General features: G+C 47.4%; 90 protein-coding genes and 4 tRNA genes (1 of these 94 running past the window's edge). 45 read left to right on the top strand and 49 right to left on the bottom strand.

The genetic code is table 11. The annotated features are described in order from the left end of the window. Positions 1-1,100, top strand: partial view of a DUF3360 family protein gene (locus EIZ48_RS11490; RefSeq protein WP_075763438.1) — the 3' portion only. The gene continues 355 nt to the left of window position 1, outside the view; 1,100 of the gene's 1,455 nt are visible here — the last part of the coding sequence; the start codon falls outside the window, past its left edge; it ends in the stop codon at positions 1,098-1,100. Between the two features lie 153 nt (positions 1,101-1,253). Further along, positions 1,254-1,571, top strand: a complete 318-nt coding sequence (locus tag EIZ48_RS11485) for a hypothetical protein (RefSeq protein ID WP_160651226.1) — start codon at positions 1,254-1,256, stop codon at positions 1,569-1,571. Here EIZ48_RS11485 and btuD read toward each other — a convergent pair. The 6 genes from btuD to pheS all read right to left on the bottom strand — a co-directional run bounded on the left by btuD (position 1,568) and on the right by pheS (position 8,965). Further along, a complete protein-coding gene (gene btuD / locus EIZ48_RS11480; RefSeq protein WP_160651223.1) occupies positions 1,568-2,329 on the bottom strand; it encodes a vitamin B12 ABC transporter ATP-binding protein BtuD in 762 nt (253 codons plus the stop codon). The genes EIZ48_RS11485 and btuD overlap by 4 nt on opposite strands. A gap of 87 nt (positions 2,330-2,416) precedes the next feature. Next, on the bottom strand, positions 2,417-3,409 hold the full coding sequence (btuC, locus tag EIZ48_RS11475) for a vitamin B12 ABC transporter permease BtuC (protein ID WP_160651220.1): 993 nt from the start codon (positions 3,407-3,409) through the stop codon (positions 2,417-2,419). 115 nt (positions 3,410-3,524) lie between these two features. Then, positions 3,525-4,568, bottom strand: coding sequence for a succinylglutamate desuccinylase (locus tag EIZ48_RS11470; RefSeq protein ID WP_160651218.1), 1,044 nt, complete (start codon positions 4,566-4,568; stop codon positions 3,525-3,527). Positions 4,569-4,807: 239 nt separating this feature from the next. After that, positions 4,808-5,104: an integration host factor subunit alpha gene (gene ihfA, locus EIZ48_RS11465; protein ID WP_075763434.1), complete on the bottom strand. Its 297-nt coding sequence runs from the start codon at positions 5,102-5,104 to the stop codon at positions 4,808-4,810. 471 nt (positions 5,105-5,575) lie between these two features. Beyond that, on the bottom strand, positions 5,576-7,963 hold the full coding sequence (gene pheT / locus EIZ48_RS11460; protein ID WP_160651215.1) for a phenylalanine--tRNA ligase subunit beta: 2,388 nt from the start codon (positions 7,961-7,963) through the stop codon (positions 5,576-5,578). An 18-nt stretch (positions 7,964-7,981) separates the two neighbouring features. Beyond that, the gene (gene pheS, locus EIZ48_RS11455; RefSeq protein ID WP_160651212.1) at positions 7,982-8,965 is read right to left on the bottom strand and encodes a phenylalanine--tRNA ligase subunit alpha; all 984 of its coding nucleotides are present in this window, start codon (positions 8,963-8,965) and stop codon (positions 7,982-7,984) included. 298 nt (positions 8,966-9,263) lie between these two features. Here pheS and EIZ48_RS11450 point away from each other — a divergent pair, with 298 nt between their 5' ends. Next, the gene (locus EIZ48_RS11450) at positions 9,264-10,772 is read left to right on the top strand and encodes an acyltransferase family protein (protein ID WP_160651209.1); all 1,509 of its coding nucleotides are present in this window, start codon (positions 9,264-9,266) and stop codon (positions 10,770-10,772) included. A 96-nt stretch (positions 10,773-10,868) separates the two neighbouring features. Here the strand turns inward: EIZ48_RS11450 and EIZ48_RS11445 are convergent, their stop codons facing one another. From EIZ48_RS11445 to thrS, 5 genes are all read right to left on the bottom strand, one after another. Continuing rightward, positions 10,869-12,152: a trypsin-like serine protease gene (locus EIZ48_RS11445; protein ID WP_160651381.1), complete on the bottom strand. Its 1,284-nt coding sequence runs from the start codon at positions 12,150-12,152 to the stop codon at positions 10,869-10,871. A gap of 346 nt (positions 12,153-12,498) precedes the next feature. Next, entirely contained in the window at positions 12,499-12,852 is a 354-nt protein-coding gene (gene rplT, locus EIZ48_RS11440) for a 50S ribosomal protein L20 (protein ID WP_007469869.1), read from the bottom strand. 41 nt (positions 12,853-12,893) lie between these two features. After that, a complete protein-coding gene (gene rpmI / locus EIZ48_RS11435; protein WP_007469870.1) occupies positions 12,894-13,088 on the bottom strand; it encodes a 50S ribosomal protein L35 in 195 nt (64 codons plus the stop codon). 97 nt (positions 13,089-13,185) lie between these two features. Then, a complete protein-coding gene (infC, locus tag EIZ48_RS11430) occupies positions 13,186-13,737 on the bottom strand; it encodes a translation initiation factor IF-3 (RefSeq protein WP_075763429.1) in 552 nt (183 codons plus the stop codon). Positions 13,738-13,740: 3 nt separating this feature from the next. After that, positions 13,741-15,672: a threonine--tRNA ligase gene (gene thrS, locus EIZ48_RS11425; protein WP_160651206.1), complete on the bottom strand. Its 1,932-nt coding sequence runs from the start codon at positions 15,670-15,672 to the stop codon at positions 13,741-13,743. Positions 15,673-16,037: 365 nt separating this feature from the next. On the opposite strand from thrS, the gene ompV reads away from it, so the two are divergent. The 9 genes from ompV (at position 16,038) to EIZ48_RS11380 (ending at position 25,967) form a co-directional block, all read left to right on the top strand. Next, positions 16,038-16,811: an outer membrane protein OmpV gene (ompV, locus tag EIZ48_RS11420; RefSeq protein ID WP_160651204.1), complete on the top strand. Its 774-nt coding sequence runs from the start codon at positions 16,038-16,040 to the stop codon at positions 16,809-16,811. A 186-nt stretch (positions 16,812-16,997) separates the two neighbouring features. Beyond that, positions 16,998-17,702, top strand: a complete 705-nt coding sequence (gene hutC / locus EIZ48_RS11415; protein ID WP_160651201.1) for a histidine utilization transcriptional repressor HutC — start codon at positions 16,998-17,000, stop codon at positions 17,700-17,702. Between the two features lie 305 nt (positions 17,703-18,007). Then, positions 18,008-19,240 (top strand): imidazolonepropionase, encoded by a 1,233-nt coding sequence (gene hutI, locus EIZ48_RS11410; RefSeq protein WP_160651182.1) that lies wholly within the window; start codon positions 18,008-18,010, stop codon positions 19,238-19,240. Continuing rightward, positions 19,230-20,258: a formimidoylglutamase gene (hutG, locus tag EIZ48_RS11405; RefSeq protein WP_160651179.1), complete on the top strand. Its 1,029-nt coding sequence runs from the start codon at positions 19,230-19,232 to the stop codon at positions 20,256-20,258. Before hutI ends, hutG begins: the two co-directional genes overlap by 11 nt. 27 nt (positions 20,259-20,285) lie before the next feature. Continuing rightward, a complete protein-coding gene (gene hutU, locus EIZ48_RS11400) occupies positions 20,286-21,998 on the top strand; it encodes a urocanate hydratase (RefSeq protein WP_160651176.1) in 1,713 nt (570 codons plus the stop codon). Positions 21,999-22,023: 25 nt separating this feature from the next. Then, the gene (gene hutH, locus EIZ48_RS11395) at positions 22,024-23,556 is read left to right on the top strand and encodes a histidine ammonia-lyase (protein ID WP_160651174.1); all 1,533 of its coding nucleotides are present in this window, start codon (positions 22,024-22,026) and stop codon (positions 23,554-23,556) included. A 229-nt stretch (positions 23,557-23,785) separates the two neighbouring features. Continuing rightward, positions 23,786-24,652 (top strand): fructosamine kinase family protein, encoded by an 867-nt coding sequence (locus EIZ48_RS11390; RefSeq protein ID WP_160651171.1) that lies wholly within the window; start codon positions 23,786-23,788, stop codon positions 24,650-24,652. A gap of 133 nt (positions 24,653-24,785) precedes the next feature. Beyond that, complete coding sequence (gene hxpB, locus EIZ48_RS11385; RefSeq protein ID WP_160651168.1) at positions 24,786-25,439, top strand: hexitol phosphatase HxpB; 654 nt, start codon at positions 24,786-24,788, stop codon at positions 25,437-25,439. Positions 25,440-25,763: 324 nt separating this feature from the next. Continuing rightward, the gene (locus tag EIZ48_RS11380; RefSeq protein WP_075763419.1) at positions 25,764-25,967 is read left to right on the top strand and encodes a CPXCG motif-containing cysteine-rich protein; all 204 of its coding nucleotides are present in this window, start codon (positions 25,764-25,766) and stop codon (positions 25,965-25,967) included. An 83-nt stretch (positions 25,968-26,050) separates the two neighbouring features. Here EIZ48_RS11380 and EIZ48_RS11375 read toward each other — a convergent pair whose 3' ends face one another. Next, complete coding sequence (locus EIZ48_RS11375; RefSeq protein WP_160651165.1) at positions 26,051-26,665, bottom strand: riboflavin synthase subunit alpha; 615 nt, start codon at positions 26,663-26,665, stop codon at positions 26,051-26,053. Positions 26,666-26,864: 199 nt separating this feature from the next. Between EIZ48_RS11375 and EIZ48_RS11370 the strand changes: the two genes are divergently transcribed. The 11 genes from EIZ48_RS11370 to EIZ48_RS11320 all read left to right on the top strand — a co-directional run bounded on the left by EIZ48_RS11370 (position 26,865) and on the right by EIZ48_RS11320 (position 38,204). Next, a complete protein-coding gene (locus tag EIZ48_RS11370) occupies positions 26,865-28,745 on the top strand; it encodes a diguanylate cyclase (RefSeq protein ID WP_160651162.1) in 1,881 nt (626 codons plus the stop codon). An 87-nt stretch (positions 28,746-28,832) separates the two neighbouring features. Then, positions 28,833-30,203: an MATE family efflux transporter gene (locus tag EIZ48_RS11365; protein ID WP_160651159.1), complete on the top strand. Its 1,371-nt coding sequence runs from the start codon at positions 28,833-28,835 to the stop codon at positions 30,201-30,203. Positions 30,204-30,297: 94 nt separating this feature from the next. Next, positions 30,298-31,347 carry a DUF3080 domain-containing protein gene (locus tag EIZ48_RS11360; RefSeq protein WP_160651156.1) on the top strand — a complete coding sequence of 350 codons (1,050 nt, stop codon included), beginning with the start codon at positions 30,298-30,300 and terminating at the stop codon, positions 31,345-31,347. Between the two features lie 133 nt (positions 31,348-31,480). Continuing rightward, entirely contained in the window at positions 31,481-31,741 is a 261-nt protein-coding gene (locus EIZ48_RS11355) for a DUF5062 family protein (protein WP_075763414.1), read from the top strand. A 65-nt stretch (positions 31,742-31,806) separates the two neighbouring features. After that, positions 31,807-32,604: a ParA family protein gene (locus EIZ48_RS11350; protein WP_160651153.1), complete on the top strand. Its 798-nt coding sequence runs from the start codon at positions 31,807-31,809 to the stop codon at positions 32,602-32,604. Between the two features lie 185 nt (positions 32,605-32,789). Beyond that, a tRNA-Val gene (locus tag EIZ48_RS11345) sits at positions 32,790-32,866 on the top strand. Between the two features lie 23 nt (positions 32,867-32,889). Beyond that, positions 32,890-32,966 (top strand) — tRNA-Val (locus EIZ48_RS11340). A gap of 52 nt (positions 32,967-33,018) precedes the next feature. Further along, positions 33,019-33,095: transfer RNA gene (locus tag EIZ48_RS11335), tRNA-Val, on the top strand. A gap of 23 nt (positions 33,096-33,118) precedes the next feature. After that, a tRNA-Val gene (locus EIZ48_RS11330) sits at positions 33,119-33,195 on the top strand. Positions 33,196-33,912: 717 nt separating this feature from the next. Further along, positions 33,913-35,010 carry an efflux RND transporter periplasmic adaptor subunit gene (locus EIZ48_RS11325; protein ID WP_160651378.1) on the top strand — a complete coding sequence of 366 codons (1,098 nt, stop codon included), beginning with the start codon at positions 33,913-33,915 and terminating at the stop codon, positions 35,008-35,010. Beyond that, the gene (locus tag EIZ48_RS11320; protein WP_160651151.1) at positions 35,010-38,204 is read left to right on the top strand and encodes an efflux RND transporter permease subunit; all 3,195 of its coding nucleotides are present in this window, start codon (positions 35,010-35,012) and stop codon (positions 38,202-38,204) included. The genes EIZ48_RS11325 and EIZ48_RS11320 overlap by 1 nt, the downstream gene beginning before the upstream one ends. 104 nt (positions 38,205-38,308) lie before the next feature. On the opposite strand, the gene EIZ48_RS11315 is transcribed toward EIZ48_RS11320, so the two are convergent. Genes EIZ48_RS11315 through EIZ48_RS11305 form a run of 3 tightly spaced genes read right to left on the bottom strand, consistent with a single transcriptional unit; the run spans position 38,309 to position 40,799 of the window. Then, positions 38,309-38,422 carry a DUF2474 family protein gene (locus EIZ48_RS11315; RefSeq protein WP_192928549.1) on the bottom strand — a complete coding sequence of 38 codons (114 nt, stop codon included), beginning with the start codon at positions 38,420-38,422 and terminating at the stop codon, positions 38,309-38,311. After that, on the bottom strand, positions 38,422-39,420 hold the full coding sequence (cydB, locus tag EIZ48_RS11310) for a cytochrome d ubiquinol oxidase subunit II (protein ID WP_160651149.1): 999 nt from the start codon (positions 39,418-39,420) through the stop codon (positions 38,422-38,424). Before cydB ends, EIZ48_RS11315 begins: the two co-directional genes overlap by 1 nt. Positions 39,421-39,428: 8 nt before the next feature. Further along, the gene (locus tag EIZ48_RS11305) at positions 39,429-40,799 is read right to left on the bottom strand and encodes a cytochrome ubiquinol oxidase subunit I (protein WP_160651147.1); all 1,371 of its coding nucleotides are present in this window, start codon (positions 40,797-40,799) and stop codon (positions 39,429-39,431) included. 559 nt (positions 40,800-41,358) lie between these two features. On the opposite strand from EIZ48_RS11305, the gene EIZ48_RS11300 reads away from it, so the two are divergent. Beyond that, the gene (locus tag EIZ48_RS11300; protein WP_160651145.1) at positions 41,359-42,606 is read left to right on the top strand and encodes an NADH:ubiquinone reductase (Na(+)-transporting) subunit B; all 1,248 of its coding nucleotides are present in this window, start codon (positions 41,359-41,361) and stop codon (positions 42,604-42,606) included. Between the two features lie 127 nt (positions 42,607-42,733). On the opposite strand, the gene EIZ48_RS11295 is transcribed toward EIZ48_RS11300, so the two are convergent. Continuing rightward, complete coding sequence (locus EIZ48_RS11295) at positions 42,734-43,591, bottom strand: GNAT family N-acetyltransferase (protein ID WP_160651143.1); 858 nt, start codon at positions 43,589-43,591, stop codon at positions 42,734-42,736. A gap of 494 nt (positions 43,592-44,085) precedes the next feature. On the opposite strand from EIZ48_RS11295, the gene EIZ48_RS11290 reads away from it, so the two are divergent. Then, positions 44,086-44,574 (top strand): L,D-transpeptidase family protein, encoded by a 489-nt coding sequence (locus tag EIZ48_RS11290; protein WP_160651141.1) that lies wholly within the window; start codon positions 44,086-44,088, stop codon positions 44,572-44,574. A gap of 92 nt (positions 44,575-44,666) precedes the next feature. Here EIZ48_RS11290 and EIZ48_RS11285 read toward each other — a convergent pair whose 3' ends face one another. The 3 genes from EIZ48_RS11285 to EIZ48_RS11275 form a co-directional block, all read right to left on the bottom strand. Continuing rightward, positions 44,667-47,360, bottom strand: a complete 2,694-nt coding sequence (locus tag EIZ48_RS11285) for an EAL domain-containing protein (RefSeq protein ID WP_160651139.1) — start codon at positions 47,358-47,360, stop codon at positions 44,667-44,669. Between the two features lie 198 nt (positions 47,361-47,558). Next, positions 47,559-49,529: a tetratricopeptide repeat-containing diguanylate cyclase gene (locus EIZ48_RS11280; RefSeq protein WP_160651137.1), complete on the bottom strand. Its 1,971-nt coding sequence runs from the start codon at positions 49,527-49,529 to the stop codon at positions 47,559-47,561. A 265-nt stretch (positions 49,530-49,794) separates the two neighbouring features. Next, complete coding sequence (locus tag EIZ48_RS11275; protein WP_160651134.1) at positions 49,795-51,249, bottom strand: HD domain-containing phosphohydrolase; 1,455 nt, start codon at positions 51,247-51,249, stop codon at positions 49,795-49,797. A gap of 388 nt (positions 51,250-51,637) precedes the next feature. On the opposite strand from EIZ48_RS11275, the gene EIZ48_RS11270 reads away from it, so the two are divergent. The 3 genes from EIZ48_RS11270 (at position 51,638) to EIZ48_RS11260 (ending at position 54,891) form a co-directional block, all read left to right on the top strand. After that, complete coding sequence (locus tag EIZ48_RS11270; protein WP_160651131.1) at positions 51,638-52,006, top strand: VOC family protein; 369 nt, start codon at positions 51,638-51,640, stop codon at positions 52,004-52,006. A 44-nt stretch (positions 52,007-52,050) separates the two neighbouring features. Beyond that, complete coding sequence (locus EIZ48_RS11265; protein ID WP_160651128.1) at positions 52,051-52,689, top strand: glutathione S-transferase N-terminal domain-containing protein; 639 nt, start codon at positions 52,051-52,053, stop codon at positions 52,687-52,689. 585 nt (positions 52,690-53,274) lie between these two features. Further along, a complete protein-coding gene (locus EIZ48_RS11260; protein WP_160651125.1) occupies positions 53,275-54,891 on the top strand; it encodes a BCCT family transporter in 1,617 nt (538 codons plus the stop codon). A gap of 50 nt (positions 54,892-54,941) precedes the next feature. Here the strand turns inward: EIZ48_RS11260 and EIZ48_RS11255 are convergent, their stop codons facing one another. Continuing rightward, positions 54,942-56,408, bottom strand: coding sequence for a glycoside hydrolase family 19 protein (locus EIZ48_RS11255; RefSeq protein ID WP_160651122.1), 1,467 nt, complete (start codon positions 56,406-56,408; stop codon positions 54,942-54,944). Positions 56,409-56,606: 198 nt separating this feature from the next. After that, the gene (locus tag EIZ48_RS11250) at positions 56,607-58,934 is read right to left on the bottom strand and encodes an ATP-dependent helicase (protein WP_160651119.1); all 2,328 of its coding nucleotides are present in this window, start codon (positions 58,932-58,934) and stop codon (positions 56,607-56,609) included. Between the two features lie 272 nt (positions 58,935-59,206). On the opposite strand from EIZ48_RS11250, the gene EIZ48_RS11245 reads away from it, so the two are divergent. Together EIZ48_RS11245 and EIZ48_RS11240 are read left to right on the top strand one after the other, a co-directional pair. Continuing rightward, positions 59,207-60,310, top strand: coding sequence for a phosphoribosylaminoimidazolesuccinocarboxamide synthase (locus EIZ48_RS11245; RefSeq protein ID WP_160651116.1), 1,104 nt, complete (start codon positions 59,207-59,209; stop codon positions 60,308-60,310). A 283-nt stretch (positions 60,311-60,593) separates the two neighbouring features. Further along, positions 60,594-62,462, top strand: coding sequence for a methyl-accepting chemotaxis protein (locus EIZ48_RS11240; RefSeq protein ID WP_160651113.1), 1,869 nt, complete (start codon positions 60,594-60,596; stop codon positions 62,460-62,462). Between the two features lie 94 nt (positions 62,463-62,556). Here the strand turns inward: EIZ48_RS11240 and EIZ48_RS11235 are convergent, their stop codons facing one another. The 10 genes from EIZ48_RS11235 to EIZ48_RS11190 all read right to left on the bottom strand — a co-directional run bounded on the left by EIZ48_RS11235 (position 62,557) and on the right by EIZ48_RS11190 (position 78,911). After that, positions 62,557-64,527, bottom strand: coding sequence for a methyl-accepting chemotaxis protein (locus tag EIZ48_RS11235; RefSeq protein ID WP_160651110.1), 1,971 nt, complete (start codon positions 64,525-64,527; stop codon positions 62,557-62,559). 465 nt (positions 64,528-64,992) lie between these two features. Beyond that, positions 64,993-66,903, bottom strand: coding sequence for a methyl-accepting chemotaxis protein (locus EIZ48_RS11230; RefSeq protein WP_160651107.1), 1,911 nt, complete (start codon positions 66,901-66,903; stop codon positions 64,993-64,995). A 432-nt stretch (positions 66,904-67,335) separates the two neighbouring features. Then, positions 67,336-68,883 carry an alanine/glycine:cation symporter family protein gene (locus EIZ48_RS11225; RefSeq protein WP_160651104.1) on the bottom strand — a complete coding sequence of 516 codons (1,548 nt, stop codon included), beginning with the start codon at positions 68,881-68,883 and terminating at the stop codon, positions 67,336-67,338. Between the two features lie 585 nt (positions 68,884-69,468). Further along, complete coding sequence (gnd, locus tag EIZ48_RS11220; RefSeq protein ID WP_160651101.1) at positions 69,469-70,917, bottom strand: decarboxylating NADP(+)-dependent phosphogluconate dehydrogenase; 1,449 nt, start codon at positions 70,915-70,917, stop codon at positions 69,469-69,471. Between the two features lie 10 nt (positions 70,918-70,927). After that, positions 70,928-71,644, bottom strand: coding sequence for a 6-phosphogluconolactonase (pgl, locus tag EIZ48_RS11215; protein WP_160651098.1), 717 nt, complete (start codon positions 71,642-71,644; stop codon positions 70,928-70,930). 2 nt (positions 71,645-71,646) lie between these two features. After that, positions 71,647-73,146, bottom strand: coding sequence for a glucose-6-phosphate dehydrogenase (gene zwf / locus EIZ48_RS11210; RefSeq protein WP_160651095.1), 1,500 nt, complete (start codon positions 73,144-73,146; stop codon positions 71,647-71,649). A 175-nt stretch (positions 73,147-73,321) separates the two neighbouring features. Next, the gene (locus EIZ48_RS11205) at positions 73,322-74,914 is read right to left on the bottom strand and encodes an ABC transporter ATP-binding protein (RefSeq protein ID WP_160651092.1); all 1,593 of its coding nucleotides are present in this window, start codon (positions 74,912-74,914) and stop codon (positions 73,322-73,324) included. 3 nt (positions 74,915-74,917) lie between these two features. Then, complete coding sequence (locus EIZ48_RS11200) at positions 74,918-75,934, bottom strand: ABC transporter permease (protein WP_160651090.1); 1,017 nt, start codon at positions 75,932-75,934, stop codon at positions 74,918-74,920. 5 nt (positions 75,935-75,939) lie between these two features. Then, positions 75,940-77,025 carry a microcin C ABC transporter permease YejB gene (locus EIZ48_RS11195; RefSeq protein WP_160651087.1) on the bottom strand — a complete coding sequence of 362 codons (1,086 nt, stop codon included), beginning with the start codon at positions 77,023-77,025 and terminating at the stop codon, positions 75,940-75,942. 86 nt (positions 77,026-77,111) lie between these two features. Next, positions 77,112-78,911, bottom strand: a complete 1,800-nt coding sequence (locus EIZ48_RS11190) for an extracellular solute-binding protein (protein ID WP_240152946.1) — start codon at positions 78,909-78,911, stop codon at positions 77,112-77,114. 292 nt (positions 78,912-79,203) lie between these two features. On the opposite strand from EIZ48_RS11190, the gene EIZ48_RS11185 reads away from it, so the two are divergent. Then, entirely contained in the window at positions 79,204-79,536 is a 333-nt protein-coding gene (locus tag EIZ48_RS11185; protein ID WP_160651081.1) for a PBPRA1643 family SWIM/SEC-C metal-binding motif protein, read from the top strand. A 152-nt stretch (positions 79,537-79,688) separates the two neighbouring features. Continuing rightward, the gene (locus tag EIZ48_RS11180; protein ID WP_160651078.1) at positions 79,689-80,147 is read left to right on the top strand and encodes an RNA methyltransferase; all 459 of its coding nucleotides are present in this window, start codon (positions 79,689-79,691) and stop codon (positions 80,145-80,147) included. Positions 80,148-80,226: 79 nt separating this feature from the next. Here the strand turns inward: EIZ48_RS11180 and EIZ48_RS11175 are convergent, their stop codons facing one another. Then, positions 80,227-80,934 (bottom strand): DUF4336 domain-containing protein, encoded by a 708-nt coding sequence (locus tag EIZ48_RS11175; protein WP_205298586.1) that lies wholly within the window; start codon positions 80,932-80,934, stop codon positions 80,227-80,229. A gap of 480 nt (positions 80,935-81,414) precedes the next feature. Between EIZ48_RS11175 and fusA the strand changes: the two genes are divergently transcribed. Further along, complete coding sequence (fusA, locus tag EIZ48_RS11170) at positions 81,415-83,502, top strand: elongation factor G (protein ID WP_160651075.1); 2,088 nt, start codon at positions 81,415-81,417, stop codon at positions 83,500-83,502. A gap of 110 nt (positions 83,503-83,612) precedes the next feature. On the opposite strand, the gene EIZ48_RS11165 is transcribed toward fusA, so the two are convergent. The 4 genes from EIZ48_RS11165 to EIZ48_RS11150 all read right to left on the bottom strand — a co-directional run bounded on the left by EIZ48_RS11165 (position 83,613) and on the right by EIZ48_RS11150 (position 87,320). Beyond that, a complete protein-coding gene (locus EIZ48_RS11165) occupies positions 83,613-84,410 on the bottom strand; it encodes a DUF4922 domain-containing protein (protein ID WP_160651072.1) in 798 nt (265 codons plus the stop codon). 386 nt (positions 84,411-84,796) lie between these two features. Next, positions 84,797-85,963, bottom strand: coding sequence for an aromatic amino acid transport family protein (locus tag EIZ48_RS11160; RefSeq protein WP_160651070.1), 1,167 nt, complete (start codon positions 85,961-85,963; stop codon positions 84,797-84,799). A gap of 607 nt (positions 85,964-86,570) precedes the next feature. Next, a complete protein-coding gene (locus tag EIZ48_RS11155) occupies positions 86,571-86,822 on the bottom strand; it encodes a hypothetical protein (protein WP_160651067.1) in 252 nt (83 codons plus the stop codon). A gap of 108 nt (positions 86,823-86,930) precedes the next feature. Next, positions 86,931-87,320: a hypothetical protein gene (locus tag EIZ48_RS11150; protein ID WP_160651064.1), complete on the bottom strand. Its 390-nt coding sequence runs from the start codon at positions 87,318-87,320 to the stop codon at positions 86,931-86,933. 343 nt (positions 87,321-87,663) lie between these two features. Here EIZ48_RS11150 and nirB point away from each other — a divergent pair, with 343 nt between their 5' ends. The 4 genes from nirB (at position 87,664) to cobA (ending at position 92,453) form a co-directional block, all read left to right on the top strand. Next, positions 87,664-90,222: a nitrite reductase large subunit NirB gene (gene nirB, locus EIZ48_RS11145; RefSeq protein WP_160651061.1), complete on the top strand. Its 2,559-nt coding sequence runs from the start codon at positions 87,664-87,666 to the stop codon at positions 90,220-90,222. A 2-nt stretch (positions 90,223-90,224) separates the two neighbouring features. Then, positions 90,225-90,548, top strand: coding sequence for a nitrite reductase small subunit NirD (nirD, locus tag EIZ48_RS11140; RefSeq protein ID WP_160651058.1), 324 nt, complete (start codon positions 90,225-90,227; stop codon positions 90,546-90,548). A 141-nt stretch (positions 90,549-90,689) separates the two neighbouring features. Further along, on the top strand, positions 90,690-91,544 hold the full coding sequence (locus EIZ48_RS11135) for a formate/nitrite transporter family protein (RefSeq protein ID WP_160651055.1): 855 nt from the start codon (positions 90,690-90,692) through the stop codon (positions 91,542-91,544). 150 nt (positions 91,545-91,694) lie between these two features. After that, positions 91,695-92,453 carry a uroporphyrinogen-III C-methyltransferase gene (gene cobA, locus EIZ48_RS11130; protein ID WP_160651052.1) on the top strand — a complete coding sequence of 253 codons (759 nt, stop codon included), beginning with the start codon at positions 91,695-91,697 and terminating at the stop codon, positions 92,451-92,453. Between the two features lie 75 nt (positions 92,454-92,528). Here the strand turns inward: cobA and EIZ48_RS11125 are convergent, their stop codons facing one another. Both EIZ48_RS11125 and EIZ48_RS11120 read right to left on the bottom strand, forming a co-directional pair. Continuing rightward, positions 92,529-93,011: a YeeE/YedE family protein gene (locus tag EIZ48_RS11125; RefSeq protein WP_160651049.1), complete on the bottom strand. Its 483-nt coding sequence runs from the start codon at positions 93,009-93,011 to the stop codon at positions 92,529-92,531. A gap of 23 nt (positions 93,012-93,034) precedes the next feature. Then, a complete protein-coding gene (locus EIZ48_RS11120; protein WP_160651046.1) occupies positions 93,035-93,454 on the bottom strand; it encodes a YeeE/YedE family protein in 420 nt (139 codons plus the stop codon). A 202-nt stretch (positions 93,455-93,656) separates the two neighbouring features. On the opposite strand from EIZ48_RS11120, the gene EIZ48_RS11115 reads away from it, so the two are divergent. Continuing rightward, a complete protein-coding gene (locus EIZ48_RS11115; protein ID WP_160651043.1) occupies positions 93,657-95,360 on the top strand; it encodes an FAD-dependent oxidoreductase in 1,704 nt (567 codons plus the stop codon). 71 nt (positions 95,361-95,431) lie between these two features. Here EIZ48_RS11115 and EIZ48_RS11110 read toward each other — a convergent pair whose 3' ends face one another. Next, a complete protein-coding gene (locus EIZ48_RS11110; protein ID WP_160651040.1) occupies positions 95,432-95,776 on the bottom strand; it encodes a hypothetical protein in 345 nt (114 codons plus the stop codon). Positions 95,777-95,918: 142 nt separating this feature from the next. After that, on the bottom strand, positions 95,919-96,932 hold the full coding sequence (locus tag EIZ48_RS11105) for a hypothetical protein (protein ID WP_160651037.1): 1,014 nt from the start codon (positions 96,930-96,932) through the stop codon (positions 95,919-95,921). Between the two features lie 678 nt (positions 96,933-97,610). Between EIZ48_RS11105 and EIZ48_RS11100 the strand changes: the two genes are divergently transcribed. Then, entirely contained in the window at positions 97,611-99,218 is a 1,608-nt protein-coding gene (locus EIZ48_RS11100) for a MutS-related protein (protein WP_160651034.1), read from the top strand. A gap of 20 nt (positions 99,219-99,238) precedes the next feature. On the opposite strand, the gene EIZ48_RS11095 is transcribed toward EIZ48_RS11100, so the two are convergent. Beyond that, positions 99,239-99,634, bottom strand: a complete 396-nt coding sequence (locus EIZ48_RS11095; protein WP_160651031.1) for a DUF805 domain-containing protein — start codon at positions 99,632-99,634, stop codon at positions 99,239-99,241. Positions 99,635-99,763: 129 nt separating this feature from the next. Between EIZ48_RS11095 and EIZ48_RS11090 the strand changes: the two genes are divergently transcribed. Then, positions 99,764-100,120, top strand: a complete 357-nt coding sequence (locus EIZ48_RS11090) for a YcgJ family protein (RefSeq protein ID WP_240152942.1) — start codon at positions 99,764-99,766, stop codon at positions 100,118-100,120. Between the two features lie 10 nt (positions 100,121-100,130). On the opposite strand, the gene EIZ48_RS11085 is transcribed toward EIZ48_RS11090, so the two are convergent. Continuing rightward, positions 100,131-101,033: a LysR family transcriptional regulator gene (locus tag EIZ48_RS11085; RefSeq protein ID WP_160651368.1), complete on the bottom strand. Its 903-nt coding sequence runs from the start codon at positions 101,031-101,033 to the stop codon at positions 100,131-100,133. 156 nt (positions 101,034-101,189) lie between these two features. On the opposite strand from EIZ48_RS11085, the gene EIZ48_RS11080 reads away from it, so the two are divergent. The 4 genes from EIZ48_RS11080 to EIZ48_RS11065 all read left to right on the top strand — a co-directional run bounded on the left by EIZ48_RS11080 (position 101,190) and on the right by EIZ48_RS11065 (position 105,865). Then, positions 101,190-102,881: an L-lactate permease gene (locus EIZ48_RS11080; protein ID WP_160651028.1), complete on the top strand. Its 1,692-nt coding sequence runs from the start codon at positions 101,190-101,192 to the stop codon at positions 102,879-102,881. Positions 102,882-103,024: 143 nt separating this feature from the next. Beyond that, a complete protein-coding gene (locus EIZ48_RS11075) occupies positions 103,025-103,777 on the top strand; it encodes a (Fe-S)-binding protein (protein WP_160651025.1) in 753 nt (250 codons plus the stop codon). A 2-nt stretch (positions 103,778-103,779) separates the two neighbouring features. Next, on the top strand, positions 103,780-105,207 hold the full coding sequence (locus EIZ48_RS11070; RefSeq protein ID WP_160651022.1) for a LutB/LldF family L-lactate oxidation iron-sulfur protein: 1,428 nt from the start codon (positions 103,780-103,782) through the stop codon (positions 105,205-105,207). 10 nt (positions 105,208-105,217) lie between these two features. Continuing rightward, entirely contained in the window at positions 105,218-105,865 is a 648-nt protein-coding gene (locus EIZ48_RS11065; protein WP_160651020.1) for a LutC/YkgG family protein, read from the top strand. A gap of 116 nt (positions 105,866-105,981) precedes the next feature. Here the strand turns inward: EIZ48_RS11065 and EIZ48_RS11060 are convergent, their stop codons facing one another. From EIZ48_RS11060 to EIZ48_RS11040, 5 genes are all read right to left on the bottom strand, one after another. Beyond that, a complete protein-coding gene (locus tag EIZ48_RS11060; protein ID WP_160651017.1) occupies positions 105,982-107,361 on the bottom strand; it encodes a TRAP transporter large permease in 1,380 nt (459 codons plus the stop codon). Continuing rightward, entirely contained in the window at positions 107,358-107,924 is a 567-nt protein-coding gene (locus EIZ48_RS11055; RefSeq protein WP_160651014.1) for a TRAP transporter small permease subunit, read from the bottom strand. The genes EIZ48_RS11060 and EIZ48_RS11055 overlap by 4 nt, the downstream gene beginning before the upstream one ends. 132 nt (positions 107,925-108,056) lie before the next feature. Beyond that, complete coding sequence (locus EIZ48_RS11050; RefSeq protein WP_160651366.1) at positions 108,057-109,142, bottom strand: TRAP transporter substrate-binding protein DctP; 1,086 nt, start codon at positions 109,140-109,142, stop codon at positions 108,057-108,059. Positions 109,143-109,699: 557 nt separating this feature from the next. Next, complete coding sequence (locus tag EIZ48_RS11045; RefSeq protein ID WP_160651012.1) at positions 109,700-109,975, bottom strand: hypothetical protein; 276 nt, start codon at positions 109,973-109,975, stop codon at positions 109,700-109,702. Positions 109,976-110,307: 332 nt separating this feature from the next. Further along, a complete protein-coding gene (locus EIZ48_RS11040) occupies positions 110,308-111,525 on the bottom strand; it encodes a NupC/NupG family nucleoside CNT transporter (protein ID WP_160651009.1) in 1,218 nt (405 codons plus the stop codon). 338 nt (positions 111,526-111,863) lie between these two features. On the opposite strand from EIZ48_RS11040, the gene EIZ48_RS11035 reads away from it, so the two are divergent. Further along, positions 111,864-112,304 carry a c-type cytochrome gene (locus tag EIZ48_RS11035; RefSeq protein WP_160651006.1) on the top strand — a complete coding sequence of 147 codons (441 nt, stop codon included), beginning with the start codon at positions 111,864-111,866 and terminating at the stop codon, positions 112,302-112,304. Between the two features lie 4 nt (positions 112,305-112,308). Here EIZ48_RS11035 and EIZ48_RS11030 read toward each other — a convergent pair whose 3' ends face one another. Continuing rightward, the gene (locus EIZ48_RS11030) at positions 112,309-113,229 is read right to left on the bottom strand and encodes a LysR family transcriptional regulator (RefSeq protein ID WP_160651003.1); all 921 of its coding nucleotides are present in this window, start codon (positions 113,227-113,229) and stop codon (positions 112,309-112,311) included. A gap of 129 nt (positions 113,230-113,358) precedes the next feature. Beyond that, positions 113,359-114,987 (bottom strand): methyl-accepting chemotaxis protein, encoded by a 1,629-nt coding sequence (locus EIZ48_RS11025; protein WP_160651000.1) that lies wholly within the window; start codon positions 114,985-114,987, stop codon positions 113,359-113,361. Positions 114,988-115,343: the final 356 nt, after the last annotated feature.

Here is a 115,343-nt window from a genome sequence, read left to right as displayed (position 1 = left end):
GGCCAATGATCCCACTGATTCCATTAATTGCAGCCGCTGGAGGACACCCTCTCGCATTAGGAATTATGGTTGGTGTATTTGGTTTAATATTAAGTGCAACCAAAGGTGGATCAAGGTTAGTTAATTTAACCGGCGAAGGTGTTCGTGGTGGACTATTAATATACCTTGGTGCCGTTGGACTTATTGGACAATTAAATAAGTTCGAGTCATGGTCAGTCAGTTCTGGCCTGGATGCCGTTTCATTTATTGTTATTCTTACGACAATTGTTATTTATGCCTACCTTGCAAAAGTAGAAAAACGTTGGCTCGCTATTCCACTTTGTTCATTAATTGCAGGTGTAGTTGCATATATAATGGGTGTACCTTTTGAGTTTGTCACTGAGCCTGGCTTACCAAATATGAGCCCATTCTTCTGGTGGGGAGAAAATACTGGTTGGCAGCTTGGCTGGCCTCAACTAGAGCATTATATTGCAGTTATTCCTTTTGCCATTCTAGCCGTTGCTATGTGGTCACCAGATTTTCTTGGCCACCGTGTTTTCCAGGAATTAAACTACCCGAAAAGTGCCAAAGGCGCTCTGATGAACGTCGACGATACAATGGCAGTATGTTCTATTCGTCAGATGATCGGTGCGGGTCTGGGTGGTGGTAACCTGGCATCGTCTTGGGGTACTTACATGATCCCGGCAGCCATTGCTAAACGTCCGATCCCAGGTGGAGCACTGCTAACCGGTCTACTGTGTGTCTTGGCGGCTGTATTAGGCTTCCCGATGGATCTGGCTATGTGGGAACCTGTTCTGCGCGTTGCCCTGCTTGTCGGTGTATTCCTGCCGCTACTGGAAGCCGGTATGCAAATGGTGAAGTGTTCACGCAATTCACAAAGCGCTGGTATCTGTATGTTTGCCTGTGCACTGGTTAACCCTGTCTTTGGCTGGGCACTTACCATGCTGCTGGACAACCTGGGACTTATCGGCAACAAAGAACGTGCTGATTCTCTGTCCCGCACTGATAAGCTGATTATCCCGGCAACAGCAGTGATTGTTTGTGTCGGTGCATTGGCCCTTGTCGGTCAGTTGCCAGGTATCCCTGCACTGCTAGGCTAACGAGTCCTGCAAAAGCATTGGGCCGGACATTCTGGCCTAATGCGCACAATCAACAGGAAGCAAGGTGAAGCTTAATTTCACCCAACAAGCAATACCGAGCTTCCTGTTTACCACCCCAGTGAAATAATAATTCTAATTATCTTGGTTAAGAATATGCGATTGACAGACATGGCTCCAAACCATGCCCTGAGAATGCTGAAACATGGATTGTATTCTCTACTTATTAATCTGAAGTCTTTTTTCTTTCTTGCCTATCCAATGCTGCAGCTACTTTGTGGAGTGGGAATTGGCATCGGCATCCTACTCGGCTTTGCATCATCAAATGTCGAAGAAAGCAGCCATTTAATTACTCTGATATTTGCTAGCCTGAGCCTGTATTTATTCTTGCAGAAGAAATACTACCACCAGCTCTTGGCATGGTCCGATCCCCGTACTGGCAACGTTGTGAATATCAATTCCCATTCAGCTTAATCGGTAAACAGCAGGCAAGACTTTCCATCATGCTCGATACGTTGTACCTGCGTTACAAATATTGCTTCGAGCTGTTCAACCGTCATAACATCTTTCGGCCTGCCTTTGGCAACGCATGAGCCATTACTCAACAACAACACCTTGTCAGCCTCACGCAAGGTACGATTTAAGTCATGGTTTGCCATCACAACCGCAATACCTTGCTCTGCCATCATACGTATCAGTTTATACATGGCAGCTTCCTGGCCGATGTCCAGCGCAGCTGCTGGTTCATCAAGCAACAGCAATCTGGCCTCGGGGTTCAACGTAGGCCACACCTGAAGGCATGCAGCCGCAAGACGAACACGCTGCCATTCCCCGCCAGACAACTGCTGAATATTTCGGGTTAGCTTATCGGCTATGTTCAGGGCGCTACATACCTCATCTAATGCCGACTGAACACAATCAGCATCTAGCTCGCCAAGCGCCGACAGCGCCAAGGAAAGGTAATGGTAGACACCAACAGAAAAAGCAGGGCGATCCTGCTGGGCCAGATAGCAGCGCAGCCTTGCCAATGATTGCAAATCATACTCTTGCAATGATTTACCGAGCAGCTGTACTTCACCTTCCCCCTGAAACAGCCCGGATAACATCGAAATGGCAGTACTTTTACCACTGCCATTAGGACCAATTAGGTGAACGATCTCACCGGCCTCTATGGAAAATGAAACAGGCAACAGCCTAGGTGGCATCGCCAGATTCTTAGCATCTACAATCATCGCACTCTCATCTTCTGAACAACTCTTTGTTGCCTTATTTTAATTACACAGCCAGTAGTTATGGCATTGCTCATCAGTTTATCGCTATCAGTCAAGCTGTGAGCGCAGCAGCATCCAGATAAATATCGGCGCGCCAATGCTGGTTATAACGACACCGACTGGCAGTTCGGCCGATGGTAGGATAACTCTGGATAGCGTATCGGCAATAGCGAGCAGCAAAGCACCACACATTGCAGCGAGCGGCAGCAAGAAGCGGTTCTCGGTGCCTAGAGCCAAGCGAAGCAAATGCGGCACAACCAGACCGATAAATCCGATAACGCCTCCCAGGGCAACAGATGCACCCACCAGGAGTGAGACAATCAGGATCAACCGCCAGCGAAAGGCTGCTACGTCTAACCCCAGCTGTTTGGCCTGCCCTTCACCTAACATCAGCAAATCGAGCTTCTTGCCTTGCGAGCATAACCACGCCAAGACAGGCAGCACTAACACCAGCAGAGAAAGCTGTGACCAGTTCACGCCTCCGACACTGCCCATCAGCCAGTACATCAGCTGTCTGAGGTTCAGGTCGTCACTGAAATAAAACGCCCACGTCACGACGGCCCCGGAGAGGATCCCCAGCGCAACACCGATCAGCAGCAGCCTGGCCGTTGACACTTTACGCCGGCGGGACAGACCGACCAAGATCAACGTAAAGCACAATGCCCCAAGCATTGCGGCTAACATGGTTATCATTGGGTTTGGGACAAACGGCAAGGCAAATAACAGAACAACCAAAGCAAGGCTGGCGCCACCAGAAATACCAAGTACACCGGGTTCGGCCAAAGGGTTGCCTAGCAATACCTGTAATACGGCTCCAGAGGCCGCCAGAGAGGCCCCTATTGCCAGCGCAGCTAGTAACCGAGGCATCCGTAGCTGAAGCAGTAACTGTTGCTCCAGTCCGCCATCAGGCGACCATGGCCAGATAAAAATTTCGCCCACAGCGAGAGAGAAAAAACAGGCAACAAGCAATACCAAGGAAATCAGACCAACGCTGAATTTCCACCTGGCCTGCTGACGTAAAATGAGATCATGTAATTGCATGGGACGAACACGGTAAAAAAGAAGCGTTAACCATACCTTTTCACCGTGGGAATGAAAAGAAGGCCATTTAAGAATACTCTGTAAATCACCTTCATTTTCAGTAGATAAGCGAGTATTACTTTACAGATACCTGTTCACCGAAATGCACATCAGTTTTCTTGACCAACAAGCACGCACGCTGTCCAAGCGCAACATTCGGATTGGGGAATACCACGGACTCCCCGCCTTCCAGGGAGAAGTACTCGACACCCTCGTCGCCTCCCAGCAGTTTGCCCTGCTCAAAATAGGTAAAGTTGGCCTGGTTTGCCGGAAAGGTAAAATAAAAAGTATCCGTTTGTTTCATCAGGGTACGGGTCACCTTGTAGACACTGAGCTTATCGCCTTCCCACAACATAGGCAATTCGGGTTCGATCACCAAGGCGAGCATGGCAGCGTTGAAAGCCGCGAGACGTTCGAGGTCATTTTCCCCAAACTGCGCAACTTTGCCCAGCTCCATCGTCAATGCCTGCGCACCGAAATACTCGGCACTGTGCCAGCTGAACGTCGGTGATGGCGAGTTAGACAGTAATGCCGCTTCTATTTCGGCATGCTGCAAAAAAGCAAACAGCCGGTTACTCCGTGTCGGCTTATCACTGTATGGGCTAACGGCAAACGTATAGTGCTCAGAATCCCGAATGGCACAATGAAGATCCAGATGCCAGCGATCTGTGGTGTTTGCTGTTGAGCCTGCATAAAAAAGGCTTACAGCCTGTTGCAGCTGGTTGGCTGTGATACTGTCGATATTACGTTCTTCGTTGTAGCCTTTGAACAAGCGATTCATATTTTCATCGATGAAACGAGTGTGTGCATTAATCGCTTCTGGATGAGCAATGATCAGTAGCAGACGGTGAGCCGGAATAATATCTCCTTTCAACACTCCTTCTGCCAATTGCTGAACAAGTTCTATCGGGCTGGTCTCATCCCCATGAACCCCTGACGACAGGACGATATCTTTCTCGTTACCGTTTAAGTCAGCCGGCGTCACCTGAAGTACACCACGCATCAGCAACTGGCAATGGGCTCCTGATGATACTGTCCATTCACCACTTTCAAACGCTAACGACAAATCAAGGGTAGCCTGAAGAAACTTCCCATCTTTGACCTGCTGCAGAAATGCCATTTACAACCTCCATGTCTATACGGTTAACTGGTGAGTTCACTTGTCATTTGCGGCTATTTGTTACCAGCCGCAGAGAAACCCACCACAAACCAATATACAAGCTGATTACATCTTTGTAACCAGCTTGTTTCAGCAGAAGATCGCAAAAAAGAGAATAAAGTTATATATACCCAAAAAAAAGAAAACCCAAGTGAGTCTACACATCTCACTTGGGTTCTTTGTTACCTTGCTTAAAGCTACTATTTTTCGATTTCGATACTTTCTACGCGAGCTTTAAGTTTTTGACCTGGGCGGAAAGTAACAACACGGCGGGCTGAAATAGGAATATCTTCACCCGTTTTAGGATTTCTTCCTGGTCGCTCATTCTTGTCGCGAAGGTCGAAATTACCAAAACCTGATAGTTTCACCTGCTCGCCACTTTCAAGAGCTTTTCTGATTTCTTCAAAGAAGACTTCCACCGTATCCTTGGCGTCCCGTTTGCTTAATCCAACATTCTCAAACAGGTTCTCAGCCAAATCGGCTTTTGTGAGCGCCATAGATCATTCCCTCAAGACTATGTTGAATGGAGTACAGATATACCCCGTATATCTGCTGCGAATTAGTTTCGTGAGAACTGAGCAATTTATCAACGAATCACTATGCACCATATGTCGCATAATAACTGCTCACCCTCAACTAGAGACAAGTTTAAGCCAACTTGCTGATTTCCGCCAACTTTTTTAATTAAAGTTATCATCAAATAATTGATTTTTAATAGCAAGAAAAGGCTAATTCCATGCACCCGGTTGTGCTTAGAGATCACATAACCCCAAAATTAGTCCTGTTAAATCAGGGGCATACCGAATAACTCTCTAAAATAAGACCCAGAATCAGTAAATAGCGCTATCTATCAGAATGTTAGATATTTTTGAATACAGATCAAAAAAAAGCAGCCTTTTACGGCTGCTTTCATAAAACAATGACTTAAATAACAAAAAATTGCCGATCTAAGACAGATTGTTAATCAGTTAGTCACGCAGGCTTGCACCAAAGCGCTCCCCTAGTACTGCAACGATACCTTCTACGGCACCGGCAATATCAGCTTCTTCCAGCGTACGCTCAACCGACTGCAGTGAAAGCGCAATAGCAAGGCTCTTCTTGCCTTCCTCTACGCCTTTACCTACATAAACGTCGAACAGTTTCGCGTCAGTCAGGAACTCGCCACCGGCTTCCAGACAAGCGTTAACGATGTCGCCTGAAGCAACTGCTTCATCAACAACAACCGCGATGTCACGACGGTTTGACGGGAACTTAGATAGTGCAACCGCTTCAGGGATCACTTTAGTGTCAATCGCAGACCACTCGATTTCGAATACGATAGTGCGGCCGTTCAAACCAAACTTACGCTCAAGCTCTGGGTGAACCGTACCAATCACACCCACTTCTTTGCCGTCTACAACGATTGCTGCCGACTGGCCAGGATGAAGTGCCGGATGCTTAGCCGCTGTAAAGCTGTAAGCCTTCTCGTTTGCAGATAGCTCAAGAACAGCTTCCAGATCGCCTTTCAGGTCAAAGAAATCAACAGTGTTAGTTTCGATGTCCCAGTGCTCTTCGCTACGCGTACCGGCGATAACACCCGCCAGCATAGGCTCTTGACGCATACCATTTTCAGCAGATTCACACGGGATGAAACGCAGGCCGTATTCGAACAGGCGAACACGTGGTTGCTGGCGCTTCTGGTTATGGACAACAGTGTTAAGCAGGCCTTGGATTAAACCAAGACGCATTGCAGACATGTCCGCAGAAATCGGGAAAGGCAGGACTAGCGGCTCAACACCAGGAACGATCAGCTTCTGCTGCTCTGGCTCAACAAAGCTATAAGTGATCGCTTCTTGGTAACCACGATCCACAAGCAGGTTACGAACACGCTTAAGAGGAAGCTTGGCTTCAACGTGGTCGTTCATCTTAAGTGCTGCAGCAGGGTTCTGGTTTGGAATGTTGTCGTAACCGTAGATACGGCCAACTTCTTCGATCAGGTCCTGCTCAATAGCAATATCGAAACGCCATGTCGGTGCAATTGCAGTCCAGCCAGCGTCAGTCGCTTCAACCGTCAGGCCAAGACGCTCAAGGATCTCAACCACATCAGCATCAGCAATGTGGTGGCCTAGCAGGTTGTCCAGCTTAGTACGACGTAGTGATACTGTGTTTGGCTTAGGAAGATCGGCCTCAGACTCAACAGCCACAACCGGTGCAACTTCGCCGCCGCAAATTTCAACGATCAGCTGAGTAGCACGCTCCATTGCGCTGTACTGCAGTGCGTAATCCACACCACGCTCAAAACGCATAGAAGAATCAGTGTGCAGACCATAGCTACGTGCACGGCCGCGGATATGGTCAGGTGCGAAGAAAGCACACTCCAGCATAATATCTGTTGTTCCAGACATCACACCAGACAGTTCGCCACCGAAGATACCGGCGATAGCCAGTGCCTTGTCATGATCGGCAACAACCAGCGTATCGGCATTTAGCTCCGTTTCTGAGCCGTCAAGCAACGTCAGCTTCTCACCTTGCTCTGCCATACGAACCACAATGCCACCATTGATCTTAGCAAGATCAAAAGCGTGCATTGGCTGGCCCTGCTCAAGCAGAACATAGTTTGTAATATCGACAACCGGGTCAATTGAGCGGATACCACAACGGCGCAGTTTTTCCTGCATCCAAAGTGGTGTTTCAGCTTTTACATTGACGTTGCGAACAACTCGACCAAGGTAACGTGGACACGCTGCGCCCTCTTTAACTTCAATAGAGACCGTGTCATCGATAGACGGAGCGACGGCGTCAAACTGAGGCTCAGCCACGTCAGCGCGGTTAAGTACACCAACTTCACGCGCAAGACCACGGATGCTGAAACAGTCAGCGCGGTTTGCTGTCAGATCAACGTCAACGGTAACATCGTTAAGGCCCAGGAATTCACGGAAGTCAGTACCGATAACAGCATCTTCCGCAAGCTCCATGATACCGTCTGATTCTACGTCAATACCCAGTTCGGTGAATGAACAAAGCATACCGTGAGACGGCTGGCCACGCAGTTTTGCTTTCTTGATTTTGAAATCACCCGGCAACACAGCGCCCACAGTTGCAACTGCAACCTTCAGGCCCTGACGACAGTTCGGCGCACCACAAACGATGTCCAGAAGCTCTTCTGCACCAACATCGACTTTGGTTACACGTAGTTTGTCGGCATCCGGGTGCTGACCACACTCGACAACCTGACCCACTTTAACGCCGGTAAATGAGCCAGCAACAGGTAGTACATCGTCTACCTCCAGGCCAGCCATAGTAATTTGGTGAGTAAGCTCGTCAGTAGTAACCGCAGGGTTTACCCACTCACGAAGCCATGATTCGCTGAATTTCATAGTGTTTGAACCTCTGGATTACTTGAATTGTTTTAGGAAACGCAGGTCGTTCTCGAAGAACGCACGCAGATCGTTTACGCCATAACGAAGCATGGTCAGGCGCTCTACACCCATACCAAATGCGAAACCAGAGTATTTCTCAGGGTCAATGCCTACGCTGCGCAGTACGTTCGGGTGAACCATACCGCAGCCCAGAACCTCAAGCCATTTACCGTTCTTGCCTTTAACGTCTACTTCTGCAGAAGGCTCAGTGAACGGGAAATATGACGGACGGAAACGTACTTCCACTTCTTCTTCGAAGAAGTTACACAGGAAGTCATGCAGAATGCCTTTCAGCTGAGCGAAGTTTACGTTCTCGTCAACCAGCATACCTTCCACCTGGTGGAACATTGGGGTATGAGTCTGATCATAGTCGTTACGGTAAACACGGCCAGGTGCGATAAAACGGAATGGCGGTTTACCGTTTTCCATTGTACGGATCTGAACACCCGATGTATGGGTACGCAACATAAGATCAGGGTTAAAGAAGAAAGTATCATGATCCGTACGCGCTGGGTGATCTTCTGCGATATTCAGAGCATCAAAGTTATGGAATGCATCTTCAATCTCAGGGCCTGCCTCAACGTTGAAGCCAAGTTCACCAAAGAACTGCTCAATACGTTCAACAGTACGAGTAACAGGGTGCAGGCCACCATTCTCAATACGGCGACCAGGCAGAGTCACATCGATAGTTTCTGCAGCCAGTTTTGCTTCCAGCTCAGCACGCTGTAGTGCTTCTTTACGAGCAGAAATCGCCTGCTGAACAGCCTGCTTAGCTTTGTTGATGTTCTGACCAGCTTCGCGGCGTTCTTCCGGTGGAAGTTTACCCAAGCTCTGTAGTTGAAGGGTTAGTTCGCCCTTCTTGCCCAGATACTGGACACGGACTTCGTCCAGAGCGACTAGTGATTCAGCCTGCTCAATAGCTGCCGTTGCGTTGGCAATAATCTCGTCTAGATGTTGCATCGTTTCCTCATCCACCCACAGGTGGCGTCCTTAAGGGAGATATAAATTCGCGTAACGATACATACTAAAGAAACATGCGTCTAAATCCAAATTGAATCGCAATAAAAAGAGGGAATTGAACAAAATTAATGCCGCTTTGGTTCTTAGTGGTATAACACTTTCATAAATAAGTAATCAATCGCGTGGTGCCATGAAAAAAGGTGTAACTCTACGATAGTACTTGAATATAGTTATCAATATACGAATGATGCCCCAGTATGAACATGTTTGCTTATTCAGTTGTAGAGTGAAAGCTTAAATGAAAAGAGTGCACGCATTTGATAGCCTGAAATTACTGGCTATGTTGGCAATATTCGTTATTCATTACCCAATATTTTATTCTTATGGCGGCGAAGAAGAAAATGCCATTCACATCAGCCTTAATATCATTGCCCGTTTCGCCGTACCGTTTTTCTTTGCCGTCGCAGGTTACCTGTATTATTTCCAAAGCATGGCTGATACCAACCGCTACACATGGCGGTATCTGGCAAAACTTATCAGAATGTATATTAGCTGGACCCTGATTTATGTCCTTATTACCGGTATAATCTACAGGTTCTGGCACCCGGCCGAGTTTACCCAGGCATTGTTCTTTGAGGCGTTCTACCACGGCACTTTAGGCTCGCAAATTATGTGGTTCATGCCGGCTTTGACGATTGCGGTATTCATTCAGTTCATTGCCAACAAATGCAAAGCCGACTCCATACTGTTTGCAGTTGCCTCTGCCCTCCACCTTGTTGGGCTCAGCGGGCAGTCCTACCAACCTCTATTGCCATTTGAGCTCTTCAACCCGGATACAAATACCTTCTTTGTGAACTCTCGAGATCCCCTCTTCTTCGGCCTGTTCTATGTCACCTTTGGCTATCAGCTGGCCAAAGTAAATGCCGTTAGTCTCTTTAAAAAAATGCCATGGCCGGTGTACCTGGTTGGCGTTATGATTTTTTCCGGACTATCAGTCGTAGAAGGCTTGTGGTTGGTTAAGGGCCATGGCGGTATCCTTGCCGACTATTATTTAATGACAATACCTGTGACGTTATCATTTGTTGCCCTGGCACTGACGCTGCCAAGAACAGACAAACCTTCGCTATTTGCAAAGGGCGGTGAACATAGTGGTGAGATTTACTTAAATCACGGCGTACTCAACATCACGGTAATGTCATTGTTTTTCCACATGGGGGCTTATTCTAATCCTGAGATTAACGCCGCACTGAGTAATAACCTGGCACTGCAAGTACTGCTTGTTCCTGCCGCTTTTACCATCAATCTGATATTATACTTTTCAATCCGGAAGCTATTCCAACGCTGTTTTGGCAAGCAGGTACTCGGGGCTTACCGCGAGTCAGCAATGGTACTCAGCGCTTTCTGGCTCTTATTCTTCTATGCGCAAGACGGGCAGAACGGCAGTTTATTTGACATCAGTAACCCAATGACGATCGCCAAAGCTATAATTGTCTGCTGCATCAGCTATTATGCTTTTCTTCGCTGGCTTACCCCAGGGAGTAAACGAATGGCAGTGCCTGCCTACAAACATATTGGCGTAGCCATCGTTGTTTCCGGCTACTGGTTAGTACTTTCTATGACTGGGTTGCTAAACATGCTGCTGGGGGTTTATCAAATGAATATAAACCCATATCTTGCTGTACTCTCTAGTCCGTTAGTTACCTTTAGTATTCTGATTATTCTTTCTGTAGGAGTCACCCTCGCGATTCAGAGGTTAGCTTATTCACCTCGTATTGAAGCACAGAGAGAAATTAGCGAAAGCTACTAACAAACTGGCCTATATTGCCGAGCACTGACTCTTCATTAAACCAGTACTCGGCTTGAAGTTTACTCTTCGAGAATAAAGAGCAATTTCGCTTAAGTCTTATTTAGCACCACAGTTTGACAGCCCAACTTCCTGCCAGACACCCCAAGGTCCCGAATCAGACGGGTTATCGCCCTGAGTCCACCACTGCGCTTGCCACACTTTACCGGCCCATTTTACCTTGTCCCCCGTGTTGTAAACCTTTACTGGGTCCCAGCCACCATCGCATGTACCAGGGTTCCCACTATCAGTGGCAACCGCACTAATGTTAGCGGTATAAGCTGTCGCTGCCTTATCTGTTGAGAAATTCAGGGCAACCGTCGCCGTTCCTGCCGCAGAGGCGCCGAACTCAACCGCAACCGAGCAAGCCTGACTAGCACTTAGGGTTTTGGCAGAACACGTATCGCGACTGATCACAGGGCGCTGGGCAGTTCCCCCGTACCCAAGTTCAACTTTGGTGACTGTAAAGCCTGTTGTACCGGTATTGGCCACCTCAAATGTATGAGCTTTAATTTCTCCAACCTTAAATCCGGCTAACGTCTGCTGCTTGGTATACCCGACAGAAATGTTACCTGACGGACTGGCAATGACGCCATCTACCCAGTTTCGCAAAGCCGCAATATCACTATAAACACCATATTTGCCCGGCCTTGCACACCCGATCCCCCAACTGACCACACCTAACTGGGTAATGGTTCCAGAGCGATTAACAACAATAGGGCCACCACTGTCACCCTGACAGGAATCCTTGCCCCCCTGAGGCAACCCGGCACAGAATGAAACTGCACCAACATTGGTATAGCTGCCTCCGGCAGTACGACATGTCGCATCCGACACCAAAGGCACATCAACCTCCATCAGCACGGATGGCGAACTCCCGCCTTCCTGAGTGCGACCAAGCCCGGCAACTGTTAACCAGTCCCCCACACCTGCGTACTGAGTCAGTGAACCCTGTGCAATCTCAACCTTCTGTGCACCAACGAGTATACGGTCGAGTTTCAATACCGCTATATCATTGTCCAGATTGCGTGAGTTGAAGTTAGGATGGATATAAATATTAGATACATTGGCTCTTTGGCCATCAGTTCCATTATATTTCATCCCTCCAACCTTGACGGCTATCTGATTCGGAGCATCACCATCCACACAGTGGGCCGCCGTAAGAACATAGCCACCTCCCAGGTAACTCGCTCCACAGTAGGAACGGTTACTATATCTACTCACAATTTGCGTATAGAACCCCCACTCTGCCGCATTGGCAGGCTTGCCACCCACAATACGAGGTTCATTCTTTGGAGAAATAGTATTCCCGTTATCAGCCACCGCCGGGATAGAAAACAACATCGCAGCAGCTAACGATACATGCCCTATTGATTTCAATTTATCGTCCTCTTGATTAATGATTAATTAGTAAACAATTCAGATATTTACATCACATATAAAACCAAGCAGATATTTATAAAATTCCAAATATAGGGAGTGCAAACTATAAAAATTCTCGAGAGAAATCCCAGTTATTCAATCAGAAATACATTCATTGCCCTATCAGAGTGAGAGGCATCAATACGAGAGTAGAGAGTAGAGAGTAGAGCTTAAAGGCAGCACGAAGAAGAGAGGTGAAACAATAGGAAAGCCACAAAAGAAAAAAGGAGAGCCGAAGCTCTCCTTTTCACATCAAACTGGACTGAAATTACAGTGCAGCTTTTGCTTTTTCAACTAGTACTGTGAAAGTAGCTTTGTCGAATACAGCGATGTCAGCAAGGATCTTACGATCGATCTCGATAGATGCTTTCTTAAGACCGTTGATGAAGCGGCTGTAAGACATACCGTTTTGACGAGCAGCAGCGTTGATACGTGCAATCCATAGTTGACGGAAAGTACGTTTCTTGTTGCGACGGTCACGGTAAGCGTACTGACCAGCTTTAGTTACCGCTTGGAAAGCTACGCGGTAAACACGTGAACGTGCACCGTAGTAACCTTTAGCTTGTTTAAGAACTTTCTTGTGACGTGCACGTGCTTGTACACCACGTTTTACGCGAGGCATAGGAGACTCCTAACTAAATTAAAATATAAAACTAAAAACTATTAAGCGAACGGAAGCATACGTGCAACTGCTGCAACTTCACATGCTGGAAGAATCGCATTTGGACGAAGCTGACGCTTGTTCTTAGTAGTACGTTTAGTAAGGATGTGACGCTTAGTCGCGTGCTTAAACTTAAAGCCACCAGCAGTTTTCTTGAAACGCTTAGCAGCACCTTTGTTGGATTTCATCTTAGGCATGATGAGACTCCGCATTGTTGATAGTTAATAACATAGTAATCAGGCGAACAAAAAGCGCTGCTGTTAAGCAGCGCTTTGTGCTACTTGAATGCCGTAATTACTTCTTCTTTGGGGCAAGCATCATCGTCATTTGACGACCTTCAACTCGATTAGGGAAGCTCTCTACAACCGCTAGGTCAGCTAGCTCTTCCTTAATACGATTTAGAAGGTCAATACCCAGACTCTGGTGGGCCATTTCACGACCGCGGAAACGCAGTGTGACCTTACCCTTGTTGCCCTCTTCTAAAAAGCGAGTCAGGTTGCGCAGTTTTACCTGATAATCGCCTTCGTCTGTACCAGGACGGAATTTAACTTCCTTAACCTGGATTTGTTTCTGCTTTTTCTTTTGCTCTTTAGCAGCCTTGCTCTTTTCGAACAGGTACTTGCCATAGTCCATCACACGACAGACTGGTGGCTCGGCATTAGGGCTGATTTCAACTAGATCTACTCCAGCTTCATGAGCAATATTCATTGCTTCTTCAATAGAAACAACACCGACTGACTCGCCGTCAAGACCAGTTAAACGTACTTCACGTACGCCGCGAATTTCACCATTCAAACGATGTGCGTTTTGCTTAACTGGTGCTTGTGTTCTTCTTCCGCCTTTAATACCTTATTCCTCCAAAACATTGAGCTTGCGACTGCTAATATCTTGCTGCAAGAATGCAACAAGATCGTCAATCTTAAATTTACCCAAATCTTTACCCTTGCGAGTACGAACTGCAATCTCGCCTGCTTCGACTTCTTTGTCGCCGCAAACAAGCATGTAAGGCACTCGCTTCAAAGTATGTTCGCGAATTTTAAAGCCAATCTTCTCATTTCTCAAGTCCGCATTGACTCTAATTCCACTTTTTTGCAGTTTTTCTACTACTTCTTGTACATATTCTGACTGACTGTCAGTAATATTCATCACTACAGCTTGTTGAGGCGCCAACCAAGTTGGGAAGAAGCCTGCGTATTCTTCAATCAGAATACCAATGAAACGCTCTAGTGAACCAAGAATAGCACGGTGAATCATAACCGGAGTGTGACGTTCGTTGTCTTCACCCACGTATGTTGCACCAAGACGCTCAGGCAGAGCAAAGTCTAGCTGAACGGTACCACACTGCCAAGCACGATCTAGGCAGTCATGCAGGGTAAACTCGATCTTAGGACCGTAGAATGCACCTTCGCCTTCTTGAATTTCAAAAGGAATTTCCATTGATTCAAGAGCAAGCGTCAGGTCAGACTCTGCTTTATCCCACATTTCATCAGAACCTACGCGCTTTTCAGGGCGTGTAGATAGCTTAACAACAATGTTGTCAAAACCAAATGTCTGATAAGTATCATAAACCATTTTAATACAAGATGTAACTTCTTCTTGTACCTGAGCTTCTGTACAGAAGATGTGTGCATCATCCTGAGTAAAGCCACGCACACGCATAATGCCGTGCAGCGCACCAGAAGGCTCGTTACGGTGACATGAACCGAACTCGGCCATACGCAATGGCAGATCACGGTAAGACTTCAGGCCTTGGTTGAAGATCTGAACATGACCTGGGCAGTTCATCGGCTTGATAGCGTACTCACGGTTCTCTGAAGAGGTTGTGAACATTGCTTCTGCATACTTGTCCCAGTGGCCAGAACGTTCCCAAAGCACGCGGTCCATCATCAGAGGACCCTTAACTTCCTGGTAACCGTACTCAGTCAGCTTCTCGCGAATGAATACTTCCAGATCACGGAAGATTGACCAACCATTGTGGTGCCAGAACACCATACCCGGCGCTTCTTGCTGCATGTGGAAAAGATCAAGCTGTTTACCGATTTTACGGTGGTCACGCTTTGCGGCTTCTTCCAGGCGAGTCAGGTGCGCCTTCAGTGCTTTCTTATCATGGAAAGCAGTACCGTAGATACGCTGAAGCATCTTGTTGTCGCTGTCACCACGCCAGTATGCACCAGCAACGTTCAGCAGGGTAAAGTGCTGACAGAAGCCCATGTGCGGTACGTGTGGGCCACGACACATATCGATGTATTCTTCGTGGTGATACAGGCCAGGACGATCATCACGAGAAACGTTCTCGTCAAGGATTTCCACTTTGTACGGTTCTTCACGTGATTCAAACGTATCACGTGCTTCCTGCCAGCTTACCTTTTTCTTGATAACTTGGTATTTGGTCTTCGCCAGTTCTTTCATACGCTTTTCAATCTTTTCAAGATCTTCTTGCGTAAGTGACTCGTCAAGGTCAATGTCGTAGTAGAAGCCGTTGTCGATGGTTGGACCAATCGCCATTTTCGCTTGTGGGTAAAGCTGCTTCAGTGCGTGGCCAAGAAGGTGAGCACAAGAGTGGCGAACGATCTCCAGACCGTCGACTTCGTCTTTAGCCGTGATAATTTCAAGGCTGGCATCTTCTTCGATAAGGTCACACGCATCGACGCGGTTACCATTAACGCGACCGGCAATGGTCGCCTTCGCAAGACCTGGACCGATCGATTGCGCGACTTCAAAAGTAGAAACTGGGTTGTCAAATTGACGCTGACTGCCGTCAGGAAGAGTAATTACAGGCATGAATATGTCCTTTCACAGTGGTGCCACACACCAAGTAGCACATGTTGAATATATATAAGCTTTGGAAAGCTTAGATGAATGAGTAAAAGCTTCTGAACCAGTCCCGCAATACTGAGCAGTACAGAGAACAGAAACGAAGGTGGAACTATATCAAACGGTTGTGACTGATTGCAAAGGCCCTGACAAATTTAATTGTTTTATACCCATGCTGCCTCTCACACGACATTAAAAGCAGTTTTGTACTCGATTGTAATAAGTCGTGACATTTCCGGACAATCCTTGGATAGCCGATACCAAACCCATTTTGTACAGTGTTCACATCTTGATTAATGACAACAATTCAAACTCATAGACGGAATTCAACCATGAAAAAGCTAACACTGTTCATCGCCGCGTCACTTCTATCCTCCCAGGCATTTGCAGGAGACACCTATATCCGCAATGGTAATATTTACACCAACGAGGGAGCAGGCTTTGTAGAAGCAGGCGTTGTTACCGGCAGCGAACTATACAAAGGCCAGGATAAAACAACGGCCGTGGTGCTTAACGGTGGCTATCACGGCGAAGACTTCAACATTGACTTGAGCGGTATTAACTATCGCTTTATCGGTACTGACAACGATCTAGTCAACATGAGTGCTTATTTTACAGCAGGCGGTACCGGATATGATGCTGGTGATGCTGACGGGCTGAAAGGAATGAAGGATCGCAAGATGAGCGGTGATCTGGGCCTTAACGCTGACTTCCATCTTGGCCTGGGAACTGTCTCCACATTCTTGCAACACGATGTTACCGGGGCCTATAAAGGATTCATTGGCGGTGCCAAGTACTTCCACGTAATGAACCTCGGTGTTGCCGACTTCGTACCGTTTGCAGGTGTGAGCTACCTGAGCAAAGACTTTGTCGACTATTACTATGGCGTTAAAGCCTCAGAGGCGACTTCGTCACGCAAAGCGTACAAAGGTGATAACGACTTTGCCTTCAATGTCGGATATAAGCTTGTGGTCCCTGTAACAGACAGTATCGACATTACGCAAAGTACAGCCTATACCCGACTGGGCTCTAAGATCTCAGACTCACCGATTGTCGACAGCGCGAACCAATGGGTAGTCGGTGCAACCGTCGCCTACCACTTCTAACTATTGCCTATATAGGGAGTTGCACCCTACCCTTGGGCGCAGCTCCCCTATTAACTTACCTTTACTGTCACAACTGCAAGCTCCTCCCCCACTTCTAGTAGATTATTTCTGCTCCTGATCAGAACAAACTTGAAATACAGCGGAAAAATTGCTTTCATTTGTATAGGCAATTATGGAATGACAGCAATGGCTCAGTCACCGCGATACCTTCAAATAAAAAAATACCTCAACGACAAGATTCAATCACGCAGTTGGCCACCTGGTTACAAGATCCCAACAGAAATTGAGCTCTCGGAGCAGTTCTCCGTCAGCCGTATGACCGCAAACAAAGCGATTCGCGACTTGGTCAAAGACGGTTTTCTGGAGCGAACCCCTCGGCTCGGCACGTTTGTCTGCCAGAAAAAAGCCCAATCACCACTGATGGAAATTCGCAATATAGCTGCAGAGGTCAAGAATCGTGGCCACGATTATGCCAACAAAGTGATTAACCAAACGACAGTAGAAGCCAATGATGACATTGCTCTGTGGCTCGGTGTTCGCCACGGAACCAGTGTCTACTTCACTCAGATAGTCCACTATGAGAATGACACCCCTATACAACTGGAAGAGCGCTGGGTAAACCCCGACTTTGCCCCCGATTACATAGAGCAAGATTTTACGCAGCAGACCCCAAACGAATACCTGGTGCAAACCTGTCCGCTGAGCGACATTGAACATACTGTCGAAGCCATTTTGCCGGCCAAGCGCGTATCGGATCTGTTGATGATGGCTTCGGGTTCACCGTGCCTGCTGCTAAACCGCCGAACCTGGAGTGATAAAAACCTGATCAGCACCGCGCTTCTTTATCATCCGGGAGATAAGTATAAACTCAGCTCAAGAAGCCAAGTTTAACATTGACAGCCTAGTCCAATATCAGATAGGTACTTAATACTTTATTATCAAGTACCTAGATAATTTCCTACGCCAGCAAGACAACGAAAACAAAGAACTCTCAGCTTACTCCTCCTCTTCATCACTGCTATACAATACCTCGTCAAAGATGAAGTACGTCTTTCCCGATCAATCACCAGTTTTTTACTCACTGTCAGCCAATAATTACAATTCCGATCACATTTTCTTTACATACCATCTTGAGTTTATCTCGATAATTGTCTATTTATTTGTATATACATAATCAACCTTGAAGATAAACGTCCATGGATCGAGTACTGACGAATCTAAAAATGGTCACTATGCAGCCAGAAGCTGGTTACCAAATCATAGAGAACGGCATGATTGGCATCCGAGATGGCAAAATCATGTTTGCCGGTCATGCTGATCATCAAGATCTGCATGGTCACCCTGATGTTATCGACTGTCATGGCGCACTCGTCACTCCGGGATTGATCGATTGTCATACTCACCTGATTTTCGCTGGCAACCGCGCCAACGAATTCGAACAGCGTCTTAACGGCGTTCCTTACGAAGAAATAGCCAAAGCCGGCGGTGGTATTCTGTCAACAGTAAGAGCAACCCGCGACGCATCGGAAGACGAACTGTATGACCTAGCAGTCCAGCGTCTCAATGGCCTGAAGCAAGACGGTGTTACCACCGTCGAAATCAAATCCGGATACGGCCTGACATTAGACGACGAACTGAAAATGTTGCGTGTTGCGCGCCGTATCGGCGAAATGACGGATATCAAAATCACCACGACGCTTCTTGCAGCCCATGCCCAGCCACCGGAATACAACGGCAGAAGTGACGATTACATCGACTTTGTCTGTCAGGAAATCATCCCGGCAGCAGCCAGGGAAAAACTCGCTGATGCCGTCGATGTCTTCTGTGAAGGAATCGGCTTTAGCACCGAACAAAGCCAGCGTGTGTTCACCGCGGCTAAAGCACACGGCCTGAGCATAAAAGGACATACCGAGCAGCTTTCCAACCTGGGTGGCAGTGCGCTGGCAGCAAGCATGGGAGCCACCTCCGTTGACCATATTGAATACCTCGACGAAGACGGTGTGACAGCACTAGCAGCCAACAGTACGGTCGCGACCCTGTTGCCCGGCGCCTTTTACTTCTTGCGCGAGACGCAATATCCACCTATCGAACGATTACGCCAGCAAAAAGTACCTATGGCTATTGCCACAGACTTTAACCCGGGCACTTCACCGATTGCCTCGCTGCGCACAATGATGAATATGGGCTGTACCCTGTTCCGACTCACCCCGGAAGAGTGTTTGCGAGGCGTGACCTGCAATGCTGCTCAGGCTTTGGGTCTGCAGGGATCTCGTGGACAAATTGCCCTTGGCATGGATGCCGATCTTGCTATCTGGCAGGTCGAAACACCAGCAGAGCTGTCATACCGCCTTGGTGTGCCGGATCTCATTGCCCGTGTGGTCGACGGTCATGTCTTTCCCCTGAATGGAGATCAGTTAAATGTCAATTGATATGAGTCCGTGGCAGGGTCGGAGAGATCCTGAAGATGGCGAGCTAGGTCTGCGCTGGCACCAGAAAGTACAGCCAGCAGATCAGGCCAATGAAGAAGGGATCATGATACTCGGTTTTGCCTGCGACGAAGGCGTTTCCCGAAACAAAGGCCGTACAGGCGCCTATGGTGCGCCGGTCGCAATTCGCAAAGCTCTGGCCAACTTGGCCTGGCATCACACCGACCCCGTCTACGACGGCGGCGATATCAATTGTAACGACGGCAACCTCGAGCTGGCCCAGTACCGTTTAGGCGAAGATGTCAGCAGAGCACTGCGCCAACGCCATAAAGTGATTGTCTTTGGTGGCGGGCATGAGGTGGCTTGGGGCACCTTCCAGGGGATTGGCAATTACCTGGTGCAAAAGCAGCATGTCGCTAATCCGGATGCTGACCAAGACCTCGAGGAGCCAAGCTTAGAGCCAGCGCCAACTGTCGGGATCATCAACTTCGACGCCCATTTTGATCTAAGGAACCCACCAGCCGGACAGCAATCTGAAATGGGTAGCTCAGGCACCCCTTTTCATCAGGCAGCACGCTTTTGTCAGTTGCAAAACTGGCCGTTTAAATATGCCTGTCTCGGCCTGAGCCGTACCGGCAACACTCAGGCACTGTATGCCAAAGCTGATCGCCTTGGCGTGCTCTATAAAGATGACACCGAGCTGACGCATCAGCATATCGAGCAAACAATCGCTGAGCTTCAACAATTTATCGATCAATGTGACTACCTCTACCTCACCATTGATCTGGATGTATTTCCCGCCGCAGTGGCCCCCGGTGTAAGCGCACCGGCAGCCCGCGGTGTTCCGTTTGATATCGTCGAGTTACTGCTTGAGCCGATCCTTGCAGCCAAAAATCAGGAAGGTGAATCCAAAATCCTGGTTGCAGATCTAGCCGAGTATAACCCTCGTTTCGATATCGATAACCAAACAGCACGGTTAGCCGCAAGGTTAGCCTGGACAATCGCCCGTGCCATTCGCTAACTGAATCGGTACTGCAAGGAGAGCCAAATGACGCAATCTACGTCTCAACAACAATCAAACCCACGTTTAGATGATACCAGAACAATTAAAGCCCCAACTGGGACACAGCTAAACGCCAAGTCATGGTTAACAGAGGCACCACTTAGGATGCTGATGAACAACCTGCACCCGGATGTTGCCGAACACCCTCACGCGCTAGTCGTATATGGTGGTATCGGCCGTGCGGCCCGTAACTGGGAATGCTATGACAAGATTGTTGAAGTATTGCAGCGTCTGGAAGATGACGAGACCTTACTGGTTCAGTCCGGTAAGCCTGTTGGGGTTTTTAAAACCCATAGCAATGCACCGCGTGTATTGATTGCCAACTCAAACTTGGTACCGCACTGGGCAAATTGGGAGCACTTTAACGAGCTCGATAAAGAAGGCCTGATGATGTACGGCCAAATGACCGCGGGTAGCTGGATCTATATCGGCTCTCAGGGCATTGTTCAGGGCACGTACGAAACATTCGTTGCCATGGCACGACAGCACTTCAACGGTGATGCCAAAGGCCGTTGGATCTTAACCGGTGGTCTTGGCGGTATGGGTGGCGCTCAGCCGCTGGCAGCGACAATGGCCGGATTCTCTATGCTGGCTGTCGAATGCGATGAATCACGTATCGACTATCGTCTCCGCACTGGCTATGTCGATTGCAAGGCAACCACCCTGGATGAAGCACTAGCAATTATCGAAGAGTCGAAACAAACTGGCAAACCTGTTTCCGTTGGCCTGCTGGCAAACGCGGCAGATGTCTATCCAGAGCTGGTTGAACGCGGCATTGTGCCTGATGCCACCACAGACCAGACCTCTGCGCATGATCCCCTGAATGGCTATCTGCCGAAAGGCTGGAGCATGGAATATGCCGCTGAAATGCGAACCAAAGACGAAGCCGCAGTCGTCAAAGCCGCCAAGCAATCAATGGCAGTCCAGGTACAGGCGATGCTGGATCTACAGAAGGCCGGATCTGCAACAGTTGACTACGGTAATAACATTCGCCAGATGGCATTTGAGGAAGGGGTTGAGAATGCCTTTGACTTCCCGGGATTTGTACCTGCCTATATCCGTCCGTTGTTCTGTGAAGGCGTCGGGCCATTCCGCTGGGCTGCCCTGTCTGGCGATCCGGAAGATATTTACAAAACCGATCAGAAGGTAAAAGAGCTTATCCCGGACAACCCTCATCTGCACAACTGGCTCGACATGGCCCGTGAGCGTATTCAGTTTCAGGGACTACCGGCACGTATCTGCTGGGTCGGCCTGAAAGACCGTGCCCGCCTGGGTAAAGCGTTTAATGAAATGGTGAAAAATGGCGAGCTGAAAGCACCGATTGTGATCGGTCGCGACCACTTGGATTCTGGCTCTGTTGCCAGCCCTAACCGCGAAACCGAAGGTATGATGGATGGTTCCGACGCCGTATCAGACTGGCCGCTACTGAATGCCCTGCTGAATACCGCTTCTGGCGCTACTTGGGTGTCGCTGCACCACGGCGGCGGGGTCGGTATGGGCTTCTCGCAGCACTCCGGCATGGTTATCGTATGTGACGGTAGTGACGATGCAGCCGAACGTGTTGGTCGTGTTCTGCGCAATGACCCGGCCACAGGGGTAATGCGTCATGCCGATGCGGGTTATGACATCGCCATTAACTGTGCAAAAGAGCAAGGTCTTGACTTGCCAATGATCACCACCCCGTCAGCGACACAATAATCAACGGTAGCAAGAAGGAAGTTGTATGTACCAATTAGAAATTAATCCGGGAAAGCTATCACTTAAGCAACTCCGTGAAATCAGCCGCCAACCTGTTGAGCTATCTCTGCACGAGTCAGCGCTAAAAGGCATGTTGGAAAGTACCCAGGCCGTTGAACAAATTATTGCTGAAGATCGTGTTGTCTATGGTATCAACACAGGCTTTGGCCTACTGGCCAACACCCGTATTGCTGTTGAAGATCTTGAAACGCTGCAGCGCAGTATCGTTCTCTCACATGCTGCCGGCATCGGTGAGTTCATGGACGACGCAACGGTTCGCCTGATGATGACTCTGAAAATCAACAGCCTTTCTCGCGGCTATTCCGGTATTCGTCCACTGGTGGTCAATGCGCTGATGAAACTGGTGAACTCTGAAGTCTATCCATGCATACCTAAGAAAGGCTCCGTTGGTGCTTCAGGTGATTTAGCCCCCCTTGCCCATATGAGTACGGTGCTGCTTGGGGAAGGACAGGCACGCCATAAAGGTGAGGTGATTACAGGTGCCCAGGCGCTAAAAGTAGCGGGGTTAGAACCAATCACACTTGCGCCGAAAGAAGGCTTGGCCTTGCTTAACGGTACCCAGGCTTCTACGGCCTTTGCGCTTGAAGGCCTATTTGCTGCAGAAGATCTCTATGCTTCCGGTACTGTCTGTGGAGCCATGTCAGTAGATGCGGCATTGGGTAGCCGCCGCCCATTTGATCCACGAATACACCGTGTTCGTGGTCATCGCGGACAGATTGATGCCGCAACGGCTTATCGACATATGCTGAGCAAAGACAGCGAGATTGGCCTGTCGCATCAGCAGTGCGAAAAAGTACAAGACCCATATTCTCTTCGCTGCCAGCCTCAGGTGATGGGGGCCTGCCTACAGCAGATCCGCAACTCTGCCGACATTCTGGAAGTTGAAGCCAATGCGGTCTCAGATAACCCGCTGGTATTTGCCGACGATGGCGACATTATCTCCGGAGGTAACTTCCATGCTGAGCCTGTCGCCATGGCAGCTGACAATCTGGCGTTGGCAATTGCTGAAATTGGTAGCCTGTCCGAGCGCAGGATGGCTCTGCTTATCGACAGCGCCCTGAGTAAACTGCCACCTTTCTTAGTCGACAACGGCGGCGTGAACTCAGGCTTTATGATTGCGCAGGTAACCTCAGCGGCACTGGCTAGCGAAAACAAAACGCTAGCCCACCCAGCCTCTGTAGATAGCCTGCCTACATCGGCTAACCAGGAAGACCACGTCTCGATGGCGACCTTTGCCGGACGCCGCCTGACCGATATGGCTGAGAATACTCGTGGTATCCTGGCTGTGGAGCTTCTTGCTGCTGCGCAAGGACTGGATTTCAGAACACCGAACAAGAGCTCTGAGCGCATCGAGCAGGCTAAGGCTCAACTTCGTGAGCGTGTTAGCTTCTATGACAAAGACAGGTACTTCGCACCGGACATTGAAAAAGCGAACCAACTGCTTAAAGAGGCAACCTACAACCTACTGATGCCAGAGCAGTTACTGCCAAGCTTGTAATCCCCTCCTAATCAAATGCCGGAAAATACTTTTTCCGGCTTTTTCATTATTTTGTCATCGTTTTTAATCAACTTTTTGAGGCCGAGTTGACTATTATTTAATAGTCGTCACCTATTCGGACAGGCTAAAACCTTGATAAGCGCACAGTAATTTGCTCAATAAATAGACTAAGATGTTGATGAGACACTTATAAAGTCTCGTATTATCTTGATCAGCCGTGGAGGGTGCTATGTGGCAAGCGATTTCTCACCAGCTTTCAGAAGTTTTAGATAAACCATTCAAAATCATTGAAAAGGAACCTCTTGAAGGCGGTGATATCAATGAGTGCTACTGTATTGGTGATGGCAATGATCGGTACTTCCTGAAGCTCAATGATCGTGAGCAACTGATGATTTTCGAGACGGAAGCCGAAAGCCTGCATGTCCTTAACGAAGCTGATTGCATACAGGTTCCTGAATTTATTCACCTCGGTACCTGCCGCGACAAATCATTTTTGGTCTTAAACTACCTGCCAACCAAAGTGCTTGATAACGATGCCGCCTATACTCTGGGGCAAGAGCTTGCCAGGCTGCATTCCTGGGGTGAGCAGGCTGAATACGGTTTTGACTGGGACAATTATATCGGGCTAACCCCACAACCGAACAAGTGGCGTCGGCGTTGGTGTCGTTTCTTTGCTGAGCAACGCATTGCCTGGCAGTTGCAAATTTGTCAGGAAAAAGGCATCGATTTGGGCAATATTGATACCATCACCAGTCGAGTCATCGACCTTTTGATGCACCACCAGCCCAAACCATCACTACTCCACGGTGATCTCTGGCATGGCAATACCGCCGTTACTGTCACCGGGCCGATTATTTTTGATCCGGCCAGTTACTGGGGGGATCGCGAGTGTGATATTGCGATGACCGAACTTTTTGGCGGCTTTCCGCCAACCTTCTATGAGGGTTACCAGTCTGTCTGGCCTTTGGATGAAGGATATCAAGAGCGTAAAGAGCTTTATAACCTTTACCATGTCCTCAACCACTGTAACCTGTTTGGCGGCAGCTATATTGCCCAAGCCGAACACTCGATAGAAAAACTCGGCCTGCTCAAATAGTCAGGCGCCTTCGGGATTATTCTCTATCTGAGATATATGATATCTTCAGTAAAAATTACAAGCTGAGCACTTGGCTGGATATCCTGCCGAGCTCTCGGCTTGTTTTCGTTATCATTCTTACTGAGAGATATTGATGTTACAAGCAGCTGTTTTTGATATGGATGGCCTGTTGGTCGATTCGGAACCCTTCTGGCAACGTGCACAGGTTGAGATTTTCTCTTCGCTAGGCGTGCAAATTGAGCAAAAAGATACCCTGCAAACCATGGGACTACGTATCGATCAGGTCGTCGAGTTTTGGTATGCCAAACAACCTTGGCAAGATCTCGACTGTGCCACAGTAACAGAAATGATTGTGGTACGGGTTGAAGAGCTAATCAAAGAACATAAGCCGATGCTACCGGGCGTACTTGAAGCCCTGGCAACCTGCGAACAGCTAGGATTGAAAATTGCCCTTGCCTCTTCCTCGCCGATGCGCCTGATCCAGTCGACCCTGGAAGCCCTTTCTCTGGAAAGCAAGTTCTCTGCGGTACTGTCTGCGGAACACCTTCGCTATGGAAAACCGCACCCGGAAGTCTACATCAATGCCGCCGATGAACTGGGTGTCGCTCCACAGGCCTGCGTCGCATTTGAAGACTCGGTAAACGGCCTGCTTGCCGCCAAAGCCGCGCAAATGAAAGGCATTGCCGTACCGGAAAAAGCCTATGCCGATGATGCGCGCTGGGCGATTGCTGATAGAAAACTTTCCTCGCTTCACGAAGTAAATCAGCAACTAATTGCCAGCCTGTAACACGCCAGATGCTACTATGCTGAGGTAAAGGCAAATCGCCTTGTCTTTACCTCATATTTTGCATACCTTTAGTCTTCATAAATGTTCCAAAATCAACACGTTACCAAACAAAGCAAATCTTATAAAACGACAAACATCCAGCCAAAAATATCAATCCCTGACAAAACTTTCATTATTTCTCCGAAACTTCTTATCCAATCAAACTTTGCAGTTAATTCTCGGCAAAAACGAATGCATGACGCTAAAGTTTAGTTAGATACAATTATTCCTATAAATCAGTAATGAAGCCGATTTTATGTGCTCAGCACCTCTACGGAGTACACTATGAAAAACTATACTGAACAAGGGGTTATATGCCCTCATTGCGGACATAATATTAGAATAACCCTCGATGCCAGCGCAGGTAGCCAAGAGTTTTACGATGATTGTCCGGCATGTTGCCACGCCATTCATTTAACGATGGAAGTTGATGAGCTGCATAAAACCATAAATCTATTCGTTGATGCCGACGATGAACAGATTTTCTAACTAATCTCCCTGGTAGGTGGCTGAATACCCATTAAAACAAACAATCCCTGCAATGGCAGGGATTGCTATTAAACAAAGCGCTACTATGCAGTTTCTTTTGCCGCCAGCACTCGTTCAACGGTATCAACAATGGCCTGTGTCTGGGGATCGATTTCAATATTCACAATATCGCCAGCCTGACGGCAACCAAACAGGGTTCGGCTAAGCGTTTCAGGGATCAAATGGACGCAGAAACGATTATCTTTAACCTCCCCTATCGTCAATGAACAACCATCAATGCCAATGTAGCCCTTGCGTAATACATACTTAGCGTAAGCTTCAGGCAGTTGGAACCAGATAGTACAATTATTCGGACTGGTGATAACCTCGCTGATTTCTGTCGAAAAGTTAATATGTCCCGACATCGAATGGCCACCAATTTCATCGCCGAACTTGGCTGCTCGCTCAACATTCACCGCATCACCGACTTTCAGCAAACCAAGGTTGGTCACCTTTAATGTCTCCTGCATCAAATCAAAGGCAACCTCGTCACCAGAGCACGCCGTTACCGTCAGGCAGCAACCGTTATGAGCAACTGACGCGCCAATCTCAAGCCCAGACAACAACTGCGACGGCATCCGAATAACATGAGTCTGAAACTGATCTTTTTTGGTAATTTCGATAACTTCCGCAGTACCCTGAACAATCCCGGTAAACATGGTCTCTCCTGTTTATATTTTGCAAGGGAATAATCGTCCCTCTTTATGAGAGGGCTGCTAATCACCCAGTCAATCCTAATAACCTAAACAAAAATCTTATAAAACACGGCTATAACATTTGTAACCATCGACAGGAGAATATATCCTTCGAGGCACTCAATATCAGCCAATAAATTCCTGAATAGCTCAAGGGTATAATATGTTAAGACAATTATCTAAAAACCTTGGTCTGCGTATTCAGTTAATCCTGACTCTGCTGGTGTTGTTAACGGCCATTCCAATTGGACTGTTATGGTATCACAGCTCTGAACAGGTCCGGTTGCAAACCATCGAAAGGCTATACCATCACTCCAGCGAAACCATTTATCACCAGCTGGATAGTTTCTTTTCTGAAGCCAGAGATGTCTATCAACACCAAAAAAAAATAGCAGCAGATTTACCCACTATTGTTCAGGACCGCGACAAACTTATTGTCTATCTGTCCAATGTATTGAACCATCACTTTACGATCGACTACTTCTACTTCGCCAACAACGAGGGCGGGTTGCTTTCGCTCGGACACGACTGGGACAAACACTTCACTCGACTTGAATCAGAAAACGGGGGAGCAGGCCCTTTGACCAGCTATCAAACCCTGCACAACGGAAGAGGTGGCGTTGCTACCGCAACCACGGAGCACTTTGATGCCCGTACGAGAGAATGGTACCAACGAGCTCTTACATCAAACAAACCTATTTGGAGTGACCTCTACCCTGGCGCCATTGATCAGAACCAGCTAGGTATTACCCTGTCTAAAGCCCTGCGGGATGAAAATAATCAGATTGTTGGCGTATGGGGGCTAGACATTACACTCACCAGCGTGGTCAATGAACTGATAAAAGCCAAGCCCAGCGAAAATAGCACCGTGGCCCTCGTTAACGAGGCTGGTCAAATTCTGGCTAGCAGCAACCCTTTACACAGTCCGCAACAAGGCCAACTAATCAACGTGAGCTCTTCGCAATCACATGCACTTGGTAAGCTTTGGCCGTTGATAAAGCAACATGACAACCAAAACCATAATACAGCTAACAATAATGCCAGAAGCCTTGAGACCACGCAGCCATTTACCTTCCAGGGCCACCCCTGGGTTAGCTACTATACAGAATACCCGTTGGGACCCAAACGCAACATGCGAATTGTGCTGTATTCTCCGTTATCAGATCTAACGCCGGGATTTCTCCAAGCAAAACACTATGCCATCATTATTACTATGTTAATGATTGCCCTGGCAACCTATTACGGCTCATTAGGCACCCGCTATATACTGACGCCTATCCGCCAGCTAACAAAAATTGCCGAAGAAATAAGCCAAGGAAAGTGGGATAAGAAGATCACCGTTGATCGCGATGATGAAGTAGGACAACTCGAAAAATCGTTCAACAAAATGACCACGCATATCGAGTCAACAATCCGCCAGCTTGATCAGCAACAGCAAGAAACCAAACGGCTGAATACGCTTCTCGAGGAGCAGAACTTACAGCTGGAGGAGCGAGTAAGAGCCAGAACAGAAGAACTGAGTATCGCCAATCGCCAACTACGCGAGCTTGCTTATATCGACCCGCTAACCGGGATTGCGAACCGTCGCCATTTCTGGGAACAATTCGAGCTATCCACCAAAGATACCGACGGTTGGCTTCTCATTCTAGATATCGACAACTTCAAGCAGCTAAACGATCACTTTGGCCATGTAACAGGCGATCTCGCCCTTCAGCACTTTGCCAAAAGTTGCCAAAGCTGCCTGGCAGATGGCGACTACATTGGCCGAATTGGCGGCGAAGAGTTTGCCATCTGGTCCGAAGGCAGAAACGCCGAACAAGTTAGACAATTAACAGACCAAATTTTCGAGAGTCTTGAAAAATCCCCCCTGACAGTTCAGGACACATCAATAGTGATTACTACCAGTATCGGTGCTACCCGCTGCGGTCCTGGAAAATTGAGCTGTTATGCCATTGCTGATAGGATGCTCTATAAAGCCAAGCGAACTGGCAAGAACAAAGCCGTTATCGATACCCAGTTTCACTCGGAAAATCTAGTGCAATAACTCCAACAATAATTGTATCGTCCTCATGAGGCGCTATAATCCACGCTTGTTTATTTGTATTACTTATCTCTGCTTCAGGAGCATTCTGTGCATAATTACCGGCGTGAAACGCGCCACTTACTCAAGCTAGCAATACCTGTACTTATTGCGTCTGTCGCCCAAACATCCATGGGATTTGTCGATACTGTCATGGCCGGTGGCGTCAGTGCAACCGATATGGCCGCGGTTTCCGTGGCGGCGAGTATCTGGTTGCCTTCGATTCTATTTGGCGTTGGCTTGCTGATTGCACTTGTTCCGGTCGTTGCCCAGCTAAATGGCTCCGGGAAAAAAGAAAAAATCCCGTTTGAAGTACAGCATGGTTTTACGCTTTCGCTGATCATCTCAATACCGATCATGCTTGTTCTTTACAATGCAGGTATGCTCATTGATATGATGGATGTCGAGCCCGTGCTTGGCGAAAAAACCATTGGCTACATGCACGCAGTTCTGTTCGCCGTACCGGCTTTTCTGTTCTTCCAAACCCTGAAGAGTTTCTCTGAAGGACTGTCGATGACAGTACCGGGCATGGTTATCGGATTCATTGGCCTGGCAGCCAATATTCCGCTCAACTGGATCTTTGTCTACGGTAAATTTGACGCCCCTGAGCTTGGCGGGGTTGGCTGTGGTGTAGCTACGGCTATCGTCTACTGGCTGATGTTTTTCTCGATGTTGGCATACGTACTGATCAACAAACGCCTTAAGAAAGCAGGCCTCTTCAACGCCTGGTATACGCCGCAGCCAAAAGCTATTTTGCGCTTGTTCAAACTAGGCTTTCCTGTCGCCGCATCACTATTTTTCGAAGTATCGCTGTTTGCTGCTATTGCCTTGTTAATTTCGCCGCTCGGCTCAATCGTTGTCGCCTCGCACCAGGTTGCCATTAACTTTTCCTCGCTGGTGTTCATGCTGCCAATGAGCCTGGGCGCCGCACTTAGCATCCGGGTCGGCCACCTGCTAGGCGAAAAGAACCTTACCGAAGCAAAAATTGCCAGTCACTGCGGACTGCTGATAGGCTTGCTGATGTCGATGACAACCGCTGCAATGACGGTTATATTCCGTGAAGATATTGCCCTGCTTTATACCGACAACCCTGATGTTGTGATCCTTGCCGGCCAATTGCTCTTCCTCGCGGCTGTCTACCAGTGCACCGATGCCATTCAGGTGGTCGCTGCTGGCGCCTTGCGTGGATACAAAGACATGCAAGCCATTTTTGTCCGTACCTTCATTGCATATTGGATCCTCGGCCTGCCAATCGGCTATACCTTGGGAATGACAGACTGGATAGTCGAACCAATGGGGCCTCATGGTTTCTGGTACGGGAATATTATCGGCCTGACATCAGCGGCGATCATGCTGGGTGCCCGTATGCACTGGGTTCACAAACAAGACGATGATGCCCAGATAGCAATGTCACTTCGATAGAGTTGGTTCCATTTTCAACATAAGGCGGCCATGTGCCGCCTTTTCTTTTTTGCATGGCATTCACCATAATAGAAGAAAACGAGTACTCTATGCGATGCTAAACAAACCCTTCTTTTTCACCATCGTCGTTTCAGCTTTACTCACTCTTGCAGGGTGCGAATTTACTACGGCTGAAGATAGCCTTGAAAACTACAACGAACGGCTGGCCAACGTACTGGAAGTCTCCCCCTCGAACAAGCCTGACACTGACATTCCGCAGCTAGCCGATATTCGCGATCTGCTCTTGCCCATTGAAGACATTCGCATTGGATTGCTCGACGCCTACGAGCTCAGAAAGTGCGGTCTGTTTCACCTAATCGCCGAAAGAAATTCAATCCTGGGCAAAGTACAGGATAAAACGCATCGCTTCCGCTACGAACTACTATTCATGGATGGCTTGGAGCACTGCCTCGCTACCCTGCCCCAGGATGCTGACATCCTTCCCGAGATCAAAGAGCTCCACCAACTCAAACAGCAACAGCTTCCCGTCTATCTCTGGAATATGCTGACAACCGGCGAGGAGTGGCGAAAACAACTGCGAATTTATCACACTCCCTTTGGCCTGACTGAGTATCCGGGATTTGCCGCTAACCATGATGCTATGCGTTATTTACTGTTCATTCATAACACGCTTCAAGACGGCGGAACTGTTCCGCCCAAACAAGTTGAACGCCTGTTGGACTACCAGCAACAGATCTACACCCATCGATATTTCGGCCAGCTTGTATATTCACTCGCCCGCTCTCGGGACTGGCTAAATGCATCTACCCACCTGTTGGAATCCAACGAAGCAAACATCATCTGTGGTGCAAACCGTAACCAGCAAAAAGCCGTCTATCTCACGAATGTGTTTCACCGTTTTTTTGCCGGTAATATCCAGCCCTACCTTGCGGAGCTAGACTCACAATACAGTCAAATCCAGGCACCGCTGAAAGTTTTGTTGCGGCCCCCCTCTGAAGTCTCACCCCAGTTTACTCCCTATTATCAAAGCTATATTGCCGGTGAGCTGCATGCCAGCTTCAGGGAGGCAATCCTTAATCACGTGAAATTTTGGCAACGAACATTCAAGCGATGCCAACTTAAGCTCGTTACAAAAAATGAGTAATTACACAGTATTGGAACAAAATCATACTATTAATTCAGTGCTGTTCGCTCTAAGATGAAAGCTCGGCAATACCTATTCGCTAAGTTCATCCAGCTGTGTGAACTCAGCAAATCCGTATTGCAAGGAGCAAACAATGAAGAAACACAAGAATGAAGCCAAACTGCTTAAGAAAGCATTAGAGCTAGGTATGGCGTTTGCGAAAAAGCAAGGATATGGCGACCTCGACAAAACGGTCTCGCCGAAAGACAAAGTCGAATGCATTTACCGCCTGCTGGTCGAGGCGAAACAAATTACCCCGCTAGCAACCAATCAGGAAGATGGTCCTAACATGAAGCACAAGTTAGTGCTGTGGATTTCACGATTATTACCCCCTGATCACGAGTTACTCAAATAAGCATTGCGACTCATAATAGCGTCAGGTAACGTATTCTAATTACACATATTCCAAGGTAGGAAACAATGCGTCGGGTAGTATTCAATCAAAAAGGTGGAGTCGGAAAATCAAGCATCGCGGCAAACTTGGCAGCACTAAGTGCAGCCAATGGTTATAAAACGTTATTGATTGATCTCGATGTACAAGGCAACAGCAGCCATTACCTCGGCTATGATATCAACAGCGATAGCAATACGACGGTTGCTGATTTACTCAATCAAACTGTCGGATGGTTTTCAGTATCGACGCCGGTCAAAGACTTTCCGCAACCCACGCCTTTCTCTAACCTTGATATTATTCCCTCGAGCCCTAAGCTCGAAAAAATAGAATCTGAACTTGAGCGACGCTATAAAATCTACAAGCTTCGAGATGCTCTGGACGAGCTTGAGAAAAGCTATGATCGGATCTATATCGATACCCCGCCGAACCTGAACTTCTTCAGCAAGGCCGCCCTGATCGCAGCCAAACGGCTGTTAATTCCTTTCGATTGCGACAGCTTCTCTCAACAAGCGCTGATCACCTTGCTCAATAATGTGGCTGAACTTCGTGAAGATCATAATCCTAAGCTGGAAGTCGAGGGAGTGATCGTCAATATGTTCAATGCCCAAGCTAACTTCCCGGCCCAGATCATCGCCGATCTGAGTGATCTCGGGTTGCCGATTTTAGAGCCTTATCTTCCGCTTTCGATCAAAATGAAAGAGTCTCACTACCACCAGCAACCTCTGATCCATTTGCTGCCTAACCATAAGCTGACCATAACATTCGAAAAGCTCTTCCATACCCTTGAAGAAACTGCAGATAAAACAGCAGAAATCGAGCAATAACAAGCCATTATAAACGCGCTAATCGAACCTTGATTAGCGCAAAACTATCCACTACTGCCGATTCGGCTCGCGCTTTGGACAAACTGTAAGCAAACAATCTCTTTTTTCTGACTTTCTGGATACTTGCACTTGCACCACCAGAATGAAGTGTTTAATATCCTCCTTGTTCTCAGGAACACAACAGTACGACCGTAGCTCAGCTGGTTAGAGCACCACCTTGACATGGTGGGGGTCGGTGGTTCAAGTCCACTCGGTCGTACCAATTCTCGATGAGAATAACAATYTGCGTCTGTAGCTCAGCTGGTTAGAGTATCGCCTTGACATGGCGGGGGTCGGTGGTTCGAGTCCACTCAGACGCACCAAATTTCAGTACACTGCATTATTCGATATAAATGCAGTCTACTAACAAATGATACGACCGTAGCTCAGCTGGTTAGAGCACCACCTTGACATGGTGGGGGTCGGTGGTTCGAGTCCACTCGGTCGTACCAATTCTCGATGAGAATAACAATTTGCGTCTGTAGCTCAGCTGGTTAGAGTATCGCCTTGACATGGCGGGGGTCGGTGGTTCGAGTCCACTCAGACGCACCATACATAAGAAAGCCTGTTCTTCGGAACAGGCTTTTTTCGTTTCGGTACCCTACCCTTACCAAACACCTTTTCAGCATCCGACTGGAGATGAATCATCCTATCGGGTCGTACCGGTTTGAATGCCACTACAATCCCCACGGCTCCCTCTAACATCACTCACGCATCGAGATACGTATGCCTTCTGAGTTGATGAAGATTCAATCCGCAATCACAGACAACCTCTTCATATGAGGTAATTAGCAGCAATTTAACTTCAAGGTGAACGGATACATACTCAAAAATTACAGGTTGCTCGCAAACCAGTTCGTTGAACAGAAACGTCACGGGCAGTTAACCGAAATGTATTCGGTTACATAGCATTCATTTCCTAAATACCAAAATTAAAACTTTGAAGTGCGCTGGAGTTTAAAAAGAAAAAAACACCCTAAATGAGGCAAATTTCATAAGAAAAATCAACCTAGAAAGCGATATGCTTCTAAAAAAGAATGATTCTCAGGAAGATCATCCAATAACTTTAACTTATACATTGATAATAAGAGAGTTAATCCAAATGGTGGAAGACTCTATCAGTCATCGTTATTAGATGTGAAACCACCAGCGGATATTCAATGATGATAATATGAGCGTCATATTGCTGCCGATTGGCTCAACCTAAATTTCTATGGACTGTATCCATTCGATATCGTCCAACCTGCCACACAAGGATTGTGATATATGATGTCAGTTCGCCGATTCCTTTCCCAAAAACCTTGGATCATCTCTCTTGCTATCTTGCTTGCAATTGGGCTGTGGCTGCTTAGTGGTACCTCCGAAAGCGAACCGGCACCACAAGCTGAAGCTACTCAGCCTGCTGAAAAAGAACAAGCCCCATTAGCAAAAGTTGTTGTGACTAACTTTAAATCGCAGCCTACCCAACGATCTATTTCCTTGTACGGACGTACGGCTCCAGACAGACAGGCCACCTTGGGGGCCGAGGTATCAGGTACCGTAGAGAAACTACTAGTCCGTAAAGGTCAGCGAGTATCCGAAGGCCAGCCACTGATCCAGCTCAATAAAGCGGACCGTGAGCTACAGCTCAAACGAGCCGAGGCGTTGTTAATGGTTCGTGAGAAGGAACACAACGCGGCAAGATCGCTTCGCGATCGTGGGCTACAGGGCGAAGTAGCATTTAGCCAGGCAGAAGCTTCACTGATTGATGCCAAGGCCACGGTAAGAAACCTGGAACTGGCACTGGAAAACACCCTGATTGAAGCGCCGTTCGACGGTATTGTCGAAACGCTCCATATCGAAAAAGGTGACTACCTTGGCGTTGGCGATCCTGTCGCAACCGTGGTTGATCTCAATCCTCTAGTAATAAGTGCAGATGTCAGCGAGCGCCATATCCAGCAAATCCATACCGGGCAGAAAGCGCGCATTTCACTACTCGATGGTTACAGTACCGAGGGAGTACTCAGATATCAGGCAAGCGTTGCCTCTGCACAAACCAACACCTTCGCCATTGAAATCGAAATCCCGAACCCGGATATGAAGCTAACGGCCGGTGTCAGTGCGGATGTCGAACTTCAACTTGATAAGCAACTGGCGATCAAAGTAACACCTTCTATGTTGGCGCTTGACGAGTCTGGCAATCTGGGCATTAAGACCCTTGCCGATGATAACCGCGTCAACTTTGTTCCTATTGCAATTGTGAAAGTCGAACCCGATGGCGTGTGGCTCAGCGGCGTTGGCGATCAGGTTGATGTTATTACCGTCGGTCAGGGCTTTGTACGAGAAGGTGATAACGTCATTGCTGTGCATCAGGCGGAGAATGAATAATGTTCGCAATTATCGATGCGGTGTTAAGCCGTACACGCACCATGATCACCTTGCTGATACTGATCTTGATTGCTGGTGCCATTATGTATCAGGTGGTTCCCAAGGAAGCGAACCCTGACGTTACCATTCCCGTCATCTATACCTCTGTTTCGCACGAAGGGATCAGCCCAGAGGACTCAGAACGGCTGCTTGTTCGTCCACTAGAAAAAGAGCTTCGCTCGATTGAAGGTATCAAGGAGATGAAAGCAACGGCTGCTGAAGGCTATGCCTCTGTGGTACTTGAGTTCAATGTCGGGACCGATCTTGACGAGGCATTGGTCGATGTTCGTGAAGCTGTTGATACCGCCAAAACTAAGCTGCCTGCCGATAGCGATGATCCGATCGTAAAAGAAGTGACTATAGCAAGCTTTGATCCGGTCCTATCCATGGTGCTTTACGGTACTGTTCCTGAAAGAACGATCATCCAAATTGCCCAACAGTTACAAGACAAGCTGGAAAGCTACCGTCAGGTACTGGAAGTTGATATTGCCGGCGACCGGGAAGATGTTGTAGAGGTTGTTGTCGAACCCCTGCTGATGGAGAGCTACGGCCTTGACCAAAATGATGTATTCAGCCTTGTGTCGCGGAATAACCGCGTAGTCGCGGCCGGGTTTATTGACAGCGGCTATGGCCGTTTTTCTGTCAAGGTTCCCTCGGTATTCGACTCACTCAAAGACATTCTTGAACTGCCCATCAAGGTGGACGGCAATAAAGTCATCACTTTCGGTGATATCGCCACAGTACGTCGTTCATTTCGTGATCCAAACAGTTTCGCCCGCCTTAACGGGCAGCCTGCTGTTGTCCTCGACGTAAAAAAACGAAGCGGTGAGAACATCATCGAAACCGTCGAAATCGTCAAGGCTGTGGTTCAGGAAGCCCAGCAAACGGCAATGTGGCCGGATAACCTGCTGGTTGAGTACACCCTCGATCAGTCTAAAGATGTCAAAATCATGCTTGCCGACCTGCAAAACAATATCATGTCGGCAATTGTCCTGGTTGTGGTTGTCATACTGGCAATCCTCGGTTCCCGAACTGCCCTGCTCGTAGGAATTTCAATACCCGGCTCATTTTTAACCGGTTTGCTCATACTCGCTATTAGCGGGCTCACCGTAAATATTATTGTTCTGTTCTCCCTGATCATGGCTGTCGGTATGTTGGTAGACGGCGCCATTGTCGTCACTGAGTATGCCGACAGGCGAATGCTGGAAGGTACCCCACGCAAGCAGGCATACCAGGAAGCGGCGAAACGCATGGCATGGCCAATTACCGCCTCAACAGCAACGACCCTGGCAGCCTTCGCCCCCATGCTGTTCTGGCCGGATATTACCGGTGAGTTCATGCGTTATCTGCCATTAACGCTGATAGCCACACTAAGTGCCTCCCTAATTATGGCGCTCCTGTTTGTGCCTGTCGTGGGCAGTGTCATCGGCAAACCTCAACAGAACAATAAAGAAGAGCTTCAACGGAAGTTGGCGCTCGAACGAGGTGAGTTCAATCAAGCCAAAGGGCTTACCCGGCTTTATCTGAACAGTCTGGCTATCGCAATTCGCCATCCCTTAAAAATACTTGCTGGTGCCCTGTTGTTCGCTGTACTCGTTGCTTTTGGCTATGCGAAGGCTGGACTCGGTGTCGTATTCTTCCCGGAAGTGGATCCTCCCCACTTTTCACTTAAAGTGCGTTCTCACGGTGACTTATCGATTTATGAAAAAGATAAGCTGATGCGCGATATAGAAGCGAGGATCATCGGTACAGCGGGGATCAGTAGTGTGTACACCCGAACAGGCGGGGAAGATCAAATCGGTTATATACAACTTAACCCGCTAGACTGGCAATACCGTGCTCCTATCAAGGATATTATCGCCGATCTTCGGACTAAAACCGATGATCTGGCCGGCGTTGAACTGGAGTTCAAATCACCGAATGCTGGTCCGCCGAGTGAGCATGATTTGATCATTGAGGTAGCAGGAAGCAACAGCACCAACATGACCGAAGCCGTACGGCAGATCCGCCATTGGGTAGAATCTCAGGCCGCCTTCACCAATATTTCCGATTCCAGTAACAAGGCTGGGATCGACTGGGAAATCAAAATAAACCGCGATGATGCTGCTCGCTTTGGTGGCGATGCCACGCTTGTCGGTAATACTGTCCAGTTTGTTACTAACGGCTTAAAAATTGGTGAGTATCTGCCAGACGATACTGATGAAGAAGTCGATATACTTGTGCGCTACCCACAGGACAAGCGTGATATCGGCCGCTTTGATGAACTGAGGATAAAAACGCTCTATGGATTGGTTCCGATCACCAACTTCTCCAGTATTGCGCCATCACCAAAACAACACACGATCAGTCGTACTGACGGAAAACGCGTACTGGAAGTTATGGCAGACGTTGCTCCCGGTTATAACCTGAGCTTAGAGCTTCCTAAGGTTCAGGCTGCTATCAATGGTATGCCATTAGCTGACAATATTAATGTTAAACTTCGAGGGCAAAACGAGGATCAGGATAAGTCTTCTCAGTTCCTGCAATCAGCCTTTGTTGTCGCATTGGCTGTAATGGGACTGATCCTTGTCACCCAGTTCAATAGCTTCTATCAGGCCTTGCTGATTTTAAGTGCCGTGCTGTTTTCAACCGTCGGTGTTTTCCTCGGCTTGCTCATCTTCCAGCGTCCATTTGGCATCATAATGTCTGGAATTGGTGTTATCTCGCTGGCTGGTATTGTGGTCAACAACAATATCGTTCTTATCGATACCTATAACCAGTTACGCCGAAAAGGCTATGAAAAAACGGTTGCCATAATGCATACCGGTGCCCAGCGTTTACGTCCTGTGATGTTAACCACCATCACGACGGTGCTGGGCCTGATGCCCATGGTCATGGAAATGAACATTGACCTGCTAAACAGAAAAGTGGAATTTGGTGCGCCCAGTACCCAATGGTGGTCACAGCTGGCAACAGCAGTAGCTGGCGGCCTGACCTTTGCGACTTTGCTTACCTTGATTTTGACACCTTGCCTGCTCATGTTAGGGCGTGATAAGCAGCAAAAGAGTCAGCAACAGCCCCCCTTCAGGCCCGACGATACGATTGAAATCATGGAAGAAGAAGACGTATCAACAAAGACAGAAGATAATTCTATGAAGAGGGAGCTAGCTTACTAGCCACTTCTCCTTTCATTATGACTCCGTGCACCTTGAAGCAACAAGGTGCACGAATAACAGCCTCTCAATTGGTAAGACTAGCAAGCCGTTTAAATAAACCGGCGCTAGCCGATGCTCAGGGCCCAGCGGATCAGTAACGCGACCAGTGACAAACTCAACACGCCGCAAAACCACAACGCAACAAACCACAGCCAGCGTTTAAAGCACGGATTGATCATCAATGGTACCCTTCATCTTCATTCAGCTTGCCACGGAACACCCAGTAAGAATAAGCCGTGTAGGCAATTATTAGCGGTAACAAAATGACCGCGCCGGCAAGCAGAAATTTCAAGCTGGTATCAGGCGCAGCAGCCTCGGCATAAGTCAGACTATGCGGGACAATATAGGGATAGGTACTGACACCAAAGCCCAACGAAGCGAGCAGAAAGAGCCCGAGACTAGCCAGGTACGCCTTGATGGGTTTATGTTCTATCAGATCTTTAAACAGTAAATACACCAGGCATGCAGACCCTGCCGGGATCAGCAAGAACAAAAATGCCTGCGGAAACGAGAACCAACGATCGGCGATGACACTGTTACCCAATGGTAACCACAAGCTCAGGATCCCAACCATGATCACCATTATCAAGGCGCACCGCTTTGCCGTCGCATAATAGCGACTTTGATAAGGTTTCGGCAGCTTGATGAGCAACCAGCAAGAACCAAGCAAACTGTAAGCCGCTATGGTGACCAATCCACAGAAAACGCTAAAGGGTGTGAACCAGTCGAACCAGCCGCCACTATACTGCCTGTCAGCCACTTCAATCCCTTGCAATAAGGTGCCAAGCATCATGCCCTGGGTGAAGGTTGCCATCAGTGAGCCAATAAAGAACGAGCTATCCCATAGAAATTGTCCGCGCCGGGTCCGGAAACGGTACTCGAATGCGACCCCTCTAAAAATGAGTCCGAGCAACATCATGATCAACGGAGCATACAAGGCAGGCATTACCACCGCATAGGCTAAAGGAAATACGGCAAACAAACCGCCACCGCCAAGCACCAGCCAGGTTTCATTACCGTCCCATACCGGTGCGATACTGTTCATCATCAGATCTCGTTCTTTGCTTGAATCACCGGCAATAAACAAAATCCCAATCCCGAGATCAAATCCATCAAGTGCCACATAGGCGAAAACCGCAATGGCGATGAGCATGTACCATATCAATGCGTAATCCATATGTCCTCCTATAGCCTTGAGTCAGTTGTGGTTGATACAGCCGATTGGCCTTTCAGCTCCGCCTGGTACTTGGTCGGCGATTTACGCATCAGCCTGAGCAGGTAGAAAAAGCCTGCACCAAAGACAGTGAAATACACCACAACAAATGCCGCCAGCGACACACTTACCGCAGCAGCGTTAACGGGTGAAATGGAATCTATGGTTCTCAGTAACCCATAAACGGTAAATGGCTGTCGCCCGACTTCTGTCGTCACCCAACCACAAATAATGGCGACAAAGCCAGTCGGAGCCATCACAACGCAGCAGCGGTGGAACCACTCATTATGAAAAAGCTCGTCTTTTCTCCTCAACCACAAACTAGTCAGGCCGATTGCCAGCATCAGAAACCCGATCCCGACCATGATCCTGAAGCTCCAAAAAACGATAGCGACTGGCGGATGTTCATCCTCGGGAAACGCATCTAACCCCTTAACCTCGCCATTCCACTCATGCGTGAGGATCAGGCTACCGAGATGCGGAATCGCGATTTTGTAATCAACGGTTTTCTCTTCTTCATTAGGTAGCCCAAACAGAATTAATGGTGCCCCTTTTTGGGTTTCAAAGTGCCCTTCCATTGCGGCAACCTTTGCGGGCTGGTGTTCAAGCGTATTCAGGCCATGAAGATCCCCCACGATGACTTGGATCGGAGTGACAATCGCGGCCATCCACATTGCCATGGAAAACATAGTTCGCGCCAGATGATTGCTTTGAGAGCGCAACAGATGAAAGGCACCGACCCCTCCGACGACAAAGGCCGTCGTCAAGAAGGCCGCAAGTACCATATGAACGAGACGATAGGGAAAAGATGGATTAAAAACGACTGCCCACCAGTCTACGGGGATGAACTGGCCAAGCTCGTTCATTGAATAGCCCGCCGGTGTCTGCATCCAGCTATTAACGGAAAGGATCCAAAATGCAGAGAACAGGGTACCGAATGCGACAATGACCGTAGACATGAAATGCAATTTTTTCCCGACGCGATTCATGCCAAACAACATCACACCAAGAAAACCCGCCTCAAGAAAAAAAGCAGTGAAGACTTCATAACCCATCAAGGGCCCGAGCACGGGACCAGTTTTGTCAGAGAATACACTCCAATTAGTACCAAACTGATAACTCATCACTATGCCGCTGACAACGCCCATCCCGAAGCTGATAGCAAAGATTTTTATCCAGTAATGGTAAAGCTCAATGTATTTGTGCTTGCCTGTTTTTAGGTACAAACCTTCCAGCACAGCCAGGTAGCTCGCCAAGCCAATCGTGAACGCCGGAAAAATGATATGGAAAGAAACAGTAAATGCGAATTGGAACCTAGCCAGATCAACTGCGAGTTCATTCATAGTTGCTCCTTAGCCCAAACCAACGTATCGTGGTGCCCGGTTCAGGTAGTACATGTCATAAAAGCTCTATTCTATTAATACGAGCAAAGCTAAATTATGGTTCAACTGTGGAGTTTTTTCAGTACGATTAACACTATTAACTATCATTAGGCATTTTATTATTTTTGTAACTACCTAATTATTAGTCTCTTCATCCTTTGACAAACAACAATGCAAAAACTTAAGAATATTAATAAACCACCTATAGTGATAAAAGCACAATAAAAGCACCTGAATAAGCTACCTCTCTGAATTTGTACACCAATGATGACATTAATATATTTCTTAACTTGACAAAAAAATATAAGCCAATGATAATTAATCATATTATTACTAAGCAATTTGATAGAATATATTTATCGACATTTTAGAGTTTATCAATCAAATATTTCTCTTGCCATTACCCTTAGTTAAGCGTATAGATATAAATTAAACCACCACTCAGCCCTTGTTAGTAATGATAATTACTGGCACGTCATCTTACGTTTGAATTTTGGTATTTGATGTGAGGGCACACTTTATGAGTTTTAAACGAACTCTTGAAAAAATGGAACCGGACTTTGAGCCCGGAGGGAAATATCAAAAATGGCACGCATTATATGAGGCCATTGCAACTATCGCCTACACACCCGGCACGATCACCAAAGGTCACACCCATATTCGTGATAGCATAGATCTCAAGCGAATCATGATTATGGTGTGGTTAGCAACGTTCCCTGCCCTATTTTGGGGGATGTACAATATTGGTAACCAGGCGATTATTGCACTTAATGCAATCTACTCTCTTGAACAAATACTCACCCTTGCCGACACTAACTGGCATTATGCGACAAGCCTTGCGCTTGGTGGGTCTCTTGCCGACAGTGCAGGATGGGGCAGCCGCATGCTATTAGGTGCTGCCTACTTCCTGCCAATTTATCTCACCGTTTTTATCATCGGTGGTTTTTGGGAAGTTCTTTTCGCAGTCATACGCAAGCATGAAATCAACGAAGGCTTCTTCGTCACTTCAATTTTATTTGCCCTCATCGTTCCACCTACCACTCCGTTGTGGCAAGCGGCTTTAGGAATCACCTTCGGTATTGTTGTTGCCAAGGAAGTCTTTGGGGGAACAGGTCGAAACTTTATCAACCCCGCACTCGCCGGGCGGGCTTTTCTCTACTTTGCCTATCCAGCACAACATTCTGGAGGCTTAGTCTGGGTGGCTGCCGATGGCTATACCGGGGCGACAGCGCTCAGTCAATGGGCCGAAAGCGGTCCTTCGTCACTGATTCATAACACTACCGGCGACTCAATTAGCTGGATGGACGCATTCATTGGCAATCTACCCGGCTCCATTGGCGAAGTGTCTACACTGGCCCTGCTTATCGGCGGCATCATGATTATTGCCATGGGTATTGCCTCATGGCGCATTGTTACCGGTGTATTCCTGGGAATGGTCATCACCTCGACAATATTCAACCTCATTGGTTCGGAAACTAATCCTATGTTTTCAATGCCATTCTGGTGGCATTTGGTGTTAGGCGGGTTTGCATTCGGTATGTTCTTCATGGCTACCGATCCGGTGTCGGCGGCATTTACAGACAAAGGAAAGTGGGCATTTGGGGTGCTGATTGGTGTTATGACGGTTCTGCTTCGAGTGATAAATCCGGCCTACCCTGAAGGCATCATGCTCGCGATTCTCTTTGCCAATCTCTTTGCACCGATATTTGACTTCTTTGTCACTCAGGCCAATATCACCAGAAGAAAACGAAGATCGCACTCGTTATAATTACGTAGCTGGTTTATAACGTAACTGGTTTCTCTGGCACTCAATTGCTTTGCGTGCCCGGGGAACCGATAAAGCTATGATTTCTGAACAAACAATGGTCTCAGTGCAGGCTCACTTATGGGAGGTGTTAAGCCATGCCTTCGACAAAAATAACCGGGTCCTGATAGCTGATCGCCATACCTTCGTCCATGAGCTCTTCGATGATGTCGTCATTCATTTCTACAAACGCTTCACTCAGGATATCGCAAATCGCCTCCCCTCCCGGTGTCAAAGCCAAGGCGGAAAACCAGGGTTTCAGCCTGATCTTTCCTTGCAGCACATGATGAAGGTTCAGCATGTCTTTACGAGCAATATTTACAATACTGTTTGCCAGGCTAGTCGCTATCCCCAGAGAGCGGTATTCAGGCAATACATAGACAGTATGCAATGAGAGCTCATAACAAAGCTCTGATGAATGGAACGGAAAGCGATGGTCTTCGATATAACGGCTGAAAAGTGCCGAAGCAATCAACTCGTCATGGCAATATACAAGCAATGCTACATCATTGTCGGATTGATACTGACGTTGAAAAGGTGCTTCCAGCAGGCTTGATTCAGCAGCAAAGGTACTCATACCATCGTTGCCATTCAGCACTTGGATTTCATAACTAGCTTCAGCAAGCGTTTTTAGAACCGTCACTCCGTCAGTCAGCCCCAACGGTTCTATCACTCCCTCCAGGGTTAATGCAGGTAGCGACAATAATCTTACTTGTTCATATAAAGAACCTGCACAGTGGCCTGTCGGTTTCAAAAGCCCGAAAGCATCAATTTGGAATACATCTTCACAATTATCATCCGCATGTATATCAACAACATACCATTTTTGCTTTTTATTAAGCTCCAGCTCTAACGCCCATTGAACAACTTGTTGCCAGCAGGAAAAAGACTGACTTAATTGAAATGACGACTCTTCCAGATGATAAACCTGATAACGATCTTGTTGCATTAAATAAAACCTTGCCAATGAAAATAAGCAATCATTTGATTATTTATCATATCAAAGTTAACCAAACTCATCGCATGGCATAAAGCAAAGTTGTGATGTATGAGTTATTCGGTGAGAAGTTTTGACGTTTTTTCGGCATTATTCCGGCAGCTAGCGGTCAATATTTTGACGCCAAAAAAGTGACAATAATTTACCTTATTATCGGCAAAATAATTACTATATTTAATTCAATACATTGAAATTAAAACAACAAGTTTGGGATCAATATCACCTCATAAAAGGTACATGAAATATTGATAATTTATATTACATTGACTAAAGTCAGCCATGTCAGAGCAATGTCAAAAACAATAATAACCATTATTGATGGCCATAAGGCTTACCGAAATAATATCAGCAAGGATGCTTATGAAGTAATTACTCTATTTCTTATTCGTTATTAAAGACTCCATTATTATTTTACACAATAAATTTATAACAATATTAAGCAGTTAATGAAAAAGTTACTTTTTATATTATTAGTCGTCGCCTCGCAAAGCGTAATGGCATTCAGTGATAGACCAACCGCCGATCTGGTGTTAGTCAAAAAAGCAGAGCGGAAAATGTTCCTGATAAAGAACGATACCGTCTTTCGCGAATATACTATCAGTTTAGGTAAGCAACCTGTTGGACATAAGCAAAAAAGGGGAGATAACCGAACACCAGAAGGCTTATATACGCTTGATTTCAGAAACAGGCAAAGTAAGTTCCATCTGAGTTTGCATATCGATTATCCTAACCAGCAAGACAGGTTGAAAGCACAGCAACTCGGTGTTGATCCTGGTGGAGATATCTTTATTCACGGATTGCCAAATGGAAAGAACATGCCCCTTGTCTACGAAGGCGTAGACTGGACCCGAGGCTGTATTGCAGTAAACAACCCGCAAATCAGAGAAATTGCCCAGTATGTATCAGACGGTACACCAATTCAAATAGCACCATAACCAGTCACTACTTACTTTGGAATAGCTCTCCGTCAGCCAGAAGGATTGGAGTACGGAGAGTTATCACAATTGCCTTTGTTACTTGCATCACCTTATGGTTGCGTCACACGCCCATCTAGCGCAACACGCAAGCTCTCTTCATATGACAAAGGCTTGGAGAAAAAGTACCCCTGCAGCTCTTCGACCTCCAACCCCTGTAACGCTTTCTTTTGCTGCTCGGTTTCGACCCCTTCAGCCACCATTTTAAGCCCGAGAGCCTTAGACATGCTCACCACACTGCTAATGAGTATTTCCCCTTGGTCATCGACACCAATGCGCTTGACAAAGTTTTGATCCAGCTTGACGACATCAAGCGGAAACTCGCACAGTGAATTCAACGCCGAATAGCCGGTTCCAAAGTCATCAAGTGCCAACTTGACCCCCATGTTTTTAATTACCTGCATTCGGTGAATAACCTGCTTGGTCGATCCTATCAACATGCTTTCAGTTATTTCTATCGTCAGATTCTCAGGCTCAATCTGATGTCGCTCAAGCACAGACTGTATCTGGTGAAGTAGCTGGGAATGTGAAAAATGCGGACTCGACAAATTCACATGCACCGATAATGGCGCTAAACCATTTTCCCGACGCTGACGATTAACTTGCGCCAAGAACTCGCAGGATTTATCCAAAATTCGGCTACCAAGGGCGATAATCATTTCTCGTGACTCCGCCATCGGAATAAACCGGCCCGGTGACACCTCTCCAAGTTCCGGATGGTACCATCGAGCCAATGCTTCGAAACCAGATATTTCTTCAGTAGCCGCGCACACTAGAGGCTGAAACTTAGGATAGATGCTGCCATCGCGAATAGCCTTGGCAATATCTCGCTGAATCAAAATATGACTCTTTAGCTGTTCCGCAATACGATGGTTGAACAGCTGAATCCGTGAAGGTTTCAATCCCGCACGGTAGGTTGCATATTCGGCGGCATTCATCATTTCATCTGCGGACAAAATTTGTTTGGTCGTTAGCACAACGCCCACTGAGACGGTTAGCTGAACTTCGACACCTTCGACCATTAACGGCTCATGCAACGCTTCGATAATGGCTTTGGCATGACGATAAGGCATAAAACGGCTGCCTTCAGTCAGTACAAAGGCAAATTCACTGTCTGCCACACGCCCCAGGGTTCCCCTCCCGACAACACGCTTAAGCATTCTGGCAACGGCCACCAGCACCTCATCGGCCATTTGGTGCCCGAATGCACCAGCGACAATATTAAACCGCTCTATCCGGATATAAATCAGCGCAGGTGAAGTTACCTGCGGTCCTTGCTGTTTATCAGCCAGTTTGTTCGATAACAGTTTATAAAGGGTCTGACGATTGGCCAGTCCCGTCACCGTGTCGTATTTTTCGAGTTGTTTTATCAACCCTTCCTGCTTTTTCTGGTGGCTGACATCTTTAACGGACAGCATCAGCGCCTCGCCATTTTGTTGTTTAATGGGAGTCACTTCTAACTTACAGGCGATCAAACTACCATCTGCTGCCAGCATATCCATATCAAAATGTCTTTGTCCGGCGGCTACAGCTTGATACATGGCATCGACCTTGCCACTTTGATCACCGGATTCCGAACAGATATTCAGTAAAGGCTGACCGACAAGTACCCGACCGGACGGATAGTGCAAAATAGAAGCTAACGTATCATTGGCATCAACAATTTGACCATCAAGCACGATGACCAGTCCAAGGTTGCTGGTGCGATACAAGGCTTCAAACTTTTGAGCAACATCATTAAGGGCTGAGTCGGTATGGGATGATTTTGTCAGGATTTGGTTAATAACCTCGCCTACCATCGAGAACTCATCGTTACCATCAACTTTCATCGGGGTGCTGTACTCGTCCCGGATCAGGGTCTCAAGTCCTTTTTCCAGCGCTATAAAACGGCTACCCACTTTTCGGCGAAACGCGAGCAAAGTCACTACGCCGGTAATCACTGCAGAAATAAGCATGGCTGCAGCCAGCCAAATAATAAGCTGGTTACCTTCCTGATAGATAGTTCGCGGTCGGCTGCTTTTTAGAATAGCTAATGGATTACCATTGAAATCATTGAGCACAACGCATGCAGCAAGATCTTTCCCGTTATTCTCAATTTGAGTAAGAGGAATCAGCTTACCCTCTATACTGTCTTGCGGTGTCACTGCAACCAGCGTATTTTCGGCGGAGAGCACTTCCCTGAATTGACTGGGAAAAACAGCCGATAGATAACGCCCCCAAATCAGCCAGCCTCCAACAGGACTATCAGCGAGACTGGTACGTATCGGAGTCACGCTAATGACCAGCACTTTACCCGAAACCGAAATAAGGCCTGATTTGGCATATTCTTCAGGGAGCCGCCCCTGGATTAAATCATCAAGATAAACGCCAATACCTTGCGCAGACAGTAACTGATTAAGGAAGTCAGCCGATACTTTAGTTGTACGCCCTTGTACCTTAGCCATCGAACTTTCAACGATATGTCCATCCCTGTTAACAAACAGCATCAAGTCAAGCTCAAGATTTTTCAGCGCATCGTAGTTCAGGTTTCGGTCACGGTAGGCATTGTCACCTTTGGTCACAAGGTAGTAGCTTTCATCCCAGTTCGCCCAGTCATATGATCGCTCAGACTGGCTTCGGACAAGAATATCGATAACGGCTTTGGCCTGATAGCTATGCTTGAGGATTTGCTGTCGTTCGATATCATTTAGGTTCATGAGAAAAAAATAGCGGGCACAAAACAAGCAGATAGCAGCAATCGCAAACAAGCCTGCTCCAAATAATAGAGCCGTTCTTGTGCTTAGCTTGGCAGGTGCAAGAGTTTTTATTCTCATTTTCCATTAACAGTCGCAGTTTCATTCCATCAAAGAATATCAATTTACCCTTTGCAGGCGCAACAAATCACGGGCGCTACTAATAGTGAAGAAATACGGCAATTTGTAAATAATACCCCGTAAACCGTGTACTCAACATGGGTAATTTACTCGTTTGTATCCATTTCTTCCTGCCGCTTTTACGCTGTACAGCGCTTTGTCGGCCACCACCATAATTGCATCCCACTCACTTTGCAACTGCTGCTGGGACGCTGTAAATACTGCTCCCATAGAAACAGTAACAGTGATATCTCCGGCGCTGGTAGAAAAAGCTGTGTCAGCAATTGCCGAACTTAAGCAGGCCAGAATGTTATCTGCTTCATGTTCAGGGGTATTGATTATCAACACGAATTCTTCCCCTCCCCAGCGAACACTCAGATCCCCGCTGCACGATGCTTTTTTTACTCGCTGAGCCAGCAAGATCAGAACCTGATCACCAACATCATGTCCCAGCTTGTCATTGATAGATTTGAAATGATCAATATCTAGCAATACTACAAGAGCGGCTCTTTGCTCGGGTCTTGAAGAAATGGTTGTCAGCCACCTTTCAAGGTAACGACGGTTGTTAAGACGAGTTAGCGGATCTTGCATCGACTGGGTGGCCAGTTCCGCATTTGACTGCTCCAAAGCAATATTGTTGCGGCTAATACTGCTGTAGCGACGATAAAGTAAATACAGCACAATCAAAATTAATGCCGTACCAACCTTTAGCATGTTCTCACGGGCTTCCTGCTCTGCTAGGCGTGCTGAGCTCAAGGCATTTTCCGTTTTCAACAACACGATTTCGTGTTCTTTTTCTTTCGCTTCAAACCGCTCCTGTAAATCAAACAGCTCTTTCCTTCTAACATCAAACAAGTACTCTTTGCCTTGTACTGCATACTGTTTGTAATACTTGAGAGCCTGCTCGAAATCGCCCGATGCCTCATAAATATTAGCAATAATATTACTCACGTAGATGTAGCGCTTGCGATTATTCCTTTCTTCATAGGTATCCAGGGCAAGAAAGGCATGTTCGAGGGCCTGATCAGTTTGATTTAACAGCAAATACGACTCAGCCAGGCTTTCATTACAATTGGCGATACCACGGGGCTCGTTATATGTTTCTGCCAACCTAAGGCAGGCTATTGAGCTTTCCATCGCCTTCTGAGGCATACCATGATCCTGTTGCATGGCAGACAAATTCATGAGGGCTGTCAGCTTCACACGGTAAGAGCTGGTTTTTGCAGCCATTTTCATCGCTTCTCTAATATGAGCAACCCGCTCGTCCGGCCTATTTAAATACTTTGTAATAACGCTGCCATTGATATGGAGTATTGCCTCGGCAAATGGATTGGAAAATGCCTGCTCATGATAGATATCCAACGCCTGGCTCAGGTAGTGGTCAGCTTTGTCCCACTCCTCCATACGTATATAAACCGTTGAAATATTTGATAGAACGCGGGCTATTTGCAACTTGTCACCACACCCGAGAAATATCTCATACGCATTCTGGTAGCTCTGTAGCCCCTGCTTATACTCCGAACGGTCAATATAGATATTTCCCTGCCACTTCAGCGCACGGGCAAGCAAGGATGAATACTCCAGCTCCCTCGCCAGATCGACAACGACAGCAACCGTTGATTCCGCCAGTTCGTAGTTTCGCTTATCCACCAGCTCAGCCGCTTCAGCCAACCACGCCTCGGCGACCATCCATTTACTGCCAGTTTTCTCGCCAAGCTGCTTTAGCTCGCGAATATAACTCATTGCCTTAATATCATTGTCACCTTCAGCCTGCTCAATGTTGTACTTAACCAGCAAAAATATCGCCTGTCTTAATGAGGAATAAGTAGGATCGATTTTTCTTTCCACCGCTGGTAGGCGCTGCTCTGCTTTTTTAGGTGCAATAAAAGACTGTACATAAAGATCCAGCAAAGGCTGTTCCTTATCGCTTGATATCGACTTCAAGAAATGGGTACAGGGTTGATCGCTGTCTTGGCCTGCTATTGAACGACACGAAAACGTCATAGCAGCAAGCATGATTAATAGAATTGAAAAACGCGCTATCAACTTTGAAGGCTCAGGCATAAAACTCTTTATAGATTAGTAATTGTCGTTGTTCCCTCACAACATTCCATCGGGGGCTATTAGTACCAGAGATTGTATTACAAATACAATCTCTATCCTTTTAATTTGTCAATCAATATCAAGAAATGCCGATGTCATCATCAACTTAGTATCTAATTCTGACAATAAAGACTAATCACAATTAAAGTAATAAGGTGCAACTAAAAATTCATTTATAAAAAAGCCCGCAAAAAAGCGGGCACTTATATGTTTCATGAATAATTAACTAAGCGGCCATCGCCTCTTCATCTTGATAATTTCGCGCAATATCCACAAACTCATTTTCACACTCTAAGAAGGCCTCGACCACTTGCGGATCGAAATGTGTCCCCTTCCCTTCTAGAATGATTGTCTTGGCCTTATCATGACTAAACGCAGGCTTGTACACTCGCTTCGAAATCAGGGCATCATAGACATCAGCTAATGCCATCAACCGGCCTGACAACGGTATTTCTTCTCCAGCTAATCCGGCCGGATAGCCACTTCCGTTCCACTTCTCGTGGTGAGTCAGTGCAATTTCACGCGCCAGAGACAAGAAGGTCGAGCTTCCCATTTGTTTTTCAGCTGTTGCAATCGACTCAGCTCCGATCAGGGCGTGCGTTTTCATGGTCTCAAACTCTTCGTCAGTGAGTTTACCCGGCTTGAGCAGTATCGCATCCGGAATCCCAACTTTGCCGATATCATGCAGTGGAGCCGACTTATACAGCAAATCTATCCGCTCATCTGTCAGATAATCACGAAAAGCATCTCGATACTTGAGCCGTTTGGCCAGCGCCCTGACATACTCTTGCGTTCGCAAAATATGTGCGCCTGTTTCATTGTCACGGGATTCAGCCAGAGCCGATAGCCCGACAATAGCTACATCGCGAGTCTGATTAACCTCATCATAGCTTTTCTCCAGTCGGATCAGCATCTCATTGGTATAATATGCAATTGTCCCCATCTCGCCATGCTGGACAACGGGCACGCGAACAGATAAATCCCCTTTGGCTGCTTCTTCTAGCACCTGCTGCTGGTTCACTAACAATAATCGCAATAGCTTCAGCCACTGGTACATAATAGAGACGGTATAGGTAACAAGAACAACGGCAACATAGACAAACTCTTTGACGATACTGACAATCGCAGAATGCGGCCCCGTCACCGCAATGTTTTCTGCCAGCCAACGGACATCTTTGAGCATCAGCATACCCAGTATTGTTGTCAGCAAGGTAACCACAAATATCACCATTCCTGCCATTTGAAAGGCAAGTGAATGGCGGTAACTCTGAATACCCGCCAGCTCCGACGCTTTGATCTGCTTGGGATAATGCAAGATCTGACTATACAAAGAGAGATCCAGGCTGATCAGCACACCCAGGCTGCCAATACCAAACAAGACCTTAAAGCTGCTCTCGATGGGGAAGTCATGAAAAACGTTGTACCAGACGGACAGGCCAATTGCCCCCACGGCGAAAATTGCCAGGTTCTTGGTCACGCAATGAATGCTGTCACCTGCTTTGATCCATAACGAGCGCAACGCAAACATCAGCGAAAATGTCACCAAGGCGTAGAGCCCGGCCTGCCATCCCGAAAGCGTATCGAGAAAAGGACATACCCGCCCGCCATACAAACTAAAAATCCCTGCTGCAAGCGTGTAATGAATCGCAGCTCGTTTTGTCAGTTGTTGTTCTGTATTCATCGCTACTTATTGTTAGTATGAATTTGGTTCAGTGTAACTAAATGTTAAAAACATTTCATTCACTTAAGTCATCCAATAGTGACGTGGCATCTACTAAAAAAATGGTCCGCCTAAGTGCTTTACTATCTCAATCCTCGTCAATAACCAAACACCATCACACCGCCAAAGGTGACCCTGTAACTCACCAGTTCTACTCAAATGATAAGAAACATCCCCAAGGCGCATTAATCCAAGGGCTTACCCTACTCTAAAGTGCAAAAGTCATACTGCTGTCATTTGCAAAGGCCATATTAATAACCACCTGAAATCAGTACTTTTTATCAATATAACGTTGCTGTATTATTACTGTATATATATACAATATCAATCTGTATAATAAGGACCTGTTGTGATCATCAACCATGTCTCAGTCGGTACAAATGATATCTCAGCTGCCATTCGATTCTATGATGCAGTATTTGCAACACTTGGAATTCAACGCTCACACGTTATCGATGGTGTTGCCGCTTCATACGGTGAAAGCTTCGAGTTTTGGGTTGGCAGCCCCTGTCACGATAAGCCAACATCCGGAAACGGTTCTCATTTTGCCTTTACTGCCCCGACAACACAGTCTGTCGACGAATTTTATCAAGTTGCTCTGAAGCAAGGCGGCCGCTGTGGTGGCAAGCCCGGACTTCGCCCCCAGTATGGTAAATCTTATTACGCGGCATATATCTACGACTTAGATGGCAACAAAATTGAAGCGGTATCGTGCTAACACTCAAGGCTAACCTCTCCAATTCATAACAGGAAGGACTCAACGTGTACCAACTATATTACTACCCCAACAACGCCAGCCTGGCGCCTCACTTTCTGCTCCATGAGATGCAGCTTGATTACGAGCTATTACTAGTTGATCGAAAATCTAATAGCCAAAAATCATCAGAATATTTGAAACTAAATCCAGCTGGACGGATACCCACTTTGATTGATGGCGAGATAACGATATTTGAAAGTCCAGCTATCTGTATTCACCTTTGCGAACAACATCCCGAGAAAAGCTTAATACCACCGTTAGGTAATAAAGAAAGGCCATTGTTCTTTCAATGGCTGACTTATTTAAACAACACACTTCAAGCTGAACTTATGGTGCGTTACTACCCACATAGACATACGTTAAATGAGGAAGGTATACCGGCGATTAGAGAAGCGCAAGATGAGCGTGTTGCGGAATCTTTGCAAATCATCAATGAAGCATTAACAGGCAAACAATATCTGCTTGGCGATAACATTTCCGCCTGTGACTTCTTCTTATTTATGCTCTCGCTGTGGTCGCTTGGCACCAAGAAATCACCGATGTCATTCCCCCATTTAAGCCAGTACCTCAAACGCATGGCTCAATATCCAACGATTCGCAAAGTCTGTGAGTTTGAAAATATTGATCTTCAGTCTTTTCAATAATTACTTCAAATGAAAGTTAAGATATTTCAAAAAACAGAACAACCACTCAAAAGACAGAGAGTGCACTAAGGCAAAACTATTAAAACAAGAAGGTATCGAGTTACATTATCACAATCATGATTCTGAGTTTTCTCGGCTGAACATAGCCTTCGACCCACCACAAATTGCCCAGCTCATTATGCTGATCTCAACCATGAATGCATGGAACCGAATGGCTATAGCAACCAAAATCCAAGAAAAATAACTGATCGGCTTACCACAATTAGAACACTCCTCAAAGAGCATCACACCCAGTCACTTCCCGTGACTGGTTTTCTTACGCCATCCCGCGATATCTCTCGCTTCACGATAGATACGACATGAATAATTAGAGGTCAAAACATTTCATTAAACAAGTTACCGCTTTACTGATAAAAACCTTTGTCAAATGATGAAATTCAAATCAAAACTTGTGAGACACTTATCACAATGTTAACATTCTGCCGATTTTTTTAATTTGAAGTCTAAGTATTTTCCTGTTTTGAGCTGTTTAGAACATGTTTACCAGAGGGAAATACTTAGAGGACAAAACGTTCGAGAAGAAGTATGGATAGCGTATTTAGTAAATACAGTATAGAAACAACGGATTACGAAGTTGGGCAAGACAACATTCAAAAATGGGGATTTGACGTTCATAACCCAGTATTCGGCATCAGTGCCGGACTGATTATTCTATTTTTGAGTGTACTCTTGCTTGTAGACCCAAGTACTGCCAAAGCCGCCCTCAATGGCCTAAAGTTTCAAATCATTGAAAACTTTGACCTCCTGTTCATGTGGTCTGGTAATATTTTCCTTATTTTTTGCCTTGGCCTGATAGTCTCGCCGCTTGGCAAAGTCAGGCTCGGGGGCATCAATGCCAAACCTGAGCACTCCAAGATCTCATGGCTTGCAATGTTGTTTGCGGCCGGCATGGGTATCGGGCTTATGTTCTGGGGTGTGGCAGAGCCAACAGCCTACTTTACTGGCTGGTATGAAACGCCTCTTGCAGTAGAAGCTTATTCACCAGAGGCGAAGAAAGTTGCTCTGGGAGCAACCATGTTCCACTGGGGGATTCATGCATGGTCAATGTATGCAATCGTCGCCCTGTCTCTGGCTTTCTTCACATTCAACAAAGGCCTGCCACTTTCTATCCGTTCAATTTTTTACCCAATTCTCGGCGATAGAACTTGGGGTTGGTTTGGCAACGCCATTGATATTATGGCTGTTCTGGCGACCCTGTTTGGTCTTGCGACTTCTTTAGGGCTTGGTGCTCAACAGGCAACCAGTGGCATCAATCATGTCTTTGGCACCGATGGTGGCCTTGGCATGCAGCTAGCCGTCATTGCTTTTGTTACGACACTGGCTGTTATGTCTGTTGTTCGTGGTATTGAAGGCGGCGTTAAGGTGCTAAGCAACATCAACATGCTTTTTGCCTTTGCGCTTCTTGTCTTCGTTACTCTGGTTGGTTTTGCCATTGCAAAAGGTTCCCTGCCAGCAACCTTCATGGGCTATGTCGAAAATATCATTCCTCTGAGCAACCCGCATGGCCGTGAAGACGAGACCTGGATGCACGGCTGGACAGTCTTTTACTGGGCTTGGTGGATCTCTTGGTCACCATTTGTCGGTATGTTCATTGCCCGCGTTTCTAAGGGTAGAACGGTTAGAGAGTTCCTGATTGCCGTAATCTTTATTCCAACCCTGATTACCCTAATCTGGATGTCTGTATTTGGCGGTATTGCTATCGACCAGGTGGTGAATAAAGTGGGTGAGCTAGGCGCAAACGGGCTGACTGATATTTCTCTGACTCTATTTCACGTATTTGATGCTCTGCCATTTGGCTCAATCATCTCAGTGATTTCTATCGCGTTAATCTTGGTGTTTTTTATCACATCGTCTGATTCAGGCTCTCTGGTTATCGATAGCATTACAGCTGGCGGTAAAGTGGATGCGCCAGTTCCGCAGCGTATCTTTTGGGCAACCGTTGAAGGTGCAATTGCGGCAGTCATGTTGTGGGTCGGCGGAACCGAAGCAATCCAGGCTCTGCAGGCAGGTACCATTGCCACAGCTCTACCGTTTACCATTATTCTCCTATTGATGTGTGTGAGTCTCATCAAAGGGTTAAGAACCGAAACATCGCTCTACACGGCGAAAGGGACGCGCATTAACACAAGCCCTTCTCTTTAATTAAACACAAATGGTCAGCAACATGCTGACCATTTTTTTACCTGCCCGAACTATTGTCCATCCGGGATCACATTGCCATTTTCATCATAGGCCCGAACATTGAAATGGTACTCGACGCATTTCTCGTAATCACCTTTGAACAGCGCATTGAATGCATACTGGTAAGGAACAAGCTTACATGCAAAGCTATGGTTCCCCGGAGTATTAGGGTTCCAGCCCCAATCCTTGTCCCAAGTAATCATTAACGCCCCTGCTCCGCTTGTATCAAACGGCTTCATATCGGCACAACCCAGCTTCTCGCCGGTGATATCAAGATTCAGTTCCTTGGCAAAGAGACGGTAATAATCAATCCTGTTTTGCGCCAGATTGGTTTCAGCCCCCTTGTTACATTCATAGGCGCCGTTGATGATCTGAATGGTTGCCCCGAATCCGGCCTCGATACCCGACGCTTTGTCGGCGGCATTTGGCTTCCAAGTTCCGTCAATAACATGCAACATGCTCGGTTTCGGAGGTTGTGGGTAGACATAAAAAAAGACTGCCGAAGCAAGGTTCAACCAAGTATCGGCAACCAATGCAGGGTTTTCCAACAAGATATTCTGATCGCCAAACATTGCTTCCGAGAACGGGCCATAATTATAGTTCCAGCTCAGTTGCTTAGCCCCACGGCCAAAGTAACTCTTGCCTGGCGCGCATGGCCACTTCTCGCCCTGCCAGCCGCTACATTTACTGTAGGTGCTGTCGGGCTTATCTTCGGACTTATACATCTCGCGCAGGTAATACAGCCCTTGACGCCACTCAGGTACCCCTTTTGATGTCTCCCAGCTTGGTGCATGTGCCCCTGTTTCCTGGACAAAGTGGGCAAACATGGTGGTGATAGAGCGTTTACAAATGTCGTCTGAATTACGGCCGTCAGTATAGGTTCGACAGAAGGCAGGGAACTTGGCTATTGCCTGAAGAAAACGTGTATAGGTGTACTTCTCATTGCGCAGCGGGAAAAGATAGTTCCACATCGCCTCATCAACAATCGTCTCGACGCGGCGGACATTCTCCGGGTTCGCGATGTTCAGAGGAGTCACAGCTTCCACCAACACATTATCAAGCGTCGCAATATCTGAGCGTACCAAGCTAAACAGCTCTGTGCTGGTTTGTTGCGTTTCGAAAGCTTCCAGCTCACTGCGCGGCATTAAGTAGCCGCCTTGACCATCAGGGAGCACCGTCAGGCCGGGGTCCGGGTTAGGGTTGGGACCTGGGCCGGGTCCAGGCTCTACAGGAGTGGAACAATCCGAGGGTTTCCAAAACCATGATGATGATGCTGACGGTGTGTCCCATGCACCCGGATTATTCTGGGCGATATAGCAACTTCCGTTATAGCTAACCACATCACCATTAACGACCTGAGTCTGGCCTGGCACCCATTCGATGGGTTGTACATTAGCGAGGGTCACGCCGCTTGCACTAACACCGAGTGCCATACCAATCAAATAACCAATTCTTTTAGTCTTATTGATGTTCAACATAAATAACAAGCCTCCGTTCTATCTTTCGGGTTCTGGTTATTATTTGTTCAACAAAAATACGGTGCGATGTGATTCAAATTTAAATTGTCAGGCGTTCGAGTGTATTCACATATTTTCTGATAGCGGAAATATTCTCGCGGCGAATTATCGATATCACGCAAAGAATTATTCTATTGATAAAATTAATAAAAAACGCAATTACCGCTTCACCCGGCTTCTTGCATTCGCAGCTACAATGAGTCGGTTAATCAGCACTTTTTTCTTGGTCTCCGACGCAGTGTTAAGCTCACGGATCACCCGGCTGATTTCAGAATCAAGGTACTTGGCTGTCTTGGTGCGGATCATTGCACTGATGACTTTATCAGCGTTGACCGGCAACGGCTGTGCCAGTGCCCACTGGTAACTGTAGCCTTGGCTGGTGTCCGAATCATTGCCAGCCCCTTGAGCATCAATCATGATTTCAATTGGAGACTGAACATCCGCTTCACGCCCTAGTTTCCTGTAATACTCGCAGACAACAGGAGACCGGTGATGGGGCAGTTCGCCACTTTGGTACAACTTCGGCCCCAGCTCTCTGGCCAGATCTACTTTCGCCTCCAATACAAAAGTACTCGCATTGGTCGCTTTGGCCGTTGGTTTATCCGGCTCGGTGAAATACACCATTGCCCGCGCTTTAGCCCGTGTCAGGCCGACATAGGCCAACCGCCGTTCTTCCTCAACATCGGCAGCAATACTCCCCGACGATTTGTTCATATAAGGGAAGGCATCCTTATCCCAGAAAGGCAAGTGGACATGATTATATTCACAGCCTTTGGCACGGAAAATCGTTGTCAACTGGACACCCGAGACTTGGTTGTTGGCCTCCCCAGTTCGCTGGGCAGATTGCTGTGCCGACTGATGAGTGTAATATTCGAAATACTGCAGTGCTTTTTCGCAATTCTGATCCATCGATTCCAGCACCGTTGCCACACTGTCGAGCCTTTCAATAGCCTCTTCAATTTCTGTCGCTGTCGCCTCGGTTTTCCAAATCCAGTTATCAAGGCCACTCTCGTTACGGTATTGATTAAAAACCTCCAACGCCTTGAAACTTCCCTTTCGCTGCAACCGAACCAGCAGCTCAAAGCGCTCGATCAGGTTATCCAACTTCAGGCTACTGTTCGCTTTCTCATACCGGCTAATAAACACCAACCAGTTAGTGGTTTCCATACCGGCCAGCTGATCGCACAGCGGTCGCAGTGCCTTATTCGGCACATAACAATGGGGAAAGCTCAAAAAACTAAATAGCAACAAAGACTTTTGCTGCTGAGGCATCTCACCAAACCTACCGGTTGCCAACAGCATAAGTTCAATCAGCAACCTGACTTCCCGGCTGTTTGCCAGCACCGAGGGTACCGGCATTTGGTACGGTAGCTGTTTGCTCAAAAAGGCCAGTTCGAACAGCAATGTCTGCGACCAGCGGCGGACAAGAATGGCAACATCTGACGGCTCACCGCCATCAGCGAGATACTTTTGCACCGACTGGGCAATCTCTCCGACCTGACGCGAAGTGCCAGACACCTCAATGGCGGTATCACTGATAGCTTCATCAGAAATGGTCAGAAAATCACTAAATCGTTGCTTATTGTTGGCAATCAGGTGACTGGCGGACAAAGCCAAACTATGCCCGAACCGGAAGGTACGAGACAGGGTATAGGTACTGGCAGGTGCAAAATCCTGTTCAAAATCCAGCATGAATTGCGGTGCACTGCCGCGCCACTTGTAAATACACTGATCAACATCACCGACGGCCAGTAGTTGTGTCTCCGGCCCCAGCAGTTGTTTGAGCAAGCGGTACTGAGCCGTATTGATATCCTGGAACTCATCAACCACCACAAGCTTGCAGTGCTGATGATAATGCTCACGTATTGCATCGTTGCCTTCGAGCAATTTCACCGACTCCACCAGCCAGTCATCAAAAAAGAATACCCTTTGCTGCTTACGCAAGGTCTCAAACTGCTCATAGGCATCAATAATGAACAAATAGTCCCGGCTGATCTCTGACATCCGGAACACTTCGCGCGGCGGCAGCATATACGCCTTAACCAGGCCGATAAAACTCAACAAGAGCTCAATGGTCTTGGGATCTTTGACCATCTGCTGGCGCTGGAAGCTTTTCTCCTTACCGGCTACCGACCGGAGCACTGTTTTTACCAGTGCCTTATCGCTCTCGCCGCTTTGATAATTGACGCGAAATCCCGTTTCTCTTAGAAAACCGGTTTGATTGAGCAGCTTGAGACAAAAGCTATGAAAAGTATGAACCGGTACGTTTTGCTCTATCCCCGATGTGACGAGTTTCTGCTGAAAATCGGTACGAATATCGCGGTTGAACATCATCACTAGCATTGCTTCGGCAGGGATATACGCCAGCTTCTTTTCAATCAGGCCAACCAGGGTTGTGGTTTTCCCCGTTCCTGCGCCTGCGATACAGAGGGCATTACCTGTTTGGTGATTAATAAATGCTGTCTGCTCGGGGGTATAGCGCGTCATAGTGGACCTGAACCTGAAAACGAAAAGACGGTGATTTTGCCACAACTCACGCTACTTCGCTCCTCAAAATCGACACTAACAGACCAAATTCAAATTCCCACCGGTATAGTCTGCAAACCAAATTACGCAAACGTTTGCTTTATTTGCTGAAAGCTGTAATCGCTTCTGCTATTATCAGCCACAGTTACAGGCTAGGCTGCTGTTTTGAAGACATATCCGGCCTAACCTGCATGGTTTTATCTTTGTCTCGACTTTTGAAATAGGAATTCACCATGAGCCTTGCTGATCAAGTTCTCGCTGTAAATGACGATCTCCCGATCCGTACAGACAAACCCGTCCATAGCGGAAAAGTACGTTCCGTGTACTGGTTGACGGAAGCAGACAGCCGCCGTCTGATCAAGGAAAAAGGCTATAACGTACAGCCAGATGCCCCACTCGCCATCATGGTGATCAGTGATCGTATCTCCGCATTCGACTGTATCTGGCATGGCGAAGGCGGAATGAAAGGCGTTCCGGGTAAGGGCGCCGCGCTCAATGCTATTTCTAATCACTGGTTTAAGCTATTCCGCGATAACGGCCTGGCTGATAGCCACATTCTTGATATCCCCCATCCATTTGTATGGATTGTGCAAAAAGCCAAACCGATCAAAATCGAAGCCATTTGTCGCCAGTACATCACGGGTTCGATGTGGCGTGCCTATGCCAATGGCGAACGTGAGTTCTGCGGTATTAATGTACCCGAGGGGCTGGAAAAAGATCAGAAGCTACCAGAATTACTGATCACCCCGTCCACCAAAGGCATTCTAGAAGGCATTCCTGGCGTTCCGGCCGTTGATGATGTCAACATCAGCCGAAAGAACATTGAAGATAACTTTGCCGCCTTTAATTTCAGTTCAGCGGATGATATTGCGCGCTACGAAACACTGCTAAAAGAAGGCTTTGATGTTATCAGCGAAGCCCTTGCTAAACTGGATCAGATATTTGTCGACACCAAATTCGAATTTGGCTATGTCACTGATGCACAAGGCAACGATAAACTTATCTATATGGATGAAGTCGGTACACCTGATTCATCACGTATCTGGGAAGGTGCCGCTTACCGCGAAGGTAAAATAGTTGAAAACTCTAAAGAAGATTTCCGTCAGCTATTGCTTAACCACTTCCCCGATCCGGATATCTTACTCAACAAAGATCGCATGGAAGAACGTTCTGCTCTGGCTCGCGACAACGCCCTGCCACAAGACGTTCTTATGCAAGTATCCAAAATTTACACTGGTATTGCTGAAAAAATCACCAGCAGAAAAATCACACTGAGTGAAAACCCTAAAGCGGAAATTATTAATATTCTTCGCGATGAATACAGTTTAATTGATTAACAGTAGAATTCTAATTTAAAAAAAGCGGCAATTATGCCGCTTTTCTTTTTATATTTTTGACTATATTTGCAAGAGTTAAACACCTATATTCAACTGCTTTAGTATTTAAAAGTGCAGATTTTAACCGTGTTTTACAATAAAGATTTTATAAACTTAATTACCAGCAAAAAAACACATTCCGTGATCACATATTTACACAAACGCTATTAACAATCCCGTTACCCAGCCGACACAATGGCTATCAAACCTATAAATATACGTGTGCTCGTTGAGGTCTCATCATATGAAGTTCAGCCATAAAGTGGTCGCCACATCATCCGCCATATTACTTGCAGCATTAGCTTTGCTGTCTGCTAATCAGTATTTCAATACTAAATCCCAGATCCAAACATTAGTCATGGACAGTATTGATGAAATCGTTACTGGAATGAGTAACACAGTCAATGCCGAAATAAGCAGCCGTAAGGAGCTTGCCAGCTACGCTACCAGCTTGATTGAACAAGACTTATCACTCAATAATATCCAAACCGTCATTAGCCAACCGGTGATGAAAAATACTTTTCTGCTGACAGGGCTCGGCTTCGAGAAGGATGGCAGCTATACCAGTAATGATCCTAGCTGGAATCCGGGCAGCGACTGGAACCCGCGGGTGCGTCCATGGTACATCGATGCCAAGCAAGCCCGTGATCTTGTCATCACCGCGCCGTACGCCGACTCGGCGACCAAAGAGATTTTGGTATCGATCGCAACGCCAGTATTCGCAAGTGGTGAATTTACAGGTGCAATTTTCTTTGACGTTAGCTTGGGAGGCTTAGCTGAACTGGTAAATCAGGTTTCACTGTTCGATGCTGGTTACCTGTTTATTGTTGCCGGTGATGGCACTGTTATTGCGCACCCTGAAGAGAAGTACAATGGCAAACCAATGTCAGACTTCCTGGGTAACCAGGCGCTTTCGAACAATGTGGTCACAACCGAACTCAACGGCAAAACCGTGAAGCTCTCTTTTACCCAGGTTGAAGGCCAAAATTGGTATATCGGTACGGTACTGGATGAAAGTCTTGCATTTGCCGCTGTCGACAAGCTGAAAACAGACTCCATCATATACTCAGTTATTGCATTGATTGCCGGTATTATTGCTCTATTGCTTCTAATCAAAGTATTGATGCGCCCACTGCAAGACTTGAATATCGCGATTCAGGATGTTGCATCCGGTCAGGGCGATCTAACCCGTCGCCTTGACACCAATACCGATGCCGAGTTTGCCGTGCTGGCAACAGGATTCAACGCCTTCACCGAAAAGCTACAAGGCCTTATCATTCAGTCCAAGTCATTAAGCCATGACATCATGCAAGGCACAGAGATGACAGCAGAAGGCGCGAAGCAGTCTGCCAGCGCGATGTCTGCCCAGTTGCAGGAGCTGGATCAGCTCGCTACAGCCATGCATGAAATGGCGACCACGTCATCAGATGTCGCCGGTAATGCGCAAGGTGCAGCCTCGGCCGCTCAGGCTGCGGACACAGCAGTGACCGAGGGAAGCGATGTGGTCTCCCATACCGCTACTGCCATTACCAATCTGTCGGAACAAATCGACGAGGCTGTTGAGGTCGTCAAACAACTGGAAGCAGCTACCGGCAACATTGAGTCCATCCTGAAGGTGATCAATGAAATTGCTGACCAGACGAACCTGCTGGCACTGAATGCTGCGATTGAGGCCGCCCGTGCTGGTGATTCTGGCCGTGGATTCGCCGTAGTCGCCGACGAGGTTCGCACACTTGCCCAGCGTACTCAGCAGTCAACGACAGAAATCCGCCAGATGATTGAACAACTTCAATCTGGCGCCAGCTCAGCCGCTAGCGTTATGGGGCTAAGCAAGGAAACAGCTGCCAATACCGTTGTAAAAGCGCAGGAGGCAGATGAAGCCTTGGCACGTATTAGTGGTGCTATTCAGCAAATCAACGATATGAACCTGCAGATTGCTTCTGCAGCTGAAGAACAGAGCCTGGTTGCCGAAGAAATTAATACCAACACACTGAATATCAAAGAGCTCTCGGTACAGGTTGCCGATGCTGCCAATGGTGCCAACGAGGCAATGGGCGTCCAGATCAACAAAGTACGCGAACAAGATAGTGTGATGAACAAGTTTATTGTATAGCGGCATACAGCTTCGCAAATCAACTATAAGCGCACAACACAATGCCACCCTCACGGGTGGCATTTTTCGTTAGTTACGACAGATAAACTAGCCGTCAAAGGGTAAATTTGTGTGTCTCGGCGTTCAGAGTGTGAGACATACGGGAGAGCTCGCTACTCGAATCAGCAATATTTCTAGTCGCACGCTCCGTTTCCGCAGCCCGCCTGTCGATATATTCGATGTTATGGGCAATGTCATCAATACTCGTTGTCTGCTGCTCGGTAGCCGCCGCAATTTGCACCACCATATCAAAGATCCCCCCGACTTCCTGAGAGAGCATACTGTTGACCTCATTGGCCTGACTCGCTATCTGCTGAACCTGATTAGTCTGCTCAACGTTTGTCTCCATCGTCTGGACCGCAGCATCAGCCCCTCCGACAATCGTCTCTATTATCCCTTCGATTTCCGATGTTGACTGCTGGGTGGATAGCGCAAGTCGGCGAACTTCATCAGCAACAACTGCAAAACCTCGTCCATGATCTCCCGCCCTGGCCGCCTCAATCGCAGCATTCAGTGCCAGTAAGTTCGTTTGCTCGGCAATCTGTTTAATCACTGCCAGCACGTTCACGATCTGCTCCGTATCCTGACGTAACTTGACTATCTGCTCGGATGTTGACTGTGTGGTCTCACCGAGCTGAATTAACGAATTATAGGTGTTCTCTATATGCCCCGCTCCTTCCTTGGCTTTGACCAGCACATCTTCGCAGACGCCGGACGCCGTTGCAGATGTCGCCGCTATCTCTCTGATCGTTGATCCAATTTCCTTTGTCGCCTTAACAGCCTTGGCCGTCTGTACCTGTTGTTCCGAAACCGCGGTCGTGGTTTGCTGGGTAACTGCCGCCAACTCATCTGCAGTAGTCCCCTGTTGGGAAGCAACGTCGGTGAGATGGCTGACCATTGCTCGCAGGTTTAGCAGCATCTGATCTAACGATGTTTGCAACTTACCGACTTCATCAAACGCATCTACCTGGATATTATGGGAAAGGTCACCACCAGCCACTTTCTGCGCCACTCTGGCAGCCGCAATAATAGGCATTGCAATTTTCCGAGCGATATACAGGCCCAGCAGAAAAACAACAATACTAGAGATGACAATCAGCAGGCCCGAGATAAAGGTTGTATGCTTCACCGAACTAAAGGCTTCTGCTACATCGACCTCACTAATAATCGCCCACCTGAAGTCACCGATATCGATAACGTCATAGGCAGATAGCACCTTTCCGCCATTATAGCTAACGAGGATATCGACCCCCTGCTGCCCAGTGAGCGCCCTATTCACAGCCTCACTGTCAACGCCATTATCCTCAACGGTTCCGGCAAAACTGGCTTTCATTGAGTGTGCCGCTAGATCAAGAAAGGAGTCCGAACGCATCAGCTTATCATCCCCCACCAGATAACTTTCACCGGTCTCGCCCATACCGTCACGAACAGCCATAATACGATGCAGCCCTGCCTGAGATAGCTGAAGTGCGACAACCATGTCAGTTCCGTCGACAGGCTTGGCAATAAACGCAGCCGGATCACCGTTACTTGGTGCATAGGGATGATAATCAACTATTCCGTAGCGCCCTGAACGCTTCACCTGCTTGACCAGGCTACCAAGATTAGAGTCAGCATATTTACCATTAAGAATATTAGTCAAATAATCTGGCTCTTTGGTTACTGAATAGAATATTGTTCCATCTTCATCAATCAGAAATAAATCATGATAATGATACTTACTGATATAATTTGAGAAAAATGAGTCATAAGCTTCTTCATCAAGCTGAGGTATAAGGTGAGCAAGAATATTAAGATCAGCTTCACGCTCAGTGAAGTAATTATTAACTTGATTTCTTTTTAAAGTGTTAATTGCTTCAAGTTTAAGTGAAACCTTACTTTCAATATCTAGGTTTGACTGAAACGTGGCAATCATTGTTGTGATTGAAGCTGGAATAATCCCTACCAACATAAAAGCTATGATTAACTTGGTCTTAAGGCTCCAGCGAGTAAATCGCCACAGAGGGGAACGCTTTGAACGCGACATATTATAGCACCTATCATTAAGACCTCTTAATATATAAAGTGGTCATTTAGGTTTACTAACCTTAGTTATAAAACACAGTTAGAAAACCATGTTACAGCAATAAAAAAGATTAATGAAGCTGCTAGATTTTAAATGCATCGCATTAAATAAATTGAGTTAAACCCAAAATTAACAACAATATACTCAGAAAGGATTTTTTGCCTTATTTTCCGATTGGAATTCCATTCAAGATGAAAGCTCTATGAAGAGATGCGCTGAGGCCATTTAAATCATGGTGATTAAACAGTACTTAATTTTGATTGTTAACGTATATTTTGTTATTTATCAAAAATGAATACTATCTCTACCAATATACATTCACACCAATAATAACACCGCTATCTGTAAATATTACCATGAATAGATATTATCCTGAAAAAGCAAAGGCTAGTGAACACTAGCCTTTCTTTCGTTAGCCGGTATGACTTAACTTTCTTTAAGCTTGAATTTGTTAACAATAGCCGCAAGCTGAGTATTGGCCGTCGCTAGGATTTGGCTATTCTCAACATTTTGCTGCCCGCTCTCGGCAAGCGTATCTGCCATCTCTCTGATGGAAGACATGTTTTTGCTAATCTCCTCAGAAACAGAGCTTTGCTCTTCGGCAGCCGTTGCGATTTCTACCGCGAGATTATTCACCTCTATGATAGACTCCGCCATAGTATCGAGATCCTGGTTTACCCGTGCCGTATTCTCGGCAGTATGGTTACAGCTCTCTTTAATCACATTCATGTTCGACACCAGGCTGTCAGCCCCCGTCGTAAGCTTGGTCAGCATTTGTTCAATCTCAGAGGTGCTCTGCTGTGTTCGGGCAGCCAAGGCTCTCACTTCATCGGCAACGACTGCAAACCCCCGGCCCTGCTCACCGGCACGCGCAGCTTCAATGGCCGCATTCAATGCCAACAGGTTTGTCTGCTCGGCAATATCACCTATTACTTTGAGAACACCCGCAATATCCATACTATTTCGGTTCATCTCACTGATATTGGTTGCCATTGACTCAACATCATTAACCAGCGCAGAGACCGATGACACAGCATTAGAAACAATTGCCTTTGAATGTTGCGCCTGGTCATTGGTACTCTGAGTATGGGAAGAAGTCTGGGCAGCGTTTGCTGACACCGTCTCGGCAGTAATGCTCATCTCATTAATCGCTGTCACCACCTGGTCGGTCTCATCAACATGAGACTGTAGTACAGTTGCATTCTGTTCAGACTGGGCTCTGAGATCTTCCACACTTCGAGAGATGTGGCTCGTCGCCTGTGAGACTTCCAGCATCATCTGCTGCAGGTTGGCGATGAAGGTATTGATCCCTTCGGCGATTTTCCCCAGATCATCATGGCTGTTCACGTCAAGACGACGGGTAAGATCGCCGTTTCCTGCCGAAAGATCCATAACAGTTTCCTTCAGGGCAACAATCGGACGATATAACCGATTTAACACCATAACCACAACAAGCAAAGAAAATATAAGAATGGTGGCCGAAGTGATCAAAGAGTTAGTAAACGCCTCCTCTACATCGGCATAAACAACCGACTTATTAACACCTACGTACAAATACCATTTCTTACCATCAACCAACGGGATATCAGAAAAATAAGCCCTCTTATCGACACCCGCCCATTGATAATCAGCCGCGCCCGATCCCATTGCCGTCATCTTCTGCTCGAGATCAGGAATATCAAAGTAAATGCCTAGCTCATCACTTGGATCCGTCGAGGCCAATTGAGTAAACTCTTCGCTGAGAATCAGAATAACAGCTCCCGGAAAGTTTACCCGACGGATCGTTTCATTAAGGCTGTTTAACGAAACATCACCGACAACCACCCCCTCACGGCTAATTGGCGTAGCAATACTTACCATCAGATCACCTGTGGTCGCATCGCTGTAAAAGTCAGTCAGAATGGTGCCGTTCTTCGCCAGTGCCTGCTTATACCAATCGCGTGTACGAGGATCATAATCATTGACATCAAAGACGCCGTTATCTCCACCCGAATCACCATATGCCCGACCATCGCTGTAGCCAGCAGTAAAACTGGCAAAGCTGGCCGCTTTGGTGACCATCTTGGCCACTTCGACATACTCACTGTCTGAGTGCTCTTCTTGGTAGAAGGCTCTGCTTGACTCAAGCGCATCTACGCCTTTTTGCATAGACACTTCTATCTCTCGCTTGGCACTCTCGACAATGAGTTGAGATTTCTCTTCAATTGTCGCTATTTTATCTTGTTTGAAATTGTTGTAAGACAGCCAATTGGTGATCGACAGTGCAACCGCAACCAATACAGCAACTGTCATGATGATGCGTTGCTTGAAACCAATACGTTGTAATGAAAGGTGCATGATCTACGTCTTATATGCTTAAAGTTGAGTAATAAATATTTGTTCACTTTAGAGTCTAAACACGCAGAATAGGAAAGTGGAGAGTTAATAAATTGACATTTCTATCTGTTTTTTGACGCCATGAAAAACTAATCTAGTCCCATTCTTGGCTAGAGATCAACCAATTCAGAGTTTTTCCCAGGATATCCCTTCTTAGGCGCTCGCTTACTGTAATAAGTTCAACACTGCGGGTATGCAATCGTTTATTCAACCATTGAAAAACTATTTATCCGAACTGCATATCAGCTCAGATGCCCTTATTTTTGACAAGATTGAAATCTGTGATAATCATCACGCATCATATATGCTATAGGCATATGTTATTTGAAACAGACTCGAACAAAAAGGGTTAGCACTAAGCTAACCCTTTACACATTTCAGTAGATGATTCTGTTACGCTATCGGCTTAACCGGCTCGCCGTCAACCTCTTCTGGCTGAGCTGCAGGCTTTCCTGAAGACTTCAAGCGTTTTTCCCAGTAGTCAGCATTTTTGATACCAAGCTTCACAGGGTCGAAAGTAAACTTTGTTACTCCTGCTTTTTGTTGCGCTTCGTAATCATTCAGCGCTTTCAGAGCAGGCTTCGACAGGAAGAAGATAATCAGGATACCAACTATGTTCAGCCATGCCATCAGGCCTACACCCACATCACCCATTGCCCAGGCAAGGTTTGCTGCTTTCACTGTGCCGTAGAATACCGCTACAGTCAGGACAATTTTCAGTACAAACATCATACCAGGCAGCTTCAGCGAGCGGCGAATATAGGCAATGTTTGTTTCTGCGATGTAGTAGTAAGCAAGAATCGTTGTAAAGGCAAAGAAAAATAGAGCAAATGCGATGAACGGCTTGCCGATACCAGGCATTGCACTTTCGATAGCCATCTGAGTAAACACAGGGCCGTTGGCACCAATGTCAGCAGCAAGATTCTGTACCAGGAATGTACCTTCTGCACCACCGTGAACGTTGTAAGCACCAGTGATAATAATCATGAATGCTGTAGCCGAACATACCAGCAGTGTATCGATGTAGATAGAGAACGACTGAACCAAGCCCTGCTGCGCCGGGTGATCAACGTCTGCCGCTGCCGCAGCATGAGGACCTGTACCCTGACCGGCTTCGTTCGAGTAAACACCACGCTTAACACCCCAACCAATTGCTGCACCAACACCAGCCATAGGTGTGAATGCGTCACCAACAATCATACCGAATACCGTAGGTACCAAGTTGATGTTCAGCAGGATGATAATGAAGGCAATGATGATGTAGGCCAGTGCCATAAACGGAACGACAATCTGGGTAAAGCTAGCAATACGCTTCACACCACCAAAGATGATGAATGCCAGAATAATCGAGACAACTGTACCTGTTACGATTTTCGCCAGGCTGATAGTACCGATAGTTGTTTCAATCATACCACCTGTACCGAATGCAGCTTCAACCGCATTACCGATACTGTTTGACTGAACACCCGGTAGAAGCACACCACAAGCGAAAATAGTCGCAATAGCAAAGATCCATGCATACCACTTTTGGCCCATTGCTTTTTCGATGTAGTAAGCCGGACCACCACGGAACTGACCGTCTTCGTCTTCTTCTTTATAAATCTGCGCCAGAGCTGATTCACTGTATGCTGTCGCTGCGCCCAGGAAGGCAACAACCCACATCCAGAATACGGCACCCGGACCACCAAAACCGATTGCCGCAGCAACACCTGCAATGTTACCGGTACCAACACGTCCAGACAAAGAAACGGCTAGTGCTTGAAAAGAGGAAATACCTTGATCTGAACTCTTACCGGATAATAGTAGGCGCCACATTTCTCTGAAGTGACGAATTTGAACAAAACGAGTGGCAATGGAATAAAACAAACCAGCACCCAGGCACAAATAAATCAGTACCGGGCTCCATATTATTCCGTTTAGAAAATCTACTAACGACTGCATTAAAATCTCCCTGTCTTATAGATTATGGTTAATGCGTGGGCAGTATAATAAGCAGATTGTAAGCTAAATGTTAAGATTTTTATTTCATCAGTCAATTAAGCGTGAGTGACAGCACAGAACAACAACATTAAATTAACAACCAGTGAATTTATCCCTATGCCATGAAATGCATGGTTATTTATACTGCAGGAGATACGCTCAGCCCCTTATTCCTTGAACATTAAGCAGGCAAGCAAGCCAATATTTATGTTATTGATCACAGATTTAGCAGGATGATACAGCAGATAAATTCGCTATCCTTATCAAAGCTGCACATTTATTGACCAGTGAATAGCAGCACGTTTACTATGTGTTTTATATTGAATAAGTTTTAGTATTTGTTACTAACTTTAATGTTTTTCTAGCCACAACCTTTTTTTGTACCCAGGCTACAGCCCGTTAAAATTTAACAAGGCCTTAACCGTTAACCTTTCTATTACTAAGTGTAATGACAACGACTGCTCGCGATCTTCCTGTTCGGCAAACCAAAAAGCGCAGTGATAATCACTGCGCTTTTGTTATCTTTGTAAGGCGTTAATCTCACCGTTACACATCATAGGTCGTAGAAGATATATCTCCTCCCTTACCCGTCCAGTTAGTATGGAAAAACTCACCACGTGGCTTATCTGTACGCTCATAAGTGTGCGCACCGAAGTAGTCGCGCTGAGCTTGCAGCATATTAGCTGGCAAACGGGCTGTAGTGTAACCGTTTAGGAACGTCAGTGCCGATGACATACAAGGCATAGGCAAGCCCACCTCAAACGACTTGGCAACGACCTTGCGCCATGCAGGCAAACATTGTTCCAAAATAGCCTTGAAGTAAGGGTCGAGGCCAAGGAAGGCCAAATCCGGGTTGGTTTCGAATGCATCTCGAATATTCCCAAGGAACGCACTGCGGATAATGCAACCGCCACGCCACATCAAGGCCACATTACCGTAGTTGAGTGACCAATCATTCTCCTCCGAAGCCTGGCGGATCAACATAAAGCCCTGTGCATAGGAGATAATCTTCGATGCAAGCAACGCCTGGCGAAGTGCATCAACCCACTCGGACTTCTCGCCATCAACAGGCTGAATCGCGTTATCAAACAGCGCTTCAGCCTCGACACGTTGTTCTTTAAGCGATGACAGGCAGCGTGCAAATACAGAATCAGTGATCAGCGTCAGTGGAATACCGTGTTCAAGAGCATTGATCCCTGTCCACTTGCCGGTACCTTTCTGACCTGCCGCATCGAGAATTTTCTCCACCAGCGGTTCGCCTTCCTGATCTCGATAGCCAAGAATATCGGCTGTAATTTCAACCAGATAGCTGTCTAGTTCCGTTTTATTCCAGTCAGTAAAAATTGACTGCATCTCATCATGCGAGATACCGAGCCCCTCTTTCATGAAGTGATAGGCTTCACTGATCAGCTGCATATCACCGTATTCAATCCCGTTGTGTACCATTTTCACGAAATGGCCGGCACCTTCACTGCCAACCCAGTCACAGCAAGCCTCGCCCTTATCGGTTTTCGCGGCGATAGCCTGGAAAATCGGCTTCACATGCGGCCATGCCTCCGGATCACCACCCGGCATAATGGAAGGACCGAAACGTGCACCTTCTTCACCACCCGACACACCAGCACCGACGAAACGGATCCCTTTTTCACGAAGTGCCGCAACACGTCGGTTAGTATCTGGATAGTTGGTATTACCGCCATCGATAATAATATCGCCTTCATCCAGCAGCGGAACCAAGCTGTCGATAAACTGATCAACCACTTCGCCTGCACGTACCATCAACATCACTTTGCGCGGACTTTCGAGCTGGTCAACCAGGTTTTGCAGCGAGGTTGCCCCGACAATGTTGCTTCCTTTTGCAGCACCATTCAAAAACTCGTCAACCTTGGCCACAGTACGGTTGTAGGCGACCACCTTGAAACCATGATCATTCATATTCAGGATCAGGTTTTGGCCCATCACAGCCAAGCCAATTACACCAATATCACCTTTCATTTCTTTCTCCTTATGCCAGCTCTTTGGCGGCTGCTGAATCTAAAAACCATTCTGTCAGACCATTCTCGGCCTTGATATTTGCCGCCGGATACGCGGATGCTTCGGCTGACTGCTCAAAAATGGCTTTAATCACCGGCGCTTTGCTCTCCCCCATCACCAAATAGGTGATTCGCTTGGCATGGGACAGCAAATGCGCGGTCTTGGATACCCTGATTTGTCTGTTTTCCGGATGAGCAGCAATGGTAGCAAGCTCGGTTGTGTCGTAATTAGTCTGGCCGGGGAACAGCGATGCCGTATGTCCATCCGTCCCCATCCCGAGCAGTACCCAGTCAAACGCCGGTACGCCATTCTCATGGGGGATCTCCGCCTTCATTTCTTCGGCAAAGCGAACCGCTTCCATCGCAGCAAACTCTTCACCGCAGATACGGTGAATGTTTTCAGCCGGTATCGAAATATGATCGAATAACAAGGCCTTGGCGTTGCCATAATTACTCTCTGGACTATCTGGCGAGACACAGCGCTCATCTCCCCACCAGAAGTGCAAGTTCTGCCACTGAACGACATCAGCAAATGTCGGCTGTGCCAAAACCTTGAACAACAGAGCCGGAGTACTGCCACCAGATAATGAGATATGTACCGGACGGTTTTGCTGACTGTACTCAACGATGGACTCGGCCAGCGAAGTAACAACCTGCTCGGGGGTATCAAAGATTGAATAGTTCATCATGGTTATAACTCGCAGTAATCGGTATTAGTCAGGTTCTTACAAGGGAAGCGCCACTCTCGATTGTCGCCAGCCAACAGGGCATCAGCTTCTTTTGGCCCCCAGGTACCTGCGGCATAACCGTACAGGTGTTTGGGATCTTCTTTGTAATCAAGAATTGGCTGCACAAACTTCCAGCAAGCTTTTACTGCGTCGGTACGGGCAAATAGTGTTGCGTCACCGTTCATTGAATCAAGCAGCAACCGCTCGTAGGCCGTCAGCATGTGGGTTTCCTCAAGGCTCTCGTAATGGAAGTCCATTGACACATCCTTGGCTTCGAATCCAGCACCTGGCTTTTTGAGGCCAAAGCTCATCAAAATGCCCTCATCCGGCTGAATACGAATAATCAACTTATTGGCCGGCGCATTGGCACTAAAGACCGGGTGCGGCGTTTTCTTGAAATGAATTACCACCTCGGTTACTCGGGTAGGAAGACGTTTGCCGGTACGGACATAAAACGGCACCCCACTCCAACGCCAATTATCGATGAACATCTTAAGCCCGACATAGGTCTCGGTGCGGGATTCGGATGCCACCCCTTGTTCGTCGCGATAACCCGGCAGATGCTCACCGCGAACATCAGATTCGGTGTACTGGCCTAATACCAAATTCTGTTGTAAATCCTGATCAGACAGCGGCTGAAAGCTGTTCATCACCTTCACAACCTCATCACGCATTGAATCGGCATTGATAGCCGCTGGTGGCTCCATGCCCACCATGGCTAGCACCTGCAGTAGATGATTCTGGAACATATCACGCACCGCACCAGCCCCGTCGTAATAGCCACCGCGCTCTTCAACACCAAGAAATTCTGCAGCCGTAATTTCGACATAGTCGATAAAATTACGGTTCCATAGCGGCTCGAACATCCCGTTGGCAAAGCGGAAAACCAACAGGTTCTGCACGGTTTCCTTACCCAGGTAATGGTCGATTCGGTATATCTGGTGCTCCTGAAAGTAGCGATGGAGCTGCTGGTCCAAGGCCTGTGCCGAAGCCAGATCATAACCAAAGGGTTTCTCGACAATCAGGCGCTTCCAGCCGTTCGATTCATCATTGAGACCGTATGCAGCCAAATTTTCTGGGATCACACTGTACAGACTTGGCGGTGTAGCAAGGTAGAAGGTGGTGTTGCCATTGGTATGGCACTGCTTACCAATCCTATCCAGGCGTTCTTTAAGCAACGCGTAATCTTCAGCAGCTGCCGTATTGAGAGCCTGATAATGCAAATGCTGGCAAAATGCCTCAAGCGTCTGTTCGTCCACTTCCTCAGTGGTCATCAGTGTTTGCTTGAGCTTTTCTCTGAATGCCAGATCGGAGAACGCCGTGCGGCTAACACCCAAAATGGCAAACTCTTCAGGTAACTGCCCATTGGCATAGAGATGATAGAACGCAGGGATCAATTTCCTGTGGGTCAGATCGCCTGACGCACCAAAAATGACAATACAATTATTTTCTGGCTTATCCATAGAGTTTTTCCATTCAGAACAACAAGATCTGCAAGACAATGTCTTGATAGACCGGATGTTAGCACTACGAAAAAGAAGGGAAATTCGGTTTTACCTATTACAGTAATAGGTAAAACCTTGTTGTGGGAAAAGTTTAGACGAAAGGGCCAAATGACTACCGCTTATCTGCCCAAGATTAGACGGATGACAAGTTCACTAGCTCTCGGGTGTAGGCATGTTGTGGTTCATTAAAGACTTGCGCCGTGTCACCCTGTTCAACGACTTGGCCATTTTTAAGCACCAAGGTGTAATGGCAGAGTGACTTCACAACATGGAGATCATGACTGATAAACAGATAGCTCAACCCGTACTTCTGCTGGAGGGATTTTAGCAAGCTCAAGACCTGAAACTGCACGGTCCTGTCGAGCGATGATGTCGGCTCATCCAGCAAAATAAACTCCGGCTTCAATACCAGGGCACGGGCAATCGCGATACGTTGCCGCTGTCCGCCTGAAAATTCATTGGGGTAGCGGTGACGGGTGTCCGGATCCAGCTCCACTTCCCGCATTGCTTCGCAAATCACCTCATCCTCTTCTTTCGGGGTCAGCGACTTATGGATCTTTAACCCTTCACCAATGATCTGGGCGACCGACATACGAGGATTGAGCGCCGAAAACGGATCCTGAAACACCACCTGCAATTTACTGCGGTAAGGCAGCATCTGTTTACGGCTGAGCGACGAAATATCCACCCCATCGAAACGAATTTGCCCCTCACTGTTGAGCAGTTTCAGCACCGCCATCCCGGTTGTTGATTTACCGGATCCACTTTCACCTACCAGACCGACACTGTGGCCTTTTCGCAAAATAAAGCTGACATCGGTAACGGCTTTAATATGATCCTTCACTCGTTTCAAAATGCCGCCGGTGATCGGGAACCACACCCGCAAATCATTTACATCGAACAAAGGCTCGGCGCTGGCTGAAACCGGAACCGGACTGCCACTCGGATCAGAGTTGATCAGCTTTATCGTATAGGGATCAGAGGGGTTATTGAATATCACCTCCCGGGTATCTGTCTCGACCAGTGTGCCAAGCTGCATAACAGCCACCCGGTCAGCAATACGGCGAACGATACTCAAGTCATGGGTAATAAACAGCATCGCCATGCCCATCTCCTGCTGGAGATCTTTAAGCAGTTCCAGTATCTGTGCCTGTACCGACACATCAAGCGCTGTTGTCGGCTCATCGGCAATTAACAACTCAGGTTCGTTTATCAACGCCATTGCAATCATTACCCGCTGACGCTCGCCCCCCGAAAGCTCATGCGGATAAGCTGTCAGGCGTTTTTCGGCATTGCGTATACCGACTTTCTTCAGCCAGCTCAATGCACGCTTTTCTGCATCTCTTTGCCTCATTCCCCGGTGAATAGCCAGGGTTTCACACAGCTGGCGACCAATTTTGTGCAACGGATTAAGCGACATCATCGGCTCCTGAAATATCATTCCGATCCGATCGCCGCGCATTCTGCGCATCTCGCGCTCACTGCACGCCATCATATCTGTGCCGTCATAGATAACCTGGCCACCGATATAACGGGCGGAAGACTTCGGCAACAGACGCAGTATCGCATTGGCCGTTACCGACTTGCCCGAGCCACTTTCCCCCACCAGCGCCAGTGTTTCACCACGGCGAATAGAAAGGCTGACATCATGCGTGACCTGATTGACACTGTCACCACTCTGAAAGCCAACCGATAAGTTTTCAATTGTAAGTATTGGTTTTGCCATAACTTATCTCTGATGATGGGGATCGAATGCGTCCCGAACTGCTTCACCGACAAACACCAGCAGGCTTAGCATAATTGACAATACAACAAAGGCAGACAACCCAAGCCAGGGAGCCTGCAAATTCGTTTTTCCCTGCGCCAGCAGCTCGCCTAGCGACGGCGATCCCGCGGGCAGACCAAAGCCAAGAAAATCCAGCGAGGTTAAGGTTGTCACTGAGCCACTGAGAATAAACGGCATCATGGTGAGCGAGGCCACCATGGCATTTGGCAACATATGACGCAGCATAATACGGCCGTCTCCGACACCCAGTGCCTGGGCGGCACGGACGTAATCGAAGTTCCGGCAACGGAGGAACTCGGCCCGTACTACACCCACGAGCCCCATCCAGCTAAACAGCACCATGATCCCGAGCAACCACCAGAAGTTGGGTTCGACAAAGCTGGAAAGAATAATCAGCAGAAACAGTGTCGGCATTCCCGACCAGACTTCGATGAAACGCTGACCGAACAAATCGACCCAACCTCCGTAATAGCCCTGGCAAGCGCCGACAATCACCCCGATGATGGTCGAGATAACAGTAAGGGCAAACCCGAATAACACTGAGATCCGGAAACCATAAATGATCCGTGCCAGCACGTCCCGTCCTTTATCATCAGTACCCAGCCAGTTGACACTATCCGGCGGAGACGGTGCTGGGCCGGTCAGATCATAATTGATGGTATCGTAGCTAAAACGGATGAGCGGCCAAATCATAAAGCCATCGGCCTCAATCAACTCAACCACATAGGGGTCGGTATAGTCGGCTTCAGACTCGAACTCTCCGCCAAACTCGGTTTCGGTATATTGCTCGATGATAGGAAAATACCAATTGGCATCAAAACGGATCAACAGAGGCTTGTCATTGGCAACCAATTCGGCAAACAAACTGATAAAAAACAACAAAGCAAAGGTCCATAGCGACCAGTAACCGCGTTTATGGGCACGGAATCTCGCCAGTCTCTCCTTTGTTAACGGATTCATTTTCACTAGCGCGCCTCAAAATCAATGCGTGGATCAACGAAGGTGTACGTTAAATCCGAAATGATGTTCAACAACAGTCCCAGCAGAGTCATGATATATAAAGAGCTGAATACCACCGGATAATCACGCTGGATGGTCGACTCAAACCCCAGCAGCCCAATCCCTTCCAGCGAAAACATCACCTCAATCAGCATCGCGCCGGTAAAGAAAATGCTGATAAATGCCGCGGGAAACCCGGCAATGATGATCAGCATGGCATTACGGAATACATGGCGATAGAGAATGCTTCGCTCGTCGAGCCCCTTGGCTCGGGCCGTCACCACATACTGCTTGTTAATTTCATCAAGGAAGGAGTTTTTGGTCAGCATCGACAAGGTAGCAAACCCACCGATCACCATGGCCAGAATTGGCAATGTCAAATGCCAGAAATAGTCGATGATTTGCTGATACCAAGCCAGCTGGTCAAAGTCAGATGACACTAAACCACGCAACGGGAACCAGCTGAAATAGTTGCCGCTGGCAAAGAAGATTATCAGCAAGATGGCAAACAAAAAGCCCGGTATGGCATAACCGACAATGACAACAGCACTACTCCAGACATCAAACCGCGAGCCATGATTAATAGCCTTGGCAATCCCCAGCGGAATAGAGACGAAATAGATGATCAGGGTGCTCCATAGCCCCAGGGAAATAGATACAGGCAAGCGATCGATGATCAGATCAATCACATTGCCCCCTTTAAAAAGGCTCTCGCCAAAGTTAAAGGTGGCATAGTTCTTCAGCATATCGAAGTAGCGCTCATGCAGAGGCTTATCGAAGCCAAACTGCACCTTGATGGCTTCGACTACTTCAGGATCCAGCCCGCGCGAACCACGGTATCCGGCGCCGTTATCGCCTGGCTCAACAGCCTGAACCTCCTGGCCTCCCCCGGTGAAACGTTCCATGATGCCGGACGAATGCCCTTCAAGCTGGGCGACTGCCTGCTCGACAGGGCCGCCCGGTGCTATCTGAATGACAAAAAAGTTAATGGTTATAATCGCCCACAAGGTCGGTATAACCAGTAACAAACGACGAATTATATAAGCAGTCATCTTTCCCTATGCCTTATTGAAACTTCCCAAGGCGAACAACGTATCGGCAGCACAGAACGCTGGCTCCTCAATCGTAATAACATTCGCTAGCGGCGTTTTTCCGGCAGCTTGGCAGCCTTCACCGGATCAATCCACCAGGTATCCTTGCCCAGCGCATACTTGGGCCTTACCGACGGACGGGAGAACTTATCCCAGCTGGCAACACGGAACTGACTGATATGCCATTGCGGGATCACGAAGAAATTCCACTGCAACACCCTGTCTAGCGCTCGGCCGTAACTGAGTAAGGCTTCCGGATCTTGCTGATTCTCAGCAATCTTCTCGGTCAGATAATCAATAGCGGGATCTTTGACACCTGCCGTGTTGTAGGTACTGTCGATAAAGTTGCTGTTCCAGGCTATCAGCAAATTAGGATTCGGATAAGGGTTGGCACCGTAGCCATGCGAAACCATATCAAAGTCACGATCACGCAGTCGCTTGATATACTGGGTAGTGTCGACGGTACGGATCTTCATATCGATCCCCATCAGTTTGAGATTCCTCTGCACCGGGATTGCCAGGCGCTCGGTAGTCGGGCTATAGATCAACAACTCAAAGGCAAACGGTTCGCCTGTTTCGACATTGCTCATCACCTTGTTCTTCAGCACCCAGCCAGATTGCTTCAGCAACCCAAGGGCCTTGCGCATCTGGCTCCGGATCCGTCCCGATCCGTCAGTCACCGGCGGTTGGTAGGCTTCGGTAAATACCCGCGGCGGCACTTTATCTTTTACAGGTTCAAGCACCTTGAGCTCATCGGCAGTCGGCAGGCCGTTTGCTTCATACTCGGTATTCTGGAAATAACTGCGGGTGCGCTTGTACTGGTTGTAGAACAAGCTCTTGTTCATCCACTCAAAGTCCATTGCATAGGTCAGTGCCTCGCGGACTCCAGCATCCTGAAAATATGGGCTTTCGGTATTGAAGACAAAAGCCTGCATCGATTGCGGGATCTGGTGTGGGATCTCTTCCTTGAGGATATAGCCCTGATCAAAGTTAGGCCCCTGATACATAGTGGCCCAGAACTTGGCAACATTCTCTTCCCGGATGTCATACTCACCCGCCTTGAAGGCTTCGAGGGTTACGGTTTCATCACGATAGTAGTCGTACTTGATGGTTTCAAAATTATGACGACCGATATTCACCGGCAAATCCTTGGCCCAGTAATCATCAACCAGCGAATATGTCACGCTCTGGCCTGATTTATAGTTAGCTACCTTATAGGCACTACTTCCAAGAGGAGGGGTGCTCAGAGGCTCACTCAGGTTCTTGTCTTTCCAATAATGTTCAGGAAGCACGACCATTCCCTGTACCAGTGAGAATAGAATTTCGCGATTGGGTTTAATCATGTCGATACGGGCTGTAAGTTTGGACTTGGCCGTTACCGACTTAACGTCCTTATAATAAACCTTGTATTGTGCTACCCCTTCTTTAAGGAATTTTTCAAAGGTAAAAGCAACATCTTCAGCCGTTATAGGGTGGCCATCGTGAAAGCGAGCCTTGGGGTTGATGTCTACCTCCATCCAGGTGAAATCATCGGCATAACGTACTTTTTCTGCAATAAGCGGATAGTGGCTGTCGATTTCATCTGTAGAGGAAACAAACAAGGTATCATAGATAGCATCCGCACCGGCTGCAGATACTCCCCGGCTGGCATAACGATTAAAACTATCAAACGTACCTACCTGGGCGTAGGTAACCTGCCCTCCTTTAGGGGCTTCAGGATTCACATAGTCGAAATGAGTAAAGTTACTGGGGTATTTCGCACTGCCGAAACCAACCAGATTGGTCGACTCTATTACCTCGGCAGCATAAACATCGACGGCATGGATCGCTCCGGTAGCGAACAACATTGCCCCGAATAATGGTATCTTTTTCAACATTAGCGTCTCCCTGCTTACCTCGAACGTCCTGCTTGAGGGTAAAAAAGTTCAAATTATCATTATTCTACGATAGGACAGTAATCACTATTCGACAATGTCGCAAGCTTGGTTCCATCATAATCTGTCCAACGCGGATAACGCTTTTGCTCTGGCGAACAAAGGTTATCCACTGATATGGCCTATGACTTGCAGGCTGCACGGTTAGCCGTTAACATCCCCTCCCTCTCCGCAGGTGCGGACTACGTTATTCAGGATTCAGGTTATGTCTAAATTTTTCTATAAAGGCCGCATCGAGAAAAAGCCCAAGCACGAGAGCTTCGGCTACAACACCAAACGTGCAGCCAAACTAGGTACCGAAACCAACCCGCTACCGCTTATCGTCAATAGTGAAGAGCGCAAAGCAGAGGTTGAAGCTATCCTTGCCGAAAACCAGCTATTTGCAACGATTACGGTCAGAGCAGAAGAAAAAGAAAATCTCGTTGAACTAGAAACAATCCTGAACAAACCAAAAACGACCGTTTTCGAGAAAACGCCCAACCGTAATGACCCTTGTTCATGTGGTAGCGGCAAGAAGTTCAAAAAGTGCTGCGGCTAACACTCTGCTTACAGGCAACAGTCCCGCCATCTAGTGGGGCTGTTACCTCACCTCGCCTGCCCATCAGCTAGCCGCATTTCTTTTGTTCCTGCAATTTTGCAGAAAAATCCGTATAATCCCGCCTCGTTTTAAATTTTGAAGAAATACGCGATATGAGCAAAGGCTACTCCTGTGTCGGGTTATTCAACCCAAAAACTCCTGAAAATGTTGGTTCGGTAATGCGGGCTGCAGGCTGCTACGGCGTGAACTCGGTGTTTTACACAGGGACACGTTATGACCTTGCCAAAAAGTTTTGCACTGATACCAAAAACGTCTATCAGGATATTCCGCTGATCGGGGTTCAGGACCTAAAAGATATCATTCCGCATGATTGCGTGCCTGTTGCCGTCGATTTAATCGAAGGGGCAAAACCGCTGCCCGACTACAAACACCCGAAGCGCGCCTTTTATATTTTCGGTCCGGAAGACAACACGCTGAAAAAAGAGATCACCGATTTTTGCCGTGAAACAATTTACGTACCGACCACAGGCTGTATGAACCTGGCTGCTGCCGTTAATGTTATCCTCTATGACCGTATGGCAAAGGGCGACAATTTCTCTAACCACAAATAAATTGCCCTCTATTTATACAGCAAGTGATAGACTGCAAACGGAATAATCAAGCCCTCTTGGTTATTCCGCACGGATAGAGTCAGTGTTCAAGCGGCACTTCCCAGGCCTGCCTGACTATTTCCTTGGCGTTATGATTGATTAAATCACCATGAGAAATAATCACTCGCTCAAAATCCCAGTTCAGTATCTGCAATAAAGACTGCCTTGCTGCAACTTTATCCTTCCAGCCTAACTGATATTCAGGCGCAGGCTTGGGATGATTCCACATTCGAAAAATCAGCTTCCACCAAAACTTCAGCCCCCATCCAACCCCTTTCGTTTTATCGCCAATGTTTTCAATAAGATCGACCAGGATGAGCGTTCGACTCGGCTTGTGGAAAAAAGCGACCTCCCACATATATTTAGCCCCACGCACCAATACCTGGTCGAAATCATCAACCCAACAATCAGGGACCTTGTCGCACAGGAACTCACTGAATTGCAAATCCGGCGCTTTCTGTTCAACACCCGGACAAATCATAGTTTGCGCTAACGGGTATGTATCCTGTGTGGAAACAACATGCTGGTAATGATACGAGCCCGGAGCAACGATATACGCAACCTCTCCCAACTGATCAAGCTGCGCTTTCAATGCCGGACTGATATGGCAAGGCGAATGCAAGAGCAGCCGATCATCTATAAGGCGAATCACGGTCATCCGTGAGAAGAAATCTAAACCGGCGTAATGTACCGGATAGTCAATTGTCCATATCCTATCTCGGGTATGTTCGGTCAGTAGCATGCTCATATCACTTCTCCGGCTTATTCAGGAAAAGTCTAGCACTTACAACTTTGTCACACTCAGCCAGCCTTTCATGCTGGAACGGTAACAATGACCAGGCCATTGTCACTTGTTGTAACAACACCTGAAAATATAGGTACACAACTGGTGCACGTGGCCTAACCGAACTAGACTTAATCCGATTCAACTATGGGTCACAACACCAGACTCAAACTACACGGAGAATTATCACGAAGCGTTCGGTAAACAATCTGCAACGTCTACCACAAAGATAAGCAACCTGTATATGGGTCATTTCCTAGCAGATTATCTTATCTCATTGGTAACCTTGTGGTTTTATTGAGCGTTTGAGCTGGAAATATAGAAAAGACGGAGCAAAAACAAGCAAATGTTCATTTTATAGTGCATGGGCTCTGTAATCTTTGTTTGAATCAGTGATATACTCCCCCACCGAATAGTGACAGTAATTGTTTATAGAGAAAAACAATGGCAGATTTATCTAAATACAGAAACATTGGTATTTTCGCGCACGTTGATGCGGGTAAAACCACCACTACTGAGCGTATCCTTAAGCTTACTGGTCAAATCCACAAGACTGGTGAAGTACACGACGGCGAATCAACTACTGACTTCATGGAGCAGGAAGCTGAGCGTGGTATTACAATCCAGTCTGCAGCAGTTAGCTGTTTCTGGAACGACCACCGTCTAAACGTTATCGATACTCCTGGACACGTTGACTTCACAGTTGAAGTTTACCGTTCACTTAAAGTACTTGATGGTGGTATCGGTGTATTCTGTGGTTCTGGTGGTGTTGAGCCTCAGTCAGAAACTAACTGGCGTTACGCGAACGAATCAGAAGTTGCTCGTCTGATCTTCGTTAACAAACTAGACCGTATGGGTGCAGATTTCTTTAACGTTGTTGACCAGGTTAAGAACGTTCTAGGTGCTAACCCACTAGTTATGACTCTACCAATCGGTCGCGAAGATGACTTCGTTGGTGTTGTTGATGTACTAAACCGTCAAGCTTACGTTTGGGATGACACAGGTCTTCCAGAAAACTACGAAATCAAAGAAATCCCAGCGGATATGGTTGATGACGTAGAAACTTACCGTGAAGAGCTTGTTGAAACTGCTGTTGAGCAGGACGACGACCTAATGGAAGCTTACATGGAAGGTGAAGAGCCTTCTATCGAAGACCTTAAGCGTTGTATCCGTAAAGGTACTCGTGACCTAGCGTTCTTCCCAACTTTCTGTGGTTCTGCATTCAAAAACAAAGGTATGCAGCTAATCCTTGACGCAGTTGTTGATTACCTACCAGCTCCGACTGAAGTTGATCCACAGCCGCTAACAGATCCAGAAACTGGTGAGCCAACTGGTGAAGTTGCACTAGTTGACGAAAAAGAGCCTCTACGTGCTCTAGCGTTCAAAATTATGGACGACCGTTTCGGTGCCCTAACATTCATCCGTATCTACTCAGGTGTGATGAACAAAGGTGACACAATCCTTAACAGCGCAACTGGTAAGACTGAGCGTATCGGCCGTATGGTTGAAATGCAGGCTGACGAGCGTAACGAACTGACTTCTGCACAAGCTGGTGACATCATCGCTGTTGTAGGTATGAAGAACGTTCAGACTGGTCACACTCTATGTGATGTTAAGCACGAGTGTACTCTTGAGCCAATGATCTTCCCTGAGCCAGTAATCTCAATCGCAGTTGCTCCTAAGGACAAAGGCGGTTCTGAGAAGATGGGTATCGCTATCGGTAAGATGGTTGCAGAAGATCCATCATTCCAGGTTGAGACTGACGAAGATTCAGGTGAAACTATCCTGAAAGGTATGGGTGAACTTCACCTAGACATCAAAGTTGACATCCTTAAGCGTACTTACGGTGTTGACCTAATCGTTGGTCAGCCACAGGTTGCTTACCGTGAAACTATCACTCAGCCTGTTGAAGATAGCTACACGCACAAGAAGCAGTCTGGTGGTTCTGGTCAGTTCGGTAAGATCGACTACCGTATCAAACCAGGTGAGCCAAACTCAGGCTTCACGTTCTCTTCAACTGTTGTTGGTGGTAACGTACCTAAAGAATTCTGGCCTGCAATCGAGAAAGGTTTTGCTGGCATGATGGACACTGGTGTTCTAGCTGGTTTCCCTGTTCTTGACGTTGAAGTTGAACTATTCGACGGTGGCTTCCACGCAGTCGATTCATCTGCAGTAGCATTCGAAATCGCAGCGAAAGGTGCATTCCGTCAGTCTATGCCTAAAGCAGGTGCACAGCTTCTTGAGCCTGTGATGCACGTAGACGTGTTCACTCCAGAAGATCACGTTGGTGATGTTATCGGTGACCTTAACCGTCGTCGTGGTATGATCAAAGATCAGATGGCTGGTACTACTGGTGTTCGTATTAAAGCAGACGTTCCTCTATCAGAAATGTTCGGCTACATCGGTACTCTACGTACAATGACTTCTGGTCGTGGTCAGTTCTCTATGGAGTTCTCACACTACGCACCATGTCCTGCAAACGTTGCTGAAGCAGTAATCGCAGAGCAGAAAGAAAAAGACGGTAAGAAGTAATTTTTAAATTACTTTAACCTATCGATAACCCCAGTTACCTCGGTAACTGGGGTTATTTTTTATCTGTACCTAAAGAAAAATGCATATAGGATATGAGCGCAAGAACTACTTCAATGATGTTTTGGTGCGACTTCTTGATTACTCCCACTGCACTCAGCGAGATAGCGCATAATGCCGTATTGCTGTAGCCACCTAAGCTGCTCCGGCCGCTTTACCAGAAACCTGCCGCTGTAGTTCAGTGCGTTTGCAAACACCCCTTCGATATTATTGATTCTCCTCGGCAGTACCAGCATCCAGCGCTCTGTCAGTAAGATATTGTAAGGGAGGCACTTCCCTTCATCATCAATCAGCGACAACACCTCCAATGCATCCAGGTAATGCTGATACAACTCATCTGCACTCGGCCTTGAGAGTAAAAACAAACAATGCCTGAAAGGCAGAGAGCCTGACATTATGAGTGATTCGAGCGGTATATCGGCTTTTACCACCTGCATATGACGATGCGGCTGGCTAGCGCCAGCTAGGGGACCGCTATTATAAAAGCCCAAGACATCCCTATCATCGAAGCCCAATAACCAGGCTTTAAAATCCGCCAGACACAGCTGAGAGGTTTGAGGGATAAATGTTTTGGAGCAAATTAGCAAATGAGGTGATAAGACAGGAAACTTATTGAGCAGGCAAACATGATGCTCTCCGGCTTCTCCGACATACATAGACGGCTCATAGGGCAGAAACGGGTTCGCTTGCGGTGCTTTCGCTATCGGCTTTTTACTGGCGTTAGGCGTCACAACATACCCAAGGTAATCGACTCCCTGCTCCGTGATCACTTCAGCTTCTGTTGTTATTGGCATCAAGAGGTTATCAGCGAGTGCTTGCTGGGTCACTTGCTCAGCGACATTCCAAAACATTGACTCTCCTTATCTGAAAACGAAACAGATATAAAAGGCTACAGCAAACTGCCTATTTTTCAACCGTGTGTATTGCTTAGTTTACACTTCAAATCAGATGTCGGTAGCTCCGAATCCTGTGCCTCTATAGCAGCACGCAATAAAAGTTTGTATGATCAAGTTGTTGAATGAGAACAGCTTCCCACCCTATTCCCATGCTCTACTCCAAAGGGAAGCTGGATAAATCTTTGTTCGGTCACTCAAAGTTTATCAGCTCGGCGCATGTTCGTTCGGTCAAACAAGCATGCTCTCTTCATATTCAACGACTATCTCTGAAAATAAAAAGGCGTTTACCGTCTGGTAAACGCCCTTTTGCTGTACTCATAAAATGCTAATCAATGAAGCGCTTAGATTAGTTCAGCAGCCAACAAGAAACAGCCAAACAAAAAGCTCATCCCCAATGCAAGCTGGCCACCGCCGGCCTGGTAATACTCGACCGCGTCTTCCTGAACACTTTGCAGCTTACGCACTTTGATAGTCATCGCCATCGGCACAAAAATCGCCAGGAAAACAAGAATAATGCCGGCATAGCCCAGTACTGCCAGGAACTGATCAGCAGCCCATAGGGCTCCCATCAGAGGCAGGATGAATGTCAGTACATAAGTGACCGCCCTGTTCTGTTTGAAGGCATCCGAATTTTGATCAAATAGCGCCATAGCCACACCCAGAAACGACGTCAGCAGCGCAAGACCAGTAAAGACAGATAGCACCAGCTTGATCATGTCATGCTCAGCACCCAGTGTCGCAATGAGCTCAGAGACGTTTGCAAAAGAAGTCATCTGTTCAGCTGACAAGTTACCCATCGCAGCGTACAGCCAGAACAGGTAACTAACCAGCGGTATGCAGGAGCCACCGATAATCATGTTACGAAGCTGCTTGTGCGTGGCATTTTCGTTGTAAGTCACCAGAGACGGGATAACCACAACGAAACCAAAGCTGGTAAACAGCACCGAACTTGTTTTGATCAGATCAACCTTGCTATCACTGGAAGCTTCCAAAAGGTTTGCCACAGAAATAGTCGGTACCAGTGATACCAATGTCAGCCCCAGCATTACCACCATAATGGCGAACAGCACCCGATTGAGCTTATCGACCGCCGCTGTACCGGCAGCAACAACGATACCGGCAATTAACGCAAAGGCGATTTGACACTGCATCATCGTCAGCTCAACGCCCAGACCGCTCATCATTTTCTTAACCAGATCACCGGCACCAATGATGTAAGCCATCAACAGACAAACCAGCAAAGCATATAGAAGCCCGTTTGTAACTACCTGACCACCCTTGCCCAACGTTTTGCGGGCAATGGTGTTCATTCCCAAACCACCACCAGCTTTAATACTGGCTTCTAAAAGCAGCAAGGCCGCATAGGTCGTACCGGACCAGATGAAGAGCATCATTAAGGTGCCCCATAACAGTCCGAATTGTGCCAATACCATCGGGATTGCCAGCATTCCCGCACCCAGCGCCGTACCCGCAACGATCAGCGCACTACCCAATAACTTCAAGTTCACAACAAATATCTCTGAAAAATAGATCGACTCTGCTAGAGGATTTCCCATTAGCAGTACTTAAACACTGTCTATTTGGCAATCTCACTTATTCTTAGCTGTGGTCAGCAGCCAAACTAACGGCAATACATACAAACTTTTGGCAAAGTTGTTGTAAAACAGTCTATAAAGAAAGATTGTCCCCAAAGGACAGACAAGAATTATTAGCTAAAAAAGCTAAATCGCGAATAGGCAAAAAAACCGTCGTGCTGAGAGGCGAAGGCAGAAGAGCTGGCAGAATGTTGGCGAGAGGATGTCGCAGCGTTCGACGCTGACGATAAGCAGTCTATGGCTAAATGTGACAGCCCTGCTGTATTAAGTTTCATTTATCGTACTCCAAAAAACGATATTTCCCTGCTAGTAAGGATAATCATCCGTTAATTATCCTATTTTTGTTCGGTCATTTAGCAACTTAAAGTTCTAACAGAAAAATCACAACAACCATATATGGAATCTTTGATCTCATATATGGTTGCATGATTTTCAATGAGCAGATTCTAATGAGAAATAAGGAAATCCCTTCCGGACAATTGTCATCCGAATAGGATTTGAAGAAGGCATCGTATTGGCGTCACTGGGCGCTCGCGTCAGTCGCGACAAGCATTAAGCGGTTAAATGGGCCAGGACAGACACTGATATGGCTACCGTCATCAAACTGAATGCCATCATAGTAGTCAGCGCCCCACTTAACCCGGGTAAACCTTGCATAACGGGCTTTAGTGTACACCGCTTCCAGTGCATTAAGTGCCCCATCCGTTTTTGCCTGAAGCAAAATGGCAGGGCTTAGCAACTTTTCAGCTACAGATTTTACGGCAACAGTCATCCTAACCTCCTGTACACCCTCGAACATATTGTTCTTTTACCAAATCCTTACGCAGTTGCAACCTTGCGCTATACCGACCGGACAAAAAACACCCAAGATAAACGTTAATTACTTCACAGTGGGATCCGTGTCTCCATGAACAAGGTTTTCATCAACAACCACGTCAACACCACCACTTGTCACAAAGCTAGATACCGCCAGTTGCTGCATGTCCATTGATGCTTTCACTTCCGCCATGTCAAATTGATCATCACCCGGCAACGACGGCACTCCCTCGTTGTTATCTTTCCCGTCATAGGAAACTGCCCCCTCATAAGGGAACAGGTAGGTTCCATGGCCACCGTGCTTAACCCGAATAGCGCCTTTAATGAGCTCCGAGCCATCTTCAATTGACTGCGAAATTGGATCAAGATCCAAATGGCGGATTAGAGGCTCGGTTCCTGCTGATTCTTTCCACCCTGTGATACCGTGGACAAAAATAGAGTTCAAATCAACCATTCCCCACCCCAATAACCATCCAAATAGCCCATCTAATAACAGGCTAGCAGATTATTTCATCTGGCATCATTTATCCGTTTTACGAGGGCAAGATTTGAGAATCAAATCCTTCTGCCCAAAATTGAACAGATTGCATATTCTTTCAAGATTATAGCGGCCATAAAGATGTAATATTCCTTCACAATATGCGCATCAAAATCAACCCAAATCACATAAGCTATTGATTTTCAATTGCATACCCCTTTAGAGGTATTCAAGGTCGTAGTTGATTTACGTCATATTTATTCACAATCTGACTTATTACTATTGCCTCAGAATTAACGCCTGTTGTTAAGAGGATCTTATGAGCAAAGTCAGATTGGCGATTATCGGTAACGGTATGGTCGGCCATCGCTATATCGAAGAACTAGTCGATAAAGCAGACATGGAAAACTATGAAGTAACAGTTTTCTGTGAAGAACCACGAAAAGCTTATGACAGGGTTCACCTGTCTTCGTATTTCTCCCACCACACTGCCGACGAGCTTTCATTGGTCAAGGAAGGCTTCTACGAGAAACATGGCATCAAGGTTCTAATCGGTGAACGTGCTATCACCATCAACCGCGCTCAAAAAATCATCCACTCCAGCACAGGACGCGAAGTTCAATACGACAAGCTCATCATGGCCACCGGCTCCTACCCTTGGGTTCCACCAATCAAAGGCAATGAAAGCAAGGACTGCTTTGTATACCGCACCATCGAAGATCTCAAAACTATTGAAGCCACAGCAAAACGCAGTAAAAGCGGTGTGGTTGTCGGCGGTGGCTTGCTTGGCCTTGAAGCAGCAGGCGCCCTCAAAGCATTGGGCGTAGAAACCCATGTTGTCGAGTTTGCTCCTGTGCTAATGGCTGAGCAGCTAGATCCTCAGGGCGGTGAGCAACTTCGCAAGAAAATTGAAAAACTCGGAGTGAATGTTCACACCGGCAAAAATACCAAAGAGATTGTTGCGGAAGGCACCAATGGCCGTAACACCATGCAGTTTGCAGACGGCACCTCGCTAGAAGTTGACTTCATCGTTTTCTCAACCGGTATCCGTCCTCAGGATAAGCTGGCCATGCAGTGCGGACTGGCAACCGGCCGTCGCGGCGGTATTGCCATCAACGACCAGTGCATTACTTCTGACGAAGATGTCTACGCCATTGGTGAGTGCGCTTCATGGAATGAAAAATTTTACGGTCTGGTCGCACCGGGTTACAAAATGGCCCAGGTTGCTGTCAGTCACCTGATTGGCGAAGAAAACGCATTCGAAGACGCGGACATGAGTGCCAAGCTCAAGCTGCTCGGCGTTAAAGTCGGAAGCATCGGCGATGCCAATGGCCGTACTCCTGACAGCAAGAGTTATGTCTATCTCGACGAAAACGAAGAAGTGTATAAGCGCATTATCGTTTCCGAAGACGGTAAAAAGCTGCTGGGTGCCGTACTGGTTGGCGATACCTCTGACTACGGCGACCTGCTTCAGCTGATGCTAAACGAAATCGACCTGCCAGAGCACCCTGACACGCTGATCCTACCGGCACATGCAGGTGCTGAAAAACCGGCCCTAGGCCCGGACGCACTCCCTGAAAGTGCTGTTATCTGTTCTTGCTTTGATGTTACCAAAGGCAAGATCGCGCAAGCGGTTGCTGATGGTCACCACACAATGGCTGACATCAAGGCCGTTACCGGTGCAGGCACTGGCTGTGGCGGTTGTATCCCACTGGTTACCTCTGTTTTGAACGCTGAACTGGCAAAAACCGGCATCGAAGTGAAAAACGATGTCTGTGAACACTTTGCCTACTCGCGCCAGGAGCTCTTCCACCTGATCCGCGTTGAAGAAATCAAAACATTCGACGAATTGCTGGAGAAATACGGCAAGGGTTACGGCTGTGAAGTGTGTAAACCTCTGGTTGGTTCGATTCTGGCGTCTTGCTGGGGTGAACACATCCTCAAGCCACAACTGGTCAAACTGCACGATACCAACGACAACTTCCTGGGCAACATTCAAAAAGACGGCACCTACTCGGTCATTCCGCGTATGGCAGGCGGTGAAGTTACACCACAAGCGCTGGCAGAACTGGCCAATGTGGCGGCAGAATACAACCTGTACACCAAGGTAACAGGTGCCCAGCGTATCGGCTTGTTCGGTGCCCAAAAAGATGACCTGCCAGCAATCTGGCGCAAGCTTATCAACGCGGGCTTCGAAACCGGTCAGGCCTACGCTAAAGCGCTGCGCATGGCGAAAACCTGTGTTGGCTCGACCTGGTGCCGATACGGCGTACAAGATTCTGTCGGGCTGGGTTCATATATCGAGAACCGCTACAAAGGCATCCGTACTCCTCACAAGATGAAGTTTGGTCTATCGGGCTGCACCCGTGAATGTGCTGAAGCACAGGGTAAAGATCTGGGCATCATCGCTACAGACGCCGGCTGGAATATGTATGTCTGTGGTAACGGCGGTATGAAACCTCGCCACGCTGATCTACTCGCCACCGACCTGGACCACGAAACTCTGATCAAATACATCGACCGCTTCATGATGTTCTATATCCGCACGGCAGCGCCGTTACAGCGCACATCGGTATGGATGGATAACATGGAAGGCGGAGTTGACTATCTGCGCGAAGTTATCGTCGAAGACAAACTTGGCATCAATGCGCAGCTGGAAGCCGATGTTGCCCGTCTGGCTGACGAATTCCGCTGTGAGTGGAAAGACACCATTGAAGACGAATCACAACTGACTCGCTTTGCACACTTCATCAACTCAGATTTGCGTGACGATAACGTCGTGTTTGTTTCTGAGCGTGACCAACACCGTCCGGCTGCGTTCAACGAAAAACACCCTGAGGCCAAAGGCGACATCCTACACGTGGAACTGGAGAACTAATCATGGCTTATGAAAAAGTTTGCGATATCACCGACATCACACCTGGAACCGGTGTTTGTGCCCTAATCAATGGGCAGCAGGTAGCGGTGTTCCGCCCAAGTGACGCTGAGCAGGTTTTTGCCATCAGCAACATGGACCCGTTTGCCCGTTCCAATGTGCTATCACGCGGCTTGATTTGTGAGCACCAGGGCGAGCTTTGGGTAGCCAGCCCGCTAAAGAAGCAGCGCTTCAACCTGGCCACAGGTATGTGCATGGAAGATGAGCGCTTCAATATCAAAGCGTTTAAAGCTCGTGTGACTGGCAGCAAAGTAGAGATTGCTGCTTAAGGTAACCATCGCCGAGATTTAATAGCTAAAAGGCTTCTTGCTCCGAACTGATTTTTTACGGAGAAGAAGGTGAGGTTAAGGGAGCCTTTGTCTATTCAATCTTAACTTTTTATTTTTAAACTTTTGATAATAAGGATTATTATGTCTTATAACAAACCTGCTGAGTTCGTTCAGACGATGATCGACACTGGCGAAGCGAAAGTGCGTACATCTACGCGTGACCTGGTCTTACGTGGCATGATGGCAGGTATTATCCTTTCTCTTGCCGTTGTTGTCGCCATAACAACTATCGTACAAACCGGTGTAGGAATTGTCGGAGCGCTGGTCTTCCCGGTCGGCTTTTGTATTCTGAGCCTAATGGGTTACGACCTGCTGACAGGTGTTTTCGGTCTTGCACCACTGGCTAAACTTGAAAACCGCAAAGGCATCACCTGGAGTCGTATCCTGCGCTGTTGGGGCTATGTTGGCCTGGGCAACCTTATCGGTTCACTGCTTGTTGCCTTCCTTGTTGCCCTGACGTTCACAATGAACTTCAGTGTCGAAGCTGGTGCCGTCGGTCAAAAATTCATTGCCGCCGCCACAGCACGTACTGTGGGTTACGCCGAGCATGGAATGGATGGCTGGATCACCGTATTCGTTAAAGGCATTCTTTGTAACTTAATGGTTTGTCTGGGTGTTATTGGTAACATGACAGCTCGCTCTGTCGCTGGCAAAATTGCAGCAATGTGGTTACCAATCTTTATCTTCTTCGCGCTAGTCTTTGAGCACGCCGTTGTGAATATGTTCCTGTTCCCACTAGGCATGATGCTAGGCGCTGATTTCGGTGTGGCAACCTGGCTGAACTGGAACCTTATCCCGACAGTGCTGGGTAACCTGGTTGGTGGCCTTCTATTCACCTGTGTGCCGCTGTACCTGACTCATGCTAAAACAGCACCGGCTGTTGATGTAGAAAACGATGCAGAGATCCACGCAGAACCTGCATTTAGCACTAAATAATTACCGAGTTTGGCCCTGTGCAGACTGTACAGGGTCAGTCTTAACTTTCGCCATGTATTGTATTGTTTTGGCTATAAAAAGTAATAACTCCTTAGGATAGTTTGCCGAGTTCTACTCTTTATACCCAAATTTGAACTGATAGGCGTTGCTATGACTATTCACACATCGTTAAACAACGGTTTTGTTTCCCTTGTTGGTGCGGGGCCGGGTGATCCAGACTTGCTTACCGTCAAGGGCCACCGGGTGATTCAGCAAGCTGATGTCGTGGTTTACGACCGTCTGGTATCAACGGAAATTTTAGCGCTGGCCAGCCCTGATGCCGAAATGATTTATGTCGGTAAGAAGCTAGACTATCACTGCGTTCCCCAAGACCAGATCAACCAGATCCTGGTTGACAAAGCGCAAGCTGGAAAGCGTGTCGTTCGGCTAAAAGGCGGAGACTCTTTTATCTTCGGCCGTGGTGGCGAGGAACTGGAAGAACTGGCCAAGCATGGCATCAAATACGAAGTTGTTCCGGGCATCACAGCAGCGGCAGGGGCAACCGCTTATGCGGGGATCCCTCTGACACACCGAGACCACGCACAGAGTGTTCAGTTTATTACTGGTCACGTACAAAAAGATGGCCGTGAAATTGAGTGGACATCACTGGCACAGTCTAATAATACGCTGGTGTTCTATATGGGACTCAAGCAAAGTGGCCATATTAGCGACAAGCTGATCACGCACGGTTTATCCGCAGACACCCCTTGTACGATTATCGAGAACGGCACTCGTAAAGAGCAGCGTGTACTTACATGTAGTTTGGCTAACCTGCCGGTAGTGGCAAAAAGCGCCCAAAGCCCGGCCTTGATTGTTATCGGCAGCGTGACGACATTGAGCGAATCATTGCAGTGGTTCAATCAGGAGTAATCGAGTTAGTTTGGTAATTATTTTTTTGGTGGGAAGGGCACTTAATTGTGCCCTTTTACTGATTTCTATACCGTCTTAGCTTCGCGCAGTAACTCTAACCTCTTCAGGCTTAGCCTTGCCGTACTTATTGACTGCTAAATTAGCAATCACCATACCCAACAGCATTGCAGCGATAAACACCAGCATCGACGGGTTCAGGCCTGAGATTGATGTTACAGCCGGTCCAGGACAAATCCCGGCAATCCCCCAGCCTAAACCAAACATTGCTGCACCGCCCACCAGCTTCTTATCAATCATACGATTCTCTGACAATTGAAATCGTTCGCTGCATACAGGGGCGGCACGTTTCTTTATCACCAGTAGATAGATCGGCATGAACACCGCCAATGCACCACCCATCACAAACATCAGGCTCGGATCCCATGCGCCGGTAATATCTAAAAACCCAATAACCCGGTGCGGGTCAACCATGCCCGAAATCATCATGCCCATACCGAACAAGACACCGGATACAAGGGCAACGAAAAGTGAGGCAATTGCCTGTGATGACTTTTTCATTATCAATCTCCGAATAAAGGCCATTAAAGCAAATGCATGCGAACGAACACGGTCGCAATAGCAACTGCCATAAATACACATGTGGCGACAATCGATCGGCCAGACAAACGTCCCATCCCGCAAATACCGTGGCCGCTGGTGCATCCGTTACCTATTTTGGTTCCTATGCCGACCAGCAATCCTGCGATGCCTACCCAAAAGAAAGAGCTGACGGGCAAGACTTCTGGCAATTCAAACCCAATTTGAGCGGCCAGCAGACCACTTGATATCATCCCTATGACAAACAGCACCCGCCATAACACCTCACCTCTTACCGGTTTTAGCAGGCCTGATACAATCCCGCTGATCCCGGCGACCCTGCCGCTAAACATCAACAATAAGCTGGCAGACAACCCTAACAGCATGCCTCCAAACAAGGCATCCCACGGTATTTCAAACCCCATCACAACCTCCTACTCTCTCAATTCGTTCGACTCCCGCCCTCATTAAATTAGAGATTACTAAAGTATGACTTATAGTCAATAGTAAATTAGATAAATTTAAATTAGACATTGCTAATTGATGGTTTTATAGTGATATCCAATGCTAGAAACAAGACGAAGCCGTAATGACTTTCAGCATTGTCTAATTTTACTGGAGAGTGTAATGACCAAAATCCTCATCATCGGTGGCGTAGCTGGCGGCGCATCTGCTGCCGCCCGTGCTCGTCGTCTCAGCGAAGACGCTGAAATCATCATGTTTGAACGCGGTGAATTCGTTTCATTTGCTAATTGTGGCTTGCCATACCACATTGGTGGCGATATCAAAGATCGCAGTAAGCTGCTGCTGCAAACGCCTGAAAGCTTCCTCGCCCGCTTCAATGTCGATGTGAGGGTGATGAACGAAGTGGTCAGCATCAATCGTGCCGACAAAACGGTTACTGTCCGCAACACCCTGGATGACAGTGAGTATGTCGAAAGCTACGACTTCCTGCTACTGAGTCCCGGTGCTGCACCGATTATCCCGCCTATCCCTGGCCTTGATAACCCGCTGACCCACTCTCTGCGTAATATTCCGGACATGGATAAGATCATTAAGACGATCGAGATGAATAAGCCGGAACACGCTACCGTTGTTGGTGGCGGGTTTATCGGCCTCGAAATGATGGAAGCGTTCCACCAGCTCGGTATCAAAACCACCTTGGTCGAGATGGCCGATCAGGTCATGACACCCGTTGACAGGGAGATGGCAGGCTTTGCGCATCAAGAAATTCGCGATAAAGGCATCGATCTGCGCTTGGGTGTTGCACTCGAGTCTGTCGAGTACATCTCTGGCGGCTCTGTAGCCAACGAAGATGCCGGCGAGAGCGCTGAGCACCAGCATCTCTGTGGTGAGCTGACACTGAACCTGAATAATGGCGATACGCTAAACACTGATATCTTGATCATGGCTATCGGTGTGCGCCCGGAAACAACACTTGCTGCCGAAGCCGGTTTGAAAATCGGTGAGCTTGGCGGTATCTATACCAACGAGCATATGCAGACAAGCGATCCAGCTATTTTCGCCGTTGGTGATGCCGTAGAAGAAGCCGATTTCGTCACAGGCAACCCTACCCTTGTACCGCTTGCTGGCCCGGCAAACCGCCAGGGGCGTATGGCAGCAGACAACATGCTTGGCCGCAACGAAACTTATCAAGGTACACAAGGCACCGCGATTTGTAAGATCTTCGATCTTGCCGTTGCCTCGACCGGTAAGAATGAAAAAACACTCAAACGTGAAGGCATCCGCTTTGAAAAGGTTTACGTTCATACCGCTAGCCATGCCAGTTACTACCCCGGTGCGGAGATTGTCTCGTTTAAAATGCTGTTTGATCCTGAAACGGGCAAGATCCTTGGTGCCCAGGCAGTGGGCAAAGACGGTGTAGACAAGCGTATCGATGTGATGGCCGTGGCACAACGCGCCGGTATGACGGTTGAACAACTACAGCACCTGGAACTTACTTATGCTCCGCCTTATGGCAGTGCCAAAGATGTCATTAACCAGGCCGCTTTTGTTGCGACTAACATCATCAAGGGCGATGCCAAGCCAATTCATTTTGATGAAGTTGATAGCCTTTCCGGTAACCAGCTGCTGCTGGATGTCCGTAATCCCGCTGAACTTGAAAACGTTGGCTTTATTGAGGGCTCGATTAACATCCCGGTCGACAGTCTGCGCCATCGCATGGATGAGCTACCCAAAGACAAGGAAATCATCGTGATTTGCCAGGTAGGGTTACGGGGTAACGTTGCCTATCGTCAGCTCGTCAACAACGGCTATCAGGCACGCAACTTAATTGGCGGTTATCGTACCTATAAGTTTGCAAAAGCATAACGCAGAAGTATGCTTACCAACACCATTGCTGTACTTCTGTCGTACAGCAATGGTGGCTGGAGCATTATTCATTAATGCAAAAACGTACCCTTTTCATTGGCACTGAATGCAGTTAAATCACCTGCCGGGTTAATAAGGTGAGGCAAGATATTCGGTAAGTTCAGCTCGATATCTTGATTCTCTACCGGGTTGATCATCGCGTGATACCACCCCAACAAACCCAGTACCGCATAGCCGATAGCATCATCGCTATCTCGGTGCTCAAGAATGGTCTGCAAGAAGCGTAAAATCGTTTTATCGTTGGATTTCGTCTGCTTAAGAGCCTCGTTATAGATAACCGATGCCTCGTCTACTAGCCCTTCAAACTCAGTTTCAATTGCGACCTTGAAGGAGCCACCATCAACAGAAATTCTCATATCAATATCACCAGAATAAATCGTGAATCGATAGTAGCTAAAAAGTGGGAAATTGTCGCTGCAAATGCAAGATATATATAAAAAGCCTAAAACACTTTGTCTTAGGCTTTCCATTTACCACTTCCACTGAAAACACGTTCTATTAGCGCCAGTAGCCTGAGTGGGAACCATAGCCTATGCTGTAGTCGGAGCTATCACCCTTGTCTTTGTCAGAGTCATCTGATGAATCTCTATCATCATAGTGTCGATGTCCGTGATGTCTCCAGTTGTGATCTCTGTTGTAACGTTCTTTGTACCAGTCATACCAATACGGACGCTTGAACTCTATCTTTTCCAAGTTAAGGACAAATAGGCAATCAAAGAAGATAGGATCGCCAACCCCGCCCCCGAAGTCGGTTAGGTTCACCATGCCAGACAGCCGTACCGTACCTTGGTACCAGGCAAAATCACCCGATGTTTTAATCACTGCATTCTCGTCACTGGAGGCACCAGTAATGTGCGTTATTTCCTCGCCTTCAGGTGTCACTATTGGCTTGTTTACCGGTTGTACTGTGGTGTCACCCCGAGTCACAATGGTACCGTTAGGAAATTTAAAGAAGGTTGTTCCGACAAGCTGAAGGCCTCCATTGGGCCCGTCCTCAATATTCGACAAACAATCTGTCGCGGTTCCGACAAGCTCCCCCGTTGCAATTTCTTTCAAATCAACATCAAAGCAAAAGGCGGGATCTGGCTGCTCATCACCGTCTATATCAGGTACGTCCATTTCATACATATCACCTTTACCGACCAGGTTGAGAGCTAAGCGCTGTTTACTGTCCGCGTCATTTTCATCGTCATCACCAGAATGCTCTTCGTGCTTGTAGTCAGAATGTTCATCCTTGGTGTCATACTCTGTATTATCATCTTCATACGAATCATCAGAAGAGTCTTCAACAGGCTCGTCATAAGAGTCATCAACGTACCCGTCATAAGAACCATCAACAGGTTCATCATAAGAGTTGTACTCTTCACCACTATCAGTATCAGTGCTCGCATAACTATCACTTTCATACGACGAGTAATCATATGAATCGTTATCATCATAAGATGCGACGGCAAAACCGGAAAAGCCGATACATACCGTAAGCACGGATAGTGCTACCTTATTCATTTTCATCACGATTCTCCACGAACCTTTTTAGTGACATCTTAGGTAATTGCTATAGCCAACAAACATAACAAAGCACTTCAATACTCCTTGCCATCTGCTCTTTTTTTCAGAAACAACCAAGCCACCTCCAAACATAATATTATGGGAGTAATTTGAACTGCTTTATTCTGGTTAATTGTAGATGCTATTAAATATTTTGATAACGATATCTATTCCCTTTAATTATTATCAACATCATGAATAAATTGGAAATTATAAAAACATTGGCAAAATCCACCTATCAAGATCTATTCGCAGTTCTCATAATTAAGAAAACCACACATAGTCCGAACATCGACAAAACTCGCACAATAGATTGTTTTATTTAGCTTAAGGCTTGAAAAATGGTATAACCCAGGTAATCAATTATGCTCTGAGCCTCGTTCTCACATAGGCTCTCATTCAATATTTCATTCACTAACTTAAACTAATTAAATGATAAACAATGCCGCTAACGAGTATAAGAAAAGACTAAAAAACCACAATAGAGAACTAGCAGAGAAAGAAAAATTCCATCGCAACATTAGTCATCTCCGATTATGGTTGGTAGTAACAACAATTACTGCCGCATCTATTCTCTATAACCATAATTATATTGAAGTCATTATTACAGCAATATTCATTTCAGGCACAATCTTCTTACTGTTGGTTAGAAAACATCTGCTAGTAGAAGACAAAATCACTCGACTAAAAGCCTTAATTGTTATCAATAATAATGGTATTTCCCGCGCCGAGGGACGCTGGCATTCACTTCCAGATAGCGGCAGTGATTTCATAAACAAGGAACATTTATTTACCAGTGACTTGGATATTTTTGGTGACAGCTCTCTTTTTCAGCGGATAAATACTGCACATACTAAGTTCGGACGAGAAGCACTGGCAGCGAAGCTCAGTAAGCCTAGCCAAACCTTTTCAAGCACTTACGAAAATCAATGCGCCGTCTTAGAACTTGCCGCCAATCTCGAGTTCAGACAAAACCTGGAGCAAGCTTCATTGCAGGTAAAAAGTCACAATATCAACCAAACAATAGCGTGGCTTGGAGACAAGAATACGTGTCTGGGCCTACAACAAAAGAAAGGGCTGGTTCGTCTGCTACCCATAGTATCGTTCGGCTCTTCATGTGCTGAATTCATCTTCTTTCAAACGTTCTTTATTCCGGTATTGTTTTATGCTTTACAAACACTTGTGGCTCTGAAATACCATAAGCAGAACCAAAGTTTGTTGACATCATTTGATAACAAGAAAAACAGTCTTAAAGACTATACCGGGATATTAAGAGTCATCGAAGAGCAGCGTTTTACCTCTCAGGCGCTACGAAAATTACACAAACGTATGATGAGTGACCGCTGCACTCGACCTTCTGTCGAACTGGCTACACTGAACTACTTGCTAAACCAGGCCAGCCTTCGGCATAACAAGCTCGTTCATCTCTTTATCAACATACTATTGCTATGGGATTGCCGGTACACGATCAAGCTTATGGAGTGGAAAGCCCAAAATGGCGCTTCAATTGCCACATGGTTCGAGGTAATTGGCGAAATGGAAGCACTCGCATCATTATCGGTGCTGTCTTATGAGAATCCGTCATGGACAATGCCAACAATCAATAATTCGAATACCATTGATGCCAAGAACCTCAAGCACCCACTGTTGCACGCCGATACCAATATAGGTAATAACTTCTCACTCGGTCACAACAAGCATGCGGCGATTATTTCAGGCTCGAACATGTCAGGGAAAAGCACTTTCCTGCGAACTGTGGCGACCAATTTAGTACTCGCCTATGCAGGTGCTCCAGTCAATGCCGACAACTTTCATTGTGGTCAATTTACCATCGTGACCTCTATGAGAACCGTCGACAATATCGATAAGAAAATATCCACATTCTACGCAGAGCTGATAAGGATAAAGAAGATGATTGATGTTGCCCAAACAGGCAATACCTTCTTTTTCATTGATGAAATCTTTAGTGGCACCAACTCCCGAGACAGACTTGAAGGGGCCTTTCAGGTCATCAAAGCACTAAACACCCCTAATTGCATTGGCATAGTTTCAACCCATGACTTGGCATTATGCGAGCTCACAACCAATAACATGTTCACCGCCGAGAACTACCATTTCCGCGAACACTATCAAGACGCAAAGATATACTTCGACTATAAAATCCAACCAGGCCACTCGACAACCAGCAATGCACTTTTCATGATGCAGCAGCTTGGGATCCCTGTTAACCAACCAGAGCAGATTAACTAATATGATCATTTACCGAAGGCTTACACCTTAAATTGCCCGACGGAATCAGAGTCAATATCCTTGGGGTTTAATCCGTACTCATTACTTCCCGGGTGGCTATCTAGCACGAAAAAATAAAGGAGGATTAGCGCCCCCACCAGCGGGATCAGCCCCAGTAGCATCCACCAGCCGTTACGCCCGGTATCATGCAAGCGCCGCACACCCACTGCAATACTCGGAATGAGAATGGCCAGCGAATATACCGTTCCCAAGGCACCGGCTCCCTCTCCCGCCCCGGGGTTCCCCATCGCGTTATCAAGAAAGGCCAGTACAATACTGATAACAACATTGGTCAGGAAAAAATACCAGTACTCTTTCCTGCGTGCTCTTCCCCTAAAGACGGCATAATTTTTAAGGACATGGAAATACCAGTTCATGGCTCAACCTTCATGTGAATAACTACTGAAAGTATATCCACTGCCGTCAATCTCGTTTTCTCTGATATTGAACAACCCACAAATCGCGTAGTCCTAGACTTAGAGAACGCTTATAAAAGGAATCCATTTATGGCCATGAAATTGCTTGCTACTGCCGCTTTGATCTGTGTCGCTTACTCGTCACACGCAAACACCAGACTCGACGAGCATGTCTTCTCTCCGGACCATGGGATCATATGCGATCAAAGAGCAGGGTTCTGCGTCGACCGATACGGTATATCCATGGCCTTTACCAAGGAATTCCTTGGACAGGCCGCGCAAGACAAGATGATGAAAATGATTAATGAGGTGGGTGCAAAGAACTTTGATACCAGCCGGTATTCATTTAGCAATAAAGTCTATTGCGACTCCGGCCAGCAAGCGTGTTTTACCGACCGGTACCAGGAGCAGCCGCAAGAAAGCTACAGCCAGGTTTTGTTTAAGTAACACAGAACCATTAAAAAAACTGACTCATCGACAGATAACGGTTACGGATATGTTCAATCAATAATCGTATCTTCTGGGAGGGTTGGCGGGTGTAGGGATAGACAGCATAGATCCCAAGCTTCTTGCCAACTTTATCCGGAAAGAGATCAAGCAATTTACCCTCAATTAAATCATGATACACCAGGCATCGTGGCACATAGGCGATACCATAACCGCCAAGCGCCGCCTTACGCAGAGCCGTGGCATTATCCGTCGAGAAATTCCCTTTTACATGCAATATGTAGTTCCCTTGCTCGCCGATAAATTGCCATTCCGCCGCTCCCGTTGTCTGATAGGCGTATTGCAGGCAATTGTGATTAACCAAGTCTTCCGGTTCCATCGGCTTGCCTAGTCGAGCAATATAAGCAGGCGCCGCACAAATAACCCATTGCGAATCGAGAATATGCCTGGCAATCAGGCTGGAATCTTCCAGATAACCGGTACGGATCACCAGATCGTAACCATCTTCCACCAAGTCAACAAAGCGATTGTTCAGCGACATATCGACGGTCATACCGGGGTGCAGGGTACAGAACTCCGCCACCGCATCAGCTAACAAGAGGTCTCCGGAGATAGTCGGCACTGACATTTTGACGTGGCCACTGACTTTTTCACCGTATCCACTGACCGCGTCAACCGCCTCGATTGCCGCCTGCTTCACATTTTTCGCACCTTGATAAAGAACTTTACCGGCTTCACTAACTGTTAACTTTCGGGTTGTACGGTACAAAAGCTGGACGCCAAGGTCCTCCTCCAGCCTTGCAATTCGCTTGCTAACCACTGAGTTTGTAAGGGAATTTAATTCAGCCACCTTGCTGAATGAACCACACTCCACCACCTGGGCGAAGAGGATCAGGTCATCTGTTTTTGCCATCATTAATCAACTTTTGGAATTAATCTTTTTCATTATTTCCCTATATCAAAAAAAAATAAAGGGTTATTGTCACACCACATTAACAAACACCCTACAATCCATAACAAGACCTGAACCAGGTCAAATACGAAACAGCTGTACGAAGGATGTACTACCATGAACGATACCCTACTTGCGTTACTCGCTTTTTCACCCATAGTGGTCGCTGCGATTTTGCTGGTCGGCCTTAACTGGCCAGCCAAACGCGCCATGCCTGTGGCCTTTTTACTCACTGTCGGCATCGCCATATTCTTCTGGGATATGTCTGCCAACCGGGTTTTCGCTTCCACCCTGCAAGGACTCGCTATTACCGTCGCGGTACTCTGGATTGTCTTCGGTGCCATATTCCTGCTTAACACCCTTAAGCACACCGGGGCAATAGCCACTATCAGAAGCGGCTTTACCGATATATCAACCGACAGACGCGTACAGGCCATCATCATCGCCTGGTGTTTCGGTTCATTTATCGAAGGTGCCTCTGGTTTCGGTACACCTGCTGCTATCGCCGCCCCTCTTTTGGTTGCAATCGGTTTCCCGGCGCTTGCCGCAGTTGTTATGGGTATGATGATCCAGTCTACGCCGGTATCTTTCGGTGCCGTCGGTACACCAATCATCGTAGGTGTCAACAAAGGCCTTGATACACACAATATTACCGAGACCCTGGTCGCCAATGGCTCAAACTGGGATATCTACCTTCAGCAAATCACCACTAACGTTGCTCTTATCCATGCGACTGTCGGTACATTGATGCCTGTGTTGATGGCTGTGATGCTGACCCGCTTCTTTGGTAAGAACAAGAGTTGGAAAGAAGGCCTGGAAATCCTGCCGTTCGCCATCTTTGCCGGTCTGGCTTTCACCGTTCCTTACGCACTAACAGGCGTATTTCTGGGGCCTGAATTCCCATCTCTAATCGGCGGTCTGGTTGGTCTGGCTATCGTCGTCACCGCTGCCAAGAAAGGCTTCTTGGTACCAAAGAATCACTGGGATTTTGAAAGTGAAGACAAGTGGCCGACTGAGTGGTTAGGTTCTCTGAAGATGGATCTGACCGAGAGCGAGAAGAAGCCAATGAACATGGCTCTTGCCTGGGCCCCATATGTTCTGCTGGCTGTGGTACTGGTTGCCAGCCGTGTAAGTGTCGATTTTAAGAACTTCCTGAAAAGTGTCAGCCTGTCGTTTGGTGACATCCTAGGTGAAGCCGGGATCAGTGCTGCCATCCAGCCTCTGTATCTGCCGGGCGGTATTCTGGTGTTCGTTGCCCTGCTCGCTGTACTGCTGCAATCTCGCCAGGTATCACCGCTGGTGAAAGCCTTCGGCGAATCAAGCAAGACGCTAGTCGGTGCAGGTTTTGTATTAGTATTCACCATTCCTATGGTACGTATCTTCATCAACTCGGGCGTTAACGCCGCAGACCTTGCAAGTATGCCTGTGACAACAGCAAACTTTGCCTCAGGCCTGGTTGGTGAGTTCTTCCCAGCTCTCAGTGCGACTATCGGTGCCCTGGGTGCCTTCATCGCCGGCTCGAACACAGTATCAAACATGATGTTCAGCCAGTTCCAGTTTGAGGTTGCACAAACACTGACTATCTCGAGTGCCGCCGTTGTTGCCCTACAGGCAGTCGGTGCCGCGGCAGGTAACATGATTGCTATCCACAATGTGGTCGCCGCATCAGCTACCGTTGGTCTGCTAGGCCGCGAGGGTGCAACTCTACGTAAAACCGTTATCCCAACGTTCTACTACCTCATCGTAACAGGTGTAATTGGTCTAACCATCGTCTACGGTTTCCACATTACCGATGCCCTAATGAGCTAACTCTGCAACACAACAAGTACACGGAAAGTCACTAACGACGAGCAACACAGCTATTCCATTCGGCCCCAGTGAACAAGAGTCACTTCCCAGAGCAGTTTCACTGGACCGGATGGAATAGCTTACCTGCCTTCAAGGAGTTCAAGATGCGAATCTACCCTGCCAAGCCGGAAAAAGTCTATTTCTACGCAACTTGCCTGGTCGACATGTTCGACCCGGAAGCCGGTCTTGATGCCATTACGCTGTTAGAGCAGCAGGGGATCGAGGTCATTTTCAAAGAGAAGCAAACTTGCTGCGGCCAGCCAGCCTATAGCTCCGGCTATGACAGCGAAGCCAAGCAAGTCGCCCTCAGCCAGATGGCACTATTTGAAGAGCAATGGCCGGTCATCGTTCTCTCCGGTTCCTGCGGCGGCATGATGCACCACCACTATCGTCGTCTATTCAAAGAAGATGAGAAACAACAGCAAGTCGATACCTTTTGTGACCGTGTTTTCGAACTCACCGAGTTTCTGGTCAATGTTTGCCGTATAAAGCTTAACGACCGCGGAGAATCAACCTCTGTCGTGATGCACACCTCCTGCGCTGCCCGCCGCGAAATGAATGTCCATGTTACGGCCACCCAGCTACTCAAACAGCTCGAAAATGTCGAGCTTCGTGAACAAGACTACGAAAGCGAGTGCTGTGGCTTTGGCGGCACCTTTGCCGTTCGTCACCCGAATATCAGCCAGGCTATGGTCGAAGACAAAACCCACCACCTGTCGAATACCCAGGCCGATGAGCTGGTGAGTGCCGACTGGGGTTGCCTGCTGAACATTAACGGGGCATTGGACTACCAAGGCAAGTCAATGCGCGGCCGCCACCTTGCCAGCTTCCTGCTGGAAAGAACAGGAGGAAAGTAAGCATGAAACATGAAAACGCCCAAGGGCCAGAACTCTTCCACCCGCAAGCCAAGTCGGCATTGGCAGACCAACAGCTACGACAGAATTTTCGCGGTGCGATGGACTACCTCCGGGACAAACGAAAAACGGCTTTTGCTGATGCCAATGAAGAACACAATATTCGCGACCTCTCTGAGGCCATCCGCCAGCGCTGCCTGAGCAAGTTACCCGATCTGCTGGAACAGCTTGAAACCAATTGCCAGAAGAACGGTATTCAGGTCCACTGGGCAGAAAATGCCGACGAGGCCAATAGCATTATTGCCGATATTGCCCAGTCCCATAACGCCAAGACGATCGTCAAAGGCAAGTCGATGGTCAGCGAAGAGATTGAGCTGAATCATGAAATGGAAAAACTCGGTATTGAATGCCTTGAAAGTGATATGGGCGAGTACATTGTCCAGCTTGACGGCGACAAGCCTTCTCACATCATCATGCCGGCGATTCACAAGAACAAACAGGAAGTGAGTGATACCTTCGAGCATAATCTCGATGATTTCACCCCGACCGTCGATGTTGATGAGTTAATTCAGACCGGTCGCAGCAGGCTGCGCCAGAAATTCCATGACGCCGATATCGGCCTGTCGGGCGTCAACTTTGCCGTTGCCGAAACTGGCACATTGTGTCTGGTAGAAAACGAAGGTAACGGCAGAATGTGTACCACTTTGCCTGACGTCCACATTGCCATAACCGGTATCGAGAAGGTGGTTGAATTCCTGTCTGATGTTCCACCTCTATACAGCGCCCTGACCCGTTCGGCTACCGGTCAGGCGATTTCCACTTATTTCAACATGATCACTTCCCCGCGCCGCGAAGGTGAGCTGGACGGCCCGCAAGAGGTCCATCTCGTCCTGCTCGACAACGGTCGCTCACAAGCTTATCGCGATGAGGAAATGCGCAAAACCCTGCAATGTATCCGGTGCGGGGCATGTATGAACCATTGTCCGGTCTATACCCGCATTGGCGGCCACGCCTACGGCACGGTTTACCCGGGTCCGATCGGTAAAATCATCTCACCGCACATGATGGGGCTGGAGAAAACCAAAGATCTGGTAACCGCATCAAGTCTGTGTGGTGCCTGCGGTGAAGTCTGCCCGGTTCGGATCCCTATCCCCGAGCTCCTGCAGCGACTGCGCCATGAAGCCAAGAATCCACCGAACGAAGGCACCCAAGCCATTAACGGTCAGGAGGCCGCTGCCAATAAAGCTGAAAAGCTGGCCATGAAGGGATTTGCCTATGCGGCAACTCACCCAACGCTTTATCACACAGGTACATTGGCAGCAACAAAGCTCAAGGCCCTGATGCCAAGCAACCTCGGGGCATGGACCCAATGCCGGACCGCACCAAAGCCTGCGGACAAAACCTTGCACCAGCTGCTTAAGTCACGAAAGTAAGGAGAGAACAATGAGCACAGCACGACAATCTATTCTGTCTCGCCTTCGTAACGCAGGTGCAACACCCAAAAGTTCTGAGGGACACACTTATCACCCTTGGGCTGCGACATCGGAACAAGAGCTAGAACAACGATTTATCGACTGCATCACGGCCAGTCACGCCGATGTTATTCGTACTAATAGCGAGCGACTAGAAGAAGTTCTTTCCCGGTTAATAGAAGACAAACAGCTCCACCGCATCGCCCTGGGCACTGGAGGTAAGTTTCAGTCTGCCATTGATGGAGCCACAAAGCAGGTTGAATCTGTTCCTTTTGAGCATGAAGTTAGTCAGTGGAAAACTGAGCTATTCGAGCAGGTTGATGCCGGGATCACCCACTGCCTGGCCGGCATTGCCGACACTGGCACGCTGGTATTGTGGCCCGACCGCCAGGAGCCTCGTACCCTGTCACTGGTCCCACCGACACACATCGCACTTCTCAAGCGCTCAACACTGGTAAGCAACTTTGCCGAGCTCATGAACAAACAAGCTTGGCATATCGGCATGCCAACCAATGCCATTTTAGTCTCCGGCCCATCTAAAACGGCTGATATACAGCAGACACTGGCCTACGGCGCCCATGGCCCGAAAGAGCTGATCGTCGTGATGATTGAAGACTGACTGAACTAACTGACAAAATAGACACATCCAACTAACTATAGTGCGCTCACTCCCTGTCTCGAGCGCATTATTTTTTACATACAGCACCATCAGCTTGAGCTACGACTTTTAGTCAGTTATCCGTATACCACCTTAGGCAACCAGGTTGCCAGAGATGGCCAGTACGCCAGCATCCCAATCACAAAAAGCTGAATCATAATAAACGGAATAACCCCCCGATATATTTGCTGGGTCGAAATCGTATCCGGGGCAACGCCACGTAAATAGAACAACGAAAAGCCAAACGGCGGTGTCAAAAATGATGTCTGCAGGTTCAGGGCAATCATGATACCGAGCCAGACAGGATCCAGATCCATACTCAGCAAGATTGGCGCAACAATCGGAATCACCACAAAGGTGATCTCAATAAAATCGAGAAAGAACCCCAACAGGAACATCACCAGCATTACCAACAGTACCGCGCCGAACACCCCACCCGGCAGATCGGTCAAAAACTCCCTCACCAGATCATCGCCGCCAAACCCGCGAAAAACCAATGAAAAGACCGATGCGCCAATCAGGATCATAAAAACCATCGCGGTCACTTCGGTTGTACTGTGCATAACATCACGGAGAATTTGAAGGGTAAAAGTCCGTTTGATCCAAGCCAGAATAATGGCACCGACCGAGCCGACCGATGCAGCTTCTGTAGGTGTCGCAATGCCAGCGAGAATAGACCCCAAGACCAAAATGATCAGCAATATTGGCGGAAACAATACGGTAAGCACCTGCATCCACAACTCTTTGCTGACCTTGCGCTCATCAGCTGGAATTGGCGGTACTTTCTCAGGAGCCACCACGGCTATCGCTATCAAATAGACGCAATACAACCCCACCAAAATAAGCCCGGGGATCAGGGCGCCAAGAAACAGATCGCCTACCGTAATACTCTCCGGGGCAAAGATCCCCTGATCAAGCTGCGCCTGCTGATAGGATGACGAAATAACATCACCCAGCAGCACCAGCACGATCGACGGCGGGATGATCTGCCCCAGTGTGCCTGACGCACAAATTGTGCCCGTCGCTACCTCTGCCGAATAACCGCGTCGCATCATGGTCGGCAAAGAGAGTAACCCCATGGTCACCACGGTAGCACCTACAATCCCGGTACTGGCTGCCAGCAACATGCCCACCAGAGTCACTGATAGCCCAAGCCCGCCAGCGAGTCCACCAAAGACCTGCCCCATGGTATCCAGCAACTCTTCAGCAATCTTTGATTTTTCGAGCATAACCCCCATAAAAATAAACAAGGGAATGGCGATTAACAGTTCATTGGACAATATGCCCTGAATACGATTGGGGATCGCTTCTAGAAACACAGGATCAAATGTTTCGGTAAAATAACCAATGACAGCAAAGATCAATGCCGATCCCGCCAATGAAAAGGCAACCGGGTAACCAGCCAGCAACACAATAAAGACGAAAATAAACAAGAACAACGGCAGGAGTTCAATCATAATCCGTGCTCCTCGACATGCTCGTCTAAAGCAGCAACCGCTGACTCATGACCACTGAGAACCAGTATGCACTTCAATGTTTCCGCAACTCCCTGCAAAATCATTAACGCGGGCATAAGCAGAATCGACGTCTTGAAGATATACCGCGCATCAATTCCCCCGGCTTCCTGGGAACCTTCCAGCATCTGCCATGAAAAAAGCACGTACTCCCAAGAAATGTAAAAAATGAAGCCACAGGTCGGCAGCATCAAGATGATGAATCCCAGCAAATCAACCCAGGCTTTTTTTCTTGCAGATGAAGGACGATAGAAAATATCAACCCTGACATGAGCGCCTTTTAACAAAGCATAAGCTGCGCCCAGCATGATCACGTAGTTGTGAAAGTAGGTAATCGACTCTTGCATGAATACAGAGCCAATATTAAAGACATAACGCATCACAACCACAACAAAGGTAATGATCACGATGGCGAGAACAAACCATGACACGATCCGTCCGGTTAAATCGGTAAAACGATTAATACCCCGGATCAGACTAATCAAGAAGGGAGAAGGTGTATCCATACAACACTCACCGAGTTATCTAATTTTCAAGTATTTCAATACCGGAAGACCAGATGGGCATCTTCACGAACTGTTCAGAAACAGCCTCCTTGCAAAGCACGCCATCTGGCACTGATATCCGTGTTACTTCTTTTATTGTGGGTTTCTTGAATTCAGGTAGGACTGCTCTGAAATCTCATGCCACTCAACAGCCTGCTGACGGAAAGTCTTATAAGACTCATAGACTTTCTTGCTCATTGGATCTTTCTTCGCTTCATCCTCAATCACCTGCTCAGAAAGACTCTTCAGCTGTTCAAGTACCTCGGTTGGATACGGGCGCAAATCCACCTTATGCTCCTTGACCAAACGTTCCAATGCCGCATTGTTACGTGCCGTGTATTCCGCCAGCATATTGGCATTGGCCACGCGGGTGGCATTCAGCACGATGGACTGGAGATCTTTCGGCAGCTTATCGAAGGCTTTCTTGTTAATCAGCGCTTCCAATGTTGTACCTGGCTCATGCCAACCCGGGTAGTAATAAAACTTGGCTGCCTTGTGCAGGCCGAAAGCCATATCATTGTATGGGCCAACCCATTCGGTGGCATCAATAGCACCAGACTGCAGTGCCGGGAAGATTTCGCCACCCGGTAGCAAAACCGGAGTTCCGCCAGCACGCTTGAGTACTTCACCACCCAGTCCGGGGATGCGCATTTTCAGGCCTTTAAGATCTGCCAGCGAGTTGATCTCTTTATTAAACCAACCGCCCATTTGAACGCCGGTATTTCCACCTGGCATTGGAATAATGCCGAACGGCGCATAGGCTTCCTGCCACAGTGCCAAACCACCGCCGCTGTAGATCCAGCTATTCATCTCCTGAGCCGTCAGTCCAAAAGGCACAGCCGCAAAAAACTGCCCTGCAGGCACCTTTCCTTTCCAGTAATAGCCGGCACCATGGCCCATCTCGGCTGTACCTCTCGATACAGCATCGAATACTTCAAGAGCGCCCACCAGCTCCTTGGCGCCGTAAACTTTTACCTGAATTCGGCCGTCACTCATTTCGCCAATCAGTTTTGCCAAGTCATTGGCACCGGTACCCAGCCCTGGGAAATTTTTTGGCCAGGTCGTTACCATCTTCCATTTGTATTCGGCTTTGGCGGCATTGGCAATAAAGGGGGTAAAAAGCGCAGCGGCTACAGTGAGCGATAAAGTCAGCTTTCTGACGACATCCTTGAGATACATCATCCTCTCCTTCGTATTGTTGTTATGATTTTGTAAACCAACTTTTACTATAGATTCATATCAAGGAGGTCGTTATAAATTATTGATAAATTTGAGCGCGCTCATAAAACAGCCGTAATCTCACGGCTAATGCACTATGTTCAAATACACTCTAAATGGGCTGTGGAGAAATGTTGATATAGGCCGGGAGTGGCGGGTAAGTTTGAATGATTGGCTCTCAGGCAGAACAAATGGTGTAAGACATAAGTTGTATTGCGCAACGGCATTCCTAAGTCTAACCTACTAGATAGCGTGGTAAGTAATCCCATGCATAAAGCAAGGAAGGATGCCTGTTATGTCAGCTGAAATGATCAGAGATAATGAATGCACAAACGAAAGTAGCCACGCTATGCATTTAGCTGGAACATGTAAGCATTGTGGGAACGCAACGTTAATACATATTATTGAGCTTAATCTCCAGTCATGCGCTTTCTGCCACCAGTCGGAACCTGAAGCACCAAGCCACTTTAACCCGGCTGAACTAAACCATAAACAAGAATTCAAGAAAGAAGATCACGTTAATAAAGCTTAACCCGCACCACTTTCATCACTTCAATATCGAAACCGGCAACCACCTCAATCGTCGGATAGTAAGTCATGTTGACCTTGGCCCCTTTCAGGCTTTTGTACTTTTTCTTTCGCTTGAACTTAAACGGCGCATCGCAGCCTTCAATCATCAATGTATGCTGAATCCACTCTCCATCTTCACGCTGGGTGTGGGATAGCACTTTTACCCCTTCGGAATGAACAAGACTTTCATGATTTTGCAGTAAGTTATCAACGGGCGATTTCATGGTTTATCTCAATAACGCGTAATAGAGAAATGCTAAATGAATTCATAATCACAAGCAATAATTCAAACTTTCGAAATCAATTTGATAATATCTTTTAATACAGGAATTTATATAACTTTAAGCGAAAATAAAAATACGACTAACATTCATTCAGTATCATTTATAAGACAAAATCACTCAAACCATCGCACTACTATTAATGTGTCCTTAGGTCTTATACCGCTACAGGATTGTCCTGATCAAGCGGGTTATTTTTGAGTTCGAGTTTCATTGCTGAAAACAACAACAGAGAGCATTGGCTCTCTGTTGTTGTTTATGCTGGAGGACTAGCGTTAGAACGACAGGAAAATGCCGGCTAGCGTTGCGCTCATCAAGTTTGACAGAGTGGCTGCGAATATCGCTTTAAGGCCAAGTCGTGCAATGTCCGGACGGCGGCTCGGTACGACTCCTCCCAATCCCCCCATCATCATGGCAATCGATGTCAGGTTGGCGAAACCACACAATGCAAAAGTCACGATTGCCTGAGAGTGTTCGCTCAACTGCTCTTTAACGGCCATCAGATCTGCAAATGCCACAAACTCATTCACTGCAATCTTTTTACCAATCAGGCTTGCTGCTACTGTTGCTTCTGACCAAGGAACACCAATTAACCAGGCAACGGGTGCAAATAGATAACCGAACAATAGTTCAAGACTTAGGTCATCAATACCAATCCAGTTACCAACATGCCCAAGACCACCATTTAATAGCGCGATCAAGCTGATGATTGCCAGCAGGCTTGCACCGACAGCCATCGCTATTTGCAAGCCGCTCAGGGCACCTTGCGAAGCCGCATCGATAATGTTTACCGGTGCCGTCTCATCTTCCTCATCAACCTGTGGCTCATCACTCAGGGTTTCCGTTTGCGGAACCAGAATTTTTGCCATCATCAGGCCAGCGGGCGCAGACATAAAGCTTGCGGCAATCAGGTAACTAATTTCAACGCCCAGTCCGGCATAACCCACCAGGGTGCCACCAGCCACCGATGCAAGGCCGCCCACCATGACGGCAAAAAGCTCAGAGCGGCTCATTTTGGCCAGGTATGGACGAACAACCAATGGTGCTTCTACGGAACCAACAAAAATATTGGCCGTGGCAGACATCGATTCGGTACGGCTCGTACCCAGGATGCGCTGCAGACCGCCACCCAGACAACGGATCACCCAGCCCATGATGCCAAGGTAATAGAACACTGAGATCAGTGCAGAAAAGAACACGATGGTAGGAAGCACATTCACAGCAAAAATAAAGCCGATTTTGAACTTGGCCAAATCGCCAAACAAGAACTCAGAACCAATGCGGCCATAGTCAATCACACCGGAGACAGCATTAGAGACAGTGTTCAGTACTTCACGTCCTACAGGAACATACAGAATGAAGCCAGCAAACAAGATTTGGATTGCAAACGCACCACCTACAGCGCGCCAGCTTATCGCACGGCGATTTTCAGAAAAAAGTATAGCAACCGCAAATAGCGAAATAATGCCTAAGATGCCGACCAAATGGTTCACGGTCATTCTCCAATATTAGTGTTTTAGTAAACGATTGCGGCGGCATTGTAGGGATTAAAAAAACTGTGACAAGGATCAAATTGTTAAGCCGTTTTACAGTAAGGAAACACATCTTGAAAAAGTTGCTGCCTTTATCGACAAAGCAAACGAAATCGGCCGATTGGTTCCATATGCGGATACTATTGTCACACCAGATGACAATCACCCAGCCCAATAGACACAAATTTTGTAAGACTTTCTTCCCCTGCTTTTGATACATCTTCTACACTTTTCACTGCGGTGCTCATTATCAAGCTGCCATCAACTCGTTGGCACAGGTGTCTTCTGAGAGGTGTTCCATGAACAGCCATAAAATACTTATCTTATTTATCATTGTGTTTGGACTGGTTGGTTGCGAGCAAGCATCAAAAGGCTTTAGCCTACCGATTGGCGATCCGGCAAAAGGTGAAGAAGTCTTTATGAGTATGCAGTGCCTGAGCTGCCATGAAATGGAAGGTTACGATCGGCCTGAAGGCGGAGAGGACAAACTTTCAGTGACACTAGGAGGTAAGGTGGCGACTCTGAAAACCTATGCCGAGCTTGTCACGTCAGTTATCAATCCCTCGCACCAGCTTGCGGAAGGCTACGAGCTATCAGAGATCCAGGAGTCGGGTGAGTCTGTCATGCCTGTCTATAACAACATAATGACCGTAGAGCAGCTCATCAACCTCATCACTTTCCTTGAGTCACGTTATGAGCTAGAGCCCTACACACGCACTGAGTACATAATATACCGGTGATAACTCAGAACAGGCCGCGGTCCCAAACCGCGGGCTCGCCGATACGGGCCCGGACAAAATCTATGAACACTTTCACCTTGGCCGGTAAATACTTGTGGCGCGGGTAAATAGCATACAAGGGCATCTGCTGATTGAGCTGCCAGTCAGGCATCAAACGGATCAGCCGCCCTTCCCTGAGTTCATTCTTGAGCAGGTAGGTTGCCAGATAACCAATGCCGTGCCCGGCCAATGTCGCATCCCGGATGGCATCGGCCGAGTCGACACGGTAGTTACCCTTGACCTTCACCTGTAAATCATCCTGTTCGTTGCAGAAACGCCACGTCGTATCTTTACGTTCCCGACTGAAGTAGGTAATACAGTTGTGCTGTTTCAGATCTTCAGGATGGTAAGGTACACCATGCTTGGCCAAGTAGTCCGGGCTGGCAGCCAGGACAAACTTACAATCGGTAAGATGTCTTGCGACAAAGCCCTCTGGCGGTGATGACATGATCCCTACCCACAGATCCAGCTGTTCCGAAATCAGATCGACCCGATGATCAAACAGGCTCAACTCCAGATCAAGCTGGGGATACTGCTCATGAAACTCGGAAATGTAAGGACCGATATGGTTGAGGGCAAAGGACTGTGCAATACCGACACGCAGTGCGCCATGCAGGGTATCAGTATCTTGCACCAGCTCGCTTTCCGCCTCATTGATCTCGTCAACAATATTGGCACAGTGAACAGCGAACTGTCGGCCGGCTTCTGTAAGGGCAAAAGAGCGAGTTGTGCGCTGAACCAGTTGTACCCCCAGCCGCTGTTCAAGCTGCTGCACCAACTTGCTGACCTGTGTTCTGGATATATCGAGTATCTGCGCGGCACGGGTAAAACTTTGCTGCTTTGTCAGGGCATTGAACACAACCATCTGCTGGGCTTTTTTTAGCATGTAAACCTTCAAGAACTCGATTCGCGCAACAAGCCGCCACGCACAAAAACAAAAGACCTGTCAGTGACAGGCCTTTAGATAAGAAGTACCCCGCACATGACGTGGTACATTCAAGTATTGTATTCCAGCTTACATCTTAAAGAAAGAAAGCTGCTGCTTTTGCTTCTCGGCAAGCTGAGACAGCTCGTTACTTGCAGAAGCACTCTGGCTAATGCCGGCGACATTCTGATTAATGATTTCAGACATATTTGTGACATTACGATTAATGTCTTGCGTCACCTGCGATTGCTGCTCGGCAGCGGTCGCTACTTGGGTATTCATATCGCTGATCTGCACGACTGATTCCGTAATTCCCATCAAAGCCTCGTTAGCACGACTCGTCAGTTCCTGATTGCGCTCAAGCATCTCAAGGCTCATCTGCATACTGTCATTGGCATTGTTTGACTGTGATTGCAGCTCTTCGATTATGGCCTGAATTTCCTGAGTTGAGTCCTGGGTACGAGCCGCAAGCATACGCACCTCGTCAGCAACTACCGCAAAACCACGACCTGATTCACCCGCTCGAGCAGCTTCGATGGCAGCATTCAACGCCAGCAAGTTTGTCTGCTCGGAAATACCGCGGATCACTTCGATCACCTTGCTGATCTGCTCAGACTGCTCCTGCAGGCGTGTAACAACACCGGCAGCATCTGACAGAGTCTGCGTCATTTGTTCACTGGCCGCATTGCTTTGCTCAAAAATTTCCAGCCCTTCTCGAGCCAGTTCATCGGTCTGCTTAGCTGTTGAGTCTGCCGCTGTGGCATTGTCACTCACGTTTTCTGCGGTGCTCGATAGCTCATTAACGGCTGAGGCAACCTGGTCAATTTCATTCAGTTCAGACTGCGCATTCGCTTCAGACTGGGTCATCACGGCAGCAAGTTCAGTCGAGGCAGATGCCACATCCTCACTAATACGTACAAGGGCATCAACGGTTTTATGAAGCTGATCTACCGTTGTATTTACATCGGCACTGAGTCGTGCAACCTCATTGTCACCATCCTGCTCGGCATGGACACGTAAATTACCACTCGCGACTTCGCGCATAACAGCCTGCAGCTTCACAATCGGGTTAACAATCAGCCCCGACAACCACCATGCAACAGCAAAAACGACGACAAAAACAAATAGAATTGCCATTGAAGCCGTCGACATCAGCACTTTGTTGTTCTCGGCACTCTGCGCCATACTCTGCGACGAGAACCTGTTCACGCTTTCTGATAGCTGGTTGATCGAACCGACCATCGTATTACCTACCTGACGATATTGCGCAATGAATGCCTCAAATTCTGATTCACTCACTTCACCGCGATCGTGGCGGGTCAGTACATCAACGGCGCGTGTTGAATACTTAATGTAATCATTTATAGCACTGCGAACAGATTGAGACTCAGCTTTAAACTCAGGTACCAGCTCTAGTAACTGCAAGTCATTAGTAACATCGCTAGACGTCGTTTTTAACTCGTTAAGAAACGAACTACGACGTTTGGCATCATAAATAGAATACACCGCACTAATACGCAATGGATAAATGCGATCATCAATATTGGCAATCGTATCTTTATAATCAACAAGATTTTCCGTGTTACTTGAAACGATCTGTTGTTCAGCTTCCAGTTTAGTTTTTGTTGTTACTAAAGATACCAGCAGAACAACGGCCATTAACATAACAGGCAATAACACCTGATAGCGAATTGATAAGTTTTTCAACGAAAATTGCATTACAGCCTCAAAAAGGTAAAAGTGCAGATATGCATCCATACACAAAATAATGGCGGCATTATCGCCTCAAACCCCTTATAAAGATAGAGGTAGATCACAAAAAACAGAAAAACCAATGCAACTATAGACATAAAAATAGCAATTTCTCATAAGCCATATATATAGCAAAAAGAAAAGCTAGCCCCTCCAGTGATATATTTATTCCTAATATACCCAAGCTACCTCAAGATGCAGGATTCAGAGTGAGACCAGCGAGCTCAGTTCAAGGAAAATGACGGTAGGAATGGCTTTTCCCTTTCAACGTTATTTGACACAGAAATGGGTTTGCTGGCTCACTCCCAAAGGGCGAGTTTACT

Source organism: Photobacterium alginatilyticum (assembly GCF_009910675.1).
GTDB classification, from domain to species: Bacteria; Pseudomonadota; Gammaproteobacteria; order Enterobacterales; family Vibrionaceae; genus Photobacterium; species Photobacterium alginatilyticum.
This window is presented reverse-complemented; position numbering and strand designations above follow the sequence as displayed.

Excerpts from the sequence above, each read along its gene's own strand:
- EIZ48_RS11230 (WP_160651107.1), bottom strand. The coding sequence starts at position 66,903 with ATGCACCTTTCATTACAACGTATTGGTTTCAAGCAACGCATCATCATG.
- EIZ48_RS11190 (WP_240152946.1), bottom strand. The coding sequence starts at position 78,911 with ATGTTGTTCGCTACCGGAGCGATCCATGCCGTCGATGTTTATGCTGCC.
- EIZ48_RS11120 (WP_160651046.1), bottom strand. The coding sequence starts at position 93,454 with ATGGGGTTTGAAATACCGTGGGATGCCTTGTTTGGAGGCATGCTGTTA.
- ihfA (WP_075763434.1), bottom strand. The coding sequence starts at position 5,104 with ATGGCGCTCACAAAAGCCGATTTGGCTGAGAACCTGTTTGAGAATGTT.
- EIZ48_RS11250 (WP_160651119.1), bottom strand. The coding sequence starts at position 58,934 with ATGACGCGCTATACCCCCGAGCAGACAGCATTTATTAATCACCAAACA.
- EIZ48_RS11225 (WP_160651104.1), bottom strand. The coding sequence starts at position 68,883 with ATGCAGTCGTTAGTAGATTTTCTAAACGGAATAATATGGAGCCCGGTA.
- EIZ48_RS11380 (WP_075763419.1), top strand. The coding sequence starts at position 25,764 with ATGAAAAACTATACTGAACAAGGGGTTATATGCCCTCATTGCGGACAT.
- EIZ48_RS11200 (WP_160651090.1), bottom strand. The coding sequence starts at position 75,934 with ATGAATCCGTTAACAAAGGAGAGACTGGCGAGATTCCGTGCCCATAAA.
- nirD (WP_160651058.1), top strand. The coding sequence starts at position 90,225 with ATGGCTTATGAAAAAGTTTGCGATATCACCGACATCACACCTGGAACC.
- cydB (WP_160651149.1), bottom strand. The coding sequence starts at position 39,420 with ATGGATTACGCATTGATATGGTACATGCTCATCGCCATTGCGGTTTTC.
- EIZ48_RS11070 (WP_160651022.1), top strand. The coding sequence starts at position 103,780 with ATGAAACATGAAAACGCCCAAGGGCCAGAACTCTTCCACCCGCAAGCC.
- EIZ48_RS11350 (WP_160651153.1), top strand. The coding sequence starts at position 31,807 with ATGCGTCGGGTAGTATTCAATCAAAAAGGTGGAGTCGGAAAATCAAGC.
- EIZ48_RS11045 (WP_160651012.1), bottom strand. The coding sequence starts at position 109,975 with ATGAAATCGCCCGTTGATAACTTACTGCAAAATCATGAAAGTCTTGTT.
- EIZ48_RS11445 (WP_160651381.1), bottom strand. The coding sequence starts at position 12,152 with ATGTTGTTTTCTATCCCGGCGGTGGCTGATAACGGGAATACTATTTCT.
- EIZ48_RS11035 (WP_160651006.1), top strand. The coding sequence starts at position 111,864 with ATGAACAGCCATAAAATACTTATCTTATTTATCATTGTGTTTGGACTG.
- EIZ48_RS11105 (WP_160651037.1), bottom strand. The coding sequence starts at position 96,932 with ATGAAAATGAATAAGGTAGCACTATCCGTGCTTACGGTATGTATCGGC.
- btuC (WP_160651220.1), bottom strand. The coding sequence starts at position 3,409 with ATGCAATTACATGATCTCATTTTACGTCAGCAGGCCAGGTGGAAATTC.
- pgl (WP_160651098.1), bottom strand. The coding sequence starts at position 71,644 with ATGATGAACTATTCAATCTTTGATACCCCCGAGCAGGTTGTTACTTCG.
- hutG (WP_160651179.1), top strand. The coding sequence starts at position 19,230 with ATGTCAATTGATATGAGTCCGTGGCAGGGTCGGAGAGATCCTGAAGAT.
- EIZ48_RS11110 (WP_160651040.1), bottom strand. The coding sequence starts at position 95,776 with ATGAGAATTTCTGTTGATGGTGGCTCCTTCAAGGTCGCAATTGAAACT.
- EIZ48_RS11025 (WP_160651000.1), bottom strand. The coding sequence starts at position 114,987 with ATGCAATTTTCGTTGAAAAACTTATCAATTCGCTATCAGGTGTTATTG.
- EIZ48_RS11055 (WP_160651014.1), bottom strand. The coding sequence starts at position 107,924 with ATGGATACACCTTCTCCCTTCTTGATTAGTCTGATCCGGGGTATTAAT.
- EIZ48_RS11095 (WP_160651031.1), bottom strand. The coding sequence starts at position 99,634 with ATGAACTGGTATTTCCATGTCCTTAAAAATTATGCCGTCTTTAGGGGA.
- EIZ48_RS11155 (WP_160651067.1), bottom strand. The coding sequence starts at position 86,822 with ATGACTGTTGCCGTAAAATCTGTAGCTGAAAAGTTGCTAAGCCCTGCC.
- rplT (WP_007469869.1), bottom strand. The coding sequence starts at position 12,852 with ATGCCTCGCGTAAAACGTGGTGTACAAGCACGTGCACGTCACAAGAAA.
- rpmI (WP_007469870.1), bottom strand. The coding sequence starts at position 13,088 with ATGCCTAAGATGAAATCCAACAAAGGTGCTGCTAAGCGTTTCAAGAAA.
- EIZ48_RS11355 (WP_075763414.1), top strand. The coding sequence starts at position 31,481 with ATGAAGAAACACAAGAATGAAGCCAAACTGCTTAAGAAAGCATTAGAG.
- EIZ48_RS11470 (WP_160651218.1), bottom strand. The coding sequence starts at position 4,568 with ATGGCATTTCTGCAGCAGGTCAAAGATGGGAAGTTTCTTCAGGCTACC.
- hutU (WP_160651176.1), top strand. The coding sequence starts at position 20,286 with ATGACGCAATCTACGTCTCAACAACAATCAAACCCACGTTTAGATGAT.
- fusA (WP_160651075.1), top strand. The coding sequence starts at position 81,415 with ATGGCAGATTTATCTAAATACAGAAACATTGGTATTTTCGCGCACGTT.
- EIZ48_RS11290 (WP_160651141.1), top strand. The coding sequence starts at position 44,086 with ATGAAAAAGTTACTTTTTATATTATTAGTCGTCGCCTCGCAAAGCGTA.
- EIZ48_RS11325 (WP_160651378.1), top strand. The coding sequence starts at position 33,913 with ATGTCAGTTCGCCGATTCCTTTCCCAAAAACCTTGGATCATCTCTCTT.
- EIZ48_RS11150 (WP_160651064.1), bottom strand. The coding sequence starts at position 87,320 with ATGGTTGATTTGAACTCTATTTTTGTCCACGGTATCACAGGGTGGAAA.
- EIZ48_RS11280 (WP_160651137.1), bottom strand. The coding sequence starts at position 49,529 with ATGCCTGAGCCTTCAAAGTTGATAGCGCGTTTTTCAATTCTATTAATC.
- EIZ48_RS11060 (WP_160651017.1), bottom strand. The coding sequence starts at position 107,361 with ATGATTGAACTCCTGCCGTTGTTCTTGTTTATTTTCGTCTTTATTGTG.
- hutI (WP_160651182.1), top strand. The coding sequence starts at position 18,008 with ATGGATCGAGTACTGACGAATCTAAAAATGGTCACTATGCAGCCAGAA.
- EIZ48_RS11065 (WP_160651020.1), top strand. The coding sequence starts at position 105,218 with ATGAGCACAGCACGACAATCTATTCTGTCTCGCCTTCGTAACGCAGGT.
- EIZ48_RS11315 (WP_192928549.1), bottom strand. The coding sequence starts at position 38,422 with ATGATCAATCCGTGCTTTAAACGCTGGCTGTGGTTTGTTGCGTTGTGG.
- EIZ48_RS11125 (WP_160651049.1), bottom strand. The coding sequence starts at position 93,011 with ATGAAAAAGTCATCACAGGCAATTGCCTCACTTTTCGTTGCCCTTGTA.
- EIZ48_RS11185 (WP_160651081.1), top strand. The coding sequence starts at position 79,204 with ATGTCTAAATTTTTCTATAAAGGCCGCATCGAGAAAAAGCCCAAGCAC.
- EIZ48_RS11305 (WP_160651147.1), bottom strand. The coding sequence starts at position 40,799 with ATGAATGAACTCGCAGTTGATCTGGCTAGGTTCCAATTCGCATTTACT.
- EIZ48_RS11050 (WP_160651366.1), bottom strand. The coding sequence starts at position 109,142 with ATGTATCTCAAGGATGTCGTCAGAAAGCTGACTTTATCGCTCACTGTA.
- EIZ48_RS11370 (WP_160651162.1), top strand. The coding sequence starts at position 26,865 with ATGTTAAGACAATTATCTAAAAACCTTGGTCTGCGTATTCAGTTAATC.
- EIZ48_RS11320 (WP_160651151.1), top strand. The coding sequence starts at position 35,010 with ATGTTCGCAATTATCGATGCGGTGTTAAGCCGTACACGCACCATGATC.
- EIZ48_RS11165 (WP_160651072.1), bottom strand. The coding sequence starts at position 84,410 with ATGTTTTGGAATGTCGCTGAGCAAGTGACCCAGCAAGCACTCGCTGAT.
- nirB (WP_160651061.1), top strand. The coding sequence starts at position 87,664 with ATGAGCAAAGTCAGATTGGCGATTATCGGTAACGGTATGGTCGGCCAT.
- pheS (WP_160651212.1), bottom strand. The coding sequence starts at position 8,965 with ATGCAACATCTAGACGAGATTATTGCCAACGCAACGGCAGCTATTGAG.
- EIZ48_RS11030 (WP_160651003.1), bottom strand. The coding sequence starts at position 113,229 with ATGCTAAAAAAAGCCCAGCAGATGGTTGTGTTCAATGCCCTGACAAAG.
- EIZ48_RS11235 (WP_160651110.1), bottom strand. The coding sequence starts at position 64,527 with ATGTCGCGTTCAAAGCGTTCCCCTCTGTGGCGATTTACTCGCTGGAGC.
- EIZ48_RS11275 (WP_160651134.1), bottom strand. The coding sequence starts at position 51,249 with ATGAATACAGAACAACAACTGACAAAACGAGCTGCGATTCATTACACG.
- EIZ48_RS11080 (WP_160651028.1), top strand. The coding sequence starts at position 101,190 with ATGAACGATACCCTACTTGCGTTACTCGCTTTTTCACCCATAGTGGTC.
- EIZ48_RS11390 (WP_160651171.1), top strand. The coding sequence starts at position 23,786 with ATGTGGCAAGCGATTTCTCACCAGCTTTCAGAAGTTTTAGATAAACCA.
- EIZ48_RS11090 (WP_240152942.1), top strand. The coding sequence starts at position 99,764 with ATGGCCATGAAATTGCTTGCTACTGCCGCTTTGATCTGTGTCGCTTAC.
- EIZ48_RS11260 (WP_160651125.1), top strand. The coding sequence starts at position 53,275 with ATGGATAGCGTATTTAGTAAATACAGTATAGAAACAACGGATTACGAA.
- thrS (WP_160651206.1), bottom strand. The coding sequence starts at position 15,672 with ATGCCTGTAATTACTCTTCCTGACGGCAGTCAGCGTCAATTTGACAAC.
- EIZ48_RS11300 (WP_160651145.1), top strand. The coding sequence starts at position 41,359 with ATGAGTTTTAAACGAACTCTTGAAAAAATGGAACCGGACTTTGAGCCC.
- zwf (WP_160651095.1), bottom strand. The coding sequence starts at position 73,146 with ATGGATAAGCCAGAAAATAATTGTATTGTCATTTTTGGTGCGTCAGGC.
- EIZ48_RS11255 (WP_160651122.1), bottom strand. The coding sequence starts at position 56,408 with ATGTTGAACATCAATAAGACTAAAAGAATTGGTTATTTGATTGGTATG.
- EIZ48_RS11115 (WP_160651043.1), top strand. The coding sequence starts at position 93,657 with ATGACCAAAATCCTCATCATCGGTGGCGTAGCTGGCGGCGCATCTGCT.
- pheT (WP_160651215.1), bottom strand. The coding sequence starts at position 7,963 with ATGAAATTCAGCGAATCATGGCTTCGTGAGTGGGTAAACCCTGCGGTT.
- hutC (WP_160651201.1), top strand. The coding sequence starts at position 16,998 with ATGGCTCAGTCACCGCGATACCTTCAAATAAAAAAATACCTCAACGAC.
- EIZ48_RS11075 (WP_160651025.1), top strand. The coding sequence starts at position 103,025 with ATGCGAATCTACCCTGCCAAGCCGGAAAAAGTCTATTTCTACGCAACT.
- EIZ48_RS11240 (WP_160651113.1), top strand. The coding sequence starts at position 60,594 with ATGAAGTTCAGCCATAAAGTGGTCGCCACATCATCCGCCATATTACTT.
- EIZ48_RS11295 (WP_160651143.1), bottom strand. The coding sequence starts at position 43,591 with ATGCAACAAGATCGTTATCAGGTTTATCATCTGGAAGAGTCGTCATTT.
- EIZ48_RS11180 (WP_160651078.1), top strand. The coding sequence starts at position 79,689 with ATGAGCAAAGGCTACTCCTGTGTCGGGTTATTCAACCCAAAAACTCCT.
- EIZ48_RS11195 (WP_160651087.1), bottom strand. The coding sequence starts at position 77,025 with ATGACTGCTTATATAATTCGTCGTTTGTTACTGGTTATACCGACCTTG.
- hxpB (WP_160651168.1), top strand. The coding sequence starts at position 24,786 with ATGTTACAAGCAGCTGTTTTTGATATGGATGGCCTGTTGGTCGATTCG.
- hutH (WP_160651174.1), top strand. The coding sequence starts at position 22,024 with ATGTACCAATTAGAAATTAATCCGGGAAAGCTATCACTTAAGCAACTC.
- btuD (WP_160651223.1), bottom strand. The coding sequence starts at position 2,329 with ATGATTGTAGATGCTAAGAATCTGGCGATGCCACCTAGGCTGTTGCCT.
- EIZ48_RS11135 (WP_160651055.1), top strand. The coding sequence starts at position 90,690 with ATGTCTTATAACAAACCTGCTGAGTTCGTTCAGACGATGATCGACACT.
- EIZ48_RS11085 (WP_160651368.1), bottom strand. The coding sequence starts at position 101,033 with ATGGCAAAAACAGATGACCTGATCCTCTTCGCCCAGGTGGTGGAGTGT.
- EIZ48_RS11245 (WP_160651116.1), top strand. The coding sequence starts at position 59,207 with ATGAGCCTTGCTGATCAAGTTCTCGCTGTAAATGACGATCTCCCGATC.
- EIZ48_RS11450 (WP_160651209.1), top strand. The coding sequence starts at position 9,264 with ATGAAAAGAGTGCACGCATTTGATAGCCTGAAATTACTGGCTATGTTG.
- ompV (WP_160651204.1), top strand. The coding sequence starts at position 16,038 with ATGAAAAAGCTAACACTGTTCATCGCCGCGTCACTTCTATCCTCCCAG.
- gnd (WP_160651101.1), bottom strand. The coding sequence starts at position 70,917 with ATGAAAGGTGATATTGGTGTAATTGGCTTGGCTGTGATGGGCCAAAAC.
- EIZ48_RS11360 (WP_160651156.1), top strand. The coding sequence starts at position 30,298 with ATGCTAAACAAACCCTTCTTTTTCACCATCGTCGTTTCAGCTTTACTC.
- EIZ48_RS11485 (WP_160651226.1), top strand. The coding sequence starts at position 1,254 with ATGCGATTGACAGACATGGCTCCAAACCATGCCCTGAGAATGCTGAAA.
- cobA (WP_160651052.1), top strand. The coding sequence starts at position 91,695 with ATGACTATTCACACATCGTTAAACAACGGTTTTGTTTCCCTTGTTGGT.
- EIZ48_RS11175 (WP_205298586.1), bottom strand. The coding sequence starts at position 80,934 with ATGAGCATGCTACTGACCGAACATACCCGAGATAGGATATGGACAATT.
- EIZ48_RS11375 (WP_160651165.1), bottom strand. The coding sequence starts at position 26,665 with ATGTTTACCGGGATTGTTCAGGGTACTGCGGAAGTTATCGAAATTACC.
- EIZ48_RS11205 (WP_160651092.1), bottom strand. The coding sequence starts at position 74,914 with ATGGCAAAACCAATACTTACAATTGAAAACTTATCGGTTGGCTTTCAG.